A 113,758-nucleotide genomic window follows, 5' to 3' on the forward strand; every position below is an offset into this window, starting at 1 on the left:
CGGCCGTGCGAGGTTCCTGGGTACCGAAGATCGCGTCGGCCCTTCTCCTGCTCGCCCTGTCGGTGCCCGTCCCCGCGGCGGCCCGGCCGCCGGACCGTACGACCGCGCCGGTCGAGGACACCGGCGCCCCGCCCGCCGACTGGACCCCGCCGCTCAGCACGCGAGGCCGCTGGATCGTCGACGCGAACGGCGACCGCTTCAGACTGCGCTCCGGCAACTGGCATGGCGCCAGCGGCACATGGAACGGCAGCGGCAGCGCGGACGAGGACGCCAACCACCACGCGGGCGAGAACGCCCACCGCATCCCGCTCGGCCTGGACCGCGCCCCGATGGCCGAGATCGTCGCGAGCTTCCGGGAGATCGGGATCAACAGCGTCCGGCTGCCCTTCTCCAACGAGATGATCCGCGACACCCGCCCGGTCACCGCCGACGCCGTCACCGCCAACCCCGAACTGGAGGGGAGGACGCCGCTGCAGGTGTACGACGCCGTGGTGCGCGCCCTCACCGACGCCCATCTCGCCGTGATCCTCAACAACCACACCAACACCACCCGTTGGTGCTGCGGCGTGGACGGCAACGAACGCTGGAACGCGAGCCAGTCGGCCGGGTCCTGGGAGAACGACTGGCTGTTCATGGCCCACCGGTACCGCGACAACCCCCGCGTCGTGGGCGCCGACCTCTACAACGAGGTACGCCGCAGCGTCTGGGACGACCCCAACTGGGGCCTCGGCGACCGGCACGACTGGTTCGCCGCGAGCCAGAGGGCCGGCGACCGCATCCTCACCGAGGCCAACCCCGACCTGCTGATCATCGTCGAGGGCATCAACTGGACCGGCCTGCCGGTCGACGGCCTCCCGCACGGACGCCCCACCCTCGAACCGGTACGCGACCTGTCGCACACCCTCGTGGACTCCGGCAAGCTCGTCCACTCCGCCCACTTCTACGGCTACACCGGTCCCCGGCACTCCGGCGCGACCGGCATCGGCGAGACCAGCGACCCCCGCTACCAGGACCTCACCCCCGCCGAACTCACCGACGTGCTCGACCGTCAGGCGTTCTACGTCGCCGGGGACGCGGACCGGCACTACACCGCTCCCGTGTGGATCTCCGAGTTCGGCGTCGGAGGACGCGAGGAGACCGGGGCGGCCCCGCGCGCCTGGTTCGAGAACGTCGTCGACCACCTGATCCGCACCGACGCCGACTTCGCGTACTGGCCCCTCGTCGGCTGGCACGAGAACCGCCGCGGCAACGGCTGGGCCCTGCTCCACTGGGACGCCGCCGGCCGGCGCATGGCCGTCCACGACGGCGACGACTGGCGGTCGGACGCCTGGCGGCGCCTCGTCGAGGCGCCCGGCCGCACCGGTCACGTCCCGCCGGTGACGGAGTGGGCGATGCTCAGCCCCGACCACGGAGACTTCGTCGCCTCACGCCGGATGCGCTCGCTGCCCGACTGGGACCCGGGCGCCCGCAAGGCCGCCTGCCCCGACGGGCTGCGCCTGGCCGGACTGAGCCACACCGGCAACCGCGGCCTGTGCACCGACGTGCGCGCCGCAGCTCTCGACGACCCGGGCGGCGGACACGAGGTCGTCAAGGACGAGCGGCATGTCGCACCCGGCCGTGACTGGGCGTCCGGCTACACCAAACTCCAGTGCGCCGACGGCCACTTCCTCGCCGGGTACAGCGTGCGCGGCGCCGCGGTCTCGGCCGCCCTGTGCCGCAAGGCCGCACCCGGCACGCTCACCGGCACGGGCGGCCGCACCGTCTGGTTCGACCGCGGCGACAACCGGGGCACGTCACCCAAGGGCGGCGACTTCGCGCGGGGCCACCACAAGGGACAGTGCGCCGACGACGAGTACGCCGCGGGCATCGCCTGGACCGGCCGCATCGGCTCCTCCCGCACCCCGGACGCCCTGTACTGCCGCCCGCTGTCCTGAGCGTTCCGCCGGCTGCCCGAAGAGGCGCGACCCGGGCGGACCGTACCCCTCACCCGGCCGGCGCGCCCTGCCGCCCGGCCGCGGACCGCTCACGCCCCCAGGCGGCCAGCGGCTCCAGCGCGTCGTTGAGCCGCCTGCCGTCCTCGGTCAGCGAGTACTCCACCCGGGGCGGCACCTCGTCGTAGGAGACGCGACGCACGATGCCGTCCGCCTCCATCTCCCGCAGATGCGAGGCCAGCACCTTCTCGGTGACGCCCGGCAGCAGCCGCCGCAGCTCGCCGAAACGGCGGTGCGGGTGCTCGTGCAGCGCCCACAGGATCAGCACCTTCCACTTGCCGCCGATCACCTCCATCGCCGTGTCGATCCCACAGACGTGTCCGTCCGCCGCGCCCGGCCGGTTCAGCGTCGTCATGCTCCACCCCTCCGACGTGCATGCTCACCCGGAGGTAACCACCCACTCCCAAGTGCGTACTTGATCACCACCGGACCGGCGGCCAGCCTAATCGGCATGACCCGCACCGCTACGGAGAAGACCCCCGTCACCCTGCTCGGCCTCGGCGCGATGGGCACCGCGCTCGCCCGCGCCTGGCTGGCCGCCGGCCACCCCCTCACCGTCTGGAACCGCACCCCCTCCCGCGCCCGTGCCCTCGCCGCCGAAGGCGCACGGGCCGCGGGGAGCGCCGCCGAGGCGGTGGCGGCGAACGCCCTGGTCGTCGTGTGCCTCCTGGACGACGCCTCGGTCGAGGACACGCTGACCGGCACCGACCTGACCGGCAAGGACCTCGTCAACCTCACCACCGGCACCCCCGCCCAGGCCCGCGCCCGCGCCGCGTGGGCCGCCGCGCGCGGCGCCCGCTGCCTCGACGGCGGCATCATGGCCGTCCCGCCGATGATCGGCGTCCCCGAAGCCGGCGGCCACGTCCTCTACAGCGGCGCACGGGACCTGTTCGAGCAGCACCGGGACACCCTGGCCGTCCCTGCCGGCACCACCTATGTCGGCGAGGACCTGGGCCATGCCGCCCTGCACGACGTGGCCCTGCTCAGCGCCATGTACGGCATGTTCGCCGGCGCGGCGCACGCCTTCGCCCTGATCCGCCGCGAGGACATCGACCCCACGGCCTTCGCCCCGCTGCTGGCCGACTGGTTCACCGCGATGGCCCCTGCGGTCCACGGGACCGCCGAACAGCTGCGCAGCGGCGACTACACCAAGGGCGTCACCTCCACCCTCGCCATGCAGGTGGCCGGCACACCGACCTTCCTGGACACGGCCGGGGAACAGGGCGTCAGCCCGGAACTGCTCGAGCCCTTCTTCGCCCTGATGCGCCGTCGCCTTGCCGAGGGCGGCGGCGAGGAGGACCTGACCGGCGTGATCGACCTCCTGCTCCGCCGGCCGACCTGAGCCGTCCCTCACGCCCGGGACGCCGCCGCGGCCGTGGCCGTCCGGTCCGCGTCAGCCCCGCCCGCCGTCCGGCCGCGCCGGCACCCCCGGTGTGCCGGTCGGGCGGGGGAGGAGGGCGCCGTCCACGTACAGGTCGACGTACTCGTTGTAGAACGCCGCCAGGCCCGCGACGCGGGAGACCTGGACGGTCGGGAAGTCGTACGCCCAGAGGATGTTCTCGTGCGGGCCGGTCCCGGCGTCGAAGGACCAGTAGCCGCTCGTCGTCCCCTTGTACGGGCACTGGGTGACATGGTCCGTGCGGCGCAGCAGCGGCCAGCTGATGTGGGCGCGGTCGAGGTAGTAGCGGGTCGGCAGGCCCGTCTCGAACAGCTTCACGCAGTGCGGCGCGTCCGCGAGGACCACCCCGTCGATCTCCACCCGCACGCTGCTGGAGGACCGCAGCGCGTCCACCCGGGCGTACGGGCTGCGCGGATGGACGTACACCGGCTCGTCCTCCTCCAGCCACGTGTCGAGCGCGGTCCAGCGGAAGCGGACCATGCCCAGGACGGCCTCCGGGGCGCCGTCCTGCCACACCCAGGCCGCGCCCTCCCGCACCGCGTCCCGGACCCGCAGTGAATGGCGGCGCGCGGGACCCGCGCCGAGCCGCTCCGTCCGGTCGTCGTCGAGCAGCCACGCCTCGGCCAGGTCGTCCCGCGGCACGCAGTACTGCGGATAGCCGGGCCACTCCCACACGTACAGGGCGCGGCGCGTGTCGAACACGACGTGCCCGTCCACGAGCCCGCGCACACGGCGCGGCACAGGTTCGACGTGCCCCACGGGGACGATCAGGCTCGGGTGCAGGACGCTCTCCCCGCCCATCGGCGGCCACCTCGATTCACTGGCCAGCGCGGCTCGGGGCCCGCAGGTCACGACGCCTCGGTTCGTGCCGCACGCTACCGCGCACACCGGGCGGGACGTGACAAGCCGGGCGTCCGTGTCACGGGACACGGACGCCCGGCCTCGGGTGGGGGCTACCCGAGCGTGAGGGCGTAGATCTGCACGCGGGGGTCGTTCCGCAGCCCGAGCGAGCGCACCGTCTTCGACGCGTCGAGGGCCACGGACGCGGCGAACAGACGCACCGGCGGTCCGTCCACGCCCTGTCCCCGCTTGATCCGGTGCGGCATCTCCAGAGCGACGGAGCCGCCCGCGGGTGTGGAGCCAGCCCAGTCGCCCACGGTGACCGGCAGTTCGGCGGTGGTGCCGTCGGTGTAGCGGACGGTGAGGTCCGTCGTCACCGGCCCGTGGTGGGACGCGCCGACCAGCCGCAGCGTGCCGTAGGAACCGGCCGGCAGCAGCATGGCCTGCCCGCGCGCCTCGACGAAGTTCGCGGCCGTGCCGGACGGGTCGGGCGCCTGGTAGGTCACGCCGTCCCACACCACCGGTCCCGCCGCCGGCAGCAGGTCACCGTCGTAGCTCCACCCGCCGCCGTCGAAGTCGCCCTCGCCGGGCGCCGCGACGGTCGCGGTCCCGTCGTGGTTCAGCTCCTCGCCGAGGTCGACGGCGCACCGCTCACCGCCCGCCTCGGCGCAGCGCGCGGCCTCGCGGACCTCGACGGTGGCGACCCGCTCCACCGTCCTCACCCCGTCGGCGCCCGCGGTGATCCGCACGCTGTACGTGCCCGGCGCGGTCCCGGCCGGCACGCGCACGTCCACCGTCGCGGTCCGCTGCACCGGCAGCCGGTGCGACGCCAGCGTGAACGGGCCGGACGTCTGCACCGTCCACCCGCGGGGCGCCTCGGCCGCGACGTCCACCCGCAGCGCCCCGGGCGCCTGGCCCAGCACGTCCATCCGCAGCCGCACGTCCTGGGCGCTGTCCGACGTGGGCACCACGTCGGCGGAGGTGCGCAGCGAGGCGTCGAGGTGACGGCGGGAGTCGGCGGCCGCACGGTTCACCGACGGCGGCTCGGCGTCCTTGCCGGTGCCCCACGCGGACGGCTTGTCGCTCATCTCGAAGGAGAGCCGCCCGCCCTGGGCGACCGCGTCCCAGTCCAGCCAGGTGGCGCGCAGGTCCTTCCCGCCGAACCACGCCCGCTTCACGTACCGACGGGTGTCGCTCGCCCCGGGCGCCGTCACGGTCAGGGTGCCGCCCTGGCGCTTCGCGTAGGCGCCGATGCGGATCTCCGCCGAGGGGAACTGCGGGGAGGACACGGCGAGGAAGCCGCCGCCGTTGGTCACCGGGTACAGACCCAGCGACGAGAAGACGTACCAGGCCGACATGGTGCCCAGGTCGTCGTTGCCGGTCATCCCGTCCGGCCCGTCCGTGAACAGCGTCATCGCCGCACGGGTCACGGTCGCCGTCTTCGCCGGCGCGCCCGCCCACAGGTACATGTACGGCGCGTGCAGGTCGGGCTCGTTGTTCGGGTTGTAGGTCGGCTTGCCGTAGTAGTCGTACGGCGCGGAGATCCAGTCCTCGCGGGCGGTCCGGGCGGGGTCCTTCAGCAGCTTGTCGTAGGCGAAGAAGGCGTCGAGCCGCTGCTCCGTCCTCTTCCGGCCGCCCATCAGCGACACCAGTCCGGCCGGGTCCTGGGGGACCAGCCACTGGTACTGGTAGGCGCCGCCCTCGTGGAACTGGTGCCCCGCCTCGACCGGGTCGTACGGCGTCACCCACGTGCCCTCGGTGGTGCGGGGCCGGAACTGCTGGACGGAGGAGTCCCACAGGTTCCGGTACCACTGCCCGCGCGCCGCGAACATCCGCGCGTCCGCCGTACGGCCCAGCCCCTTCGCCATCAGCGCCAGCGACGCGTCGGCCGCCGCGTACTCCAGGGTCGCCGACGCCGGGTGCACGCAGTCGTTGTCGCCGCCCTTGTCCGGGCAGTCCTTCCCCAGCTCCAGCCCGCTGGGCACATACCCGCGCTCCAGGTAGGCGTCGATGCCCGCACGCCCGTTGTAGGGGGACTCGTCCGGAGGCGTCCGCAGCGCGTTCTTCCGCAGCAGCGCGTACGCCTCCCGCTCATGGCCGGCGAGCAGCCCCTTGGACCACGCCTCCACCAGGAACGGGGTCACCGGGTCGCCCGTCATGATGTTGGTCTCGCTGTTGGCGAGCGACCAGCGCGGCAGCCAGCCGCCGTCCCGTCCGACCGCCACGACCGACAGCGCCACGTCCCGCGCCACCTTCGGCTCCAGCAGCTGAAGCAGCTGGTTCTGCGGCCGGTGCGTGTCCCACAACGACAGGTTCTGGTACGGCGTGAACCCGTCCGCCGTGTGCACCTTCCCGTCGAAGCCCGCGTACCGCCCGTCGACGTCCCCGGCGAGGTTCGGGTGCAACTGCGCGTGGTACAGCGCCGTGTAGAACGCTCGCCGCCGCTCGGCCGGCCCGCCGTCGACCTTCACCGTGGCGAGCTGCCGCTCCCAGGTGGCCTGCAACGCCTCCCGCGTGGCGTCGAAGTCGTACGAGTCCGCCGTCTCGGCCTTCAGGTTCTTCCGGGCGCCCTCGAGACCCGTGTACGACAGCCCCACCTTGACGACGACGTCACGGTCCTCCTCGGCGTCGAACGTCACCCAGGCGCCGTTGCCGCCCTCACCGGCCGCGTCCCGCTCGCCCGGACGGGGAGTGGAGCCCCTCCAGGTGCCGTGCGAGGCGAAGGGCCGGTCGAAGGTGGCGGTGAAGTAGACCGTGTGCCGGTCCTTGCCCGCGCAGAAGTTGCCCGCCTCGACCCGGCCCTCGACCGTCCGGTCGCCGACGACGTGCACCTCCGAGCCGTACACCCGCTGATTGGCCTTGCCGGTGTTGAACAGCACGTTGGCGCGGTCGGTGGCGGGGAAGGTGTAGCGCTGCCATCCGGTGCGCGGGGTGGCCGTCAGCTCGGCGTCGATGTCGTACGTCTTCAACCCGACGCGGTAGTAGCCGGGTTCGGCCTTCTCGTCGTCGTGCGAGTACGTCGACCGGTACGCGCCGGGGTCCACGGTGTCGACCGCGCCGGTGGTCGGCATCAGCGGCAGCTCGCCCATGACGGAGCAGCCGACGCCGGAGAGGTGGGTCTGGCTGAACCCGTGGATCTTGTCCTGCTGGTAGTCGTACCCGCCCTGGCCGCCGGTGTCCGGGCTGACCTGCACCATCCCGAAGGGGGCGCTCGCGCCGGGGAAGGTGTTGCCGAAGTTCTGCGTGCCGATGAACGGGTTGACCAGGGAGGTCAGTTGTTCACCGGACGCGGACGACGGCCGGGCGAGGGCCGGCGCGGGCGCGAGACCGGCCCCGGTGACGGCGAGCGCGGCGAGGACGGTCGACGCGCGACGGCGCCATCTGCGGAGGGGTGAATCCATCGAAGCGGCTCCTGTTGCTCACCTGTCGCACCGGGCTGGACGGAAGCGGACTAGATCACGGCGCTGACATCGTTGTCAATACCTTTGGCGGAGGCCGCCGTCCGGCAACCGCGGCGGAATGTCAGGCCGAGGGCGAGTCCGTCAGGGTGACCTGCCGGAGCACCATGAGCGAGTCCTCCACGGCGGCCGCCATCGCGAAGGGAAACCGGTCCAACTCCAGGCACAGGGCGACGTCTTCAGGGGTGGATCCCTCACGCGCCCCCTGCCTCAGCTCGTCGGCCGAGCGGGACGCGCCGGCGCGCCGCAGGTACGGGCCGGCGTCCACCGCGTCCCCTCCGGCCCTGCGGGCGATGTACTGGGCGCACGCGAGATCTTCCTCGGCCCGGCCGCCCTCGCCGGTGACGACGAACGTGACGCGCTCGCAGGCCCGCTCCCGCAGCAGCCCGGCCGTCGCCTCCGCCACCACGAAGCTCGCGCACAGCACCAGCGAGGCGTCCTTCACCGCGAGGGTGCCGACGGTCCCCGCCGTGGTCTTCTGCACGACGGTGCGCCCGGACAGGTCCGTGTTCCGCAGCAACGCGGGGGAGTTGACCAGGTCGAAGCCGGGCGCGGGCGACCCGTCCTTCAGGGTCACCCAGGCGGGATGCCGCGCCTTGAGCGCCAAGGCGTCCTCCAACGACTCGGCGAGCACCACTCGTTCGGCGCCCCGGGCGAACGCCCAGGCGGCCACCGTGTACGCCCGCATGACATCCACGACCACGGCCACGACCGGTACGTCCGTCAACTCGGGGATACCGAGGAAGCGTGCCTCCATCCGGTCATGATGGGGCCGTCGCGGAGGCCGGCGCACGCGACTTTCCCGCCGTCCCGGACGGGGGCCGGGCGACATGACCTGTCGTTGAACGGTGACTTCCCCTGTCCGGGAGTGAGTTACCGGGTCCGGGGGACGCGGGCTGACCGGTCGTCGGCCCCGCGCCGGTCCCGCGCAAGGCGGCATGTCGCCGGCCGTCCGCGTGCGAGGATGTCGATTGTGACCGGATTGTCTTCCTCGGCTGTCGCCGAGGGCACGCGCAGCCGCCCTCGTCTGGGGCCCCGTGCCGCTGCCGCGCTGGTGTTCGGGGCCTCGGCCGCGGTGCTGGTCGTCGAGATCGTCGCCCTGCGCCTGCTGGCCCCCTACCTGGGCCTCACCCTGGAGACCAGCACCCTGGTGATCGGCATCGCCCTCACGGCGATCGCGCTCGGCTCGTGGCTGGGCGGGCGCGTCGCCGACCAGGTCGACCCACTGCGGCTCCTCGCCCCCGCGCTCGGGATCTCCGGCGTGGTCGTGGCCCTCACGCCGGCCGTGCTGCGCGGCGTCGCTGAGTGGGCGCGGCCGCTGCTGATCCTGGTCGCGGCGCTGACGATCCTGGTGCCGGGCGCGCTGCTGTCCGCGGTGACGCCCCTGGTGACGAAGGTGCGGCTGACGAGCCTCGCCGAGACCGGCACGGTCGTCGGCCGGCTGTCCGGCGCCGGCACCGTGGGGTCGATCGTCGGCACCGTCCTGACCGGCTTCGTGCTGCTGTCGCGGCTGCCGGTGAGCGGCATCCTGCTGGGACTCGGTGCGCTGCTGGTGATCGTGTCCGTGCCGGTCGGATGGCGGTTGCGGGGCCGGAGCGGCACCGCACCCGCCCTGGCGCTCGTCCTGGCGGCGGGCGGTCTGGCCGCCTCGGTCGCGCCGGGCGGCTGCGACGTGGAGACCCGGTACCACTGCGCCGAGGTCGTCGCCGACCCCTCCCGCACCGGCGGCCGCACGCTCGTGCTGGACGGCGTACGGCACTCCTACGTCGACGCCGGCGACCCGGCCCACCTGGAGTTCACCTACGTCAAGGCCGTCGCGTCGGTGACCGACGCCGCCTTCCCCGCCGGCAGACCGCTCACGGCCCACCACCTGGGCGGCGGAGGCCTCACCCTGCCCCGCTACCTCGCGGCCACCCGCCCCGGGACGCGCAGCGTGGTGTCCGAGATCGACGACGGCGTCGTCCGCATCGACCGCGAACGGCTCGGTCTGCGGCCGCAGCCCGGCATCGACGTCCGCACCGAGGACGGCAGACTGGGCCTGAGGTGGCTGGACACCGACACGCTCGACCTCGTCGTCGGCGACGCCTTCGGCGGTGTCAGCGTGCCCTGGCATCTCACCACGGTGGAGGCGCTCACGGAGGTGCGGCGCGTCCTCGCCCCCGACGGCCTCTACGTCGCCAACCTCATCGACCACGGCGAGCAGTCCTTCGCGAAGGCCGAACTGGCCACGCTCCGTACGGTGTTCGCGCACGTGGCGCTTCTCGGCGAACCCGTCGACACCGGCCTCGCCCGCACCGGCGCACCCCCGGGCGGCAATCTCGTCGCCGTCGCCTCCGACCGCCCCGCCGACCTGGCCGCCGTCCAGAAGGCGCTCGACGCCCGCCGCACCGGCTGGAAGACGGTCACCGGTGACGCCCTCACCACCTGGATCGCCGACGCCCCCGTCCTCACCGACGACTACGCCCCCGTCGACCAGCTTCTCCAGCCCTACGCCCCACAGCGCGGAGGCAAGGCGGCGCCGAGGGATGCTGTCGTTTCTGTCCAAGACGACCCTGCCCACCTGCCTCTACCGTGAGGGCGATGGTCCGGCGGGCCGCGTCGGGCCGGAGGAGAGGCGCATCATGCGGAAACTGGTGTACACGGGGTTCATGTCCCTGGACGGCGTCGTGGACTCGCCCGGCGGCGGGCCGGGGGAGGAGCACCGCAGCGGCGGCTGGGTGTTCAAGGACCTGGAGTTCGTCGAGGAGGCCTGGTCCCTGAAGGGGGAGGAACTGGCCGACACGACGGCGCTGATGTTCGGCCGCCGCAGCTACGAGGCGTTCGCGTCGGTCTGGCCCGGCTCGCAGGACCACGCCGACTACCGCGACCTGCCGAAGTACGTGGTGTCGTCGACGCTCTCCGAGGACGCCCTGGCCGACGGATGGGGCCCGACCACGGTCCTGCGCTCCACCGGGGACGTCGCGGCGCTCAAGGAGGGTGAGGGCGGCGCCGTCTTCATCCACGGCAGTGCGGAACTGGCCCGGCGGCTGTCCGACGCCGGCCTGATCGACCAGTACAACCTGTTGATGTTCCCCGTGCTGCTCGGTGCCGGCAAGAGCCTGTTCGGCCGCGCCGACCGGGACAAGCAGATGCTGGCCCTGCGGGAGTCGGAGACCTACTCCAACGGCATCGTCAAGCTCGTCTACGACGTTCGGCGCTGACCGACGTCGAGCGCGATCGCCCCTCCGGCGCCCTCGCGCAGCTGACGTGCGGTGCGCCCGACGTACGTGCGCAGGGCGCGGGCCAGATGCGGCTCGTCGAAGTAGTCCAGCTCGGCGGCGACGTCGGCGGCCTGACCGCCGGCCGCCAGCAGGTGCGCCGCCGTGCGTGCCCGCTCGATCTGCCGCACGGCACCCCGCGTGAGTCCCGTCGCGGCCCGGAAGCGCCGCTCGACGGTCCGCCGGGAGACGTCGGGGCGGTGGCCGCGGAGCACGTCGGCGACGAGCGGCTCCCGGTCGAGCACCCCGGCCCGCACCAGCCGGTCGACCAGGGCCTCGGCGTCGTCCGGCCCGGGCGTCTCCCAGCGCGTCCCGTCCAGCCGGAACGTCCGGCGCGAGGTGTCGGGGAGCGTGACCCCGCCGTCGAGCAGGTCCGCCGTGGGCGTCATCCGCAGTGAGGTGCCCACGGCGAAGTCGATCCCCGTGAAGACGGCCCCCTCCGGCACGGGCGCCGTGCCGGTCCGGGTCTCGGGACCCGTGACCGCCGCGAACGCCGCCCCGTCCCGCTGCCAAAAGACCAGGCCCAGCCGCGCCCCGGCGACGGACGTCATCGTGGTGACGCGCTCGCTGGTGCATGTCCACACGCCGTCGACCCACGGCGAGTCGGACGGCCGCGTCTCGAACCGCAGCCTCACGCCCGCAGAATACGCCCCCTGCGGCGGCGGGGAACCGCGTGACACCGCCCAGCTCAACCCCCTAGGGGCGCGGGGAACTGCGCGACCAGCCCTCACGCACCCGCACCCGGCATCCGACGTCACCGCCCCCCCCGGTTGCCCCCCCTCAGGCCAGCCCCTCCGCCACCAACCCCTTCAACACAGCCTCCCCCAACGCCTCCACCGCGGAGCGAGGCCGCACCATCACGGTGAACTCCTTGATCCGCCCGTCATCCCCGAAGTGCAGCAGATCGATCCCGTGGATCTCCTTTCCACCCACGGTCGCCCGGAACACCAGCACGGCCGACGGCAACGTCACCCCCTCCGCACTGGTCTGCGCCGCCCCGCTGTACTCCCCGACGTACCGGAAGTCCTCGAACGTCCGCAGCAGCACGCCGAACAGCCCCATGACCATCGCCCTGCCCTCGAACGGCGTGAACTTCACCGGGCTGTACAGGCGGACGCCCTCGGTGAACAGATCCTCCAGCGCCGCCAGATCACGCGCGTCGACGGCTGCACGGAAACGGTCCACGGTGTCCACGGACGCCACCACCTCAGTAGTCATAGATGTGAGTAGTCAGAAAGATGACTATCATGGGGTGCCCCCAGGGCGACAGAGGCAGGACACCGGCAGGCGGAAAGGGATCGCATGGCACTCCGGCACGCCGTACTGGCCGCGCTGCTCGACGGCGAGCTCAGCGGCTACCAACTGGCCAAGGCGTTCGACGTCGGCGTGGCCAACTTCTGGTACGCCCAGCCGCAGCAGCTGTACGCCGAGCTGACCCGGCTGGAGCAGCAGGGCCTCGTCGCGGGCCGCGAGGTGGTGCAGGAGAGCCGCCCCACCAAGCGGCTGTTCCACGTCACCGACGCCGGCCTGGCCGAGCTGGAGGCATTCACCGCCGCCTCCGCCAAGCCCGCCTTCGTCCGCGACGACCTCATGGTCAAGGTCCAGGCGGCCGACAGCGTCGACACCGCCACCCTGATCGACCAGCTCACCGAACGCGCCGAGATCGCCCGCGCCCGCATCGAGCTGTTCGAGGCGCTGCTCCGGCGCCTGCGCGGCGGCCGCGGCGAGGAGGACTTCCTCCGCCACGGCCACCGCATTGGCCCCTACCTGACCTGCCTGCGCGGCGTCGCCTTCGAGCAGGAGAACCGCGACTGGTGCCTGCGGACCGTCGCCGTACTGGAAGAGAGGCGGCACACCCGTGCCCGGAACTGAGATCGCTTACCTCCGCTACGTCGCCCTCGGCGACAGCCAGACCGAGGGCGTCGGCGACGGCGACGACGTCACCGGCCTGCGCGGCTTCGCCGACCGGCTCGCCGAGCACCTGGCCCGGCACGAGCCCGCCCTCCAGTACGCCAACCTGGCCGTACGCGGCCGCCTCGCCGGCCAGATCCACACCGAACAGCTCGCCCCCGCCCTCGCGCTGCGGCCCGACCTCGCCACCGTCGTCGCCGGCGTCAACGACCTGCTGAGACCCGGCTTCGACGCCGACGAGGTCTGCACCCACCTGGACGCCATGTTCGGGGCGCTGACCGGCCAGGGCGCCCTGGTCGCCACGATCACCGTCCCCGACCTCTCCCGCGTCTGCCCCGTCGCACGCCCCCTGGTCCCGCGCGTCACCGCCCTCAACGAGGGCATACGCCGCACCGCGCGCCGCCACGGAGTCGTCGTCGCGGAGACGGCCCTCCACCCGGTCGCGGGCGACCCCCGCCTGTGGAGCCCCGACCGCCTCCACGCCGGCCCCCTGGGTCACGAACGCATCGCCGCCGCCCTCGCCCACGCCCTGCGGCTGCCCGGCAGCGACGACACCTGGACCCACCCCCTCCCTCCCCAGGCCCTGCCCACCGGTCTGCGCGCCGTCGGCACCGAAATCCGCTGGCTGGCGGGCTTCCTTGGACCCTGGCTGCTCCGCCGCCTCAGGGGCCGCTCGTCCGGGGACGGCCGCTCGGCCAAACGCCCGCTGCTCCACCCGGTCCTGGACGACCGCCGCCCCGTGACGGACGGCTGACCGGCGGCACACCCGCCCTCACGTGCTCGCGGCGGGTTCCGCCGTGCCGACCAGCGACCTGGTGAACGGATGCCGGGGATCGGCCAGCACCTTCCGCGCCGGCCCCTGCTCCACGATCTCACCCGCGTCCAGGACGGCGACACGGTGGGCGAGGGCGGCGGTGGCGAGGTCGTGGGTGATCAGGACCAGGGCCAAGTCGCCCCGTTCGGCCACCAGTTCTGTCAGGGTCCCCAGGATGTCCCGGCGTGTGACCGTGTCGAGGCCCGAGGTGATCTCGTCGCACAGAAGCACACGGGGACGGGCCAGCAGGGCACGGGCGAGGGCGGCCCGCTGGAGCTCGCCCCCGGAGAGCCCGCCGGGCCGGCGCCGGACCAGATCCTCCGGCAGACCCAGACGGGCCAGAACGCTCAGAGCCTCCCGCCGGGCCTCCGCGTCGGCTCCCCGCAGACGTACGGCGGTGCGGGCCACCTGCCGCACGACCGGCCGATGCTCGTCGAACGCGGCGTGCGCGTCCTGGAACACGTACTGCACGGACGCCAGTTGGGCACGGGTGCGCTGACGCAGACTCCGGGGCAACCCCGTGTCGTCGAGCTGGACGTCGCCGTCGTGATCCCGGTGCAGCCCGGCGAGACACCGCGCGAGGGTCGTCTTGCCGCTGCCGGAACGGCCGACCACGGCCAGACACTCCCCGGCGTGCAGATCGAGCGCGGGGACGCGCAGCACGACCGGGCCGGACCGGGAGCCGGCCCGGTGCCGTGCCACCAGCCCGCGCACCCGCACCACAGGACGCCGGGACCGCGTGACTCCGACGTCGAACGAGGTCGGCCCACCCTTCGAGGCCAGCAGCTCCCGTGTCCACGGATGGCGCGGCGCCTCCCACAGCCGCTCGGCAGGTCCCGACTCGACCACCCGGCCCTCCCGCATCACCACCACCTCGTCGGCGAGCGCCCGCACGACGTCCAGGTCATGGCTGAGCAGCACCACGGCGATCCCACGCGCCGTGAGGGCCGCGAGCTGCCCGACGACCCGGCGCTTGGTCAGACCGTCCTGCCCGGTCGTCGGCTCGTCGGCCACCACGACCCGCGAGCGGAGCAGCAACGCCTGGGCCAGCACCACGCGTTGCTGCTGGCCCCCCGACAACTGGTGCGGATACCGCCGCACCATGCTCTCCGCGTCCGCCAGTTGCGCGTCCTCGAGCGCCCGCACCACGAGCGCACGCGCCGCCGCCCGCCGCTTCCCACGCGGGAGATGCCGTACCTGCATCCAGGCGATGTCCGTCAGCAGGGCGTCGACACGACGGGCAGGGGCCAGGACGCTCGCCGGATGCTGAGGGACGTACCCCACCGGCCCTCCGGTGTCGACCCGCACCTCCCCGCCCACCCGGGCGCCGCGCGGATACTCCCCGAGCAGCGCGAGCCCCGTCGTGGTCTTGCCGCTCCCGGACCCACCCACCAGCGCCGTGACCCGACCCGGCAGCACCCGGAAGGAGACCCCGTCCACGACCGCCCGCCCGTCGATCTCCACCCGCAGATCGCGCACCTCGGCCACGGGACCGACTCCCGTGGCGCTCTCACGGTTCACGGACACATGTCCCTCCCGGGTTGCGGCCCCGCCTGTCCAGCGCCGCGTCGAACAGCAGGTTGGTGCCCGTGGTGAGGGCGACGATCAGCAGGGCGGGCACGACCACGGCCCACGGCTGTACGAACAGACCGGTGCGGTTCCGGTCGACCATCACCGCCCAGTCGGCCGCGTCGGGCGCCGCGCCCACACCGAGGAACGCCGCCGTGGCGACGAGATACAGCACCCCGGTCAGCCGGGTGCCGGCGTCGGCGGCCAGGGTGCGCAGCATCGAGCGCCCTACATGTCCGACGGCGATGCGCCACCACGTCTCACCCTGCATCCGCAGAGCCTCGACCGCCGGCCGTGCCGCGATCTCCGTGGCCGTGGCGCGTACCAGCCGGGCCGCGTCGGGCACGTTGACCACCGCGACCAACAGCGCCAGCCCGACGGCCCCGGGTGAGAAGACGGTGGCCACCAGCAGGATCATCAGCAGTGACGGCACGGCGAGCAGCACATCGAGCGGCCGCATCAGCAGCTCCTCCACCAGCCGCCGGTGGGTGAGCGCACCGGCCAGCCCCAGCGGCAGCGCCACGAGATACGCCAGGGCGGTGGCAGCGAGCGCCGTCAGGACGACCGGCCGGCCACCGTGCAGCACCTGGTACCAGACGTCACGCCCCACGAAGTCCGTGCCGAACCAATGCCCCTCACCGCCGGCGAACGACGCCTCCCGCGCCGGAGGTCCACCCACGAGAACGGGCCCCAGCAGCGCGATCACCACCGGCACGGTCACCACCGCGACCCCCAGGGCGAACCGGCCCGTGCGTACCCTCACGCCGCCACCCCCGCCCGCGGGGCGAGCCGGTGGGCCAACACGTCCGCACCCAGGTTCAGCACGACGGTCACCACGCCGAACACCACCGCCAGCCCCTGCACCACCGGCACGTCACGTTCGCCCACGGCCCCGAGCAGGACGGTGCCAAGACCCGGGATCACGAACAGCGTCTCCACGACCACGACCCCGCACAGCAGCCAGTCGATCGTCCGCGCCAGCTGCTGCACGGCGGGCGCCAGAGCATGCGGCAGCGCGTGCAGGTACCGCACACGCGCGCCGGACACCCCGTACCGCAGGGCGTGCGCCACGTACGGGGACGCCAGCGCGTCGATCATGCCCGCGCGCACCAGCCGGACCAGGGAGCACACGGGCCGGGCCAACAGGACGAGGACGGGCAGGACGAGCACTCCCGGATGCGCGAGAAGGTCGGCGCCGTGACCAACCGCCGTCGGCGGCAGCCAGCCCAGCCGCAGCGCGAACACCGTGACCAGCAGCACCCCCAGGGCGAACTCGGGCACCGCGTACACCGCGAGCGTCACCGAGCTGATCAGCCGGTCCGCGAGCCGTCCTTCGTACCGTGCGGCCAGCACGCCCAGCCCCAGGCCGGCCGGCACCAGCAGCACCACGGTGAGCGCGGCCAGCAGCAGGGTGGGGCCGAAGCCGTCGGCGAGGTACCACGTCACCGGGCGCCCGGACGTCAGCGAGGTCCCGAGGTCCCCGTGGAGCAGGCCCGCGGCCCAGTCCACCAGCCGCTCCCACGCGGGCCGGTCCAGCTCCATCGCCGTACGGATCGCCTCGATCCGGGCCGGGTCCGGCTGGTCACCGGCGAGGGCGACGGCCGCGTCGCCCGGCAGCGCCTCGGTGAGCGCGAAGACCAGCAGCACCACGGCCACGGTCTGCGCCACCCCGAGCAGCAGCCGCCGGGCGACGAACGAGCGCAGTCCGCTCACGCCAGCCACACCTTGTCGAACCGCGCCCAGTCCAACGTGTTGGCGGGCGCGTTCGCCTCGACGCCCCACACCGTGCGGGCGGTTCCGATGATCCAGTCGGCGAACCCCCACACCAGGAACCCGCCCTCGGCGTACAGCCGGCGCTGCATGCGCTCGTACACGGCGGCGCGCTCCTTCGTGTCGCGGGTGGACTGCGCCTGCCGGTACAGCGCGTCGAAGTCCCGGTGCCGCCAGTGGGTGGCGTTGGTCGTGGAATCGGTGAGCAGGCGCTGCGAGATGTGCGCCTCGATCGGCATGGCGCCGGAGCGGTAGCAGCACAGGGTGCCGCCGTCGAGGATGTCGCTCCAGTACGAGTCCTTGCTGCCCATCCGCACGTCGACCGTGACGCCCGCTTGCTTCGCCTGGTCGCGGAAGACGCTCGCGGCCTCGGTGAACCCGGCGGCGACGGCCGAGGTGTCCAACGTGACGCGCAGGTCCTCGGCGCCGGCCTGCCGGAGCAGGAACCGCGCCTGCTCCAGGTCCTGTTCACGCTGCGGCAGACCGTCCGCGTAGTACTCGTACCCCTTGCCGAACAGGTCGTTGCCCGTCTCGCCGGCGCCGGCCAGCGCGGCGTCGACCAGTTCCTTCCGGTCGGCGATCAGGAAGAACGCCCGCCGCACCCGCACATCGTCGAAGGGCGGCCGGTCGGTCTTCATGCAGAACGCCTGCATGGCGCTGTTCCGCAGCCGCACGATGTCGATCTGCCCTCTGCCCTCGTGGGCGCGTGCCGTCGTCGGGTTCAGCTCGTGCGCGTACTCGACCTGCCCGCCGAGGAGCGCGTTGACCCGCGCCGACTCCTCGTTGGCGACGACGAACTCGATCTCGTCCAGGTACGGCGCGCCGTCCCAGTGGCCGTCGTAGCGGCGGAAGACCGCCGAACGGCCCGGCGCGAACGACACGAACCGGAAGGGACCGGAGCCCACGGGGTCCCGGTCGAAGTCGTCCGCGTGCGCGGGCACGATGTACGCGCCGAACGCGGCCAGTACGTTGGGGAATTCGGCGGTGGGCCGCTTGAGCACGAACTCGACCGACCGCCGGCCCGTGGCCCGGCTCGCCTCCAGGTCGATGGGCTCCAACGACGCCTTCGCGCGGAACGCCTGCCTCGGATCGGCGATCCGGCGGTAACTGTGCAGCACGTTCTCGGCGGTGACCGGACGGCCGTCGTGGAAGGCCGCCTCCCGCAGCGTCACCCGCCAGCGGTCCAGCGTCCTGTTCGGCTCCCAGCGTTCCGCGAGGCGCGGCCGGGCGGCCAGGTCGGGGCCGTAGTCGGCGAGCTTGTCGAAGAGCGCCTTGGCGCGGGCGGCGTCGGCGAACAGGTTGGCCCGGTGCGGGTCGAGCGTCTCGCCCGCACCGCCGCCCGCGAACGCGGCGCGCAGCCGCCCGCCCCGCTGCGGCGTGCCGCCCCCCTTGGGATCACCGCCGTCACCGGAGCCGCCGCAGCCGGCGAGCGAGAGCGCGCCGAGCGAGGCGGCGCCCGTGGCGGCGAGGAAGCCGCGACGGCGCAGTCCCGCGAAGCGGGTGTCGGCGGGCAGGGGAGGAACAGAGTCGTCGTGCATGGTCAAGTCCTTCTGTCTGTGTGGGAGCGAGGAGCGGACGTCAGGGCCGGGAGCGACGGGCCACGACGTGCAGTCGGTCGGCGTCGGCGGCGCGGCCGGGCGGAAGACCCTCGCGCCAAGGCGGTTCGGTGCGCGGGCCGGGCCCGTCGTGCAGCTCCAGCACCTCGAAGCCGTGGGCGGTCAGGACGTGGCGCAGCTCCTGCGGGAACAGCAGCCGCCAGGCGGAACGCTCCTCGACCGGTTCTCCACCGTCGCCCGCGCTCCACACCCGCACCCGGCGCAGAAGCTGCGCCGTACGGTCCACGGTGAGCGTGGTGACGGACCGGTGCACGACGCCCCGCCAGGCGAACTCGGCATCGGCGGGGGAGTCGAGAAGGTCCGTGCGGCCCAGGAAGTACGCGCCGTTGCGCATCTCCGCCACCAGCAGGCCGCCGGGGCTCAGCGCGCGCCGGCAGGAGGAGAGGAAGCGGTCCAGCTGCTCGTTGGTGTGGCAGTACAGCAGCGCGCTGTCCAGGCACACGACGGCGTCGAACGCCTCCGCTCCGAAGTCGAATCCGTGCAGGTCGGCCCGTACGTACTCGGGCCCCGGATGGTGCGTGCGGGCGTACGCGAGCATCGGCTCGGACAGGTCGGCCCCGGTCACCCGGCGCCCCGCCGCGTGCAGACAGCCGGCGTCGCGGCCGGTGCCGCAGCCCATGTCCAGCACACGCGGTCCCGCGCCGTGCCGCCGCAGACAGTCCTCCGCCCATCGCCCGGCGAGGCGCTCGGGATCGGGGAAGCGGGCCTCGTACAGCTCGGGCCGGTCCGTGAGGAGCGTGCGGGCACGTCCGTTCGCTTCAAGAGCCATGCGGATGTCCCCTCCCTCAGACCGTCGCCGGCACGGCGGGTTCCGACGGCGCCGGCAGCGATCCCAGCCGTCGCAGCCACGCCACCCCGAGCGCCGACACCAGCCCGAACAGGGCACAGCACACCCACGGCAGCCAGTCCGTCCCGGCCCGTCCACCGGTGTCCATGGCCCATCCGACGACGGTGTTGCCCACCGCCGCGGCCACGCCCGAGACGACGTAGAACACCCCGAAGTAGGTGCCGGTGAGCCCGGGGCGGCCGTAGGCGGGGATCAGCTCCATCACGAACGGCTGCGCCACCATCACCCCCAGGCTCAGCAGCAGCGCGCCGGCCAGCACGGGCAGCACACGCAGCACCCCGTCCACCACGCCGTCCGGTTGGCCGGAGCCGCTCGCCGTCAGCGCCGGCGGCACGAACGCCACCGCCATCAGACCGAGCCCGGTGACGATCCAGCGCCCCCGCCGCCCGCGCTCCTTCAGGGCGCGGGTGACCCGCAGTTGCAGGGTGAGATGCGCGAGGGTGCCGACGAGCAGGACGAGTCCGGCGGCGCCGTCCCAGCCGGTGGCCTGCCGCGCGCCGTCGGGCAGCAGCAGATACAGCTGGCTCTCCAGGGTGAACATGCCGACCATGGCGAGCGCGAACGCGAGGAACGGCCGGTTCCCGAGCACCTCCCGCCAGTCCGCCGGCACCGAACCGCCGCCGCGCGGCTCCGTCCCACGGGCGGGCAGCACCAGCACCTGGGCGACGGTGAGAACGGCGAAGATCCCGGCGGCCGTCAGCGCCGAGGTGCGGAAGTCCACCAGCAGCAGCGCGCTGCCCAGCAGCGGCCCGACCAGCGCACCGGCCGCCGCGAACATGGTGAACAGGGCGAACGCCTCCGCCTTGCGCCCGTCCGCCTCCTGCGCGATGTAGGCGCGGACGGCGGGGTTGAACAGCGCCCCCGCGAAGCCGCTGAGCACGGAGGCGGCCAGCAGCACCACCAGGCCGTCCCCCCACGCGAACAGGCCGAACCCCAGGGTGCGCAGCGCACACCCCGCGATGATGACGCCCCGCGCACCCAGCCGGTCGGCGGCCGAACCCCCGACCACGAACAACCCCTGCTGGCTCAGGGTGCGCACACCGAGGACGACACCGACGACGGCGGCCGACATGCCGAGGTTCTCGGTGAGGTGGGTGGCGAGGTAGGGGATGAGCAGGTAGAAGCCGGTGTTCACACCGAACTGGTTGACCAGCAGCAACTGGACGGCGAGCGGGAAGCGGCGTATCTCGTGCCAGGTCCTCACGGCGCGCCCACCGCCGCCCGACGCTCCGGACGCACGGTTCGCGGCGCGACGCCCAGCCCGGGCAGGCCACTCGTCCGTACGTACCCGTCCTCGCCGCCGATGCCGGTCCACGGGTCGTGGGCGAGCAGCAGATGGCCGTCGAGGTCGGTCCAGCGGGCCAGTCCCGCGAGATGCACCGCCGGCGCCAGTCCGAGACTGCTGGCGGTGAGGCAGCCCAGCATCAGCTCGGTGCCGCTGCCCGCGATCGTCTCCGCGATGCGCAGGGCGGCGTGCACACCGCCGCACTTGGCGAGCTTCACGTTGACGCCGTGGACGCGCCCGGCGAGCCGGCGGACGTCCTCCAGGCCGACGGCGTCCTCGTCGGCGATCACGGGCAGCGGTGAGCGCGCGGCCAGCGCGGCCAGCCCCTCGGGGTCGCCGGGGGTGACAGGCTGCTCGACGGCCTCGACGCCGAGGTCGGCGAATCGGGGGAGCAGCGCCTCGGCCTGGCGGGGCGTCCACGCGCCGTTCGGGTCGAGCAGCAGGCGGGCGCGGGGCACGGCGTCCCGGACGAGACGCAGCCGCTCGACGTCCTCCTCCGGGTCGGGCAGCCCCGCCTTCAGCTTGAGAACCTCGAAGCCGCTCGCGGTGAGCGCGCGTGCCTGGGCCGCCGCGTCGAGGGACGAGGTGATGCCGATCGTGCGGGCGGTCGCGGCCACCGGCGCCTGCGGGAGACCGAGCAGCCGGTGCACGGGGCGGCCCGCGCGGATGCCGGCGAGGTCGAGCAGCGCCGCCTCCACGGCGGCCCGCACGGCGGGGGGCGTGGCGCCCCCCGCCAACTCGCCCGCACGCAGCGACTCCAGGGCGGCGGCGGGGTCCGGGCAACGGCACAGCTCCCGGGAGACGTCGGTGAGGCTGCGGCGCAGAGTCGCCGTGTCGAGGCCGTAGTAGACGCTGGTGACGGCCTCGCCGTGACCGGTGACACCGCCGTGCTCGACGCTCAGCCACACGGCGTCACGGGCGGCCGTCGTGGAACGGGATATGCGCAGCGGCTCGGTGAGTTCGAGCCGCACGGTGCGGGTGGCGGCCTTCACGGGGTCCTCCCTGCGGGCGGTGCGGTCTTCAGCGGATCGGTGACGCGGGTGCAGCGCACCCAGCCGGTGGCCTCGGTCGCACGCGGGTGCGGGATCTCCATGGGCCGGGTGGCTGCGGCGGCGAGGTCGAGGCCGTGCGCGGCGGCGAAGTCGTCGTCGTAGACCGTGCCGAGGTAGCGGTGCGGACCGTCGGGGAAGACCGTCGCGACGACCGCACCCGGATGGACGCGGGCCGCCCAGGCGGCGACACGGGCCGCGGCGCCGGTGCTCCAGCCGCCGCTCACGAAGCTCTCCGAGGCGAGCCGCCGGCAGCTGTCCACCGCCTCCGCCGGGCCGACCCAGTGCACCTCGTCGAACGCGTCGTAGTGGACGTTGCGCGGGTGGATGCTGCTGCCCAGCCCACGCATCAGCCGGGGCCGGGCGGGCTGTCCGAAGATCGTGGAGCCGGTGGCGTCCACGCCGATCAGCCGCAGCCGGGGCCAGTGCCGGCGCAGCGGACCGATGATGCCCGCGCTGTGTCCGCCGGTGCCGACGCTGCACACCAGGACGTCCAGATGGTCGAGCTGCACGGCGAGTTCGGCGGCGAGGGAGGCGTAACCGGCGCTGTTGCCCGGGTTGTTGTACTGGTCGGGCCAGTAGGCGCCAGGCAGCTCGGCCAGCAGCTCCCTCAGCCGGGCCAGTCGCGCGGCCTGCCAACCGCCCCGGACCGCGGGACGGTCCACGATCTCCAGCCGCACCCCGTGCGCCCGCAGCAACCGCCGCATGGACGGCTCGAGTTCGCCGTCGCCGACCAGGACGACGGGATGGCCGAGGGCCTGCCCGGCGAAGGCGAGTCCGAGGCCGAGCGTGCCGGACGTGGACTCCACCACCGGGGCGCCCGGCCGCAGCACGCCCCGTTCACGGGCGTCCAGCAGCATCGACACGGCGGGCCGCGCCTTCATACCGCCGGCCGCGAGCCCTTCGAGCTTGGCCCAGAACCCGGGGTGCGGATCCGGCAGGCCCGCCGTGACCCGCACGACGGGAGTGCGTCCCAGCAGGGACAGCAGTTCCGGCCGCGCGACGGGCCGGGCGGGGGGAGCGACGGCGGCGGTCACCGCACACCCCCTCGGTACAGGTGCAGCGTGCTCGGACCGCCGTCCAGCCAGAAGAAGGGATACGGCTCCGCGCACACCGCGCTCACCCCGTGCCCCAGGAAGCGGGGCAGCACGGCGCTGCCCGTCTGCGCGAACATCACCAGCTGCTTGCCGTGCTCCAGCGCGTGCCGCCGCAACGGCTCGAACGTGCCGTTGCCCAGCGTCATCCCGGACACCAGCAGAGCGTCGCACCGGTGCGCCTCGGCGAGCGCGTCGGTGACGACGGTCTCGCCCCACTCGGTGACTCCGCCCTTGAAGTCGCACGGGACGTAGGCCAGTGAGCGGGCGCGCAGGGCCTCCAGCAGCGAGTTGACCACCCCGACCACCAAGACGGTGGCCCCTGCCGGCAGGTCCAGCAGCCCGACGACCGCCCGCGCCCGCGCGCGGGACTTCTCCAGCGAGGTCCCGGCGGGCACGGTCACGGGCCGGGCGCCGTGTGCCGGGGTGTGCGGAGCGACGTGCATCAGGTAGGCGTCCAGCGCGGCCACCCGCACCGGCGTCAGCGGATGGCGCAGAAGCCGGTCCACGCTCGCCCCGGCGCACTCCTCGACCACGTCGTCGTCCAGCGCACCGGGCTCCACCGCGCAGCTGCCGACGGCCGCACCGACGCGCAGCCCCAGCACCTCGTTCCGGTAACCGGTGCCCCGCCCGTCGTGCCGTACGGCCTGCCGGGTCGTGAAGGCCACGGCCACCCGCAGCCCCGCCGGATCCGGGCCGGACTCCCCGTCCCGGGCGCGCGCCGACAGAGTCTCGTACGTCATCGTGCCCGCGGACGTCGAGCGGACGGCGGTCATCGGATCACCAGCCCCGACCGCAGCGCCGCGAGCAGACCCTCGACCCGGTCACGGGCCCCCGCCCCCTCGGTGTCGCCCGCCATGACGTGCCCGAGGTAGTCGTTGTTGCTGCCCGCCGCCCGCACCTGCCTGCCGGGCTCGGTGAGCTCCGCCTCCAGCACGTCCGGCTCGTTCCACAGCCCGGTGTCGTCCAGGCGCTCGAGCGTGCCCGTGGTCTCCGGGACGAGGAAACCGATCGCGGCGGACCGCAGTCCGGTGTCCGCGCGCCGCAGGTCGGGCGCCCGGCCCAGCGACACGTCGACGAACGCCGCGACCAGGTCGGTACCGGTGACGTGGCGGACGAGTTCGGTGATGCGGTTGCCGGCCGGCCGCGGATTGACCTCGACCACGCGCGGACCGGCCGACGTCAGCTTGATCTCCGTGTGCGCCACGACCCCCTCGGTGAGCCCCAGCGCCTTGAGCGCGTCCAGCGCGGTCCGTACGACGTCCTCCGCCTCGGCGGCCGGCAGCGCGGCGGGGAACATGTGACCGGTCTCGATGAACGCGGGTGCGCCGCCGATGCTCTTGTCGGTCACCCCGACCACCTGCACCGCGCCCGCGTGGGACACGGTCTCGACACTCACCTCCGGCCCGTCCAGGAGCTCCTCCAGCAGCACCGCCGGTGCGCGCCGCTGACCCCGTGCGTTGACCGGGAAGTCGGCCATCGCCCGTACGGCGGCGGCGAGTTGAGCTTCGTCGTCGACCCGCCGCACCAACATGCCCGCGCACAGGTCGACGGGCTTGACGACCAGCGGGTAGCCGATGTCCCGCGCGGCCGCCGCCAGTTCGGCCCACTCCTCGTGGACGGCGAACCGGGGGCCCGGCACGCCCGCCTCGTCCAGCACGCGGCGGGTGGCGTCCTTGCGGCAGGCGTTCCGTACGGCTTCGGCGTCCGGCGCGGGCAGACCCAGGCGCTCGGCGGCCAGCGCGGCCGTCGGCAGGTAGTAGTCGCAGGAGGTCAGGACGCCGTCGAATCCGAGGACCTCGTGCAGCCGTTCCACGTACGGCAGCAGGGACGCCGGGTCGTTGGTGTCCGCCGTGACCACGTTGCGCGCCCCGAGCAGCGGGTGCGCCGCGCCCTCGGGCGCCGTGCGCAGGTAGTGGTGCAGGTCGCGGGTGAGAAAGGTGAATGTGTGGCCGCCCTCCTGTATCGCCCGTGGCAGCAGCCTGCTCATCGATCCGACCCAGCTCTCGACCACCAGCAGATGAGCCACAACTCCCCTTTTCGTGCCCTGCCCTGAGGCTTTCGTGCCCTGCCCCGGGGCGCGTTGCGATGGCGGGGCAGCCCGGGAGGACCCCTCAGGGTGAGGGGCCGGGCTGCGCCGAAGACACGATAACGGTAATCATTTTCAATGTCAGCCGTAGAACCGGTCGCCGTCGAGACCGGGAAAAGAGAGACGGCCGGGTCAGGTGGGGGCCCTGACCCGGCCGTGCGTCGCCGGGTGGATCAGTCGGTGCGCCCGCGCAGCAGCGCGAGCTCGTGGTTCAGCTCGGTGAGGAAGCGGATGACCACGCGCAGCTCCTCGACCGTGAAGTGCTCGCGGGCCGCGTCGGTGCTGCGGGCGAGCGGCTGGAAGTACTCGCGCGCCAGGCCCTTGGCCCGGTCCTCGTACTCCAGATGCACCACACGGCGGTCGTCGGCCGCCCGGACACGCCGGATGTGACCCGCCCGCTCCAGCCTGTCCAGGCATGCTGTCATCGCGCCGGAGGTGAGGTTGAGCTGCTTGCGCAGACGGCCGGGTGTCATGGGTGTGTCAGGTCCGCCGCCGTCGAGGATCGCGATCAGGGCGAGCATGTCGGTGTGGTGCAGACCGTGCGCCTGAGCGAACTCCTGGACGATGCGGTTGAACTCGCCGGTCATCCGGCGGAGTTGCACCGCAAATGACTGCAGCCCTGTCGGGCACTCCTCCGGCGGAGGAGGTGCGGGGGTTTGTGAGCCGCTCATGCGGCCAGTATAAGATCACTCGATGATTGACATAATCGATCGTTGACACACTCGCTTCGCGCCCTAGGAACCCACATGACAACCGCACCACGCCGGGCCCGGTGGCTCGTCCCGCTCGCTCTGTTGATCGTCTGGCTCGGCGTGGGAGGGATGCTCGGCCCGTACGCGGGGAAACTGGGCGAGGTGGCCACCAACGACCAGGCCTCCTTCCTGCCCCAGAGCGCCGAGTCCACACAGGTGCTCGACGAGCGGAAGAAGTTCGACCAGCAGGAGACGCTGCCCGCGATCGTCGTGTGGACCGCGGACGGCGAGCGGATCACCGACGCCCAGACCGCGGCGGCCACCCGCGCGGTCGCCGGGCTCGCCGGCGAACCCGGCGTCGTCGGCAAGCCCTCGCCGGCGTTCCCCTCCGAGGACGGCAAGGCCCTGCAGTCGGTGGTGCAGGTGGAGCCCGACCTCGGTGACGGGCTGGCCGACGTCATCGACGAGGTGCGCGAGACCGCGGGCGGCGTCGAGGGCACCACCGCCGAGGTGGCGGGCCCCGCGGCCAGCCAGGTCGATCTGTCGGACGCGTTCGCCGGCATCGACGGACTGCTGCTCGGCGTGGCCCTCGCCGCCGTGCTGCTGATCCTGCTGCTGGTCTACCGCAGTGTCCTGCTGCCCTTCGTCATCATCCTCGGCTCCGTCTTCGCGCTCGGTCTGGCCTGCGCGGTCGTCTACGTCCTCGCCGACCACGACGTGGTGCGCGTCGACGGCCAGGTCCAGGGCATCCTGTCCATCCTCGTGATCGGCGCGGCCACCGACTACGCCCTGCTCCTCGCCGCCCGCTTCCGCGAGGAACTCGCCGTGCGCGGCGACCGGTTCGCCGCCGCGCTCGCCGCCGTACGCCGGTCCTTCGGCGCCATCACCGCAAGCGCCGCCACCGTCGCCCTCGGCCTGCTGACCCTGCTCGTCAGCGACCTCACCAACAACCGCGCCCTCGGGCCGGTCGGCGCCATCGGCATCGTGTGCTCGGTGCTCTCCGCGCTCACCTTCCTGCCGGCCGCCCTCGCCCTGCTGGGCCGCAGCGCGTACTGGCCCGCCAAGCCCAAGGCGTCGGACGCGACCGTCGAGGGGCACAGCGTGTGGCGCCGTGTCGCCGCGACCGTCGACCGTAAGCCGCGCCGCGTGTGGGCGGTGACCGCGCTGGTCCTGGCCGTCTTCGCGGCCTTCGCCCCGTCCCTGTCCGCCAAGGGCACCCCGCTCGACGAGATCTTCGTCAACGACGCGCCGTCGGTCGCCGCGCAGGAGACGCTCGGCGAGCACTTCCCCGGCGGGGCCGGCAACCCGGCCGTCATCCTCGCGAACGCCGACCGGCTCGACGAGGTCACGGCGGCCGCGAACAGGACCGAGGGAGTGGCCGCCGCCGCGCCCGTCTCCGCCTCCGGGCGGCCCGGTGCCGGTGAGCCGCTGGTCGTCGACGGGCGGGTACGCATCGACGCCACGCTGGAGGCCGCGGCCGACAGCGACGCCGCGAAGCAGGCCGTCGAGCGGCTCCGCGACAACGTGCACGGCGTTTCCGGCGCCGACGCGCTCGTCGGCGGCTACACCGCCCAGCAGGTCGACACCCAGCAGACCGCCTCCGACGACCGCACGCTGATCGTGCCGATCGTCCTCGTCGTCATCCTGCTGATCCTCGTCCTGCTGTTGCGGTCCGTGCTCGTGCCCGTGCTGCTGGTCGCGACCGTGGCGCTCAACTTCCTCGCCACGCTCGGCGTGTCCGCACTGTTCTTCGAGCACCTCTTCGGCTTCAGCGGCACGGACGCGTCGGTCCCGCTGTACGGCTTCGTGTTCCTGGTCGCCCTGGGCGTCGACTACAACATCTTCCTGATGTCCCGCGTCCGCGAGGAGGCGCTGACCCACGGCACCCGCCAGGGCGTCCTGCGCGGCCTCACCACCACCGGCGGCGTCATCACCTCGGCCGGCGTGGTCCTCGCCGCGACCTTCGCCGCGCTGATGGTGATCCCCCTGGCCTTCCTGGTCCAGATCGCCTTCATCGTCGCCTTCGGCGTCCTCCTCGACACCCTGGTCGTGCGGTCCCTGCTGGTCCCGGCCCTGGTGATCGACATCGGCCCCAAGGCCTGGTGGCCGGGAGCGCTGTCCCGCCCGACGTCCGGGGAAGGAAAGGACGCGTCGGCACCGGAACGCGCGTGAGGCGACGCCGAACCGGGCGGGCAGCCACCTGGCTGCCCGCCGAGGACGACGACCCGCCTCGCCAGCGTGAAGCACGTCCTGCGGGCGACTGGCCGCTGGGCGCACCACGGGCCGTCGACCGCTGACTCAGCGGTCGACGGCCCGACGCGTCCGGCCCTGCTCCGTCACATCGACTGATCCTTCGCGCAGGCGGCGGCAGGCGTCTCCTGCCCCGGCGACCGGTCGCCACCGCCCGCCGACGACAGCACCACCTTTGACGCCCGCCTGTCCCGGTCCAGGTAGCCGCCCGTCGCCGCGAGGGCGAGGCCGACGACCGCCAGGGCGGCGCCGACCAGCGTGGGGGAGGACCAGCCCCAGCCGGCCGCGATGACCAGGCCGCCCAGCCACGCGCCCCCCGCGTTCGCCAGGTTGAAGGCGGAGTGGTTGGACGCGGCGGCCATGGTCGGAGCCTCGTGAGCCTTGGCCATCAGCAGCATCTGCACCGGCGTGGTGATCAGCGAGCTCAGACCGCCCGTGATCGTGATGACGATCAGCGCGGGCACCAGGTGACCGATGACGAAGTGCAACGTCACCAGCGCCGCGGCGAGCAGCGCGAAACCGCCGTACAGGGTCGGGCGCAGCGCCCGGTCGGTCAGTGGGCCGGCGACGAGCGTGCCCAGCGTCATGCCGACGCCGAACAGCGCGAGGACCAGGGTCGTGGACGAGTCCGAGATCCCCGTCAGGTGGGTCAGCATCGGCACGAGATAGCTGTACATCGCGAAGAAGCCGCCGAACCCGACGACCGCCGTGACCAGACCCAGCAGCACCTGCTTGTTCTTCATCGCACGCAGCTCGTGCAACACACCCGCCTGCTCACCCCGCGGCTGATGCGGAACGAGCCGCACCAGCGCCGCCAGGGCGAGCACGCCGATGACGGCCACCGCCGCGTACGCGAACCGCCAGCCCAGCTGCTGCCCGAGCGCGGTCCCGGCCGGGACACCGACGATGTTGGCGACCGTGAGACCGAGGAACATCATCGACACCGCACGGGCCGCCCGGTCCGGCGCGACCAGCTTGGAGGCGACCACCGCGCCGACCCCGAACAGCGCCCCGTGCGGCAGCCCCGCCAGAACCCGCGCCGCGAACAGCAGCTCGAAGTTCGGCGCGAGCGCCGAGGCCACGTTCCCGACGACGAACAGGCCCGTGAGCATCAGCAGCAGCCGCTTGTGCGGCACCCGCGCGCCGATCGCCGTCAGCAGCGGCGCACCGATCACCACGCCCAGCGCGTAGGCGGAGACAACGTTGCCCGCGGCCGGCACGGACACCGCCAGACCGTCGGCGATCTGGGGGAGCAGCCCCATGGAGACGAACTCGGTCGTACCGATGCCGAACGCGACGACGGCCAGGGCGAACAAAGCCAAGGGCATGGCAGAGGGAAACCTTCCGAGTGGGAGCCGGGTGAGGGCGCACACCGCTGGGCACCGCGGTCACCGGTTCTCGTCCGGTGGCAACGGTGCGTCGTCGGTATGGGCGGTCCGGCGCCGGTCCTCGTCGTCCGGGCGTGGTTGCCGCGTGCACCAGCCTGCCAGACCCGCCTACGGGTGGTGAAACCGGGCGGCCGCAATCCCGGCCCCCGGCGCCTGTCCCACCTCTACAGCGCGTGGACGCCGTGCAGCACCCCCAGCAGACGCGTCACCGCCTCCGCGACGGCATCGCGGGCCGGACCGAGGTACTTGCGCGGATCCACGGCCGACGGATGGGACTCCAAGTACGTCCGCGCAGCCGCGGTGAACTGCTTGTTCAGGTGGGTCGACACATTGACCTTCGTCATCCCGGTCGCCACCGCCCGGGCCAGCTCCGCGTCCGCCACCCCCGACGAGCCGTGCAGCACCAGAGGCACGCCCACCGCGTCGCGGAGCGCCGCGATGAGCGCGAAGTCCAGCACGGCGTCCCGCGTGGTCATGGCGTGCGAGCTGCCCACCGCCACGGCCAGCGCGTCGACCCCGGTGGCGGCGACGAAGTCCCGCGCCTGAGCCGGATCGGTCCGCACCCCGGGCGCGTGCGCCCCGTCCTTCCCGCCGACCTCACCCAGCTCCGCCTCCACCCACACGTCCCGGGCGTGGCAGTACTCGGCGACCTCGCGGGTCGCCCGGAGATTCTCCTTGTAGGGCAGCGTGGAGGCGTCGAACATCACGGACGAGAAGCCGAGCCGTACGGCCTCGTGCACGAGGTTCACGGACTCCGCGTGGTCGAGGTGCACGGCGACGGGGACGAGCGCGGCACGCGCGACGGCGAGCGTCGCCAGCCCGATCGGCTCGAGGCCGCCGTGGTAGCGGGCGGTGTTCTCGCTGATCTGCAGGATCACCGGACGGCCCGCGGCCTCCGCGCCGGCGACGATCGCCTCGGCGTGCTCGAGCTGCACCACGTTGAACGCCCCGACACCGACGCCGGCGCGGGCGGCGGGGCCGACGATCTCGTCAGTGGGGCTGAGGGGCATGGACGTCCTCCACGGTCACGGTGGTCCGGAAGCGTTCGCAGGCGGCGGTGTCGGCGGCGCCCGCCCCGGTGGGATCGCCGGCCGGCCGCTCGGGCGGTACGGCCCACAGGCGCGCGTCAGGCGCGACGGCCAGGAGTCCGCCGGGGCCGGAGCCCGCCGGCTCAGGCACGACCGTCCTCGAGGACGACGGACCGCGTGAGGTTCCGGGGCCGGTCCGGGTCGTGGCCGCGCGCCTCCGCGCAGACCACGGCGAGCCGCTGGGCGCGGATCAGGTCGGCGAGCGGATCCAGGCCGCCGGCCACGCCGGTGGAGTCCGCGACCAGGGTGCCGCCGACCCGGTCGACGTCGCCGGCCAGCCCTTCCGGAAGCCGCCCGAACGCCCACGTCACGCGCCCGGGACCGGTGATGCTGATCGGGCCGTGGCGGTACTCCATCGCCGGGTACGCCTCCGTCCAGGCGCCCGCCGCCTCCCGCATCTTCAGCGCGGCCTCCAGCGCCAGCCCGCACGTCCATCCCGTGCCGAGGAACGTGAACTGCTCCGCGCCCGGCACGGCCGCGTCGAGCGGCTCGCTCACCGCCCGTTCGGCGTCCCGGACCGCGTCGTCCAGCGGCAGGACACCGGCGGGCAGGGCGTTCTCCGACTCCAGGTGGGCGCGCAGAAGGGCCAGGTTGGCGGTGGCGAAGCGGGTCTGGACGACCGACTCCTCGTCCGCGAAGTCCAGGACGGCCACGGCGTCGGCCGCCCGCATGACCGGGGTGTCCGGGTCGGCGGTGACGGCGCCCGTCGCCACGGTGCCCTTGAGCCGGTGCAGCAGGTCGAGCACCTCGGTGGTGGTGCCCGAGCGGGTGATGGCGAGCACCCGGTCGTAGCGCCGGCCGACGGGGAACTCCGAGGCGGCGAAGGCGTCGGTCTCCCCGTGGCCGCCGGTCTCGCGCAGCACGGCGTAGGACTGGGCCATGAACCAGGAGGTGCCGCAGCCGACGACGGCGACGCGCTCGCCCCGCCTCGGCAGCGCCGACGCCTGGCGCGGCAGGGACGCGGCGGCCTGACGCCACACGGCGGGCTGGGACGCGATCTCGGCGGAGGTGCGGGACGAACCGATGGCGGACAAGGCGATGTGCTCCTTCGGGAACGAGGGAGGGGGATACGACGCGGAGGCGGTGCGTGAATATGCTCAGTCTATGAGATCTATGAGCAGGAACGAGCATCTGTTGCCGAAGACGTGTGCTCAGACGGCGTAGATGCGCGCGGAGTGACAATGCCGCGCGTCCCTTACCGTGTCCGGAGCGCAGTACCGAGGCCCGAGGGAGTCCGACACATGTCCAAGCACGATCGCTGGAGCAAGCTGCTGGAACTGCTGGCCGGCGAGGGCAGGATCGAGGTCGACGACGCGGCCGCCGCACTCGACGTCTCCCCGGCCACCATCCGCCGCGACCTCGACGAGCTCGCCGAGCAGCAGATGCTCGTCCGCACCCGCGGCGGCGCCATCGCGCACGGCGTCTCCTACGAACTGCCCCTGCGCTACAAGTCCTCCCGGCACGCCTCCGAGAAACAGCGCATCGCCACCGCCGTCGCCGGGATGATCGCCGACGGTGACGTGGTGGGCCTCAACGGCGGCACCACCACCACCGAGGTGGCCCGCGCCCTGGCCCTCAGGGCGGGCAGCCGCGAGGGGCGGGGGCGCCGCGACCCGGCCGAGGTGTCGGCGCCCGCCTTCACGGTCGTCACCAACGCCCTGAACATCGCCGGCGAGCTCGCGGTGCGCCCCCAGGTGAAGATCGTGGTCACCGGCGGCGTCGCCCGCCCCCAGACGTACGAACTCGTCGGACCGCTCACCGTGGGCGTCCTCAACGAGGTCGTCCTCGACGTCGCGGTCCTCGGAGTCGACGGCGTGGACCCGGAGCTGGGGCTGATGACCCACCAGGAGGACGAGGCCGCCGTCAGCCGCCTCTTCGCCGAACGGGCGCGCCGCGTCATCGTGGTCACCGACTCCTCCAAGATGGGCCGGCGCGCCTTCGCCCGGATCTGCGGCCTGGACCGCGTCGACGTGCTGGTGACCGACTCCGGCCTGCCCGCCGAGACGGCCGCCCGCCTCACCGACGCGGGCATCAAGGTCCACGCCGTCTGACGGTCCCGCGCCCTACGGAGCGACGGCCGTCGCGAAGACGTGGACGTTCCCGTTGGACGGCAGCACCACGAAACGACCGCCCAGCGTGATCGCCTGACCGGCGGACGGGACCCCTTCGGCCGGTGGTCCGGAACGCCGCTCACGCGACGGGAGGCATGGCCGACTCACGGGAGTCCAGACCCACGCGGAGGTTGACCCAGGAGCCGCGCGTGAAGTCCGGGTACGCCACCGGACGGCCGCCGGCGGCAAGGGACTTGACGCTCAGCGGCACCGGCGCGCACCAGGCGGCGGAGTCGTAGACGTCGATGTCGGGCACCAGACCGGCCCGCATCAGCTGCACCGTGCGCCACTGGAGCACGTAGTCCATGCCACCGTGGCCGCCGTTGTTCGCCGCGTCGTCGCCGATCTTCTTCCACAGCCAGTGGTCGAACTCCTTGCGGTAGGAGTCGAAGTCGCGCCAGGAGTGCCCGCTGTGGTCCGGCTCGACGTAGATCCGGCCCCCGGTCGCCGACGTCCCCGCGTAGTCCTCGAAGATCCCGCGGCTGCCCGCCAGACTGTTGATCCTGCTGTACGGCCGGGGCGAACTCACGTCGTGCTCCGCCCGGATGACCCGCCCCATGGCGGTGTCGATCAGACAGGTGACGAGGTCGCCGTTGATGTAGGTCTCCTTCCACGAGGGATGGGACCGGTCGACGAAACGCTCCCGGTAGTCGGCGAGCCCCTTCGGCTCGGTGGAGGTCGCCCGCAGCACGGTCATCCGGTCGCCGCGGTTGATGTCCATCGCGGCGGCGACCGGCGCCAGCCCGTGCATCGGGTAGAACGACGCGGTGCTGCGCGTGTGCCACAGCCGCCGCCAGGAGTCGGTGTAGTACGTGTCGGAGAAGAGCAGCTCCCGCAGGTCGTGCAGATAGCCGCCGTGGCCGTTGGTGACGTCGCCGAACAGTCCGTCGTGCGCCATCTTCAGCATGGCGAGCTCGTTGCGGCCGTAGGAGCAGTTCTCCGACAGCATCAGGTGCCGGCGGGTGCGCTCGGAGGTGTCGACGAGGTCCCACAGTTCGTCCAGCTCGGTGGCGACGGGCAGTTCGACGATCGCGTGCTTGCCCGCCTCCAGGGCGGCCTTGCCCTGCCGGTGGTGGAACTCCCAGGGCGTGGCGATGTACACGAGGTCGATGTCGTCCCGCTTCACCATCTGCGCGTAGGCGTCCGCGGAGCCGCCGTACTCGGCGGGACGCGGCTTGCCCAGGGCGACCAGCCGGTTCGCCACGGAGGTGGCGCGGCCGGCGCGGATGTCGCAGACGGCGGTCACCCGGCATCCGGGGACGGCGGCCCAGCCCTCGGCCATCCCGGACCCGCGGTTGCCGAGACCGATCATGCCCACGCGGACGGTCCGATGGACGTCGAACGGCACGTCGGTCATCGAGCGCTGACCGCGCCGTCGCGGGGGAGTGTGCACCGGCAGCGGCGCCTCGGCGCCGGCGGCTCCGGCAGCCGGAGCGGCGTACGCCGCGCCGACACCGGTGACCGCGGCACCGGTGGCCAGCGCACCTCCCAGGAGCAATCGGCGGGAAACAGCGGGAAGTCCGGGCATGAGTGAACGCTCCTTCGATCCGACGACCGGGCATCACTGGCGGCATCGACTTTCGCGGGAGCGACAGAGACATGTTAATAGATGCTCGAAGAGTCGCCACTTCGAGCAGGAACACGCAAGCAGCCCGCCGCGGACCGGTCCGTCACCTGTTCAGCGCGGGCTCCTGCCGTCGACCGAGCCGAGGAACTCGACCGCCCGCCGCGTCAGGAGCGCGGTGGCGTCGGGGTCGTGGGACGGCAGCGAGGGATCCGCGAACAGGTGCCGGTCCCCGGGATACAGGAACAACTCGGCGTCGGCGGCCTCCGCGACCAGCGCGCGGGCGGCCTCGGCGTCCTCGGCGAAGAAGGGATCGTCCTCCATCGCGTGCACCTGCACCGGGACCTGTCCGGGCCAGGCCGCACCGAACTCGGACACCGGGATGCAGGCGTGCATCAGCAGGGCGCCCCGCGCCCCGTCCCGTGTCTGCGCCAGTTTCTGCGCGGGCACCGCCCCGAGTGAGAAACCGGCGTAGACGACGTCCCGCGGAAGCGGACCGGCCGCGCGCACGCCGCGCGCGGCGATCTCGCCGAACCCGACCTGTCCGGCGAACTGCGCGCCCTCGTCCAGGGAGTCGAAGGTGCGCCCGTCGAACAGGTCGGGTGTGTGAACGGTGTGTCCCGCGGCCCGGAGTTCGTCGGCGAAGGCGACCACCCCAGGGGTCAGCCCTTGTACGTGATGGAACAGTACGACCTCTGCCATGCCGGACTCCTTGCTCGTGGCCGCGGAAGCTGCGAGCGCTCAGAGTAATCGAAAACAGTCGAACATTATCCGGTTTCCGGAAACCCGCGCCGACCCGCCGCACACGGGACGACGGCTCGTCGCGTCACGCGGCCTCGACGGGCAGCCACAGCTCGCAGGTGGCGGTGCTGAAGTCGTCGGCCCGCTCGAGGATCGCGACGATCGAAGGGCCCGGACGCAGCCGCCACGGGTTGGACGGGAACCACTCGGTCGCGGTCGCCGCCCAGGCGGTCTGCAGGGCCTGCGGGTGCGGCCCGCTGGTACGGAACACCGCCCACATGCCCGCCGGCGCCTCGATGGCGTCGAGCCCGTCCGGCACCGGCGTGCCACCGCCGACGGCGACCCCGTGGAGGTAGGTCAGCTCGGTGCCCTCCCGCCCGTCCGGGTCGGCGCCGTCGGTGACCTGGAGCAGGCCGGCCGGCTCGGCGTCGCTGAGAGCCTTCAGACGCTGGTGCTCCTCCGGAGGGATGGCGGCGACGTGCTGCTGGATGTGCGGGTTGACTCCGTGGTGGATGAGCGGGACCCGGGTGGAGTGTCCGACCAGGCGGAACGCGGGGCGGTCGACGAGGCGGGTGTCCATGGGAGTACTCCCTTCGACGGTCAGGCGGAACCTGAGCTGCGGTTGTGTACGCAGAGGGCCTCCGTCGCGGCGCACCTCCGCGGGACCGGCGCCGTGAACCGCCCGGAACGCACGTCCGAACGCCTCCCGGGAGCCGTACCCGTGCCGGACGGCGATCTCCAGCAGGTCCTCCTCGCCCCGGACGACGTCACCGGCGGCGACGGTCATCCGCCGCCTCCGCACGTACTCCGACAGCGGCATGCCTGCCAGCGACGAGAACATCCGGCGCAGGTGGTACTCGGTGGTCCCGAGCCCCGTGGCCAGCCCTTCGATGTCGAGCTCCTCGGTGAGGTGTTCCTCGACGAGATCGACGAGCTGGTTGAGTGCCGAGATCATGAGGCCTCCTTTCGCCTTCAACCCTGGCAGCGGTCCCCCTGACCAGGCCCGACCGCTGCGAACCGATCCGATCACGCGCGACCGCGTTCAGGGCGTCGCACCGCGCGGGCCGTTCAGTGCTCGCAGAGCGAGAACTCCCGCTCGTACATCTGCTCGTTGTGCTCGTCGACGAAGAACTTCCGCTCCTTCATCAGCTCTTCGCGGTAGGCCTTGGCCTCCTCGAGCGTCATGGTCGACGTCTCGGCCCACGGCTGCTGAGGCGGCACATCGGACGTGGAGACGATCGTGTGCGACGGGTCGACCAGGAAGAACGCGAGGATCTTGCGGTGACCTGGCCGAGTGGGGTCCTGGAGGCGGAACGGGCTGACCCGGTGCTGCAGGATGTTCGGGAAGGCCAGGCAGCGTCCCGCCGGAGTGGCCGCCGATCCGAGCAGCTGGTTGAGGGAGCCCTCGTCCTCCAGGCCGTACACCTCCCGCATGCCGTTGTGGTCGTTCTGCGCGTACTCGGGATCGTCGAGCGCCGTCCGGAAACCGAGCCGGCTCTCGGTGATGTTCTCGCTGTCCCAGTAGTAGAGGCCGGTCGAGACGATCCGCTCGTTGAGCATGCCCTCGACGTGCCAGGATCCGCCCGCGTACTCGGGCTTGTCCGGGGTCAGGTGGATGGTGGCGAGCTTGACGATCACCTGCAGCCGCCGCCCACGCAGGCTCACCCGGTCGGGGCCCTCGGGCACCTGGGGCGGGGTGAACGCCGGGGCGTCGGGGAGGATGGGCCGGCGGTCGTCCCACCACTTCTCCTCCGCCTCCTCCCACGCCTCGTAAGCCTTCTCGTACGACTCCTCGTCCGCGAAGTCGTCCTCCTCAGGCTCCGGGACGTCGTACTCGTCGGACTCGTACCACCTGTAGGGATCGACGGTGATGCGCAGGGGACGCGGATGACGCAGATCGGTGAGGACGTTCTCCCACAGCGGCAGCATGCGGGCGAACAGCTCCGGCAGTACGGCGGCGAGGTCACGGTGCTTCTCGGGGTGCACGTTGTTCACGTACGAGCGGAAGCTCACCCGGCCGTCGTCGTCCACGTCGACGTCCGTGGGCAGCCACTGGAACTTCTCCGAGAACTCGTACCGCGAGAACCGGTCCGTCGGATTCTCCCAGGCCCGCTCGGGCGCCCCGCTCACGTCCCGTACGAGGCAGAACAGCGAGGGATGCACAAGGTCGAGCACCTGGCCGTCGGACCCGGGATGCCAGTCACGTTCCTCCTCGGGCACCTCCTCCAGCACCCGCACCGCCTCCCGCAGCCGTGCCCGGAGCGTGTCGTCGACGAGCGCGTCGGACTGCCACACCCCGTCCACGGCCGACACCTCCGCACCGGTCCGCTCGTCCCGCAGCGCCGCATAGTGCGCGAGCTCGTCGAGCACGTACCGCACCTGCGCCTCGGTCATACCTTGAGCCGCCGCTTCCTCGGCCCACCGCGCGACGATGCCGGCATCGCACATCTTCTCGAACCACCGCGGTTTCGACCGCAGTTGCGCGCTGCACCGCATCATCTCGATCTCCCGCAGCGTCCGAGGCCTGGCGGACGTCGAGGAACGGCTTGCCAGAAACGGCAACGGAAAAGCGGTCATCCCAGTCAATTCTCTTGACCCTCCCGGTCGGTACGAGCGCCGGGAACATTACGGCAGCGGACTGACAACGCTGACGGGCCCACGCGTCGGGCCACGATAGGAACCTGCTGGTCATCTCTCAGCGATGCGGCTGGCAGGAACAGTGCCGACTCGGCGGTGAAGACGGCCCGGTGGAGAAGCGTGCCTCGCGCCAGGGCAGAAGCAGAGCGCTCGCCATGCACAGCAGGCCGGCGATGAGCAGGGCACCGCGTACCCCCGCTGTGGCGGCGATGAGACCACCGGCGATCACGAAGGCGGCCTGGCAGGTCTTCGCGCCGACGGACCACGAGGTGCCGACGCGCGACATGAAAGCGTCCGGTGTGGCCGCCATGCGATACGTGGTGAACGACGGGTTGAAAATCCCGGCGGAGAAGAGCAGGCCGAAGTCGGCGGCCACGATGACGAACACGCCGATGGCACCGGAGGGCGTCAGCGGCAGCAGGATCGTCCACAGCGTGCGTGCGACACCGGACACCAGCAGAGTGCGACGCTGTCCGAATCGCCGGGCGAGCAGCGGAGTCAGACGTGAGCCGAGCACACCGCCCAGGCACGGCAGTCCCAGGGCGAGTCCGTACTGCCACGGCGCCAGGCCGAGGTCATCCAGCATGAGAACGGCCATCAACGGTGAGGCCATCATGACGGATCCGCCGAAGAGCAGCGCGTTGAAGAACAACGGACGCAGCCCGGGGTGGCGCAGGAGGTACTGCCAGCCCGCCGCGATGTCACGACCCAGGTGAGCACTGGCGGCGCGGACCGGTGGCGCGGGTTCAGGCTGCCGAATGCGACGGATTCCCAGGGCCGATGCGAGGAAGGACAATGCGTCGACCACCATCGTGGCCGCCGCGCCCAGAGCCCCGATCAGAAGCCCGCCGACGGGCGGACCAGCGCTGACGCTGATCCAGTTGGTCGTTTCGAAGAGGCTGTTGGCACGTAGACGGTGCTCGGGAAGGACAAGTGCTTTCAGGTGTGCTCCACTCGCCGCGTCGAACGCGACTGATGTCGCCGTCTGGAGAACGCCGACGACGCACAGATGGATGAAGGTGAGCCTGCCGAAAGCCATGGCGACCGGAATGCTCGCCAGCATCACACAGCGGGCCAGATCGGCGGTGATCATGACCGGCCGCTTGTACTGATGCTCGATCCGCACACCGAGCGGCAGAGCAATCACCGCACTGGCCACCGCGGACAACGCGGCGAGCACGGAGACCTGGAAGGCAGAGGAGTGCAGCACCAGGAGGGCGATGAGCGGCAACGCCCCCATGCCGACGGCACTGCCCGCCGCGCTGACCGCGTAAGCACCCCACAAACGCCGGAAGTCCTGCCCGAGCGTGCTCCGCCGTGCCAACCGGACCTCCCGATGGGTGAAGGCGCTCAGCGTAGTGACATGGGCCGACCACCACCCCCTGATCAGGCCATCACCGGCCGCATCTCAGAGGAGGGGGGCTGTGCCCGGCTCCTAACGCACCCCCACCGGACGCCACTCACGCCGGAGAAGTCCGTAGACCCACGAGTCGGAGACGTCGCCGTTGACGACGCAGTCCTCGCGGAGGGTGCCCTCGTGGACGAAGCCGAGCTTCTCCAGTACGCGCGCCGACGCCCCGTTCCGTGTGTCGACGTCGGCCCGGACGCGGTTGAGATCCAGGGTGTCGAAAGCCCACCCCAGGACGCCGTGCACGGTCTCCGTGGCGTACCCGTGTCCCCAGGCCGCGGGATCGAAGACGTAACACAGCACCGCGCTACGGAAGTCCGGGTTCCAGTCGATGAGCCCGCACCAGCCGATGAAGGCGCCGTCGGAGACCCGCTCGACGGCCACCCGCGCTCCCGTGCCTTCCTCTTCGATCCTGCGGCACGTCGCGAGGAAGCGCTGGGCGCGGGCCGGGTCGGTCCACGGTGGGGAGTCCCAGTAGCGCAGCACATGAGGGTCGCTGTGCAAGGCGTAGAGCGGCGCCGCGTCGCCCTCGGAGAACGGCCGAAGTCGCAGGCGATCGGTGTGCAGTTCGGGAGTGGGCAAGGTCATGCGGATCATCCTGCCGCGTCCCGCTCGACCCCGACCAGCGGTTTACCCGGCGGCACTGTCGAGCGGACCTCTCCGACGCGTTCACAGCATCGCGTACTCACCGCTCCCGGGAAAGTCGGTGCTGAGTGCAACGTCCTTCCCGGCCTCGTACTCGGCACGCAACTGGTCGAGTTTGACGCCGATCCTGCGCTGGGCGTCACTCCCCAGGACCACCCAGTGCCGTGGCGTGGGGGACAGGGCTTCGTCGAAGATCACCGCCGCCCCCCTGGCCGGATCACCCGGGAACATGTCGGGAGTCACCTTGTTCATGATGGCCCGGAAGGCTCCCGCGGTGACCGCGTAATCACTGATCGGCGCCCCGGAAGCGCGCGTGCGAGTCTCGATCCCCGTGCGGAAGGAGCCCGGCTGGATCAGCAGCGCTCGCAGCCCCAAGGGCTCGATCTCCTGCCACAGGGCCTCGGTGAAACCCTCCAGGGCGAACTTGCTCGCGGAGTGGAAGCCGTTCCCGGGCAGACTCGCCAGCCCGTCCATGGACGAGATGTTCACGATGGTCCCGCGGCGACGCGCGCGCATCGCGGGCAGCACCGCCCGGGTGAGTGTCACGGCCCCGAAGAAGTTGACCTCGAAGACCGCGCGGTAATCCGATTCCTGCTGTTCCTCGAGAGCACCGATGAAGTCGATACCCGCGTTGTTGACCAGGACGTCGATGCCGCCGGACCACTCCTCGGCCTCCCGCACGGCCTCGGCGCACCGGCGACCGTCCGTGACGTCGAGCTGAAGGACCAGGCACTCATGAGGGTGGCGGTCCGCCAAGCCGGCCATGGGAGCGACCACCGGCGCCGTGGCGACGACCCGGTGCCCCCGCTCCAGCACATGCTGGGCCAGTGCGTGGCCGAGACCGCTGGACGCGCCGGTGATGAACCACGTCGTGGGGGACACGATGTACTCCCTCCCGTCGGGAGTGACTCCCGGAAGGCACCTCACTGCACCGCCCCCGGCGCACGCGGGCGCCATGTCGTCCCTGGCACCACAGGCGACCGGAACCCACTTCACCACACCTTCCCCGGGCTCGCATCACGACGTCCCCGTACCGCGGCGGCGGCCCGCAGGCGTTCTGGGCGCCTACGTGACCCGCCGGCATTCCGGCGATACCGCGTCGACCAGGTCGCGCTGATACCACGTGCCCGTCTCGCCGCCGACGTGAGCCGGATCGACGGGTCCGACGGGAACGAACCCGGCTTTGACCAGTACGCGTTGAGACGCGATGTTCCGATGGACGGTGGCCGCCCGCAGCGCACGCAACCCGTACTCCGACACGGCCAGTCGGCAGATGTCCCGGACGGCCGCGGTCGCCACACCCCGCCCTGCGACACGCTGCGCGACCCGGTAGCCGAGCTCCGCGGTGTGGTTCTCGATGTCGACGAGGTTGAACCTGCCCAGCACCGAGCCGTCCTCCACGACCAGTACGTGGAAGGCGCAGATGCCGGCGTCCTGCTCGGCCAGCAACGCGTCGAACCGGCCGGTGAACCGCTCGAAGAACTCGTCGCCGCGATCGGGGACCGAGGCAGCGAAGTACGCGCGGTTCGCCAGCTCGAAAGCCAGCACCGCCGGGGCATGACCGGCGTGGAGCCGCTGCAACTCGGGCATGAGCCCGACCCTACCTTCGTGTCCGAGAAGCTTGGCGGCCGACGCTGAAGCGGGCGCAGGGGGGAGGTCAGGAACCGGCAGGTGCAGGCGGGAGGCCACTCGACTCCGACGAGGTCGGCTGCGCGCGTGATTCGGGGGTACACGGGGGCGCATGGCACCGAAGAAGAGTGAACGTACTCAGTTGACGCGGGCTGTGCGGCAGCTCCGCCGCATCCGCTCCTTCTACGCCGCGGCGATGGTGCTGTGGGCGGGTTCTGCCGCGTTGACCGGCTGGCAGGCCGCCGGGAGCCGGCAGTTGTGGGTCTGCGTTCTCCTCCTGGCCGTGTTCGCCGCGCTGTACGTCACGGCGACCGTCGCCCTCCGGCGCCTCGCAGTCCCGGCGACCGCAGGGCGGGCGCAGCGCCACGCCACCCCGCCCACGGTGTCGAACGCCGGCCGCCACGCCCCTGCCTGAGCGCTCGCCGGCGAGTCCGCCACCCACCGCCGTCAGCCGGCGCGAAGCCCACCGCGGCGACGCCTGGTTGGCGGCCCCGTACTACGGGCTCGCGGCTACGGCGACGGTGGGACAGGCGGCTCCCCGCGGTGCCGTGCGCGTCGCATGTCCACGCGCGTCCCGCGCATCGGTGTCCCCTCCGCGGCCAGCAGCCGAGGGGCCTGGCCCTCGTGGCACGTCGCGGGCGTGCCGTCCGCGCGGACGATGCGCCACCAGGGCACACCTTCGTCGAGCAGGCCCATCGCGCGCCCCACCTGCCGCGGGCTTGTTCCGATCCGTTCTGCGATGTCTCCGTAGGAGGCGACACTTCCCGCTGGCACCGCTGCGACTGCCTCGCGGACCTCGGCGACGATGTCCCTGCTCATCTCACGCACCACAGGGCGCAGGGTAGGTGATGCGACCGTTGTGAACGTTCGCCCACTCGTTCAAGGATGCCGGTTTTGTCACTGTGGCGGACATGATGTGCACGACCTCGACCCCGGCGACGAGCAGCGCATCAGTGATCAGTCTGCGGTGGCAGCGCCACGGCACGGCCTCACTGCACATGATCACCGGCCGACCCTGCGCGGCCAGGTCGAGCAGTTCATCCAGCCCCTTTCTGAACTCGCTGCTCATCATGTGATCGGCATAGTCGCGGAAGGCCTTCACCCGCCATGCGTTGTTGACGCTCTCGACACCCTTGGGGGTGTGCCGCCTGCCGCCCAGCTCCTTGATCCACCGGTAGTGGACGGCCGGAGGGAGATTGTCGATCATCGCGTCCTGATTCCACTGCGGAAACTTGCGCGACGCCGGATAGGAACGCACATCCACCACGTGGGTGATCGAATGTTCCTGCAGCATGGACAGCACCTCGTCGAAGGTGCGGGTCGAATGCCCGATGGTGTAGACGCGGTTGGCCATCACATCTCCGGGTCAGCCGTCGGAGCGCGCATCGCTCTCCGGCCGTCGGGTGCCCGTCCGGGCGGGCCGCCAATCAGGCAGGGGGCGGGTAACCGCCCGCCCGGGCGGTCAACTGGACGGTCGTGCCTTGCGCGGCTCTATCGCATCAGGTGGGTGGCGGAGCGGGCCCGCTCCCACATGCCGGGAATCTGCTCGGTCGGGCGCTGCTGTTCGCCGTGGAGCGCGTTGAGCACGACCAGGCACCCGGTCAGGGCCGGTACCGCCCACTGCGCGGCGGCCAGTTGCCGTCGCGCCTTGTCGAGGTCGATCGGGTGCTTGGCCGCCTTCTCGGCGTCTTCGGGATCGGTGGAGGAGCCCAGTTCGACCTTCTTGCCCAGGACGCGGGCGTAGGCGGTCGCTGCCAGAGCCGCCGCGGTGATGACGGTCTTGGCCGCGGTGGAGGCGGCTACGCCCTGCTGGGTGGCGACACGGTGTGCGTTCACGGCGAGCAGCCCGCCACCACCGAACAGGTGCGCTCCGATCGCGGCGGCGTTGACCGGCGCCCACTTCGCCCAGCCTGACGAGGCGATTCGGTCACGGCTCGCCTCCGTGCCGCCTTCGTCCTGGGCCGCTCCGTTGAGGCCGACCGCTCCCATCAGTGAGCCCCCGAACCAGGCGGCCAGGCCGAGATCGTGAAGGCTGCGGATGGCGGTGTTGCGATCAGACATGGCTGAGCTCCTTGAGGATCGGTTGGGGGGCCTGTCCGGCGTGGACGGCGAAGCCCACCCCACCTTCGCCGGACTGCGTGTGCCCTGCCATCACTGCAGGCCATATGGGTGACACCCCTCGGGTGCGCGCCGCCCGGACCGCGCCTCGCTACTCCTGCTGCCCGCCGACGAACACCCCGTGCGCGGCGGCCAGCGCCACTCCCCGCGCCGCCTGCTCCGCGAGGAGGGGGTCGCTTCGGTCCCGCATGAGCAGGATCTGCTGATAGACCGGGGCCGTGGCGGCGACGAGCACCCTGCGCGCACACGTTCCCTCAGGGACCTCGCCCCGCGCCACGGCCCTCTCCACCACGACCGCGCACCGCGTGTACCGGTCGTCCCAGAACCGTTGGAGCGCTGCGGCCGCCTCGGGGGAGCGGAAGGAGGCGGCGATCAGCGCGGCGGTGACAGGCTGATCGGTCAGGCCGGCCTCCAGCTCGGCGTTGACGGCGACCAAGTCGCCTTCGAGCGTGCCGGTGTCGGGCGGCCGCCAGGCGTCGCTGCCGGCGGCGTCGAGGACGTCGGCGAGGAGTCCGCCCACGTCGCGCCAGCGCCGGTAGACGGTGGTGCGGTGCACGCCGGCCCGCTCGGCCACCGCGTCCACACTCAGCGCGTCGTACCCCTCCTGTACCAGCAACTCCTCTACAGCTCCCAGCGCTTGCGCCCGGATCCGGGCACTGCGCCCACCCGGCCGCCGCACCGCAGCCCCGGCGGCCCTCTCACCCTCACCCGGGACCTCGGCGCGCGCCGCCTGCCGTAGTCGTGGCGCCGCCCCGGGTTGTGCGCTTGCCGCGCCCCCTGCCGTCATGACAGCATCTTAATGCAACTGTTGTCGCAGTAGGGATGTGAAAGATGCTCCTCCCGGACGCTCACCCGGCCCTCCGGCCCACCACGGCCGCCCGTCACTCGAACGTCCAGGAGAACCCGCGTGCCCACACAGATCACCGTCCGCTCCGTTTCGAAGTCGTACAACGGCCGTCTCGTCCTGGATGCGGTCTCCTGCACCCTGGCCGCGGGTGAACGTACCGGGATCATCGGGGAGAACGGTTCGGGCAAGTCGACCTTGCTGCGCCTGCTGGCCGGCGCCGAGCGGCCGGACAGTGGTGAGGTGACGGTGCGGGCGGACGGCGGCGTCGGCTACCTCCCCCAGGACGGCACCCTGCCCGCGCATCACACGGTCCAGCAGGCGGTGGACGAGGCGCTGAGCGACCTGCGCGCGATGCAGGCCCGCATGCGCGACCTCGAAGCCGCCATGGCCGACGGCACAGGGGACAACGCCCAGGTGCTCGCCGAGTACGGCGACCTGCTGACCGCGTTCGAGTTACGCGGTGGCTACGAGGCCGACGCCCGTGTCGAACGCGCCCTGCACGGTCTGGGCCTGGCCCACCTGCCCCGTACCCGCGCGATCGGCGACCTCTCCGGCGGCGAGCAGGTCCGCCTGCGCCTGGCCGCCCTCCTCGCCGCGTCTCCGGAGGTCCTGCTGCTGGACGAGCCGACCAACCACCTCGACGACCAGGCCCTGACCTGGCTCGAGGACCACCTGCGCACCCGCCGGGGCACCACGATCGCGGTCTCCCACGACCGCACCTTCCTGGACCGGGTCGCCACCACGCTCCTGGAGGTGGACGCCGACCGCCGCACGGTCACCCGCTACGGCAACGGCTACACCGGCTACCTCGCCGAGAAGGCCGCGGCCCGCCGCCGCTGGGAGCAGGAGTACGCCCGCTGGGAAGCGGAGGTGGCCGCCCAGCGTGAAGCGGCCGCGGTGACCGCCCGCCGGGTCGCCCCCGGCCGGGCGATGAAGGACGGCAACAAGATGGCCTACGACCGCGCCGCGGGCCGCGTCCAGCAGTCCGTGGCCGGCCGCATCCGCAACGCGGAAGAACGCCTGCGCCGCCTGCTTGCCACCCCGGTCCCCACACCACCCGAACCCTTGAGCTTCACCCTCACCCCCTCCAAGGGTGGCCGTCTGCAGGGCACGGTCCTGGAAGCAACGGGCTTGGCCGTCACCGGCCGCCTCGCCTCCACCGACCTCACCGTCAAAGCAGGGGAGCGCCTGCTGATCACGGGCCCGAACGGCACCGGCAAAAGCACCCTGCTCACCGTGTTGGCCGGCCACCTCACCCCGGACACCGGCCAGGTCACCCGCCGAGGCCGGATCGGCCACCTGCCCCAGGAACCGGCACCCGGCCGGCCGGGGGAGACGGTGCTCCAGGCGTTCGCCCGCGGCCTGCCCGGCCACCCGGACGAGCACACTGAGACCCTCCTCGCCCTGGGCCTGTTCACCCCGGACCGCCTCACCGCCCGGGTCACGGACCTGTCCACGGGCCAGCGTCAACGCCTGGCCCTGGCCCGCCTGCTGAGCCGCCCGAGCGACGTCCTCCTGCTGGACGAGCCGACCAACCACCTCTCCCCGTCCCTCATCGAAGACCTCGAACACGCCCTGGCCGACTACCCGGGCACGATCCTCCTGGTCTCCCACGACCGCCGCCTCCGCACCCGCTGGACCGGCGCCCACCTCCCCCTCCCACCAAGGCGGGCCCGGTCCGAGGTCTACGCACCGCGCGGAGTCACCAGGCCCGACTCATAGGCGAACACGACGAGTTGGGCCCGGTCACGGGCATGCAGCTTGGTCATGGCCCGGTTGATGTGTGTCTTCGCGGTCGCCGGGCTGATGACCAGGCGACGGGCGATCTCGTCGTTGGACAGGCCGTGTGCCGCCAGGGCGACCGTCTCGCGTTCCCGGCCGGTCAGTTCCTCCAGCCCGCTGCCGGTGAGGGCGGGGGGTGGCTGGGTGACGTACCGGTCGATGAGCGTGCGGGTGATGGCGGGGGCGAGCAGCGCGTCACCGCGGGCGGCGACGCGTACGGAGTGCAGGAAGTCCTCCGGCAGGATGTCCTTGACGAGGAAGCCGGCGGCGCCGGCGCGCAGCGCGTCGAAGACGTACTCGTCCATGCCGTAGTTGGTCAGCATGACGACGTGCACGCCCGTCAGGTCCGGATCCGCGGCGATGCGCCGGGTCGCTTCGATGCCGTCCATGACAGGCATCTGGATGTCGATGAGAGCGACGTCAGGCAGATGCTCCTTGACGACTGCCAGGCACTCCTCGCCGTCGGCGGCCTCCGCCACCACCTCGATGTCGTCCTCGAGGTCGAGCAGCGCGCGGAAGCCGCTGCGGATGAGCGGCTGGTCGTCGACGAGAAGGACCCGGATCACGAGGCTCCGTTCGTGGGGAGTTCGGCCTGGACGGTGAAGCCGCCGGCGCTGCGCGGCTCGGTGCACAGGCGGCCGCCCAGCGCCGCCACGCGTTCGCGCATGCCGAGCAATCCGTGTCCCGGCGTCGGCGCCGACCGCACGGTGGCTTCTCCGTTGTCGTCGATGCGGACAGCGAGGGCCTCCGGCCGGTAGTCGATGAGCACGGAGGCGGTGGTGGCCGCGGCGTGCCGGGTGACGTTGGTGAGCGACTCCTGAACGATCCGGTAGGCGGTGCGGCTCACCGCGGCCGGTACGGAGTGCGGATGCCCTGTGATCGTCAGGGTGGTCCGCAAGCCGGTTCCCCGGAACCGTTCCACGAGGCCGGGGATGTGGTCGAGCCCGTGCGGCGGGGCGGTGTCGTCGTCCCGCAGCGCCTCGAGGGTGGCCCGTAGCTCCCGGCTCGCCTCCCGGCCGGCTTCCTGGATCGCGAGCAAGGCCTCCGACACGGGCTCGCCGCGTCGCCGGGCCACGTGGACGGCGACCTCGGACTGCACCTTGACGACGGAGATCTGGTGGGTGAGCGAGTCGTGCAACTCCCGTGCGATGCGCAGCCGTTCCTCGTCGGCCCGGCGTCGCGCGGTCTCCTCACGTGTGCGCTCGGCCTCGTCCGCCCGCCGTTCGGCCTGCCGTACCGCCTCCCCGGCGGCGAACGCGGCGATCAGCCAGGCGAGCTCAAGGGTGTTCCGGGCCTGCGCCATGGCCTCGCCCGGAGTGCCCTCGTGGAGGACCAGGGCCGTGAGGTGGAGCGCGGCCACCAGACCCACGGAGACGGCCACCGTGGCCTTGCGGTGTCCGGCACGCACCGCTCCGTACACCGCGACCAGACAGGAGACGGCGAGCGCCTCGAACCCCGCTGCCAGGTAGCCGACCGCACATACGCCGGTGACGGCCAGAACCCCGAGGGGCGCCCGCCGGTGCGCGGCCAGCGACAGTCCGCCGGCCACCAGCAGCACCGAGCCGAGCAGCCCGCGCCCTCCGGACGGGTGGGGCCCGGACAGGCCGGTGCCCAGCATCAGCGCCGCCACGCCCAGGGCAGTCGCCCACGCGGTGACGCCGGCCGGGACAGCGAACCGTCCTTTGTCCATGGGTGCACCGTAACCGGACGCGGTCGTCGACGGATCCCGCTCCTGGAGGAGCGTTCGGCTACCGCGTGCGCGGTAGCCGAACGCCGACTGCCGCCGCCGCGGTACCCCGGTACGGCCCCGGCGGCACCTGGAAATGCCCGCAGCTGCTGGACGACCGGGCGGAGGGCCGGCGCGCATCCTGGCGCAGAGACACCGGACGTCGGGAACGCACGACGACGAAGGAAGAAGGAGGGGAGCGGCATGAGCGCTCCAGCAGTACTGATGGCGGCCGCCGAGGGCGGGATCATCGGTGACGGGAGGACAGGGGCCAACCTGGCGCTGGCGGCCGGTGCGCTCGGACTGGCCCTCGGCCGGCTGGCCACGACCCGCGCCGGCCGCCGGATCAGCGCGGGCAACCCGCGCACCGGCGGGATGGCGGCCATCGCGATGGGCGCGGTCGGGACGGTTCTCGCGATACTGCACCTGGCCACCGCCGACGGAGGCCCCGGCACGGGCAACGGACTCGTCGGCGCCGTCGTGGCCGTCCCCCTGGGACTGGGCGCCGTACTCCTCGGCCGCCGGGCCCTGATCCGCTCCACGGCGCGGACCACCCCGCCCGGCGGATGACCGCCCCGGCTGGCCGGCGACATGACGTCCGCGGGTGAGCTCGTACACATCTGGCGGGCCTCCGCACCCACCCGCCGCACACCTCCCCCTACGATGGACCCGTGACTGCGAGCAGCCGTTCCAGCAGCCGCCCGGCCGGGCGGCTGTTCGTGCTGCTGGCCTTGGCGGTGCTGGCCGGTGTCCTGGGCATGCACGGCCTGGCTCCCGGCGGGACGCCGGCGCCGCAGCAGGCAGCGGCCGTCCACAAGATGGCGCCGGCTGTGGCGGAGGGAGTGCCGCACGCGGACGGGGGATGCGCCCACACCGACGGACTGCCCGGCCACCTCGATCACGCCGACGGCACCTGCGCCGCCGCCGGCACGGCCACGGCGTACACGCCGCCGGCGCTGACCGGCACGGTGCTCGACGCACCCGCCACGCCTTCCCTCACCTCGGCGGCCGCCGGCTCGCCCCATGACGGACGGGCCCCGCCCGACCTGTCCGAACTGCAACTCCTCCGGATATAGAGCGGCCCGCCCGGCACCCCTGGTGCCGCGCTCGAGCACGCCGTCACATCCGTACCACCGCGCGCCGCGACCGGCGCGCGTGAAGGAGTTGCACCAATGAACCGCACGCGTTCCCTCGCCCGCCGTACCGCCGTGGTCGCCGCCACAGGGGCGGCGGCACTCGTCCTGGCCGCCTGCGGCGGCAGCGGCGACGACACCGGCTCGGCCGGACACGGCGGCCACCAGGCCACCGACTCGGCGTCCGCCGCCTCGGCACCGGCCTCGCAGGGCCGGCACAACACGGCCGACGTGACCTTCGCCAAGGGGATGATCCCCCACCACCGCCAGGCCGTGGAGATGGCCGACCTCGCACCCGACAGGGCGCAGTCGGCCGAGGTGAAGAAGCTCGCCGCCGACATCAAGAAGGCGCAGGCCCCGGAGATCGAGAAGCTGTCGGGCTGGCTGACCTCCTGGGGGGAGACCGTGCCTGCCGAGGGCGCCATGGACCACTCCATGCACGGCGGCATGGAGGGCATGGAAGGCATGGAGGGCATGATGAGCGCCGAGGAGATGACCGCGCTCGAGAACGCCTCGGGCAAGGCGTTCGACACCGCCTTCATGGAGATGATGATCAAGCATCACGAAGGCGCGGTCGAGATGGCGAAGACCGAGCAGGCCGACGGCGCCCACACCCCGGCCCGGAAGATGGCCGCGGACATCATCGCCTCGCAGAGCGCGGAGATCGAGCAGATGAAGAAGCTGCTCGGCAAGAACTGATGCCCGGCGCTTGAGCGGGTGGGGGCGGGCATCGTGGGTGCCCGCCCCCTGCCGCCGCCTCTGCGCGACCGCCCCCGCATCAGCCGCATCCGACATCGGGTCGGCGCCCGTCCGGACAACGCCTGTCGGGGAGTTGCCCACGGCGATCCGGGGTAGCGTGCCGGTCATGGCCTCTGACACCATCGTTGAGCGCGCTCAGCGCCTCAAGCAGTTGCACGCCCAGCACAAGCCGCTCGTGCTGCCGACCGTCTGGGACGTCTGGTCCGCGCGGACAGCCGTCGCCGCCGGGTTCCCGGCGCTCACGATCGGCAGTCATCCCCTTGCCGACTCCCGAGGGGCCGACGACAAGGAGGGGCAGACCTTCGAGGAGGTCCTCGCCGCCGTCAGGCCGATCATCGCTGCTGTCGACGTTCCGGTGTCCGTGGACCTGGAGGCCGGATACGGGCAGAAGCCCGCCGACCTCATCGCCGGTCTCGTCGAGGTCGGCGGCGTCGGCCTCAACGTCGAGGACACCGTCCACTCCGAGGGCGGCCGCGTACGCGGCACGCAGGAACACGCGAGCTACGTCGCCGGCCTGCGCTCGGCGGCCGACGATGCCGGGGTCCCGGTCTGGGTGAACGGGCGCACCGACCTCTTCGTGCACGCGCAGGACGCCGCGGCCGTCCTCGACGAGGCGATCGAGCGACTGCGCGCCCTGGTGGAGGCCGGCGCCGACAGCGTCTACCCGGTGGGCATCCAGGACGACGACGACCTGCTCACGGCGGTGACCGGCGCGGTCACGGTCCCGGTGAACTCCACGGCCCACCCCGTCAAGCACGACCTCGAGCGCTTCCGCCGCCTCGGCGTGGGCCGCATCACCTACGGCCCGCTGCTGCAATTCGCTCTGACGGACACGATGAAGGACATGCTCAAGCCGTGGTCACCCTGAGAAGCCGACCGGGCCTCGCACGTGGTCAGGCGGTGGTGACGACGGTGCCGGCGTTCTCCAGCGCGCCCACCTCGTCGGGGGGTGCGGTGTCGTCGGTGACGAGGGTGTGCAGAAGGGCCGAGGGGCCGACGTAGGCGAAGGCGGTGCGGCCGAGCTTGCTGCCGTCCGAGGCGACGAGTGTGCGGCGGGCGGAGGCGATGCTCGCCTTCTTCACCGCGGCGTCGTCGAGGTCGTAGGCGGTCAGGCCGTCGGCCGCGCTCAAGCCGCAGCAGCCGATCACGGCGGTGTCGAAACGCAGGGCGGCCAGGCAGGCAAGGGTGAGCGGGCCGGTGAGGGCCCCCTCGGCGGCGCGGGGCTGACCGCCGGGCACCACCAGGGTGGCCTGGCCGGGCGTCGCCCCGAACAGCTGGATGGCCTGGAGGGACAGCGGCATCACGGTGACGGGCCGGTCGCGCAGAAGACGGGCGACCTCCAGACAGGTCGTACCGCTGTCGAGCACCACGCTCTCGCCGTCGGCGATGAGAGCGGAGACCTTGGCGGCGATCCGGCGTTTGGTGTCGACGGCCTCGTGGGCGCGCAGAGCGAACGGGGGCTCCTCGCCCCTGAGCAGCAGGCTTCGTGCTCCGCCCCGGACGCGTTCGAGGACGCCTTGGGCGGCCAGGGTGTCGAGGTCGCGCCGGATGGTCATTTCCGACGCCCCCGTCAGCTCCGCGAGCTGCTGGACCGTCGCACCGCCGGCGTCCCTGACGACCTTCGTGATCAACCCGTGCCGGTCTGCGTTGCTCATGCCGGAATTGAACACCACCGGACGACGAACACTCAAGATGTTCATTATCCAGTCTTCCGAACATCTCGACTGTTCGTTACGGTGTGCGGCATGGAACGCTCGCTTCGCGGCGCCCGTGTGGCGACGTATGTCTATTTCGTCTTGTGCGGCACCTTGATGGGCGCCTGGGTGGTGCACATCCCGGCCGCGGAAGAGCGGGTGGGCATCAGCCACGCGACGCTGGGCGGCCTGCTCGTGCTGCTCGGGCTCGGCGCCTTCGTCGGGATGCAGGTGGCCGGTCCGCTGACCGACCGTCTCGGCGCGCGCGTCGTGGTGCCCACCACCGCCGTACTGTGCGGCGCCTCCCTCGTGCTGCCGGGCCTCGCCCCCGATCCCTGGACGCTGGCGGGCGCCCTGCTGGTCTTCGGCGCCTGCAACGGCGGCTTGGACGTGAGCATGAACGCCCACGCCGTGCACGTGGAGAAGGCCTACGGACGGCCCGTCATGTCGGGCTTCCACGCCACGTTCTCCGTCGGCGGAGTCCTCGCCGCGCTCGTCGCGGCGGGAGCGACGAGCGCCGGTGTGAGCCCGGTCGCCACCATGGCCGCGATCGGAGGCGGGAGCATCGTGATCGCCCTGGCCTCGGTACGAGCCCTGATGCCCGCCGCCCCCGTCGCCGAGGAGACCGACGCGACCCGCACGGCCGGCGATGTGAAGCACGCATCACCCGCCGTCGCACGCCCCGGCATGGCAGGACGGGTCTGGCTGCTCGCCGTCCTGGCGCTGATGGTCATGCTGTGTGAGGGCGCGGCCAACGACTGGAGCGCTCTGCACCTGCGGGACGTCCTCGGCGCGTCCACCAGCACCGCCGCCTTCGCCTACGGCACCTTCGCGGCGGCCATGACCGCCGGCCGTCTGCTGGCCGACCGTCTCGTCGCCCGGTTCGGCTCCATGGCGGTCCTGCGTCACGGCGCCACCACTGCCGCTGTCGGCATTACGCTCGTGGCCCTCGGCCCCTGGATGTGGACGGCGTTCACGGGCTGGGCGCTGTTCGGGCTGGGCCTGGCCGGTGGTGTCCCGCAGTTGCTCAGCGCGGCCGGGAATGCCGACCCGGCGGCCGCCGGCGCGAACGTCTCCCGTGTCGCCGGGCTCGGCTACGTCGGCATGCTCGCCGGTCCCGCCGTCATCGGCTGGCTGACCCACCTCGTCGACCTCAACCACACCTTCATCCTGCTGACCCTGCTGTGCGTGACCACTGCTGTGGGCGCCCGGGTTCTGCGGACGGAACCCGACCGCACGCCACACGGCGAGACAGCCGGCGTCGGCCACTGACCGCTTGTGCGGCACGGCCTGACCCCGTGCCGCACAAGCACCCGGACCTGCCTCCTCGTATCGCGACGGGGGACGCCGACGAGCTGCGGAGACAGCGGGCGGGGTGCTACGCCACGGACAGGCGCAGCGCCACCAACGCGGTGTCGTCGTCGTTGTCGGCGGTCAGCATCCCGGCGAGCAGTTCGTCGCAGAACGATTCCAGTGGGCGCCGGGCCGCGGTTGACGCGTGGCGGCGCAGCCGGTCCAGTCCGTCGGTGAGATCTTCGTTCCGGCGCTCGACCAGCCCGTCGGTGTACAGCAGCAGCGTGGAACCGGGGGGCAGGGGGTGGACGGCAGTGCTGTGGCGGGGGTCGGGGAGCAGGCCGAGCATCGGGGAGCGGCCCTCGTCCAGGAAGTGAGCGGTGCCGTCCGCCTCCACGAGCAGCGGCGGAGGGTGTCCCGCGGCGGAGTACTGGAGCTGCAGGAGGCCTGGCGCCGGGCGTTCGATCCGGGCCAGGACGCAGGTGGCGGTGCACTCCTGGTACAGGGTCTGTACGGACGCGTCCAGGCGCCGCAAGATCTCGCCGGTGGGTTCCTCGCGGTCGAGGGCGAGTCCGCGCAGCATGTTGCGCAACTGGCTCATGGTGACCGCGGCGGGCAGGTCGTGCCCTGCGACGTCACCGACGGTGAGGACGGCGGCGTCGTCGCGCAGCACGAAGGAGTCGTACCAGTCGCCGCCGACTTCGGCGGCCGAGCTGCTGGGCCGGTAGCGGACGGCGATGCCGAGGCCGGGGACGTCCGGCGGCTCGGTGAGCAGGCTGTGCTGGAGGGCGAGCGCCACCTGTCGGGTTCGCTGGTACTCCAGAGCGTTGCGCAAGGGGGTGTGGGCCCGCTCCAGGAGCGTCTGCAGCAGACTGATCTCCGATGCCCCGAGGGGCGGGCGATCGCCGTTGACGCAGGCGACGACCAGGGCGGCGGTGGTGCCGTCGACGACGACCGGCAGCAGGACGACGCTGTTGGCGTCGGGCGCCAGCCAGGGTCGGTGCCGGTCGGGGTGATGTCGGGCGGCGGTGAGCCGGGCCGGAAGACGGCGTGGACCGGGCGGCGCCGGTCGGCGGCGCGGACGAGGGCGCTGTCCGGGCCCAGATGCTCGGCCTGGTGCGGGGGCGGGCCGGGAGGGCCCTGGCGGGGCACGGCGGCGACGCGTTCGGCGGCCAGGGCGGTCCCTGGAGTGCGGTGCAGGGCCTGTGGAAGAAGGTAGGAGGTGCAGCTGTCGGCGAGCTCGGGCACGATCACCGCGGTGAGGGCGGCGAGCATCTCGTCCGGCCGGGCGGTGTCCGCCGTCACGGCGGTCGCCCGGGCCAGCAGCTTCTCCCGGCGCGCGTCCTGCCACTCCTGCTCGACGTCCCGGCATGTGCCTATCCACTCGATCACCCTGTCCCCGTCGCGGACCGGCGCGGCGTCGACGCCGAAGTGCCGGTAGCCGCCCGTGGCCAGCCGCAACCGGTAGGCGTGGGTGAAGCGCGGCTGCACCTCCCGCAGGGCGCGGCTCCACCGCTCGACGACGGCGGCGCGGTCGTCGGGATGGATCGCGTCGATCCACCCGTCGCCGCGGAACTCCTCCCAGCTCTGCCCGGTGACCCGCTGCCAGCCCGGGCTCGGCTCGGTCACACCGCCTTCCGGGCCCGTCACCCACACCATCTCCGACCCGGCGCGCACCAGGCTGCGGTAGCGCAGCAGTGCACGGCGTCGCTCCTCGGACAGGACACGGATCCGCCGTGCGGCAGTCACCTGCTCAGTCGTTTCCACGACCACGCCCAGCACCCCACGACTCCCGTCGCTCACCGTCGCGCGGGAGACGCTGAACGTGAAGTAGCGTGTCCCCTCCCGTGACGAGTCCGCGAAGTCGAGGTCGATGGGAACGGCCGTGAGCACCTCGGCCTCGCCGGTGGCGAGGACCCGGTCGAAGATGTCGAAATAGCCGGACTGCGCGAGGTCGGGAAAGGTGCGCCGGAGGGGTCGGCCCAGCGGACGGTCACCGAAGGTCTTCCGGTAGACGGCGTTGGTGTACGCGAGCCGGTGCTCCGGCCCTCGGGTGAACACCACACCGATCGGAGCGGGATCGAACATCGTCAGCCTCATGCGGGCCTCCACCTGCCCCTGCCCGGGAAGTGAACGTGGGCAACGAATCCCCAGTACCCCGCGTCCAGGGCCCCGACGCCCGACCTCCGTCATCCGGCACGCCGGACTCCCTTGAGGCCCTGCTGACACCGCACTGCCGGGCGCCGATGACGACGGGTCTGCGGCCGGGCGGGGACCTCGCCCCCGTGGCCTCATGTCCGGGCCGGCAACAGCCTCCGGCCCGGCCGGTCAGAGGGGACCGTGACGCCGGTGATCCTGCTCTTCGCCCGGTGACGGGGGACGCCGCCAGTTACGCACCCAGCCCAGTACCTCCGGATCGTCCAGGGCCGCCACCCAGGCGTCGGCATGCCCGGTGTCCGCCTCGTCAGGCAGCGGGCCCACGCCGAGGGTCCGCAGTCCGGCACGCCACGCCGACTCGATGCCCGTGAGGGAGTCCTCGACGGCCAGCGCGGTTTCCGGGCGGACTCCGCACAGACGTGCCGCCGTGGCGTACACATCCGGCCACGGTTTGGGCCGTACCGTCTGCGACCGTTCGCCGTCCCTCCCGGGTCCGGCGCCCCGTTTGTCCGGCGGCCCCGTGGGCACGACGATGTGGCGGAAGTGGCGGCGCAGCCCTGCGCGGCCGAGGCTCTCCTCCACCACCTCCAGCGGGCAGTTGCTGGCCACGGCCAGCGGCAGCCGCCCGGAGAGGAGGCGCACCATCTCCCCGGCGCCCGGCATGGTCAGGGGGTCCTCCGCGACGAGGGACATGAAGTGTGAGAGGAGCGCCGTGGTCAGGTCGGCGGCCAGCTCGGGCTTGTGCGTCTCCTCGGCCATCAGGCGGCCGCAGTCGACGTAGTGCACACCTTTGGCGCGGTCGGCAAAGCCCGGCGGAGGCAGCAGACCGAACTCACGGAAGGCGCGGTTGCGCGCATCCTGCCAATGACGTTCTGTGTCCATCAGTGTGCCGTCGCAGTCGAAGACGACAGCCTCGGGCGACCAGTTCGACAGGGTTCGCTGTGGCAGCGTCAAGATGGCCTCCTGGGGGAGAGAGCGGGAGCGGGAACACGGCCGCGGGCTTGCGAGGTGAGGCGGCGGGCCCCGCGATGACGGGGCTCGGGAGGGGCCGGTGCCGTCCGCGAACTCACCGACAAGCACAACTCGTATTTCGGGGCATCAGCCGCAAAGAGAAAACATTGCAACGGCTACGATATTTAGCCTCCGAAAAACGGCGCAATCACTATTTCGAGTGCTCGCCCCACAGGTGATCAGGGTGTAAGCGGTTGTCCGGCCCGCCGCCCTGGACCCTCTGGTGCAACGTCATCCCGGTTGTCTGCAGGGCGAGTTGCGGGACATGTGCGCGGCGAGGAGTCACGCCCCGGCATGCGGCGAGAGGGCAGGCCGGCGAACCAGGAGCGGCACCCTGGAGCCAATTTCCACTCTTGGGTGTTCAGATTCGAAAGAAATGCCGCAATCCTGCGTGAGGCTGACGTTTCATCGCTCCGGGCGTACGCGGGCGCACTACATTTTGGGCCGTTCACTACGGAGCCGAACGAGGTGCGCAGGATCTTGCAGGAACGGGCCAGAGCAACCCGCAGATCACTCCTGGAGGCGGCCGCCTGCCTCTTCGCCCAGCAGGGATACGCCAGCACAAGCGTCAACGACATAAGCGCCCTGTCGGGACGGACCAGCGGATCCGTCTACTTCCACTACGCCAGCAAGGAAGGCATCGCCCAGGCGGTCGTCCGGGAAGGCTTCGCGACCTGGCCCAGCCTCGTCCCCCGGTACGACGACCCGAGCGTGCCGCCCCTGGAGCGCCTCGTCGCATTGAGCTACGACATCGCCCGCGCTCTCGCGGAGGACTCCCTGACCCGCGCGGGCGCCCGCCTGTGGGCCGAGCGCCACACCATCAACGCGAACCTTCCCGACCCCTTCGTCCTCTGGACGACCGCGGTCACACGCCTGCTCGCCCAGGCCCGCTCCGGGGGGTACCTGGCCGCCGGTGTCCGCCCGGCTGCCACTGCCCGCACCCTGGTCCGCGCCTTCTACGGGTTCTGCACCCTCACGGAGGCGCTGGAAGGTTCCCACGCGCTCACCGGCCGCCTCGCCGACTGGTGGCAGCTCACCCTGCCCGCCCTCCAACGGGACCCGCGAACCGAGCAGGCCCCGACGCGGTCGGCAACAGCCACGCCGCCCGTCGACAACCGCCCGCCCCCACCCGCGCCCGCCGCCGAAGACCGAATGCTGACCGTCCGCACCACGGAACACGGGACGAACGGCCCGGTGACCGGCCCCGCCGGTACGGCCGGCGACCGGGGCCCGGCAGGGTGCGGCAGAACATGACGTCCGAGGAACCTGTCCCGCGACCTAAGACCGTGTCCGCGAGCGGGCATGGATGGCTTCACTGATGATCCGCACCGCGCGGTCGACATTCCGCGCCGTGGCCTCTGAGGACGCCTGCTCGGACTCGTGGATGAACGCTGTGGCGCCGCGCCGGCTGCCGCAGTAGTCGACGATCCCGTGTTCTATCTGCGTGCGCAGTGCTTCCTCGTACCCATGGCGCTCGTACGAGCCGGAGTCGTCGCCGGCGATGGGCAGAAGATGCGTGGTGAGCGCCTGGAGTTTCGGTCGCAGGCCCGAGGCCGGGGAGTACTCGAAGGCCCAGCCGTTGACGAAGACGCGGTCTATCCATCCCTTCAGCAGCGCGGGCATCGACCACCAGTACACGGGAAAGACCAGGACCAGATCGGTGGCGCGCTCGAGACGACGGTGCTCACTGACGACGTCGGCCGGATAGTTGCCGCCCTCGTGGTACGCCCGGCGATCCGCCAGGGTGAACACGGGGTCGAACCGCTCCTTGGCCAGGTCGGCGGTCTCGACTGACACGGGGTGGAGTGCCGCTTCGAGTTCTTCCAGCACGTGATGCGTCAGAGACCGGGGGTCCGGGTGCGCGGCGACCAGCAGGGTGTGCATCGACAGCCTCTCTCCCTCAAGAGTGAACCTACTACTAGTAGCCTACTAGTAGTAGGTTACTCATGGATGAGAGACTGCCGAACATGGCCGAGCGACGACTCTCCAGTGCCGAGCGGCGGGCCCAGCTCGTCGGCATCGCCCGCGACGTGATCGCCACCGAAGGCACAGACGCGCTCACGCTCGCGTACCTGGCGAGCAGAGCAGGCATCTCCAAGCCCGTCGTCTACGACCACTTCTCCTCGCGTTCGGCCCTTCTGCTCTCGCTGTATCAGGACTTCGACGAGCGACACCTCGCCGACCTGCATGCTGCGATAGCGCACACCCCGCCGGATCTGCGGCAGCGGGTCGAGGCGATCGCGTCGGCTCACGTCGCGTGCGTCGTCTCCCAGGGTGTCGAACTCAGCGGAGTGGTGGCCGCACTCGCCGGCACACCAGCCCTCGAGAAAGCCAGGCGGGAATCCGAACGCCGCTACGTGGACATCTGCCGGCAAGCCCTACGAAGCGCCGACGGCGCTGCGGACCTCAGCGAGGAAGCAGCCATCGCGTTCCTGGGCGCCGCAGACGCACTCGGCCATGCGGCGGCCCGTGACACGATCAGCCCGGAACTGGCCCGATCGACCATCACCACCGTGCTGCTCAGCCTCGTCAACGCCTCTGGCTGAAGGGCTCGGAGCCGGACGGCCGCTGTCGTGCCACCGTCGTCTGATGTCCGCCTTCGTCTCGGGACGGGGGGAGGGGCCGTGCCCACGGCGACAGCACCGGACCGCCGGCGGTCGGTCCCCCGCGGCCACCTCAGCAGTTGCGGATGGACCACACCGGCGTCCAGTCGTACGTGAAGGGCCTGTTCTCCGGCAGGGCGACGTCCAGCACCTGTCCGTTCTGGCCGTAGAAGAAGGCGGCGGCCCCGATCTGGTTGTTCACGGCCTGGCCCACGCCGTTCCAGTACGACAGGGAGTACTGGGCGCACCGGTAGAGGAAGAAGACCTTGTACTTGCCCACGGCGGGGTCCCATACGCCGGCGCACAGGTTCCCCGAGGTGCACTCGACGGGGTTGCCCGACGTCGTGTGGACGTAGTCGGCCGCCGGAGACACCGTGGGGGAGACGGCCGCCACGGCGCGCGAGGAGGCGGCAGCGGTCTCCCGGGGCGCCGGCGGCATGATCATGATGCGGCTGCCGCCCTCGCTGGGCGTGTCCGACGCTGCGTGGGCCGGAGCCGCCGCGAAGGCGGACGCCAGTACCCACAGGAAGGCAGCGACCACCCCGAGGGTGGAACGCCTGGTACGCGACATCGTCACTCCTTTTCCGGGGACATGCGGGATCAGTGCTGTTCTGTGCACAGCGGAACGTCCGGCAACTGGTTGTCCGGATGGCTGATGTAGATGTTGGTGACGTAGCCCCCGTACTGCGGCAGATACGCCCACCAGTCGTTGGTGTACGGCGGGACGGAGACGACCTGGCCCTTCTTCTGGCAGCCCACCAGCACTTCCACTCCGGCCGGGAGCCGGGTCAGCAGGTTGTCCCCGAGTGCCGGCTCCTTGCGGACCGCGACATCCGACCCCCACGTTCCGTACCACTTCCCCGTTGGTGCCGTGCCGCCGGGAACGTTCAGGGAACGGGTCAGCCGGCCGAGGTCGGTGTAGGCCTTGCCGTAGGAGGTGCCGTCGGGGTGCAGGGTGAGGACGGCGACGATCGAGCGGTCACCGGCCCCGACGGTGCCGGTCGTGTGCAGCGCCGGCCGGCTCAGGTCGACGCCCGCGGCCCCTGCGGCGGAGACGGTGCCGGCCCGGGTACGGGCCGGGGTGCTGCTGCCAGGGCCGCAGGTGCCCTGCGCGGAAAATCCTGACCAGCCCTGCTTGACGGCCCACGGCTGGCTGAAGGCGGCGGCGATGCCGAAGTGCTGGTCGAAGGAGTCGGAGGCGCACCGGGTCGACTGGCGTAGACGCTGCATGATGAAGTCGCGCACATCGGCGGGGGCCGTTTGCAGGATGTGGCGGTAGATCTTCACCGTGTCGCGGGCGGAGATGGCCGTGTAGCCCCAGTAGCCCTCGTATCCGGCCGGAGGCGGCGCCGTGTCGACGAGCCCGACACGCGTGATCATGCGGTCGACGATCGCGGGCCCGCCGTAGGTCGACCAGTAGTGGTTGGCGGCGCTGTCCTGGCTGCTGCGGAGCATGGAGTCCAGCCGGGCACGGTCGGCGTCCGGGATGCCGCCGGGGCTGCGGTCCCACAGGAAGTCGAGCGCCAGCAGGAGCTTGACGACGGATGCGGAGCGGAACGTGGCCGCCGCGTTGAGCTGCTCGGTGAAGGTGCCGGTCTGCCGGTCGAAGACGGCTACGCCGGCTGTGACGCCGGCGGGCACCTGAGGGCTTCGCGGTACGGCCGACTGCGTGTCGTCCGCTTCCCTCGGCCCCGCCGCTGCCGCACCGGAGTGCGGGAGTGCCGCGCAGACGAACGCGAGGGTGAGGAGAACTGCGGCTGCGGCGAGCGTGCGGAGAGGGGTGCGGCGTGACAGCGTGGGGGAGTGGCGTGAGGCTGGGAGCATGTCGTGACGGTCCTCGGCGACGAGTGGGAAACGCGATGAGGGGTGGGAGCGTCCGGGGCGGGCTTCGCGCTGTCCGGCACGGCGACACTCCGTCGAGGAGCCTTCGTGCCGGACACATGCGGTCCCGGGCGGAGTGCCCTGGTGGCTACTGCCGGGCGGCTTACGGGATGTTGCATTCCGTCATGCCCGGCCAGGGGTCGGTCGACGTCCACACGTCCACGGCGGGGATGAATCCCCATGCATGGTGCACGTCCTCACCGGGAGCGACGCGGTCTCCCATGGTGTAGTACCAGACATTGTTGCCGCCGTCGTGCCAGGCGCCCCGGCCCCAGCACACGAACCAGCTCGACGAGGTGTCGATCCAGCCGATCACCGGGCAGGCGGCGATGAAGCTGGCGCAGCCGTACAACGGGGCTCCGGCCCGATTGCCGCACACCCAGTCCCGCGACCAGGTGCGCCCGGTCCACGCATCGTAATGACTGACGTTGCGGGCAGTGCACGACGCCTGGGGTGCGGGAGGCGCGGCATCGGTCCCGCGGGAGGCGCTCGGCGTCGCTCGGACCGTGTGATCGGCCTGCGGCGTCGACGCCTGAACGGCACCCGCGCTGAACAGTACGGCCAGGAGGGCGGCGAGTATCGCCACCGCTCTTCTCATGGACATGTGCCGGCCCCCGTTGTCGAGAAAGTGATGGTCGCGGCGACGGTCGGAAGACCCCGTGGAACCAGTGGGTTGCAGTGGGCGTCGCCTGGGATCGAGCCTTCCACTCTCACTCGGTGAATGTCATCGCTTATGTCCATGCGAGATGAAAACTGATCAATGAGGGATTCTTAATGGTTGCTGGCGGAACGGTCTCCGGGGCGGGAGCCCCGACGGGTCCCGATCCACGGACACCGAGTGCCCACCAGTTGCGGCTGTTCGTCGCCCTGTCGGAGGAACTGCACTTCTCCCGCGCCGCCGCCCGTCTCTTCATCACGCAGTCGGCCCTGAGCCAGCAGATCAAGGACCTCGAACAGCGCCTCGGCGTGCAGTTGTTCGACCGTTCCGGCCGGACCGTCACTCTCACGCCGCAGGGGGAGGTGCTGCTGGCGGACGCACGGGGCGTGGTGACGGCCATGGACCGGCTGAGCCACAGCGCCTCGACGCAGGCGCGTCGGCTCTCGGGCCGGCTCGTGGTGGGTACGGTCGGGGCCGAGGCAGCCATGCCCTACACGCGGGCCGTCCTGAGCCTGCTGCACGAGCGGCACCCCCGGGTCCAGACCGACGTGCGCAGCCTCCACTTCGCCGACCACTTCGACGCCTTGTTCCGCCATGACATCGATGTTGCATTTCTGCGGCCACCGGTACCCGACGGCATCGAAGTGCAGCAGCTGGCCACGGAGGCCCGGCTGGCCTGTCTGCCGGCGAGCGATCCGCTCGCGGACCGGCCGCGGATCACCCTCGCGCAGTTGGCGGACCGTCCTGTGATCGACGTACCGCCCCAGGTTCCGCGGGTCTGGTGGAACTTCTGGGCGGTGGACCCCCGGCCCGGCGACATCCCGGTCCGCTACGGACCTGTCGCCTCGGACCTGGAGGGGCTGCTCCATCTCGTCGCCCAGGGCGAGGGTATGTGCTTCCTGCCGGCCGCCGCCCGCGACCTCTTCCCACGCCCTGGCGTGCGCTACGTCGAGGTCACGGACCTTCCTCCCTCCACGGCCGGCCTCGCCTGGCTGAGGAGCAACCGCACTGAGCCGCTGATCGAGGCCGTTGCCGATGCGGCCCGTTGCGTGGCATCGGCGTGACTGAGCCGGTATCAGACGTAATCTCGGGCCTCTGACGACCGGTCAGGTAGCCGGACCGCCTCAGCGTCGCTCGGCGGCGTCGAACGCGGGCGCGAGCGGGCTGAGCGCCGCGCGGAGTCGGTCGGGCAGTGAGCCGGAGGGTACGACCAGTCCGACAGCGTCGAGATTCCTGACGGCCTCTGCGTTCCCGCTCGGCTGGAGCCAGTCTTCCAGCGCGATGCGAACCGCCGCGGCGACGCTTGCCGCGAGGACACGGGCCGTGTGCGCTCCGGGGTCATCCAGGCGTTCGGCGATCACCGCTGTGAGAGGGGGCTCGATGCCGGCGGTGGTGTCGAGGAACGCTTTGCGCAGCGCTGTCGTGGTGGTGATCAGCAGCAGCGCCTTGTGTTCTCGCTCGCCGGTGTTCGTGTACTGCTCGACCACTGCTTCGGTGACGGCGTCGGCCAGGCGGACTCCTGAGGGCCGGGCTGCGACCGCCGCCGCGATGTGCGCCTCCCGGTCCGCGGTGACAGCGGAGACGATCGCCTGCTCACGGCTGACGAAGTAGTTGTTGTAGGTGCGCGGTGAGACCCCGGCCGCTTCGGCGATGTCCTCGACCCGCACCTGGTCCGGTCCGCGCTCCACAGCCAGGCGCAGAGCCGCCTCGCGTAGCGCCGCGCGCGTGGCCTGCTTCTTACGCTCCCGAAGCCCTGGTCTTGGTGTCGTCACGACTTCAGCGTTCCACGCAGGGATGCGTACGCGCAAATGTGCGGCTACGTAAACTTGCGTGCGCGCATCTTTCCTGTCAGTCTCGACCCGACCAATACCGCAGAGAGGACGTCACCGTGCGAGCACGAGGAATGACCTATGACACCGGATTCGTCGTGCACGGTCAGACGGTCCGCGAGCACCTCGACCCCGGTGTGGTCCGGCGCGAGCTCGCCATCATCCGCGACGACCTTCACTGCAACGCGGTCCAGATCATCGGCGGCGACCCGGACCGACTGGAGCTGGCCGCCGGTGCCGCCGCCGAACTAGGCCTGGAAGTCTGGTTCTCGCCCTATCCGCTGGAACTGGAGCCGGAGCAGATCCTCATGCTCTTCCGCGACTGCGCCCAGCGTGCGGAACGGCTCCGGCAGCAGGGGGCCGCAGTCGTGTTCGTCGCAGGGGTCGAGCTGAGCGTGATGAACCGCGGGTTCCTGTCCGGAGAGAGCCCCGAGGAGCGGGTCGAGCGTCTGATGAGCGCACACGAGGGGCGGGCCGCAGCGATGCGCGAGCTCGGCGTGCGCATGAACGCGTTCCTCCGTGATGCGGCGGCCACGGTCCGCGAGAGCTTCCATGGCAAGCTCACCTACGCAGCCATCCAGTTCGAGCAGGTCGACTGGACTCCCTTCGACATCGTGACGTTCGAGCTGATCCGCTCCGCCGAGGTCGCTGACCTGTTCCGGGACGGGGTGCGCACCCTGGCCCGAGGCCCGAAGCCGCTCGCCGTCACCGGGTTCGGCACCGCGGCCTACCGCGGCGCGGGAGACCGCGGTGGGCGGGTGCTGGAGGTGGTCGAGCGCGACCCGAAGACCAAGGCTCCTGTACGGCTGAACGGCATCTACGAGCGTGACGAGGACGGCCAGGCCGCGTATCTGAGCGAACTGCTGGAAATCTTCGAGACCGAGGGCGTGGACAGCGCCTTCGTGTTCTTGTTCGCCTTGCCCGGCTACCCGCACCGCCCGGACGGCGACCCCAGGGACGACCTGGATCGGGCCGGCCTGGGCATCGTCAAACTCCTCGAAGGGCGCCGGGGACATACCTACCCCGACATGGAATGGGAACCCAAGGCCGCCTTCACGGCAGTAGCGCAGCGGTATCGGAGGTGACAGACCACACGCACGGTGACCACAGCCCGGGAGCTGCGTGGCGTCGCAGTGCAGATCCCGGGCCGATTCCACCGAGGCGAAGCGGCCCGGACCGTCAGCGCGGCGGCAGCCGGTGGAGGACCACCTCCGAGAGCCGTCCGTCGGTGATCGCGGCGGTCATATAGGTGCAGTGGGGCTGTCGGCGGCGGTCCGTCGGCGACCCCGGATTGAGCAAGCGAAGTCCCGTGGGAGCTGTGGTGTCCCACGGGATGTGACTGTGTCCGAACACGAGCACGTCGAGGTCCGGGAAGCGTTCCGCGCACCGTTTCTCCCGCCCCTGCGCGGGACCTGTCTCATGGATCACCCCGAGGCGCAGCCCGTCGAGTTCCGCGCGGGCCACCTCCGGCAGCCGGGCGCGCAGCGCGGAGCCGTCGTTGTTGCCGTACACGGCGAGGAGCCTGCGGCTGCGGCTCTCCAGCAGGTCGAGTGTGTCGGTGTCGACCCAGTCCCCGGCGTGCACGACGAGGTCGGCACGGGGGATCTGCGCCAGCAGCGGTTCGGGCAGCTTCTTGGCGCGTTTCGGCAGATGGGTGTCGGACATCAGGAGCAGACGCACGGTGGGCAGCCTAGAGTCTGTCCGGCCGATCACCATCGCGGCGCGTCAATGCGGAGACTTCAGGGCGCGAAGTACCAGCAGTACAGGCCAAGCTGCTCCTCGACACGGCTGCCGGCCAGGGCTGACAGACGTTCAAGGAGGTCCACCGGGTTGTCCAGCGAGATCTCGTCGTCCGGTTCCGAGGCGGCCCCGGTCCACGCAAGGGCTGTGGCTCGGAGTCGGTCTCTTCCCGCAGCGGTCAGAGCCGTACACAGTGGTCCTTCGCTGTCGCCTCCGGATCGCGGAGCAGCGCGTTGCGGGCGTCCACCTGGGCACGCGTCGTCGGTGTGACGATGGTGCCGCCGCCGGTGGCCAGCGCCTGGCTGCGCTCCGCGAAGCGGCGCATCCGGCGCTCGTACGCCGCGGAGGCCTCGGGGTGGTCCGTACGAGTGGCGGGACCGTGAACCATCGGGGGCGGGCGGCGGGGGAGGACCCCCTGCCCGCCCCCGGCGGATCAGAGCCTTCGGCTACGGAAACGGAGAGCGGCTTCGCCGGCCACGGCGTCTTCAGCCGTAGTTGATCCAGGCCCGGGTGGCACCGTTCTGAGGATTGACGTCAAGGTAGTCGGCCCGGCCGTCGTTGTTGAGGTCGGCGAACTGGATACGCGCTCCGTCGACGAGGACGCCGCTGGCGACGCTTCCCTGGGGGTACCAGAGCCAGTCGGCGCCGCCGGTCGGTTCTTTGGGGTTGGGTCCGCCGTTGATCCATGCCTGGACGGAGCTGTCGGGGTTGACCTTCAGGTAGTCGGCTCTGCGGTCACCGTTGAGGTCGGCGAAGCGGATGGTGTTGCCCGCTGTGCCGACGCCGCTGGCGATGGTTTGTTGGGGGTACCAGAGCCAGTCGGCGCCGCCGGTCGGTTCTTTGGGGTTGGGTCCGCCGTTGATCCATGCCAGGACGGAGCTGTCGGGGTTGACCTTCAGGTAGTCGGCTCTGCGGTCACCGTTGAGGTCGGCGAAGCGGATGGTGTTGCCCGCTGTGCCGACGCCGCTGGCGATGGTTTGTTGGGGGTACCAGAGCCAGTCGGCGCCGCCGGTCGGTTCTTTGGGGTTGGGTCCGCCGTTGATCCATGCCTGCACCGAGCTGTCGGGGTTGACCTTCAGGTAGTCGGCTCTGCCGTCACCGTTGAGGTCGGCGAAGCGGATGGTGTTGCCCGCTGTGCCGACGCCGCTGGCGATGGTTTGTTGGGGGTACCAGAGCCAGTCGGCGCCGCCGGTCGGTTCTTTGGGGTTGGGCCCGCCGTTGATCCATGCCTGCACCGAGCTGTCGGGGTTGACCTTCAAGTGGTCAGCTCTGCCGTCACCATCGAGGTCGGCGTACACAACGGTACTGGTGCCTCCGCTGAACGTTCCGGACGCGATGGTCTCCTGCGGGATCCAGCCCTTGACGGGGCCTCCACCCGGAGCACCACCGTCGTCGGGCCCCTCGATCCGGCCGGCCTGACCCGCGCTCACGAGTCCGTCGTAGAACGCTCCCGCCATCTTCTGGTAGCCGCGGTCGTTGGGATGCAGACCGTCGGCCAGATCGGCGGTGGTGACCGCGTCCATGTCGACCAGCCAGACGTTCTTGCCGGCCGCCCGCCGGGCCTCCACGACACCCGGGATCGCCGCGTTGTACGTGGCGATCCGTTCCGCGGTCCCCGGGAACGAGGACGGCACGATGGTCGAGACCAGCAGTGTGACCCCGGGGTCGTACCGCAGAATCTGGTCGATCAGGCTGCCGAGTCTGGCCGGCGCGCCACCCGGATCGACGTTGTTGCTCATGTCGTTGGTGCCGATGTGCAACAGCACCACGTTGGGCCGGTACGTCGTCAGGACGGAGTCCGCGATGCCGGCGATGTCCTTGATCAGCCAGCCGGGGTGGCCCTCGTTCGCGATGGGCGAAAGGGCCGGTCCCGAGCGCTGCGAGCCGACGTATTCCACCTTCCTGTCCTGCTGGTTCAGGTGGACGTACAGCGTCGACCGGTAGCCGGCTCCACTCGAACTGCCCGTGCCGTACGTGATCGAGTCACCCAGCGGCATGATGCGCAGGTGTATGTCGGAGGCCCCCACCCCGCGATTCAGCCGCTGGATGGTTTCGAGCAGACGGTTGACGACGTTGCCGTTGAGTACGTCGGCCACATAGCCGAGCGGGTTCGCCCAGTTCCCGAGCTTCACCGCCCAACCACGCAACGTCTTCTGCGCGTTGGTGATCAGGGAGGCGGCACTTTCCGAGGCGAACGAGACGAACGCACCGAGGAAGGCGCCGGCGAGCGCAGACCACATGGCGGTGGCCAGCGCGGCACCCCATGCCTCTCCGTCGATCGGCTTGCCGTCCAGGGCCGCACTCATCAACTCGCTGACGCCCCCCGACAGGGCTCCCGCCACGGCACCGCAGACCGGTGCGGCGGCAGCAGCGCCCGGAGCGAAGGCGGCCAGGCACAGTGCGGTGGCCGCGACAGCGGTGGCAGTGGAGACCAGGCCCGTGACGAACTTCTTCCAGAAGCCGTCCCAGAAGCCTGTAGTGCTGATGTCGCCCGCCGGCACCACCATCACCAGGCTGTCACCGACGACATGGACGCTGCCGTCGTAACTGACACCGTCATCCTGCTCCTGGTAGTAACCCACGCTGTTCCTGTCGGCGTTCAGCGTGAGGGCTCTGCTGAGCGACAGCCCGTCGGCCTGGTCCCCGCGGATGGCGTCGACCATGTGCTGCATCTGCCGGCGCAGCAGATCGGGCTGGGCCCCGGGATTGAAATCAAGCGCCGCCACCAGGTCGTTGTCACCACTCGCCAACGAGCGGAGGCCGCCGGCGTCCCGGGCGCAACCGAGCCGCAGGGCGGCTGTGCCCTCCTCCACCGGCGCGGTGGCGAAGGACGTGGCATGGGCCGAGCACCCTCCGGGCTCCGCCGCGGCGGCTTCCTGAGTGACGCCGGGCAGCGCGGACCCGGCGAGTATCAGCGCCATCGAGAGAACTAACACCAGGAGGAACGCACCACCTGAAGATCTCCTCCTCGTCAGAATCACTCGACACAGGTTGCTGCGCACTGATCTTCCTCCTTCTGAGCGGCACGCATACCGGAAACGCGCTCACCCACGGCCGGGACGCTGTCGTACTGTCACAACAGCTGTATTCCGGTCTCCATGCTGGCCGGCGGCTCGTGGGGCGGCGCGCTGGTACGGGCGCGGCAGTCGTGATCATGAATGCGTGTGAGGGTGCATCGAACCCAAGCTACGGATGTGGCGGCTCTGGCTCGTCCCCCTGCAGAGGGCACTTCCGCGTAGCTCGCACGGGGGACGGACCCCGGGGACCGCACCGTGGAGCCCTGGGTCCTCGCTCAGGCGTACAGCGACGGCCTGCTGCGGCCGGGGACGGCTTCGGCGACTGGCTGAACGCCGATGACGAGACTGCGAAGGACGTCATCGCCACCGCCTACTTCGCACACGCCGCGGACCTCGCCGTGAGGATGGCAGGCGAGCTCGGCCGGGACCCGGCACTCCACGAGGACCTGTCCGGGCGGGTGCGGGAGGCCTTCCGGCGGGCGTACGTCGACGCCGTGGGCCGGGTGAAGGGCCGGCGGCCGCCCGTCTGGTGGCGCTCATCGAGGCCCGCGACTGGCGCCTGTCGACCGGCTTCCTCGGCATCCCCGGCTGCTGCCCGTGCTCACCGACACCGGGCACACCGACATCGCCTACCGGCTGCTCACCCGGCGCACCTTCCCCAGCTGCGGCTACCAGATCGACCGGTCCCGCGATGGGCCTGATGTGCCGTGCAGGATCCGCCTCGCCGGCGAAGGCGGCTGCCGCCCCATGGGGGCGACGCCCCGCGGATGAGTGAGGTCCTGGATCGGGTCCGCGTCCCCGGCCGCCGGGCGGACGGCCTGGGACCCGGCCGGACCGGGTCAGCGGCGGCAAGGCATACAGCTCTCGAGGAAACCGCCGCTGCCTTGGTGGACGCCGCGTCCGGCACATGATCCCGGAACCGGAGGACCGGAGGACCGCTCCGTCGGTTCCGCCGGACAGACCTCAAGGGTGCAGTTCATCCGTCCGGGATGTCTCAAGACGGTGGAAGCCGGCGAGGCGCGGTGAGACGGCGAAGGGGAAGGATTCTCCGCCGGGGGTCTTCAGGGCCGCCACGATGTCATGGTCCGGTGCGCCGAATATCTCGAAGTGCTGCACGGTGCAGTGCTCCATCACCTTACGGATGTACGGATCCGACAGCCGCCAGTGGGCGCGGATGGCATCGGAGTCGCGGTAGAGCTGGAAGCTGTGCGCCAGCATCCGCTCCTCGTCGATGAAGACCTCGACCATGAGCTGAGGGCCGTGCTCGTGAGCGAATGCCACCGCCTGCGCGATGGCGCGCCGGAAGCCGTCGAGGTGACCGTCCGTGATGCGCATGGTGTTACGAAAGAGAATGGTGCTGCTCTTTGTGCTCTCCATGCGCCGAGTGTTGCGCCTCAACCAGGGTTGAGGTCAAGGGTGCAGCCCGGCCAGGGGACCGGTGTCGCGGAGGCTGGCGATGAAGCTCCCTCGACGTGGACACGCGGGCAGGACCCGAGACGCTTCTTCTCCCTTTGGCGGTGGCGGAGACAAGAACCTCAGACATCCTCCTTCTCGCCGGCCAGAGGCACTTCCTGCTTCGGGTGATCACCAGTCGGCTGCACCGGGCGAAGCGCCGGTGGAACGTGGGCCACGCCGTCCTGAACACCGGCGGCGACTGCGCGGAATGTGCCCACAACGACGTTGCCCACGGACACCCCTGGCGTTCGGCGCGCCCAGTCCACCTGGGCGGGACCTCCCGCGCTGGATGTCTTACGCGGCACCGTCGAGGACCTGGCGCAGACGGAGCGCGAACTCGTCCGGCTTCCCCGGGGCGGCGCGGTGGTGATCGCGTCGGCGTCCGGCCGGTAACCGCTGACCGCCCACGACCTGTCGGACAGCAGCGGGTCGTCGCGGGAGCCGTCGTCCTCGGTGGGCATCCCGAACGCGGCGTGGTCGGCCGCGGGCTGCGCGTCGGCATCGCCGCCCTCCGGTGATCGGGTCGGCGAGGTGGAGACGGCCCGCGGAACCGGGCCGCGCCGCAAACCCGTTCGCTCCGGTGCGCACGGCGCGCAGGGCACGCCCTTGACCACTCCATCAATACTCTGTGCGCCCTTTCTGATGCGGAGAGCGACGGAAATGATGAGCGCACCACACAGGAACCAGGCGATCCACGGCCCTCGGTCGGCGACCGGGCGGGTCGTGGCGAAGGAGGCCAGGTGTTGCTTCTCATCTCCCCGGACGGCGTCGAGGAAGCGCTCGACTGCGCCAAGGCGGCGCAACACCTCGACATCGTCGACGTCAAGAAGCCCGACGAGGGCTCTCTCGGCGCGAACTTCCCCTGGATCATCAGGGAGATACGCGAAGCGGTCCCGGCGGACAAGCCGGTGTCCGCGACCGTGGGAGATGTCCCCTACAAGCCCGGCACGGTGGCCCAGGCCGCTCTCGGCGCGGCCGTCTCCGGAGCCACGTACATCAAGGTCGGTCTCTACGGATGCACGACCCCTGACCAGGGCATCGACATCATGCGCGCCGTCGTCCGGGCCGTGAAGGAGCACAACCCGGACGCACTCGTCGTCGCCTCGGGCTACGCCGACGCCCACCGGATCGGCTGCGTCAACCCGCTCGCGGTGCCCGACATCGCGGCCCGCTCCGGCGCCGACGCGGCGATGCTGGACACCGCCGTGAAGGACGGGACGCGGTTGTTCGACCACGTTCCGCCCGACGTCTGCGCCGAGTTCGTCCGGCTGGCCCACGCGTCCGGCCGGCTCGCGGCCCTGGCGGGCAGTGTCCGGCAGGGCGACCTCGGCGAGCTGACCCGCATCGGTACGAACATCGTCGGCGTGCGGGGAGCGGTCTGCGAGGGCGGCGACCGCAACGCCGGGAGGATCCGGCCCCATCTGGTGGCCGCCTTCCGGGCGGAGATGGACCGGCACGACCGGGAGCGCACCGCCGGCCTTCCCACAGCGCGCTGACGGCCGCCATGCCGACCACCGAACCCACGCGCGTGCCCGACCCCGGGGCGGCCCGCTTCCCGGTCGTCGACCCGGCCACCGGGGAAGCGTTCGACGAGGCACCCGACCAGCAGCCGGACGAGCTGGACGCCGTGATCGACCGGGCGCAGCGGGCCTGGAGCGGCTGGCGGGCCGACCCCGCCGCGCGCACCACCGCGTTGCGCGCGGCGGCCGACGCGGTGGCGGCGGCCGGCGAGGACCTCGCCCGGTCGCTCACCCGGGAACAGGGCAAGCCCCTGGCCGAGTCGTACGCGGAGGTCGCCCGTACCGTGGCCCGTCTGCGCTACTTCGCGGACCTCGCTCCCCGGAACCGGCCGATCGACGACGGTCGGCCGGTGCGCAGCGAGATCCGGTGGCGGTCGCTCGGGCCCGTCGCCGCGATCGTGCCGTGGAACTTCCCTCTGCAGCTCGCGGCGGCGAAGTTCGCGCCCGCTCTGGCCGCCGGCAACACCGTCGTCCTCAAACCGTCTCCGTTCACCCCGCTGGCCACCCGGATGCTGGGGTCCGTCCTCGCCGCAGTCCTGCCCGAGGACGTCCTGACCGTCGTCACCGGCCGCGAACCCCTCGGTGCCCGTCTCGTGTCCCATCCGGGCATCCGCCACGTCACCTTCACCGGATCGGTGTCCACCGGGCGGGCGGTCGCCCGGGCGGCGGCGGCCTCACTCGCCCGGGTGACGCTGGAGCTGGGCGGCAACGACGCGGCCGTCCTGCTCGACGACGTCGACGTGGAGCGCATCGCCGACCGGCTGTTCTGGGCCGCGTTCCGCAACTGCGGACAGGTCTGCATGGCGGTCAAACGCCTCTACGTCCCCGTCCGGCTGCACGCCGACATCGTCGAAGCCCTCGCCCAGCGGGCGAAGACCGTCGCGGTCGGGCCCGGCCTGGACCCCGCGACCGAGCTGGGACCGCTCAACAACGCCCCGCAGTTGGCCCGTGTCGAGGAGCACACACGGCGGGCACTGGCGGACGGCGCGCGGGCCGCGGCGGGCGGCCACCGGCAGGACGGACCGGGCTACTTCTTCGCTCCCACCGTCCTCGTCGGCGTGCCGCCTGACAGCCCGGTGGTGACCGAGGAACAGTTCGGACCGGTGCTGCCGGTGCTTCCGTACCGGAGTCTCGACGAAGCCCTGAAGGCGGCCAACGGCACCGGCTTCGGTCTGGGCGGCTCCGTGTGGGGCACCGATCTCGACCGCGCCGAGGCGGTGGCCGATCAGCTCGACTGCGGCACCGCCTGGGTCAACCACCACGCGGAACTGTCCCTGGCCCAGCCTTTCGCGGGCGTCAAGGACAGCGGCGTCGGTGTCGCGGGCGGGCCGTGGGGGTTGTACGGCAACCTCCGGCCGTTCGTCGTCCACCGCCCGCCGGAGGCGTGACACATGAGATTCCAGGCAGCTGTACTGCGCTCGTACGACGCCCCGTTCACGATGGAGGAGGTGGTTCTGCGGACCGAGCCGGCCGTCGGCGAGATCCTGGTCGCGATCGCGGGCACCGGAATGTGCCGGACCGATCTCGCGGTCCGGCGATCGGCCGGCCGGAGCCCGGTGCCCGCCGTCCTCGGCCACGAGGGCGCCGGTGTCGTGGTGCGCACGGGAGGCGGTACGGACACCGGGATCGGTGTCGGTGACCACGTCGTGCTCAGCTTCGACTCCTGCGGACACTGCCCGACCTGCCGCGGCGCGGCGCCCGCGTACTGCGACTCCTTCGCCTCCCTCAACCTCTTCGGCGGCCGCGAGGAGGAGCCGCCCCGGCTCACCGACGCGTCCGGTGACGCGCTGGCACCCCGCTGGTTCGGGCAGTCCTCGTTCGCCGAATACGCCCTCGTCTCCGCTCGCAACGCCGTACGGGTCGATCCCGCACTGCCGCTGGAACTGCTCGGTCCCCTCGGCTGCGGCTCCCTCACCGGTGCCGGAGCCGTGCTGAACACCTTCGGCGCCGGTCCCGGCGACACGCTCGTCGTCCTCGGCGCGGGTGCCGTCGGCCTGACCGCGGTGATGGCGGCGACTGCCGTGGGCGCGCCGACCGTGGCCGTCGACCGGCATCCCGAGAGGCTCGCCGCAGCCGAGCGGTTCGGCGCGGTCCCGCTGCCCGCCGCCTCCCCCGACCTGCCCGAGCGGATCCGGCGGCTGACCGACGGCGGAGCCCGCTACGCGCTGGACACCACCGCCTCACCCCTGCTCATCAACCAGGCGCTCCACGCGCTGCGTCCCACCGGCACCCTCGGCCTGGTGGCGCGCCTCCACGGTCCCCTCACCCTCGAACCGGGCACCCTCGACCGAGGCCGGAGCGTGCGCCACATCTGCGAAGGGGACGCCGTGCCCGCGTTGTTGATCCCCCGGCTGATCGGACTGTGGCGGGCCGGACGCTTCCCTTTCGAGCGGTTGATCCGCACCTACCCCCTGTCCGACATCAACAAGGCCGAACGTGACTGCGACGCGGGCCGTACGGTCAAACCGGTCCTGCTCCCCGACAGGGCGAGCCGATGACGAGTCCCGCGGCACCGGGCACCTACCCACCCCGACCCATGACATCGCGCAGCTCCCACTCCCGCCGACGGAGGCAGCATGGCAGGCACGACACCCCACCACACGGACGCGGAAGGCGTGGACGGAGGAGTGGGCCTGACCGCCCTCCTGGTCGCCGCGTCCAGGGCCATGGAAACCCACCGCCACGACAGTCTGGCCCAGGACGCCTACGCCGAGCACTTCGTGCGCGCGGCCCCCGCCTGCACGCACTGGCCGGTGCGCATCGAGGAGGTTCCGGACGGCGACGACAACCCGCTGTGGGGGAGGTTCGCCCGCTACTTCGGTCTGCGGACGAGGGTGCTCGACGACTTCGTCCTCCGGTCGGCCGGTGCGGGCGCGCGCCAAGTGGTCCTGCTGGGAGCGGGGTTGGACACCCGCGCCTTCCGCCTGGACCTGCCGTCCGACTGCGTCGTCTTCGAGGTCGACAGGGCGGGCGTGCTGGCGTTCAAGGAACAGGTGCTCACGGGCCTGTCGGCCGCTCCCGAGGTGAAACGCGTCCCCGTGCCGGTCGACCTGCGTGAGGACTGGGCCGGCGCGCTCGGCACCGTGGGTTTCGACCCCGCCGCACCCAGCGTCTGGCTGGCCGAGGGACTGCTCTTCTACCTGCCGGGTCCCGCCGAGACGTACCTCGTCGACACGGTGGACCGGCTGACCGCCGCAGGCAGTGCTCTGGCCTTCGAGGCCAAGCTGGAGAAGGATCTCCTGGCATACCGTGACAGCCCGATCTACACGGCGACGCGCCGGCTGACCGGCATCGACCTGCTCCGCCTTTTCGACAAGGGACCACGCCCCGACTCCGCGGGCTCCCTGACGGCCAAGGGCTGGTCCACCTCGATGCACACACCCTTCGAGTTCACCAGGAGGCACGGGCGTGGCCCCCTCCCCGAGCCCAACGACGCGCTGGAGGGCAACCGCTGGGTGTTCGCGCACAAGCTCGCCCCCTGACGCCCGGGTACGGGCGACGCGGACGTCCGGCCAGGGGCCGTACCGGCCGTCGGCGGTACGGCCCCTGGCGAGCCGGGTCAGACGGCGTGGGCCGTCACCAGCCGGTCGCCGGGGATGCCGGCCTTGTCCGGCGCGTAGTAGTCCTTGATTCCGGCGGCCCACGTGGCCACGGTGATGCGGTCGTCGGCGTCCGGACCGAACGCGTCGAAGAGGGCGTGGATGTTCGCCTGCTCGAAGCCGATCGCCGTCATCAGCGACTCGAACAGGGGGCGCTCGATCAAGCCGTCCCCGTCGGGGTCGCCGAGTGCGGAGAGGGCCTCGGCGAACTCGGCGACCGTGGGGCCGAAACGCTCGGGGTCCAGCACGAAGGGACGGAACTCCGTCAGGGAGATGACACCGTCGCCGTTGGCGTCCAGTTCCGTGGCCAGCGTCGTCCAGTAGCGGCGGAACGCGGCTCTGATGGCGTCCTTGGCACCGTCGTCCGAAGCGGCCGCCGCTTGCAGAACGCGGTCCGTCATCAGGTCGAAGTCGACGGAGTCGAGGACCCCGTTGCCGTTGGCGTCGAAGAGGGAGAAGACCAGCTCGACCCGCTTGGCGGCCTCATCTCGCATGTGCGTCACCTGTCTTTCACGACCCGACTGTTTCGGGCCTGCGTCCGTGCCCCATGGAACCGCCGGAAGGAGCCGCGGAATCTCGATCTCCGCTTTTGGTGCCGGGGGAACTGCTGAATGAGCGGATGTGACACGTTCCATGCCACGCCTGTGAAGGCCAGGGCGTTCCGACCGATCGCGTTGATCAGCTCATATGGCTCGCACCGGCCGGCACGACCAGCCGCGGGCGGCGGTCCTGACCGTCGACCCTGGTGATCCACATGGGGATGAGCCCGGCTCTGTGGGAGCTCTTGGAGTCGTCGGCTTCGCCACGGCACCTGCCCGTCGTGGCCGTACGAGAAGGGGGAGGCCTCGTTGTGGTTGTTCACGGCCTGGCTCACGCCGTTCCAGTACGACAGGGAGGCTTCGTTCGCCCGCTGGCGAGGCCCTCAAGCTGGTTGGCCCGCCACCCGCCCGTCCGACCGGGACTCACCGGGTGCCGGGCCGTCCTGGGGGGAGTGGACGTGCGCCGCCAGGGTGGTGGCCAGGGCCTGCCATATGTGGGCCGCGAGATCGCGGCTCCCGGACTCGGTCGCCTGACGCGCCAGCCGTTCCAGGGCCGCGACCCCCTCCTCGACCCGGCCCGCCAGGATCGTGAGCCGGCCGTCGAGGACCGACAGCCGCACCCGGTCGCGGTAGGACAGACGCAGGTGCTCCTCGGACAGCACGGCCCGGCTCAGCGCGCGGGCGTCGTCCAGCCGGCCCTGCGCGAACGCCAGGTGTGCCTGGAGCGCGTGCAGTTCCTGCAGTTGTGTGGGCGTGCCGATCAGGCCGAGGACGGGGGCGGCCTCGGCCAGCCAGCGCTCGGCCGCGGCCACCCGGGGTGGTGACATGTGCAGCGCTGTAGCGGTGGCGGCGGCCCGCAGCCGGGCCCACAGGACCAGGTCGTCCCCGCCCTCGAGGAGGCCCAGGGCGGTGTCCATCCGGGCCAGGGCGGTCGGCTCGTCGCCTTGGCGGTCGCTGACCTCGGCGGCCACCCACAACGCCTCGGCCGCCAGGGCGGAGGGGGCCCCGGGCAGCAGATCGCGTTCCATCTCGTCGACGTGCCGGGAGGCCGCCTCCCACCTGCCGAGTTCCGTCTCGATGCCGATCAGCACCGTGAGGGCGGCCAGGGTGTCGGGCACGCCCAGCTCCGCGGCGCGGGCCACGGCCAGTGCCTCCACGGCCGCCGGTTCCGCGCCCTCGGCATCGCCCAGGGCACGGGTGCAGCGGGCGTACCTCACCAGCGACCTGGCCCGCAGGTCGGGTGCCTCCAACACGCTGCTCAGTTCCAGGAGTTCCAGCAGCCGGAGGCGTTCGAGCTCGTAGTCGCCGTCGCGGCCCGCGTCGCGGCTCAGCAGCCACAGGGCCTGCCAGCGCGCGGCCGGATCCTCTCCCGGGTCCTCCTCGACGGCGCGGCCGAGCACCTCCGTGCCGTCCGAACCCGCGGGCGCCGAGGCCACGGACGCCAGCACCGCGGTCAGGGACCTGCCGTCCGTGGGTCCGGTCAGGACGGAGGCGTCCACACCGAGCCGCCGGGCGAGATAGGCCACGGTCCGCTCCGTGGGCCGCCGTTCACCGGACTCCAGGCGCGACAGATGCCCCGTCGACATCCCGTCGCCGACGACGTCGGCCTGGCTCAGGCCCCGCGCGGCACGCAGCCTTTTGAGCCGACGGCCGAACTGCGGCTGATCCAGCATCTCCCTCCTCGGGTTCGGTGGCCCGGCCGGTCCGGTATCCGCGGTTCCGTTTGCCCGAACGGGCGCGTGAGTTGTCCACATTTTAGGAAGCGCGGCAAGGAGCGACAAGCCGTTGTGCACGGCTGGCTGCGCATTCCGGAGGCGGCGTCGCCACCCCGCCGGAATTGTTTGCATCGGGGGGCGTGGGCGCCCGAAATAGGCCCGGGCACGGAACAGTTGACAAGTTGCCTGGTTCACCTGACAAACTCTTGCCTCAGGAGTTGCCTCCCCTTAGTCTCGAAGGCGACTCCTCAAACGAACCCCCTCTCCTTGTCGTGGAGGTTTCCGTGCCGCGCACTGCCCGAACGGGCTTCTCGTCACGGCGAATGTACGGTTCGCCCGCCCGGCCGCCGCGTCGTCCGCCGACGGGAGCGCGCCGCGGGATCGAGTGGTGATGACAACGTTATCCAGGTGACCCGGACGACGGTCGCCTCGGCACCGCTTCCTCTGCTCACCCCGACCCTCTCCGGGGACCCGGCGCCCGCCGCCGGCCCGGAACGACGCGGACACACGGCCCCGGCCACCGACGAGGTGGCACGCCGGCACCGGGCGCTCGCCGACACCCAGGCACAGCGCACAGGACCGCTCCGCGTCCGCACACCCTTCCCAGCCCCCCACGCGCAGGAAGAAGGACGGTACGTCCGTGGCGACCACGAGTTTCCCCGACGCCTCGCCCCGTAGGAAGAAGACCGCCGTTGCGGCCGTCCCGGTCCGCCGTGACCTGACCGGCGCGCCGGACGGTGCCACCCCGGAAGCCGCCTGCCCGGCCCATGTGTCCCCCCGGACGCTGGCCGTCACGGCCGCGGAACCGGAATTCGCCCGGCAATTCGGCCTGAGCGCCGACGAGATATGCGGGCGCGGCCTGCTCGAACTGCTCCGCTCTCCGGTTCCCGGACAATTGCGGGAACAGTTCGCCGCGCTTTCCTCAGGACGTTGCCGGAGATTCAGGGAAAGGGTGACGGGCCGCGACGGAGAGGGCCGGGATTTTCCGGCCGACGTCACCGCGATCGCCGTCAGACAGCCCACGGGTGAGATCGTCGGTCTCGTCGTCTTTCTGCGCCGGACCGAAGAAGCGGCCGTCGGCGCACCCGTACTCACCGCCCTCGACGCGCAGGTGCTGGAAGGTGTCGCGAGTGGTGAATCCACGGTGCAGTTGGCCTCCCGTCTTTATCTGAGCCGTCAGGGCATCGAATACCGCGTCGGCCAGATGCTGCGGCGTTTCGACGCCCCCAACCGGCCCGCTCTGGTCGCGCGGGCGCACGCGCTCGGGATGTTCGCCACCGGACAGTGGCCTCCGCGGGTCCTCCCGGAGCGCGTGCGGTAGTGCGGAGCCGGGGCCTGCCGAGCCCCGTGACGGCGGCCGTGGCGGAGACACACCGCCACGGCCGCCGTCGTACCGGCCCGTCCCGGAAGGGGGGCCGGCCTCACGCCGCCGAGGGCTGCCACGCCTCCTGGAATCGGCGGCGGGCCCGGAACAGACGCGAGCGGACGGTGCCCACGGGCAGCGCGAGCACCTCGGCCATCTCCTCCTCGCTCAGCCCGTAGGCGCGCAGGGTGAGGACCTGCCGGTGCGCCTGGGACAGCCGCTCCAGCACATCACTGATGTGCACCGCGTCCAGGGGATTGGTCTCCTCCTGCGAGTCCACCTCGGAGCAGCAGCTCTCCGCGCCGTAGCGCCTGGCGGTGCGGATGGCCTCGCGGACCGTCACCGAGCGCACCCAGCCGTAGAACGCCGCCGGTTCACGCAGGGAACCCAGACCGCGGTAGACGGCGAGCAGTGCCTCCTGCGTGGCATCGGCACCGTCGTCGTGGGTGATGGACCTGCAGATGCGCGCCACGTAGGGCGTGATGGCGGTCAGCAGGTGGTTCATCGCGTGCTCGTCGCCGGCCTGGGCCCGGGGGAGCAGCGTCAGGGGGGAGGGCAGTTCGCTGACGGTCGTCATGGCGGACAGAGGTTCCTTACACAGCCGGGCGGGCAGGGGTCGGAAGAGGGGGCGGACGGGCCGTGCTCAGCCGGCGGCGTGGGCGAGACCCGGTTCCACCGCGTCCGTGAAACGCAGCAGCCCGGCGCGCACGTCGTCGCGGAACGCCCGCATGAAGGACGGGCTGTAACAGGCGGTGGAGTGCGGGAACTCGATGGACAGCCGGCCCTCGAAGGAGACCACGCACGCCATGACGGGGCTGCGTCCCGCCTGCGGGAAGTAGCGCTCGCGGGCCGGAACGAGGCGCACGTCGGCCGCCCGCAGCCCCTCCGGCAGCCGCGGACCGGGGACCACGCCCATGTTCGTGGCGATCACCGTGGCCAGTTGCAGCGCGGGATTGCGCGGGATCTCCGGCGTGATGCGCATCTCGTGGAAGTGGTGACCGCGGGCCAGGAAGTCGCCCAGCCGGGCGTGCACGGCACGGGCCAGCTCCAGCGGCTCCGAACGCGCGGACACCTCCAGGGTCTGCAGATGGGTGGTGACCGCGGGAACCAGGTCGGAGGCGGGCACCGGCGGGGTGAGCCGCGCCCGCAGGTCGACGGGGGAGAGGCAGCCGAGCGTGCGGGCCCCGTCGTCCCCGGGCAGGCGCCGCCGGGCCGTCGCCAGCAGCGTCGCGGCGATCAGGGCGTGCACGGAGACACCCGAGGCGCGCGCGGTGCCGCGAAGCCGGGAGGTGAGGTCCGCGTCCAGGGTCAGCCGGCGGACCTCGATGTGCCCGTCCGGGGCGGCACCCTCACCGCCGGCGGCGTCGTACGGGACCAGCTCGACCGGGTGGCGCCGTATCTCCTCTAGCCGGCCGTCGAGGTACTTCGCCGTGTCGGCCTCGTCGGCCGGAGGCAGCCGCCGGCTCACGGGCTCGGGCCAGCGCGGGAGTTCCGGAGCGGCGATGTCGTCGGTGGTGCCTTCGACCAGCGCCCGGTAGCGGTCCCACAGCGCGTTGTGCACCGCGATGCTGCTGTGGCCGTCGGTGACGGTGTGGTCGATCACCAGCACGAACAGGTGACTCCGCCCGTCCGGCGCGCTGACCAGCATGGCACGGCTCAGCGGGCCGCCGACCGGCAGCGGCCTGTTCAGCTCCGCCGCGTAGGCCTCGTCCTCGTCGCCGGTCCGGGTGATCAGCCGGGGCCGCTCGTCCTCGCCGAGAACGCGCAACACGTGTCCGCCGCCGTCCTGTTCGATGCGGGACCGCAGCGGCGGGTTCGCCTCCGTCAGCGCGTCGAACGCGGCGGACAGCGTCGCGGGGTCCACCGGTCCACGCAGGGTGCAGGACAGCACGGCCCTGCTTCTCTGGCCCACGTAGAGCGTCTCGACCGGACACAGCGCACGGTGCATGCCGTCAGCCTTCTTTCCGTCGTTCGTTCCGGAAATCCACGGCCCCGGGACACAGCTGCCACCGCGGCGGTCCGCGGGGAGGTCGGGGGGCCGTTCGAGAGTGCACGGCCGACCGCGGCCGAAGCCAGCGGAGAGCCCCGCTGCGCGGCGAAGTCGCGTGATTTCCCTAGAAGTTGCGTGCCGGCGAGCACTCCCCGGCACCCCGAAATTCAGGGAAACCCCTGAATCGGTGCCCCGGGAACCGGTTCACCTTGACCCCGCCGGTGCCGGTGCAGCACCGTGCTGTGCCGTGAAACCGGGGCAGGTGACGTGATCCCCCTGACCTCGGCGTGCGGTCCCTTTCCCCGCCCCGTGGGCCGGCGGCCCGGCGCGCAGCCACACGCGCGGGCGGCACGGGGGTGGCCGCACCCGTCCGATCCGGCCGGGCCTTCGCCGTCCGGGACATCTACGGCTTGCCACGTGAGGGTTGCGCTATGTCACTCCAGGAGGACGCACGTCGACCGCTGTCCGGAGCCCAGGAGGGCCTCTGGTACGCCGGACGGCTCGCACCGGACAGTGCCGCGTACAACACCGCGGAGGCCGTGGAGATCCACGGACCCCTCGACACCGCCCTGTTCGAGACCGCGCTGCGGCGCGTCGTCGCCGAGGCCGACACCTTCGCCCTGCGTTTCGCCGACACCGACGACGGCCCGCGCTGCCATCCCGCACCGGACGCGGACGACTGGCCCCTCCACCGGGTCGACGTCAGCGGCGCCGGGGACCCCGAGGCCGCCGCGTGGGAGCACGTCCGCACCGACCTCGCGACCCCCGTCGACCTGGAGAAGGGCCCCCTCTTCGCGCACACGCTGCTGACCCTGGCGCCCGACCGCCACCTCTGGCTGCTGAGGGCACATCACCTGCTCCTGGACGGCTACAGCTACAAGCTCCTCGGGCGCCGCCTGGCCGACACCTACAACGCCCTGGCAGAGGGGCGCGAACCGGAGCCCAGCGCCTTCGCGCCGGTGAGCCGGCTCCAGGAGGAGGAGGCGGCCTACCTGGCCTCCGAGCGGCACGCCCAGGACCGTGACCACTGGGCGCGGCGTCTGGCCGACCTGCCCGAGCCCGCCCGGCTCACCTCCCGCACAGCGGCGCCCACGGCGCCCTTCCTGCGCCGCACCGCCGAACTGACGCCCGCCGAGACCGAGGCGCTCGACGCCGCGGCGGCCCGCCTCGGGGCCCGGCGCACCGACCTGCTGACCGCCGCGACCGCCGCCTACCTGCACCGGATGACCGGCGCCGAGGACCTGGTGCTGGGTCTGGCCACGATGAGCCGCCTCGGCAGCGCCGCCCTGCGCACCCCGGGCACCGCCTCCGACGTCCTCCCGCTGCGCGTGGCAGCCACCCCCGGCACGCCCGTCGCGGAGCTGGTCGGCGCCGTCGCCGGTGAACTGAAGGCCCTGCGCCGCCACCAGCGCTACCGGGGCGAGTTCCTCCGCCGCGACCTGGGCCTGCTGGGCACCGGACGCCGGCTGTACGGACCGGTGCTCAACATCGTCCCGTTCGACGAGTCCCCGGTCTTCGCCGGACACCCCACCACCTGGCACCACCTGTCCGGCGGAGCCGTCGACGACTTCCAGATCTCGGTGCGCCCCGGACCCCGCGGCGGCCTGTGGCTGGCCTTCGACGCCAATCCCGCCCTGTACGAGGAGGACGAACTCGACCTGCACCGCGAGAGGTTCCTCGCCGTGCTGCACCGGCTGGCCGCGGCCGGACCGGTGACGCCGCTGGGCGACCTGGACGTCCTGCTGCCGGGCGAACACCCCCGCGACACTCCCGTCCGCGCCTTCCCGGCCGAGCGGACCCTCACGGAACTGTTCGAGGCGCAGGCGGCGGCCGGGCCCGGGCGGACGGCCGTCAGTCACGGCCACGAACGGCTCACGTACGCCGAACTCAACGCCGAGGCCAACCGGATCGCCCGGCTGCTGACCGCGCACGGCGCGGGGCCCGGCCGGATCGTGGCGCTCGCCCTGGAACGCGGCCTGCGGCTGCTGCCCGCCCTGCTGGCCGTCCTCAAGACCGGCGCCGCCTATCTGCCCCTGGACCCCGGCCAGCCGGCCGAGCGACTGCGGCTGGTCGTCCAGGACGCGGCCCCCGTGGCGCTGGTCACCGAACAGGCCCACGCCCACCTCGCCGACGCCGCCGTCCCCGCCGTGCTGCTGGACGACCCCCAGGTGACCGCGGACCTCGCCCGCCGCTCCGGCGCCGACCTGACCGACGCCGAACGGCACAGCCCGACCGGCCCCTCCGACACCGCGTACATCATCCACACCTCCGGCTCCACCGGCCGCCCCAAGGGCGTGCCCGTGCCGCACACCAACGTCGTACGGCTCTTCGCCGCCGCGGCCGAGCACTTCGACTTCCGTGCCGACGACGTGTGGACGCTGTTCCACTCCTACGCCTTCGACTTCTCCGTGTGGGAGATCTGGGGCGCCCTGCTGCACGGCGGCCGGCTCGTCGTCGTGCCCTACGCCGTCAGCCGCTCCCCGCGCGAGTTCCTGGACCTGCTGCACCGCGAGGGCGTCACCGTGCTCAACCAGACGCCGTCCGCGTTCGAGCAGCTCGTCGACGCCGACGCCGAACGCGGGGGCGACGCCGGGGCGTTGCGCTACGTCGTCTTCGGCGGGGAGGCCCTGCGCCCGGCGCGGCTGCGCCCCTGGACCGAACGGCACGGCCTGGACCGCCCGGCGCTGGTGAACATGTACGGCATCACCGAGACCACCGTGCACGTCACCCACCACCGGCTCACCGCGGCCGACCTGGACGACCCGCGCCGCGCCGGCGCCATCGGCACTCCGCTCGCCGACCTCCGGGTCCACCTGCTGGACGCCGAGGGACGCCCCGTGCCGCCCGGAGCGACCGGCGAGATGTACGTCTCCGGCGCCGGTGTCGCCACCGGCTACCTGCACCGCCCCGAACTGACCGCCGAACGCTTCCTCGACGACCCCTACGGCCCTCCCGGCACCCGCATGTACCGCTCGGGCGACCTCGCCCGACGCCGCCCCGACGGCACCCTCGACTACCTCGGCCGCGCCGACGCCCAGATACAGCTGCGCGGCTTCCGCGTCGAACCCGGCGAGATCGAGGCCGTCCTCGCCGCCCACCCGGGCGTCTCCCGCGCCGCCGTCGTACCCCGCCACGCCGGCAGCGGCGCCCTGCACCTCGTCGCCTACACCGTCCCCTCCGGCGACGCGCCCGCGAGCCCCGCCGACCTGCGCGCCCACGCCGCCGCCCACCTGCCCGAGCACATGGTCCCCGCCGCCTGCGTCCCGGTGGACGCCCTGCCGCTGACCGCGAACGGCAAGCTCGACATCCAGGCCCTGCCCGACCCCGACTTCACCGCCGCCGCGTCCGGCACCCGCCCCACCACACCCGAACAGGCTCTGGTGTGCGCCCTGTTCGAGGACGTGCTGCGGCTGCCGCGGGAGTCCGTCGGGGTGGACGCCGGCTTCTTCGACCTGGGCGGCGACTCCCTGCTCGCCACCAGACTGCTGGCCCGTCTGCGGCACGAGACCGGCGCGGAGATCCCCATCGCCGCCCTGTTCGAGACGCCGACCCCTGCCGCGCTCGCCCGGCGGCTCGCCGTACGGGCGCAGGACGCCCTGCCCCGGCCGGTCCTCGGCGAGGCCGCGCGCCCCGAGCGCGTGCCGCTGTCCTTCGCGCAGGAACGCATGTGGTTCCTGAACCGGCTCGACGAGGGCGCGGCCACCTACCACATCCCGCTCCTCGTCCCCGTCGGGCCCGACCTCGACGCCGAGGCGCTCGACGCGGCCCTCGGCGACCTGGCCGACCGGCACGAAAACCTGCGCACGGTGATCGCCGAGCACGACGGAGTGCCCTACCAGCGCATCCTGGCGCCGGGAGAGCTGCGCCCGGTGCTGCGGCGGATCGACTGCCCCGCCGCGGAGACCGCCGCCCATGTCACCGCCGCGCTGCGGCGCCGCTTCGACCTGACCGCCGAAAGCCCCCTCGCGGCCTGGCTGCTGGGCACCGGCACTGAACGCGTCCTGCTGTTCGTGCTGCACCACGCCGCCGCCGACGGCTGGTCGCTCGGCCCCTTCGCCGCCGACCTGTCCGCCGCCTACGCCTCCCGCCGCGCCGGGCGGGCACCCGACTGGGCCCCGCCGGCGGTGCAGTACGCCGACTACGCGCTGTGGCAGCGCGCCCTGCTGGCCCCCGGACCGGACGGCCCCGGCCGGCTGGAACGGCTCACCGCCCACTGGCGCACCGCGCTGGACGGCCTGCCCGAGGAGTGCACCCTGCCCGGCGACCGGCCGCGGCCCACCGCGCCGCGCGGCGACGGCGCGCACGTCGAACTCGCCGTCGACCCCGCGCTGCACCGTGCCCTGCTGCGCCTCGCCGACCGCGAGGGCGCCAGCCTCTTCATGGTGCTGCACGCCGCCGTCAGCGCCCTGCTCACCCGCTGCGGCGCCGGCGAGGACATCGTCCTCGGCACCCCCGTGGCGGGCCGCACCGAACCCGGCCTCGACCCCCTGATCGGCCTGATCACCAACACCCTGGTGCTGCGCGCCGACACCTCCGGCGACCCCGCCTTCCAGGACCTTCTCGCCCGGCTGCGCACCGCCGACCTGGCCGCCCTGGACCACCAGGACCTGCCCTTCGACCGGCTGGTGGAGGACCTCAACCCGCCCCGTACGCCCGGCCGTCACCCCGTGTTCCAGGTGATGCTCGCCCTGCAGAACAACAGGCCGGCCCTCCTCGAACTCGACGGCGCCCGCACCGAGTTGCGGCCCACCGCCACCGGCACCGCCAAATTCGACCTCTTCGTGGACGTTCTGGAGCACCACGGCCCCGAGGGCACGCCCGACGGCCTGACGCTGCACGTCGAGTACGCCACCGACCTCTACGACGCCGGCACCGCCGAGGCGTTCGCCCGCGCGCTGCACGACGTCCTGAGCACGGTGAGCGCCGACACCGCGACCCGCCTCGGGGACCTGCCCGCGCTCCCCGGGCGCAGCCCCGCCCCGAATGCGGCCGACACCGCCGTCCTGGAGGACGCGGCCCTGTCCGTGCCCGGCATCCGCGACGCCCATGCCCTGCCCGGCGGCGGCGACGCCCCGCCGTGCCTGTACGTGGTGGCCGGGCGGTCCGACGCCGCCGAACGCGTCGAGGAGTTCCTGGACCGCGTGGGCCACGGCGCCGTCCGCGTCACGGCGGTCAACGCCCTGCCCCGGGCCGAGGACGGCACCGTCGACCGTGCGGCACTGCGCGCCCTGCCCGCCGTCGACACGACCGCGGCCCGGGCCTGGCGGGAGCGGATCGCCCAGCTGCCCGGCGTCACCACGGTCGACGTGTCGGTGGAGAACGCCCCCGAGGAACTGGACCGCCGTCACACCGGACTGCCCGACCGCTCCGCCGGAGCGGCCCCGGCCGCCCGCGCCGCGGAAGCCTCCGGTGCTCCGGCCGTCAGCGAAGGCCCCGCCCTCGCCGAGCCGTCCGTGCCGAGCTGGGCCGAGGCCCTGCGCCGCGCCGCCGCGCGGGACCGGGGCGACATCGTCCACGTCCACGCCGACGGCAGCGAGCACCGGCGCACCTACGCGTCCCTCATCCCCGAGGCCTCCCGCGTCCTGGCCGGACTGCGCCGGGCCGGACTGCGCCCGGGCGACCAGGTCATCCTCCAGTGCGACGCCACCGAGGACTTCCTCGCCGTGCTGTGGGGCTGCGTCCTCGGCGGCTTCGTCGCCGTCCCGCTGACCGTCCCCGCCTCCTACGACACCCCCTCCGCGGCGCTGACCAAGCTGGAGGGCATCTGGCGGATGCTCGGCCGGCCCTGGATCGTGTGCTCCGCCGGCCGCGAGTCCGGTCTGCGCGCGGTCGCCGCCCGGCAGGACTGGCCCGGGCCGCGCATCACCACCGCCGACGCCCTGCGCGAGGCGCCCGAGGACCACGACTGGCACCCCGCCGCACCGGACGACCTCCTGCTGATGCTCATGACGTCCGGCAGCACCGGCCTGCCCAAGGCGGTGCGGCTCACCCACCGCAACGTGCTGACCCGCTCGGCCGCCACCGAGCAGATGAACGGCCTCGGCGCCGACGACGTCTCCCTGAACTGGATCCCGCTCGACCACGTCACCGGCGTGGTGATGTTCCACCTGCGCGACGTGTACCTGGGCTGCCGCCAGGTGCACGCCCCCACCTCCTGGATCCTGCAGGACCCGCTGCGCTGGATGGACCTCGCCGACCGGCACCGGGTCACCGTCACCTGGGCGCCCAACTTCGCCTTCGGGCTCCTCGCCGAACAGGCCCACCGCTTCACCGGCCGCGCCTGGGACCTGTCGCCGATGCGGCTGGTCATGAACGCCGGTGAGGTCGTCGTCGCCTCCGCCGCCCGCGCGTTCCTGCACACGCTCCAGCCCTTCGGCCTGCCGCAGGACGTGATGCACCCCGGCTGGGGCATGTCCGAGACGTGCTCCGTGGTCACCGACGCCGTCCTGCCCGCCGAACCCGTCCCGGGCGAAGGGACGTTCGTCAGCTGCGGCCGGCCCTACCCCGGGTTCGCCATGCGGATCGTCGACGAGCGGGGCACCGTGCTCACCGAGGGCGAGGCGGGCCGCTTCCAGGTCCGCGGCACCTCGGTGACCGGCGGCTACCACGACAACCCGGCGGCCAACGCCGAGGCGTTCACCGACGACGGCTGGTTCGACACCGGCGACCTGGCGTTCCTGCGCGACGGCGAGCTCTACATCACCGGCCGCGCCAAGGACGTCATCATCGTCAACGGCGTGAACCACTACAGCCACGAGATCGAGGCGTGCGTCGAGGAACTGCCCTACGCGGAGCGGAGCTTCACCGCCGCGGTCGCGGTGCGCACCGACCCCTCCTCACCCACCGACGAACTCGCCCTGTTCCTGCACCTCACCCCGGAGGCCACCGCCGACGAGGCCCGCGCCCTGCGCGAGATCGCCGGCAAGGTCACCCGGGAGATCGGTGTCAGCCCGTCCTTCCTCATCCCCGTGGCGCGGGACGCCGTCCCCAAGACGGAGATAGGCAAGATCCAGCGCACCCGGCTGCGCAAGGGCTTCGAGGCGGGCGACTTCGACGACGAGGTGCGCCGGACCCAGCTGCTGCTGGGCACCGCGGCCACCGTCCCCGACTGGTTCCTGCGCCCGGTATGGCAGCGCGCGGAACGCGCCGGTACCCGTCCCACGGCGTCCGGCCGGCACACCCTCGTCCTCGCGGGCGGCGACCCGCAAGCCGGCGCACTCGCGCAACGGCTCGCCGACGCGCTGCGCTCCGCCGGGGGCCTGTGCACGGTGGTCTCCGAAGGGCCGTCGTACACCCGGACCGACGCCGCGCACTACCGTGTCCGCCTCGCCGAGGAGTCCGACTACGCCGCGCTGCTTGGCCGGCTGGAGCAGGACCATCGGCCCGTCGACGCCGTCCTCCACCTCGACGGGTTCCGGGCAGGCTCCCCGGCCGCGCCGGACGACACGTTGGGTGCGGAGCGGCTGCTCGCCTTCGTCCGGGCCCTCATCGCCCGGCCCGGCCGGCAGCGCCCCGTGGACCTGGTCCACGTGTCCGCGGGCGCCCACGCCGTCCGCCCCGGCGACCACTCCTCCCCGGCCCGCGCCCTGGCCGGAGCGCTGCTCAAGTCGCTGGCCGAGGAGTGCGGCTGGCTGCGGACCCGGCACGTCGACCTGTCCCCGGGCGACGGCACCGACCCGCTGACCGTCCTGACGGCGGAGGCGGCCGCCGGCGCGGACGGCGCGGACGTGGCGTACCGCGACGGACTGCGCTACGAACGCCGCCTGGCTCCCCTGCCCGACAGCCCGCCCCGCGCCGAGCCGCCCGCGCACGACGGCTTCACCCTGCTCACCGGAGGCCTCGGCGGCGTCGGCACCGAGATCGCCGCCCACCTGCTGCGCACCCCGGGCACCCGGCTGCTCGTCCTCGGGCGCACCCCGGAGGACGAGACCCACGCCCTGCTGCGGCTGCGTGAACGCGGGGAGGTTCGCTACGCCCGCGCCGACGTCACCGACGAAGCCCGCGTCCGCGCCGCGGTCGAGTCCGCCACCGAGGCGTGGGGCGTGCCCCTGACATCGGTGCTGCACCTGGCCGGGACGCTCGTGGAGCGCCCCGTCGGGGAACTGGACGCCGCCACCTGGCGCCGGGCGCTGGAGGCGAAGGTGCGCGGTGCGTGGATCCTGCACCGGCTCACCGCCGACCACCCGGTCACCTCCTTCGTCACCTTCTCCTCGGTCAACGGCTTCTTCGGCGGCGCCATGAACGCCGCCTACGCCGCCGCCAACGCCTACCTGGACGCCCTCGCCGGGTACCGCCGCGGCCTCGGCCTGCCCGCGCAGTCGCTCGCCTGGAGCATGTGGCGCGAACGGGGCATGAGCCGCGGCTACGGTCTCACCGCGCTCACCGAGGCCCGGGGCTACCGGCTGCTCGACGTTCCCGCCGCGCTGCGCTCCTTCGACCTCGCCCGCACCCTCGACGAACCGCACCTGCTGATCGGCGCCGACCGCACCGCCCCCTGGGTCCGCAGCCACGTCGTGGCCCCCGTGCGCCAGACCCGCCGCCTGGCCGCGCGCGTCGGCCTGCGGGACGGCACCGACCTGGGCGCCCTGTACCGCGCCGTCACCGGCAGCGCCCGCGCGGCCGGCCTGTCCGACGACGGGTGGACGCTGCGCTCGGCGGGCACGAGCGCTCGCCCCGACGAGACGGGGACGGAAGACGGCCTGCGGCGGCTGGAGAGCCGGCTCGCCGAGGTGTGGTGCGACGTCCTGGGCCGCGACCGGGTGGGCCTGGACGACAACTTCTTCGACCTGGGCGGCAACTCCCTGCTCCTGGTCACCGCCCAGACCGCCGTGAACCGCGCCTTCGGCAGCGACCTGTCGGTGGTCGACCTGTTCGCGCACCCCACCGTCCGGGACCTGGCCCGCCACCTGTCGGCCACCGGCGCGGGCCCGGTGCCGGACGCCGAGGCGCCCCCCCGGCCGGAGACCGGCGACGGCCTCGACCGCGCCCGGGAACAAGCCCGTCGGCAACGCGCCGCCCGCGCCCGCCGCACCGCCCGTCAGGGCAAGGACCGCGGCCATGCGTGACCGGGCCGACGGCACACCGCACACCTACGAACCGGGAGAGGACGAGGCACAGGCCGTGCACGACACCACCACACCCCACGACGAGGACTTCCCGGCCGTAGCCGTCATCGGCATGGCGGGCCGCTTCCCCGGCGCCGACGACCTCGACGCCTTCTGGGACAACCTCGCGGCCGGCCGGGAGTCCGTACGGCCCGTCACCGACGAGGAGTTCCTCGCCGCGGGCGGCGACCCGCGCGACCTCGACGACCCGTCACTGATCCGCAAGGCGTCGGTCGTCGAGGGCATCGACCGCTTCGACTCCGGCTTCTTCGGCTACAGCCCCGCCGAGGCCGCGGTCGTCGACCCGCAGCAGCGACTGCTGCTGGAGACGGCCTACCACGCCCTGGAGGACGCCGGCTGCCTCGGCGCCGACCGGTCCGCAGAGGCGTTCGGCGTGTACGCGGGGGCGGGGGACAGCCGCTACTACCCGGCCCACGTCCACCCCCGCTTCGCCGGACAGCCCGGCTCGGTGGCCCTCGTCCACGCCGCCACGGCCAACTCCCTCGGCACCCTCGCCACCCGCGTCTCCTACGAACTCGGCCTCACCGGGCCCAGCGTGTCCCTGCAGACGGCCTGCTCCACCGCGCTCGTCGCCGTGCACACCGCCTGCCAGGACCTGCTCGACCACCGCTGCGACACCGCGCTCGCCGCCGCCGTCTCCCTCAACCCCTCCGCCGTCCTGGGCTACCGCCATGTGCCCGACGGCCCCTTCTCACCCGACGGGCACTGCCGGGCCTTCGCCGCGGACGCCGCCGGCACCTCCTCCGGCGACGGAGTGGGAGCCGTCGTACTCAAGCGGCTGGAGGACGCCCTCGCCGACGGCGACCGCATCCGCGCCGTCATCCGCGGCAGCGCCGTCAACAACGACGGCCGCCGCAAGGTCGGCTTCAGCGCCCCGAGCGCCGCCGGACAGACCGAGGTCGTCCTCGCCGCGCAGGCCCAGGCCGAGGTCGACGCCGGCACCATCGGCCTGATCGAGGCGCACGGCACCGCCACCAAACTCGGCGACCCGATCGAGGTGTCCGCCCTGACGGAGGCCTTCCGGCACAGCACGGACCGGACCGGATTCTGCGCGCTCGGCTCGGTCAAGACCAACATCGGCCACCTCGGAGCCGCCGCCGGCATCGCCGGGCTCATCAAGGCGGTCCTGGCCCTGGAACATCGGCAGATCCCGCCGAGCCTGCACTTCGACCGGCCCAACCCGCTCATCGACTTCGACGCGAGCCCTTTCCGCGTGCCCACCGCCCTGGAGGACTGGCCCGAGGGGGAGCACCCCCGCCGGGCCGCCGTCAGTGCCTTCGGCATCGGCGGCACCAACGCCCACGTCGTCCTGGAGGAGGCACCCCGCGCCGCATCCCCAGCGCCGCGCCCGCCCGAGGAGGAGCGCCGCATGGTGCTGCCGCTGTCGGCGCGCACCGCCGGAGCCCTGCGCGGCCAGGCCGAGGCACTCGCCCGGCACCTGGAGCGCCGGCCGGACCTGCGCCTGGACGACGTGGCCCACTCCCTGCGCACCGACCGGCCCGCGCTGCGCCACCGGCTCACCGTCTCGGCCGCCTCCCGCGCCGAGGCCCTCGACGCGCTGCGCTCCGCCGCCCCGGCCACCCCGCCGCTGACCGGCGACCCGGTCCGGGTGGCGTTCCTGCTGCCCGGCGGCGGCACCCAGTACCCCGGCATGGGCAAGGAGCTGTACCGCGACCACGCCGTCTACCGCGACACCGTCGACGAGTGCGCCCGCATCCTGCGGCCCGTCCTCGGCACCGACCTGCGCACCGCCCTCTTCGAGGAGCAACGGCCCGACGACCTCTCCGCGTTCCTCGGACTCGTCGTCACCGAGTACGCCCTGGCCCGCACCCTGATGGAGTCGGGCGTGCGCCCCGACGCGCTGATCGGCCACTCGCTCGGCGAGTACACGGCCGCCTGCCTGGCCGGCGTCATCGACCTGGCGGACATGCTGCCCCTGGTCACCGAACGCATCCGGCTCATCAGCTCCGCCGGCGGGGCCACGGTCGGCGTCGCCGCCCCGGCCGAGGAGATCCGGCCCCTCCTCGACGCCGACCTGTCCCTGGCCGCCGTCAACGGCCCCCAAGCCTGCACCGTCGCCGGGCACCTCGACGCCGTCGCCCGCTTCGAGGCCGAACTCACGCGCCGCAACGTCCCGTTCCGCCGTCTGCGCATCCCCGTCGCGGCCCACTCCCACGTCCTGGACCCCGTCCTGCCGGCCTACGAGACCCACCTGCGCCAGGTCACCCTGCGCCCGCCGCGCATCCCGTACGTCACCAACGTCACCGGCACCTGGATCACCGACGCCCAGGCCACCTCCGTACGGCACTGGATCGACCACACCCGCGACACCGTCCGGTTCGCCGACGGCATCACCGCCCTGTGGGACCGGCTGCGCCCCGTCCTCGTGGAGATCGGGCCCGGCGACACCCTGACCAAGCTCGCCACCGGCCGGCTCACCGACGAGGCACCGGTCACGGTGACCACCATGCGGCACGCCAAGGCAGGGGCGTCCGACGGGTTCGTCCTCGCCGAGGCGCTGGGACGGCTGTGGAGCGCGGGCGTGGACAGCGCCCTGCCCCCGGTGCCGGGCGCGCCCCGGCGGGTGCCGCTGCCCCCGTACGCCTTCGAACGCCGGCGCCACTGGATCGACGCACCGGGCGCCCGGACGGACCCCGCCATGTCCGACGACACCCCGGCCGCCACGGACTCCGGCCTCGCTTCACGGCCCCGGCTGACGACCGAGCACGTACCGCCCCGCACGGACCGCGAACGCGAGGTCACCCGGCTCTGGGAGGAGACCCTCGGCATCGGCGGCATCGGTCTGCACGACAACTTCTTCGACCTCGGCGGCGACTCGATGCGCGCCGTGCTGCTGGCGGGCCGGCTACGCCAGGCCAGGGTCCTCGACGTCCCGGCGGCGACCCTGCTGGCCGCACCCACCGTGGCCGGGATCCTCGCCGCGGCCGACCAGCCGGCCGAGAAGGCGCCGGACAGCACAGCCACGGCCCTCGGCCCGCTGCTGCCGCTGCGCGCCGAGGGCACCGCCACGCCCCTGTTCTGCGTCCACCCCGGCGCGGGCATCGCCTGGCGCTACACGGGCCTGCTGCCCCACCTCGGCGGCGACCAGCCCGTCCACGGCATCCAGGCGGCCGGCCTCGACGGCACCCGGCCGCCCGCCCCGGACGCCGCCGCCATGGTCGCCCACTACCTCGACCTGGTGCGCCAGGTGCAACCCCACGGTCCCTACCGGCTGCTGGGCTGGTCCTACGGCGGATTCGTCGCCCACGCCATGGCCTGCGCCCTCCAGCGCGACGGGGAGCAGGTCGAGCTCCTCGCCATGCTGGACGCCCCCCAGCCGCACGGCACCGCCCACGACCCCGAGGCGGCCGAACGCCAGGTCGCCGCCCTGCTGTCCAGGGTGGCCGGGCTCGCGGTCGACGAGGCGCCCGTGGACACCGTCCTGGACCGCATCGAGGCCCGGGTCACGGCCGACCCGTCGAGCGTCCCCGTGACCCGCCCCGAGGCCGCCGCCATCGCCGCCGTCATGCGCAACAACCTGCGCATCGCGCCCCAGTTCGCCCCCGGCGTCTACCGCGGTGACGTGCTGTTCTTCAGCGCCGCGGAAGAGCAGCCCACCGGCTTCCCGGCGGACCTGGCGGTCCTGCCGGGCAAGGCCGACAGCTGGCGGCCCTACGTCGACGGCACGCTCCACGACCACCACGTGCCCTGCGGCCACTACGAGATGACCGAACCCGAACCGATCGCCCGTATCGGCGAAGCGGTCGCCAAGGCCCTGCGTGGTCTCGGCGACCGGGCCGCCACCTCCCCTTCCCCCTGAACCCGCGTCGAGGAGAACCAGCGTGAGTGCGACCCAGGACCTCTACGAACTCGGTGACGCGCCCGAGATCGGCACCGCCCCGAAGAAGATGTACGCCTCGCTCATCCGCCGTGAGCGCTACGGACAGCCCGTCGACGCCTTCCGCACCGAGGTGGTCGACGTCCCGCCCGTGGGGCGCGGCCAGGTCCTGGTGAAGGTGATGGCGGCCGGCATCAACTACAACAACGTCTGGGCGGCGCTCGGTTCGCCGCTCGACGTGATCGCCGCGCGGCAGAAGGCGGGCGCCACCGAGGACTTCCACATCGGCGGCTCCGACCTGTCCGGGATCGTGTGGGCGGTCGGCGAGGACGTGCGCGGGGTGAAGCTCGGGGACGAGGTGGTCGTCCTCGCCAACCGCTGGGACGAGAAGGCCGAGGACATCCGCCTCGGCGGCGACCCCACCTGGTCCACCAGCCAGCGGGTGTGGGGCTACGAGGAGAACTACGGCTCCTTCGCCCAGTTCGCCGTGGTCGACGACTACATGTGCCACCCCAAGCCCGCCCGGCTGTCGTGGGCGGAGGCCGCCTGCTACATGGCGACCGCCGCCACCGCCTACCGCCAGCTGTTCGGCTGGCAGCCGCACACGGTGCGGCCGGGTGACCCGGTGCTGATCTGGGGCGGCGCCGGCGGACTCGGCTGCATCGCCATCCAGCTCGTCCGGCACGTCGGCGGCATCCCCGTCGCGGTCGTCTCCAGCGAGGAACGCGGCGAGTTCTGCCTCAAGCTGGGCGCCGAGGGCTACATCGACCGGCGCAAGTTCGACCACTGGGGGCGGCTGCCGGACACCTCCGACGACGAGGCCATGGGCCGCTGGCTTTCCGGGGCCCGCGCCTTCGGGCGGGCCTTCTGGGAGGTACTGGGAGAGCGCCGCAGCCCGCGCATCGTGCTGGAGCACTCCGGCGCCGACACCATCCCCACGTCCCTGTACCTGTGCGACAACGGCGGCATGGTCGTCCTGTGCGGCGGCACCACCGGCTACAACGGCGACGTGGACCTGCGGTTCCTGTGGATGCGGCAGAAGCGCCTGCAAGGCTCGCACGTCGCCACGGCCCGCGAGGCACGCGAGGTGACACGGCTGATCGACCGGGGAATCATCGACCCCTGCCTGTCCCAGACCTTCGATTTCGACGAGATCGGCCTCGCGCACCAGCTCATCCACGACAACCGCCACCCGGCGGGCAACATGGCCGCCAGGGTCGGCGACCGCGGGTGATTCACGCCCGGCCGGAGGGGTACCTGCGGCGGGGTACGACCCCCACACTCACCTCCCGGAGGTACCCCCCATGGGCAAGCTGGGCGACATGATGAACAAGGCCAAGCAGATGACCAAGGGCCACCCCGACCAGGCGGACAAGGGCGTCTCGCGCGCTGAGCGCATGGTCGACGAGCGAACGGGCGACAAGTACGACGCCAAGACCGACAAGGCGGCCGACGCCGCGCGGCGTTCCTACCGGGACGGCGGCACGCCGGAGCGCTGAACCGACCCGCCGCCCGCCTCCGGTGCGCCGGGGACGGGCGGCGTCCGCTCAGTCGCGGGTGCCGGCCCGGCCGGTGACGTAGCTGAACACTCCCGCGCCGACGCGCACGACCCGCACCCGCACGGCGTGGGCGGGACCGTCGCGCAGGCACACACGCAGACCGTCCCGGCAGGGCGAGACCCGCAACTCCCGCAGACTCCCCGCCGGACCCTCCCGGCCCTCAGCCGTCATCACAGTGAGGGCCTTCCACGCCGCCTCCTTGGCGGAGAACAACGCCGTCACCGACCAGACCGCGCCCGCACCGGGCCGCAGCCTTGTGCCGGTGAGCAGGGACTCCTCGTCCTCGCACAGCACCAGGCGGGCCGCTTCGCGGGGAAGGGGCCGCAGCTCCAGGTCGCAGCCGACCGGCAGATCCCGTCCGGGGGCGGCGGCCACGGCGACGGCGATCCCGGCACTGTGCGAGATCGACGCGGCCCGCCCCGGCGGGAACACCGGCAGACGCCCCCTCCGAGGGATCTCCCCGCAGTCCAGCCCCACCGCACGCAGGGCCCGCCGGGCGGCTCGCCGGCCGGCCAGGAACTCCAGCCGCCGCCGCGGCGGCATCACCGCGGCGGCGGCCGCCTCGGCCGGCCCGGCCGGTTCCTGACCCGGCTCCGACACGGCGGCCACGCCCAGCCCGAGCCCGGCAGCAGCCAGAAGCGGCCCGAGCGCCACCAGGCGCCCCACGACCGGTGCTGTCCCCACGGGCCCCACACCGACCCGAACCCACGAAGCGGCCGTCCACACGACTTCCTCATCGGCCTGCGCCGACCACACGGCTTCCGCACGTACCCGGGCCGCCCGCGAGGGCATCACATCGGCCTGCGCCCGCCACGCGGGTTCTTCCCCGGCCCCAGCCGCCCTGGACTCCGCACCTGCCTGATCTGTCCCCGCCGGGGATCCGGCCGCCGGTTTCCCCTCGCCCTGCGCCGTCCGCCAGGACCCCGCGTCGGTCCCGGCCGACCCGCCGCGCTCCGCTCCGGTTCGCCCGGGCCGTGTGCGTACAGCAGCGACCCGGGTCGGCCACGACGGAGACGTCGTGGCCGACCCGGGTCGCATCGGGCTCCCGGTCATCGCCGTTCGCCACCGCACGCGCTCACGCCCGCAGCAGCTTCTTGATGATCTTCCCGGCGGGGTTGCGCGGCACCTGCTCGATGAACTCGACCCGGCGCGGCCGCTTGTACGGCGCCAGCAGCCCCGCGACATGCGCGAGCAGCTCCGCCGTGCCCGGCTCCGCGCCGGCCTCCAGGGCGACGTACGCCAGCGGCACCTCGCCGTAGTCCTCGTCGGGCATGCCGACGACCGCCGCGTCCCGGACCGCCGGGTGGGTCATCAGAGCGCGCTCGATCTCCGAGGGGTAGACGTTCTGGCCCGCCCGGATGATCACGTCCTTGGTGCGGTCCACCAGGCTGATGCGGCCCTCCTCGTCCATGAAGCCGAGGTCGCCCGTCCTGATCCAGCCGTTCCAGGTGATCTCCCGCGTGGCCTCCGGATCGTTCCAGTAGCCCTGCATGACACCCGGCCCGCGCACCACGATCTCGCCGATCTCGCCGGGCGGCAGTTCCCGCCCGGTCTCGTCCACCGCGCGGGCGGACATGCCCGGCACGACCCGCCCGCACGGGATGCGGGCGGCGACGTCCCCGGGTGCGGGGTGCTCGTCGGGACCGAGCGTGACGAACGGGCCGCCCACCTCGGTCATGCCGTACACCTGCCGGAAGCCGCACCCGAGCCGTGCCACCGCGTCGGCGTAGACGTCGAGCGGCATCGGGGCCGCCCCGTACAGCACCTCCCGCAGGGAGGACAGGTCGGTGCGCAGGGACGCCTTCGCCTGAAGCATGAAGCGCAGCATCTGCGGCACCAGCCACATGTGGGTCGCGCGGTGCGCCTCCACCGCGGACAGCGCCCGCTGCGGCGTGAACCCGGGCATCAGCACGACCGTCGCGCCGGCCGCCAGATAGGTCAGGGAGACGACCATGCTGCCGTGGTACAGCGGGCAGCAGTTGACCATGACGATGTCGTCCGTGGGGCGGGCCATCACCAGCCAGCCGAGCGCGATGGCGCGGAACGACGCGCTGTCGACGGTCACCCCCTTGGCCTGCCCGGTGGTCGCCGAGGTGTGCAGCACGGCGATCGGGTCCGTGTCGGCGACGTCCGGCAGGTCCCGCTCGGCGGCCAGCGTGCCCAGTGCCGCGAAGGCGGGCTTGTCGAAGGCCACCCGGAGCCGCACCGAGGACGGCAACCCGGTGTGCCGGTCCAGCAGCTCGGACTCACCGAGGACGGCCACCGCGCCGACGCGCTCGACGATCCCGGCGACCTCGGGCTCGGCCAGACTGTGGTTCAGCGGCACGAACAGCGCGCCGAGCCGGGCCAGCGCGAAGTAGCTCTCCAGGACCTCGATCCGGTCCTTGGACAGCACGGCCACCCGGTCGCCGCGCCGGATCCCCAAGTCTGCCAAGCCGCAAGCGAGTTGCAGCGTACGATCATGCAGCTCGGCCCAGGTGACGCTGCGTTCCTCGTCCACCAGCGCGGTCCGGCCGGGCCGGCACTGGCGGTTGCGCTCCAGCAGTTGCGTCAGCCACATCACACACCGCCGCTCGCCCTGGCGGCCGTGCGCTCGGCCACGAAACGCTCGTAGTCGCCGATCGTGCGCAACTCCTCCATGTCCTCGGCGGTGATCTCGACGCCGAGCCGCTGCTCGACCAGCAGGACGAGACGCACCAGGTCCCCGGAGTCGATGCCGCTGGCGGCCAGGTCGGCGTCGTCGCCGATCCGGTCGGCGTACTCGACGGTGCCGGTGAGTTCGACCAGCAACTCCCTGATGGTGCTCATGGTTTCCCCTTTCGCCCCGGCGTGCCGGCCGCCGCGGTCCACGACTGTCACCCCGTCAAGAGGCGGCTGCGGCCGATCCCACTCCCCGCGCCTTCCCGTGAGCTTTGTCACGCGCCCGAACCTGACGCGGCGGGGATAGCCGGGCCCCGGCCCCGGCCTCTTACCGCAACGAAGCAACCCGCTCCGCCCGGCCCCGCGGTGGGCGGTTCCCCAGCCGAAGGAGTGATGCGCGTGCCCAGGCAGCCGGTACGGGTCCAGGTCCCGGGACGGTGCCCGCAGCACGGCACCGCAGCGACGGTCACCGGACACCCGGGCGGTGCCCGGTGACCGCGCCGACCACCACCCCCGCCACCGCGGACGGCGCGGCCGCCCCGGACGAGGACGAGCTGCTCGCCCACTTCGACGCGCTCATCGCCGACGGCGAGACGATCGAACCGCGCGACCGGATGCCCGACGGCTACCGCCGCATGCTGGTCCGCCAGATCGCCCAGCACGCCCACTCCGAGATCATCGGCATGCAGCCCGAGGGCGCCTGGCTCACCCGCGCCCCCTCCCTGCACCGCAAGTCGGTCCTGCTCGCCAAGGTGCAGGACGAGGCGGGCCACGGCCTGTACCTGTACTCCGCCGCCGAGACGCTCGGCGTGGACCGCGCCGACCTGCTGGACGCCCTGCACCACGGCCGCCAGCGCGCCTCGGCCACCTTCAACCACCCCGCGCTGACCTGGGCGGACACCGGGGCCATCGCCTGGCTGACGGACGGCGCGGCCGTCATCAACCAGGCACCCCTGTGCCGCACCTCCTACGGCCCCTACGCGCGTGCCATGCGCCGCGTCTGCCAGGAGGAGGCCTTCCACGTGCGGCAGGGCTACGACCTGATGCGCGCCCTGTGCGAGGGCACCCCGAAGCAGAAGGAGATGGCGCAGGACGCGGTGAACCGCTGGTGGCTGCCGGCGGTGGCGCTGATGTTCGGACCGCCCGACACCGAGGCGGGCGGCGCCGACGCGCGGACCGCCGCGCTGGGAGCGGCGGTCTCCCGCCGCGCGATGGCCTGGGGCATCAAACGCCACACCAACGACGAGCTGCGCCAGCGTTTCGTCGACACCTGCGTCCCGCAGGCCGAGCGACTCGGCCTGACGCTGCCCGACCCGGCGATCCGCTGGAACGAGGAGCGCGGCCACTACGACTTCACGCCAGTCGACTGGGACACCTACCGCCGCGCCCTCGGCGACGACACGCACTGGGCGCGGCAGCGCATCGCCCACCGCCTGGCCGCGCACGAGGACGGCGCCTGGGTCCGGGAGGCCGCCGTCGCGTACGCCGCGAGGACGGACGAGCCGGCGGGAGCGGCGGCATGAGCGCGGCTCGGGAAGGCGCGCCGGCGTCCTGGGAGGTGTTCCTGCGGGCCCGCAGGGGCCTGGCCCATCAGCACGTCGGGTCGGTGCGCGCCGCAGGCCCGGACGCGGCCCTGGCCGCCGCCCGCGATCTGTACACCCGGCGCGGCGAGCCCCTGTCGCTGTGGGTGGTCCGCTCCGACGCCCTGCACACGGCCTCCCCGGACGAACGCGACCCGTACTTCGCGGGCGCCCGCCACAAGCCGTACCGCTACCCCGAGCACTACGCGCCGCTGACCGAGAAAGGCCCCGAAGGTGAGCACCACGAGTGACGTCACGGCGGTGCGACCCGGCTCCCCGCCGGGCGAGCCGCCGTCCGCCGCCGATTGCGACCTCGCCCGGCACCTGACGCGCCTCGGCGACGACGCCCTCGTCCTCGCGCAGCGGCTGTGCCAGTGGATCACCCGCGCGCCGACCATCGACGAGGACCTGGCCCTGTCCAACATCGCCCTCGACCTCATCGGTCACGCCCGCACGCTCCTCTCCCGCGCCGGGCGCCTCGACGGGACCGGCCGCAGCGAGGACGACCTTGCCTACACCCGCTCGGAGCGCGAGTTCACCAACGCCCTGCTGACCGAACTCCCCAACGGGGACTTCGCCGTGACCGTGGCCCGGCAACTCGCCTACACCCACTACGCCTTCCTCCACTACGAGACCCTGGCCCACAGCGCCGACCCCGAACTCGCCGCGTTCGGCGTCCGGGCCGCCAAGGAGGTCGCCTTCCACCGGCTGCACGCCGACCGCTGGACGGTGACGCTGGGACGCGGCACGCCGGAGAGCACCCGCCGCATGCAGCGGGCCCTGGAACGGGTGTGGCCCTACACCGGCGAACTCTTCGAGGAGAACGACGCCCTGCGCCGCCTGGCCGCATCCGGCACCGTGCCCTCACCGGCGGCGCTGCACGACACCTGGCTCGCCCGCGTCACCGAGGTCGTCACCGAGGCGGGACTCGCCGTGCCCGCTCCCGGATGGGCGGCCACCGGCGGCCGCTCGGGCCTGCACACCGAGGAGTTCGGCCCGCTGATCGCCGAACTGCAGTCCGTACGGCGACAGTTTCCCGGAGGCACCTGGTGAGCGGGCACGCACCGGTCACGGCCCGCCTCTGTGCCGAGGAGGTGCGCGAGCGGGTGGCCGCGCTGCCCGACCCGGAACTGCCGGTGATCGGCCTCGGCGACCTCGGCGTGGTGCACTCCGTCGCTCCCGGCGCCGACGGCGTGCTGGAGGTGGAGATCACTCCCACCTACCTGGGCTGCCCCGCGCTGCCCGAGATCACCGCGGCGGTGCGGGAGGTCCTGACCGCTTGCGGTCACCCCGACGGCCGCGTCCTGCACGTCCTCACGCCCGCCTGGACGACGGACCGCATCACTCCCGAAGGGCGCCGCGCCCTCGCCGCGCACGGCATCGCCCCACCCGTGTCCCCGGCGCCCGACGGCCCGGTCCCCGTCGCCCTGGGCGCGGTGCCCTGCCCGCACTGCGGCTCGACGGCCACCCGGCCGCACAGCGCCTTCGGGCCGTCCCGCTGCCAGTCGGTGCTGTGGTGCACGGCGTGCCGCGAGCCCTTCCCCCACCTGACCGCGCTGTGAGGCACACCGTGAACACCACATCGCCCCTCCGCGACCAGGCGCCGGCCGGTTCCCGCCGCCGCACCGGCCGGCACACACTCGACGTCACCGAGGTCCGGCACCTGACCGCCGACACGGTCGCCGTCACCCTCCACGTACCCGCCGACCTGCGCGACGTCTTCGCCCACCACCCCGGCCAGCACGTCGTCGTCCGTCACCGCCGGGACGGTACCGAACTGCGCCGCAGCTACTCGATCTGCCCGCCACCGCACACACCCGGGGCGCTCCGTCTGGTGATCAAGAGGTCCGGTCCCGGCGGCTTCGGCGATCACGCCACCACCCGGCTCGCACCGGGCGCCCGTCTCGAACTCTCCCCGCCCGCCGGTAACTTCGCCCTGTCGGAGCTGCCGGGCGCCCACCACGTCCTCCTCGCCGGCGGCACCGGCATCACCCCGCTGGCCCCGATGGCCGTCCACGCCCTACGCCGGGACCCGGCCTGCCGTGTCAGTCTCGTGCACTCGGTCCGCACCTCCGCCGACGCCGTGCTGGCCGACGAACTGGCAGAGATCAAGGACGAGTTCCTGGACCGCTTCACCGTCCTGTACGTGCTGACCCGGGAGGACCGGGGGAGCGGGAGCGGGCCGCTCGCCCGGCGGCTGGACGCGTCCGGGGTGCGCCGGCTGCTGGCGGCCGTGGACGCCCGCCCGGGCCCGGACACCACGTTCGCCCTGTGCGGACCGCCCGGCCTCGTCGCCACCGCCCGGCGCGTCCTGGCCGATGCGGGAGCCGACCCGTCGCTCGTCCGCTGGGAGCTGTTCACGGCCGACGGCACGCAGCCGGCGCCGCCGGAGCATGCCGGGCGGGCACCCGGGGCGGGGGAGTACCGGGTCACCGCCCTGCTCGGCGGGCGCCGCCGGGCCGCCACCGTGCTGCCGGACGACCCGGCCCTGCTCGACGCACTGCTGCGCAGCCACCCCGACGTGCCGTACGCCTGCCGTGAGGGCGTCTGCGGCAGTTGCCGCGCGAAGGTCCTGTCCGGGCAGGTGACGGCGGACGGCGAGCACGCCCTGGACGAACGGGACCGCGCCGCCGGCTACACCCTCGTCTGCCGCGCCAGACCCCGCACCCCCGAGCTCACCCTCGACTTCGACGCCTGACCCCGCCCGCCCCGCCAACCCTCAGCGAAGGAGACCCACGATGACCGCCACCGACCGCCACGCGGGAAAGACCGCCCTGGTCACCGGAGGCAGCCGCGGCATCGGCCGAGCCATCAGCCACCGCCTCGCCCGCGAGGGCGCCCTCGTGGCGGTCCACTACGGCCACGATCTGACGGCCGCCGAGCGGACCGTCAAGGAGATCCAGGCCGACGGCGGCCGCGCCTTCCCCGTACACGCCGAACTCGGCGTCCCCGGCGACGCCGACACCCTGTGGGCCGCCTTCGACGAGGCCCTGGCGGAGCTGGATGCCCCGGCCGGCCTGGACATCCTCGTCAACAACGCGGGCATCACCGTCCCCCGCCCCATCGCCCAGGTGACCGAAGCCGACTACGACCGCGTCTTCGCCGTCAACGCCAAGGCGCCGTTCTTCATCATCCAGCGCGGACTGGACCGCCTCCGGGACGGCGGCAGGATCATCAACATCTCGTCCGTCGCGACCCGTATCGCCTTCCCGCCGATCGTCTCCTACACCATGACCAAGGCCGCCCTGGACTACCTCACCCTCTCCCTGGCCCAGGAACTCGGTCCCCGGGGCATCACCGTCAACGCCGTCGCGCCCGGTTACACCGAGACGGAGATCAACCCCACCCTCGCCGTCCCGGAGATCCGCCGCCGCTACTCCGAGGCCTCCACGTTCGGCCGGCTCGGCGACCCGGCGGACATCGCGGACGTCGTCTCCTTCGTGGCGAGCGACGACGCCCGCTGGGTGACCGGCCAGTGGATCGACGCCTCCGGTGGCGCCCACCTCGGTGTGTGACCCGTCCGCACCTCTAGGAGAAGTGATGAACGACCGCACGACCACCCTCGACGGGCCGGCCACGGACGACACCCTGACCCGCCCCTTCGAGGGCGCCAGCCCCTACGACACGTACGTGCACGCGTCCGTCCTCAACACACTGCAGCACCCGCTCACCGAGGCCCCGGACGAGATGGGCTTCCTCGTCACCACCCAGGTGATGGAACTCTGGTTCACCCTCGTCGTGCACGAGTGGCGCACCGCCAAGGTCGCCTTCGCCAAGGACGACCTGCCCGCCGCCATGGACGCGCTGGTGCGCAGCCGCCGCGCGCTGACCGCCCTGGGCGGCGCCTGGGCGCCCATCGCCGCCCTGACCCCCGCCCAGTTCAACGGCTTCCGTGCCGCGTTCGGCCGGGCGTCGGGCTTCCAGTCGGCGATGTACCGGCACATGGAGTTCCTCCTCGGCGACAAGTCCGCCGGACTGCTGCGCGCCCACCGCGGCGACCCGGCCGTCCACGAGGCGCTCGCCGAGACCTACCGCGAACCGTCCCTGTACGACGAGGTGCTGGCCTACCTCCACCGCCAGGGCCTGCCCGTCCCGCACCACGTCCGCGAACGGGACGTGACCCGCCCCTACGACAGCGACCCCGGCGTGGCGGAGACCTGGCGGCACGTCTACGCCGGACCGCAGCACCACCCCCACCTCGCACTCGGCGAACTGCTCACCGACATCGCCGAACTCGTCACCCGCTGGCGCTTCGACCACGTCCTGGTGGTCCGCCGAGCCATGGGAGCCAAACCCGGCAGCGCCGGATCGGCCGGGCTCGCCTGGCTGGAGCAGCGGGCGGCCCGGCCGGTCTTCCCCGAACTGTGGGAGGTGCGCGGTGACGTCTAGGACGATCTCCGCCTTCGCGGCCGAGGAGGAGCAGCGGGTCCTGAGCCTGAAGCCGGTCCTGGCACCGGTGCACGGCCGCTACGGGGACCACCCCCACCAGTCCTACGACGCCTGGCCGTCCGAGGACCCCGACGCCCCGCTGGTGATCCTGCTGCACGGCGGCTACTGGCGCTACGACCGGATGCACCTGACCCCGTTCGCGGCCTGGCTCTCCACCCAGGGCTTCAGCGTGCTGCTCCCGGGCTTCCGCCGGTCCGGCGGCGCGGGCGGATATCCCGAGACCTTCGACGACGTCGCCCGCATCGTGGACACGCTGCCCGAGGGGCGGCCCTACGTCCTGGCCGGCCACTGCTCCGGCGGGCACCTGGCCCTGTGGTGCGCCGCCCGCGGCCTGCTGCCGCCCCGCTCCCGCTGGCACACCCGCACCCTGCCGACGAGCGTGCTCGCCCTCGCACCGATCACCGACCTCACCGCCACCCGCCGCGACCGCCTCAGCAATGACGCCGCCCTGCAACTGCTCGGCGGCGAAGCGCACTTCACCGAGCGGCTGGCCGAGGTCGACCCCCTCACCCTGCTGCGCGACGCCGGGACCACCGGTGTCCCCACGGTGCTGCTGCACGGCGCCGCCGACGAGGAGGTCCCGCTCACCCAGTTCAGCGACTACGCGGCCGTGCACCGGGACCTCAGGACGGTCGTCCTGCCCGGCACCGGCCACTACACCCTCATCGAACCCGGAGCACCCGGCGCCCACGCGGTCGCCGACACCCTCCGGGACATGGCGGCCGCCTTCAGCCCGGCGGGCGCCGGCCGCGCGGGCGAGGAGGCCCCACACCGATGACCACCGCACTCCCGGGGGCCGTCGCCCTGCGCGAGCAGGCCGCACGGCTCGACGCCGACGACCCCCTGGCCCCCGTCCGCGAACGTTTCCTGCTCCCACCGGACGTCGTCTACCTCGACGGCAATTCCCTGGGCCCGCTGCCCGCCGCCGTGCCGGCGGCCCTGGACGACGTCGTACGGCGCCAGTGGGGCGCCGCGCTCATCGGCTCCTGGAACACGGCCGGCTGGTGGCAGGCGCCACTGCGCGTGGGCGACGCCATCGGCACACTCATCGGGGCCGCGCCGGGGCAGACGGTCGCGGGCGACTCCACCAGCGTGCAGTTGTTCACCGCGCTCGACGCCGCCGCCGCGCTCCGCCCGGACCGCCCGCTGCTGGTCACCGACCCCGGGCACTTCCCCACCGACCGCTACCTCGCCGAGGCCGTCGCCCGCCGCCGCGACCTGGAGGTACGGCACGTCCCCCCGGCGGACCTCCCGCGCTTCCTCGCCGCCGAGGGCGAGCGGGTCGCCGTCGTCAGCTACTCGCCCGTCGACTTCCGCACCGGCGAGCTGTACGACATGGGGGCCCTGACCCGGGCCGCTCACGAGGCGGGCGCCCTCGCACTGTGGGATCTGTGCCACGCCGCCGGCGCCCTGCCCCTCGAGGTCGACGCCCTCGGCGTGGACCTGGCGGTCGGCTGCGGCTACAAGTTCCTCTCCGGCGGCCCGGGCGCCCCCGCCTTCCTCTACGTGGCACAGCGCCACCACGCCGCGCTGGAGACGCCCCTGCCCGGCTGGACCGGCCACGCCGACCCCTTCGCCCTGGCGCGGGACTACACCCCCGCGCCCGGCATCGCCCGCGCCCGCATCGGCACCCCGCCGATCCTGTCCCTGCTCGCCCTCGAAGCGGCCCTCACCGCCTTCGACGGCGTCGACCTGCACCAGGTCCGCGCCAAGAGCCTGTCCCTGACGGGCTTCCTCCTGCGCTGCGCGGAGGAACTCCTCGCGCCCCTGGGCTTCACCTCGGTCACCCCGTCCGACCCCGGGCGCCGCGGCAGCCAGGTCACCCTGCGCCACCCCCACGCCCACGGACTGGCCGTCGCCCTGGCCGGGCGCGGTGTCGTGGCCGACATGCGCGCGCCCGACCTGCTCCGCTTCGGCGTCAACGCCCTGTTCACCAGCCACAGGGACCTGCTCACCGCCGCTTCGCGCCTGCGCGACCTCACCGTGGAGGGCGCGTACGACCCGGCCCCTCCCAGCGCGGGACCGGTGACCTGAGCGGGCCGTCAGGGGGCGGCTGCCGCGACGTCACGGCAGGGCGGACGGACGGAAGCTCCGCTCGCGGCGGGGTGCGGTAGCGGGGAAGCGCCGGCGGCCCGAGCCCGCCGTAAGCAGGTTGGTGCGGCATCGGCGACAAGGCAGTCCGGACCGGAATGATCACGGCCGAAGCCGTCGAGGCCCGACGCGACGAACTGGCCCAGACCGACGGGCCGGAACCCGTGGACCAGTACGTCGGCCTCATGCGCCGCGCGGCGGCCGGCCCGGGCATCGGATACCTGGTGATCGCCGCGACGCGGGCCCCGGCGTCCACCCCTGAGCCCGCCCGGCGCACGCTGGCAGCCCGGCACCCTTCCGTCACAAGGGGTTGCCGGTCATCGGGCTGAGGGCACCGCGCCCCGAGCTTGAGCCCCGAACGGACCGGTACGCGACCGCAGTCAGCGCCCGCCCGGGCAGTGCGGTCACCGATACCCGGACGGGTCGGCAGGCTTCCCCGCTTCCTGCACCTCCACCAGATAACGCCAGCAGTCGGGACGCGAGCCGTCGAGGTCGGTGAAGCCGTACTCCTGAGCGAGCTGCCCACTGGAAACCGACTGGCCGTTCCAGCGCCCGACATGCGCGTCACCCGCCAGCGCCGCGACCGCGCGCCCCACGTACGAGGGGCTTTCCGAGATGCAGAAGTGCGGCACCTCGGTCAGCGCGTCGCGCCAGTTCTCCTCCGTGACACCGAGCGTCTCGAGCATCATCTCCGAACGCATCCAGCCCGGCGTGAGCGTCACCGCCGTGCCGCCGTACGGCTCCAGCTCGTGGGCCAGCACGTACCCCATGCGCAGCACGCTGTTCTTGACCAGGTCGTAGAAGTACGAGTTGCGGTAGTGGCTGCCGTTGTACGCCGCCGTCCCATCGGTCATCTCCACCACGAGTCCGCCGGGCCGACGCACCAGCAGGGGCAGGAGGAAGTGGCTGGAGATCGCATGGGTGTCCACCCCGAGCCGCATCAGCCGCAGCCCTGCGTCAAGGTCGTGCTCCCACACCTTCTTGTCGAACTCGAACAGTCGCTCACCTCCCCAGACATCGTTGACCAGTACGTCGAGCCGCCCCTGCTCGGTGTCGACGCGTTCGGCGAGCGCGCGGACCTGCTCGGGCACCAAGTGGTCGGTCGGCACCGCGATCCCGGTTCCGCCCGCCTCCGTGACCAGCTCCGCGGTCTCCTCGATCGTCTCGGACCGGTTGTACTCCGAGCGACGTTCCCGAGTCGTACGGCCGGTGACGTAGACCGTCGCCCCCGCCGCGCCCAGCTGGACGGCGATGGCTCGTCCGGCTCCCCGCGTGGCACCCGCGACCAGCGCGATCTTCCCCCGAAGGTCCGGAGCCGGCGTGTCGGGTGTGCGTTCCATGGAGGTCCCTCATCTGTTCGTGCGTTCCTGACCCGCGTCCGTCCTCGGCACGGGCTCTTCCACTCCATGATCACGTCTTAACCCGACATCCTCCGTCCTGATTTCCGGCCGCCCCCGGGCCCGAATGGGACGAACAGCTCCCCACAGGTATCGCCGGCCGAACACCAGCCGGCACAGCCGCTTGGCGCGGGTGAGCTCCTGACGCCGTATCGTCGTACGGGGGCCACCTCCAGCAGCAGGCGCGGTCCCGGCACGAGCCCTGCGGCGACCCGCAGGGTGACGGTGTGCAGCAGATGCTCCACCAGGCCCCGTCGTACGTCGCCCTCACTGGTGGACTGGTGGTACGCAACCGGCACGAAGCAGTTACGGGTACACGCCCTGACGACTCATCTGGAAGCGGGCGGGCCCTCCGTACAGCCGCTGCTCGGGGTGAGAGCGGGAGTGAGGTCGGCTGGGACCGCTCACGAATCCGCAGGTCGCTGTTCGCGGAACTCCTCACATCCGGCGCGCTCCGTGGGCTCGCACGGGATTTTCCTCAGGTGTGCGGAACCGCTACGGCCGTGGCGATCAGGCCCAGTGCCATCGTCCATCGGCCTTCGAAGTGGTCGAGGCGGCGGCCGCCCACTCGGGGACCGGGAACCAGGAGCGCCGCGCGAAAGCGGCCGTCCTCGGACAATTCGATGTCGGCTTCCTTGAAGTCGAGCCACTCTTGGGTGAGGGGGAACCACGTCTTGTAGACGGATTCCTTGGCGCTGAACAGCAGCCGGTCCCAGTGCACGTCGGGGCGCCGGTCGGAGAGCCGCCGCAGCCGGTCCGCCTCGGCCGGTAGGGCCACCACCGGCAGTACCTCGTCGGGCAGCGGCTGGTGCACCTCGGCGTCTATGCCGAGCGAGGCCAGATCCGCCGTGCGGGCAAGCGCGGCGGCGCAGTAGTCGTCACAGTGGGTCATGCTGCCGACCAGCCCGGCCGGCCATCTAGGGGCGCCATGCTCCCCCGACAGGACCGGCTGCGGCGGCACACCGAGCTTCTCCATGGCGCGCCGGGCGCAGGAACGCACGACGGCGAACTCCCGTCGCCGTTTGGCGACCGCCCGTGTCATGAGCGCCGCTTCCTCGGGGAAGAGCGCGAGGTCCGCGTCGTTCTGGCCGGAGGCCTCCACCGTAACGACGGCCGAAGGCAGCAGTTGCTCGATCACTTGGGGCAGGATACGTCGCAAGCCCATTGCAGACGTGAGGAGGCTGCAGACCAGTTCGAGCAGCCCCAGACGGAGATCGGCGTGGCGTTCGCAGCGGGCGCGGATCCGTTTGCACTGGTGCAGCCATCCGAATGTGGCTCGACCACCCAGCGGACCCGGCCAGTCCGGAGCCGTGGGCGACGTTCCGTCGGTTGATCACGGGTTTGACGCCACGTTTCCACAGCGAACGGCGGTACTTGTTGACGTCGTAGTCCCGGTCGGCCTACAGACGCCGTGGCTTGCGGCGAGGGCGCCCCTGAGCTCCTCGAATCGGCGGGACCGCGTGGAGCGGGGACAGGAGCTGGGTGATGTCGTGTCGGTTGCCGCCGGTGAGCGTGACGGTGAGTGGGGTGCAATGGCGGTCGACGATCAGGTGGTGCTTGGAGCTGGGACGGGCGCGGCCGACGGGCGAGGGCCCAACGTGGTCCCCCGCTCTGAGTGCTCAGACGTGCGATCCGTCCACAGAGCAGTTACCCAGGTCAAGCAGGTCGGCGCGGCGAAGCTCGGGCAGCAGGGCGGCGTGCAGGCGTGGCCAGACGTCGGCCTCGGTCCACTCCCGCAGCCGGTGCGCCAGGCAGCCACGCCGGAACAGCTCACGGCCTCCGCCGGGATGTCCCGCCAGGCGACACCGGTCCGCAGCACGAACAGGACACCGGCGAGTGCTGCTCGGTCAGGAACACGCAACCACCCGAGATGCCGGTGGCGTCGTGCGGGAGCGGGCGGCAGCAACGGGGCCACCCGCTCCCACAGGTCGTCCGGAACAAGATCAGCACGCACCCGGATGCCTTCCCGACCAAGATCGTCGAGTGCTAGACCGGCGGCATCTCATCGTGATGTGAGCCCAGGGTCTGACGTCGTTCGCCAGATCGAGCGCTCAGCCTGAGCAGCCCTCCAGCGGAAGGGGGTCCCGGAAGTAATGCGACTCCAACCACTCCTCCTTCACGAAGAGCGGACGTGTCAGGCGCGTTGCCCCGACCTGCTGCGAGCGCAACAGAACCCCGAGATCAGCCAGGGAAAGCGAGTCATCAGGTGTGTAGAGCAAACAGTTCCCATGCTCCGCAGCGTGGTCCAGCAGAAACTGCTGGCCCTGCTCCGGATCGCTTCCGGCCAGCGGGAAGCCAGACAGGAAGACCTGAGGACCGATGACCGCATCCAGCGCGACACAGGCGAGCGTGCCCGCGTCGTAGAACGCCTTCACCCCGTCCGGGAAGTCCTCCTGCACATACGGACCGCCAACCCGTTCCTGCGGTCCAGGGACCAAAAGTGCCTGGGCGACCTCGGTTGGAGACATCCCGAACTGCAACGGCCCCACACCGGCTCCCGACCGCAGCTCCCAGCACTCCCGCTCCGCATTCACGCCCATCCATCCACTCCTCCATTCCAACCGGTCCGGACCTGCGCCGCATGCACAGGGCCATGGGCCAGGGTGCCGACTCAGCTGCACGAGTGCCGACCGAATTGCTGCTCTCGGCCAGAGTCATTCTGAAACGATCAGTTAAGCGCGCCCGGCGCACCGGGAGCGGTTCTCGACCGGGGTGTTCGCGGCGGTCTGAAGTCGGAGGGCGGCGGCCATGGCGCGGATGGTGCATGGCGGTCGCTGCTACCGTCCCGGGCGGCCGGCGGCGCTTACGAATCGGTTGGGGGTCCCGCTGGCCGGTTGCGTTGAAGGGGTTTACCTCCCCATAGATCGTCGCGGAAGGCGTTACGCACAGCGAATTCCGCATCTTCGAATTCTTCGAGCAGTCGATGCATCATGGCGTCGCCCGACGGCAGGTGCAGGTCTCTGCGGTCGGTGACCCGTGAGTGCAGCGCGTAGGCGGCGTTCACCAGGCCCAGCATGGCGTTCATCACGGGGTCTGCGGCGATACGCATAGTGAGGGTTGCTGCGACGTTGGCGAGGTCGACGTAGAGGGTGCGCACCTCGTTCGCATAGTCCGCGCTGATGTGCGGGGCTCTTCCAGCACGGCCTATGGCAGCGCGGAAGCGGAACATGGCACGGATGAAGTCGGCGTAGTCCTCGCTGCGAAGCTGCCAGGCGGCCTGCTTGCGTTGGGCTTCTGCGGTCTTCGCTACCTGGCGGAGTGCTACCCAACCAGCTATGCACCCCACTACAAGGGCAGACAGTGCACCGACCGCTGCGGCGTACAACGCTGCCTGTGTCTCTGTCACGACCTGATGATGGCAGGGTGCGAAGCGGTTCGTGGCGCGCTCGGTCAGGGATCCCATATGGAGGGGCTCCCGGGCCTGTCACCTGGTGTCCGCTTCCGCTGCCCCCGGGGGCTCCTATGTCTTTGGCCAAGGATTTGGCCTCACCTCGTGAATGTGTCGGCCCCGGTGTGTTCGTATCTGGTTGGTGTAGACGTCGCAATCCACACCGAACCCGGAAGGCCCTCACCCGTTCAAGACCCCTCGGCCGAGATCTGGCTCACCTGTCCACAATCTCCCCGCACAGATCGGTTCCGAATGCGACGGAGAACATCGCGTTTTATGTGCGTTAGCGGGGGGTTAAGGAAAAGAGAATGCCGCATGTTTTCCGTAATAACCCAGGGGTGAACTCATCAATCACTGTCGCCACTTATGTCATTCCCGCTACTCTGACGTAGCCGCCGTCCCGGGGGGGCTTGGCGGCGGTTGTCATGGGCGGGAGCGGCAGGTGGGAGCTATGGCCGCCGCGCCACGTCCGTTTTCACGAATGGTGGGGAATCAACTATGCGACGCATGACCACTGTCCTTCTGTCCCTCAGTGCCCTGGCGGCTACCTCGGCGATGGGCGCGCCCGCCGTGACGGCCGCCCCGCAGGCCGCCCCGGCCGCGGTGCCGGCCGGCTGGGAGAAGATCGACGACGCCGCCGAACTGGCGCGGATAACCGAGGAGTCGGGTGACGCGCAGACCGCGCGCGCAGCCGCCGCCCCGGAGCCCACCGCGCTGGCCGTGGAATCGGCCAGGAACAACAAGTTTGTCGCCACCGAGAAGACGTACGCCGCCCCGAACACCGGGGCGCTGCGCGCCCGTTCCGACGTCTACGGCGGTTCCTGGGAGGGCTTCACTTTCGAGTGGATCGGGGAGGAGAGCACCTTCGCCATGAAGTCCCAGGCTAACGGCCTCTACGTGGCTGTCGAGAAGAACTACACCGGCGCCTCGCAGAACCTGCTGCGTGCCCGTTCCACGAGCGCGGGCGGCTGGGAGCGGTTCGTCCTCTACTACAACGAGACTCTGGACCGCTTCGCCATCCAGTCCGAGCTGAACGGCCTGTTCGTCGCCATGGAGAACAGCTACACCGGCACGCTCCAATACGCCCTGCGCGCCCGCTCGGCCGACGTCTCCGGCTCGTGGGAAGAATTCAACCTGTACACGATCTGACTGGCCTGTAGGTCGCGGACGTCCCTGCCCGCCACGGCACCTGTTCCCAGGGCAGGGACGTCGTCATGTTGAAGTTTCTCCCTGAGCATGGATAGCGGGTGGTGACGCTGCGGGGGGTGAGAGCTCGTGCCGTCAGGGCTTGCCCGTGCCATTCTCTGTCTTCAGGATGCCGTGCCGTCGGCGGAGTTGGCTCCGGAAGCCGGCGAGTTCAGATCGACGCCGCTGCCGGAGGCGTTGGCGATGCCCTTGCGCAGTCGGAGGGTGGCGTCCGGGTCGGTCCGGTAGATCAGGTCGGCGACTCCGTCGCCCGTTACGTCCCGCCGGTGACGATGTCTCGTTCGTCCCAGAGGGCTGCCGTCAGCCGGGTCGCACTGCTGATGGTGGCTCCGTGGTATCCGATCAGCGCCCACAGATCCGTTCTGACCAGGGCGAAGAAGTCGGTCTTCCCGTCACCGGTGATGTCGCCCGCGGCCACGATCGGGTCCATGGACGCGGGTGACGGGGCGCCCGTCGGAAGAATGATCTCCCGGCGGGCCTGACCGTGCGACCGGCGCACCAGCCGTGCCGCCATCACGGAGGCCGGCCTCGCCGTGTGGAGACGCGCCAGTGAGACTCTCGAGCATGAACTCGACCACGCCTTCACCACCATGAAGTTCGACGAGCGGTACGCGCACGTGGCGTCTCGGCTGTGCCGCGTGGACGGGGAACCACCCGCTCTTTGAAAGCCGGCCGGTCGCCGCGACCCACCCGTGTGACATCGGCGGCCGGCACACCTTCCCGGTCCGGCGCTTCAGGAAGCGTCGGAAGGCGGCCAGACGGTCATGGCGAGCTCGGCCACGCGGCGCAGTTCCTGCGCGGTGGCGCCGTCACGGGCCTGCTGCGACATGCCCTGGACCACTGCGGCGAAATAGACGGCCAGGGCACGGGTGTCGGTGTCCTGGCCGAGTGAGCCCCGGCTCCGGGCGTCCTCCAGGCGGGTCTCGAAGGACCGTACGTTAGCTCTGCGGCGTTCACGCAGGTCCCGCTCGATGTCGGCGGTCTGTGTGGAGTAGTTGGTCGCGGCTGTGATGACCAGGCAGCCCGCGGGATGCCCGGGATCGGTATAGGCCAGGGCAGCCTCGTCCAGCATCCGCGCGAAGCCCCTGCGCGGGTCGCTCTCCTCGGTGAGCGCCTTGTCCATGAAGGCGCCGAACGTGCTGCCGTACCGCTCGACGACTTCGAGGAAGAGCGTGCGCTTGTCGCCGAAAGCCGCGTAGAGGCTCGGGGGCGAAATCCCCATCGCGGAGGTCAGGTCGGCGATGGACGTGCCCTCGAAGCCGTGCTGCCAGAACAGCGAAGTGGCCTGCGCGAGTGCCATGTCACGGTCGAAACCTCGTGGCCGGCCGCGCTTCGTCGTGGTCATGGACAAATTTTACAGCGATCGCTAAGAAAATGAAGTACCGTTTCTATAGTCAACGCTACAGAAGGTCTGTACGCGCAGCACACATACGCATCAGAAGGGGAGACCATGGGTGCGCTCACGGGCAGGACGGCACTGGTGACGGGAGGCAGCCGCGGCATCGGCCGGGCGATCGCCGAGCGGCTCGCCGCTGACGGCGCCACGGTGGCTGTGCACTACGGACGCAACGCCGCGGCCGCCGACGAGGTCGTCGAGGGCATCCGCGCCAAGGGCGGTACCGCCTTCACGGTCCACGCCGAGCTGGGAGTCGAGGGGGACGTGGCGACCCTCTGGGAGAGTTTCGACCGGCAGGTACGGCAACACGCCACCAGCACCGGCCTCGACATCCTCGTGAACAACGCCGGCGTCACCCCGCGCGGCGAGATCGACGAGACCACGGCCGAGGCCTTCGAGGAGGCCGTCGCCGTCAACATGCGCGCGCCGTTCTTCCTCACCCAGCAGGGGCTGAAGCGGCTGCGCGACGGCGGGCGGATCGTCAACGTCTCTTCCGGCGCGACGCGGATCGCCCTGACCGACATCATCGCGTACGCCATGACCAAGGGGGCGATCGACGCCTTCAACCTCACCCTCGCCAAGGCCCTCGGCCCTCGCGGAATCACCGTGAACTCCGTCGCGCCCGGCATCATCGACACCGACATCAACGCCTCCTGGCTACGCGGCAACGAGGCCGCCGAACGATCCGCGGCCGAGCTCTCCGCCCTCGGCCGGGTGGGCCGCCCCGAGGACGTGGCCGACGTGGTGGCCTTCCTTGCCTCCGACGACGCCCGCTGGGTGACCGGGCAGGTCCTCGACGCCACCGGAGGTTCGCAGCTCTGACCGGCGGGCCCTAGGCACTGTCCGGCGGATCATGTGACTTTCCGACCGGTCGCTCGTTGGTTGGGTCATGGGTCGGGGGGATCTGACGAATCGCGAGTGGTCGCTGTTGGAGCCACATCTGCCGCCTGCGGGTGGCCGGGGCGGCCGGTGGAACGACCACCGCACGGTGGTCAACGGGATCCTGTTCCGGATCCGGACCGGTGTCCCCTGGCGTGATCTGCCGGAACGCTATGGCTCGTGGAAGACCGTCTACGAACGGCATCGCCGCTGGTCTGCGGACGGAACCTGGGACCGGATCCTGCAGTCGGTCCAGGCCGACGCCGACCTCGCAGGGCGGATCGACTGGTCGATGATCGGTGTCGACTCGACGTCCTGCCGGGCCCATCAGCACGCGGCCGGCACCCGCAAGATGCGACCGCGGGTCCCGAAATAAGGACGACGCCTCGGCACCACCGCCCCGACGAGGGACTCGGACGGTCCCGGGGCGGCCTGACCTGCAAGATCCACCTGGCCGGCGAAGGCGGCTGCCGCCCCATGGCCCTCTTGCTCACACCGGGCCAGTGGGGCGACGCTCCGCAACTGGTCGAGGTCCTGGACCAGATCCGGGTCCCCCGCCCACTGGGCGGCCGCCCCCGAACCAGGCCGGACCACGTCAGCGGCGACAAGGCATACAGCTCCCGCCGAAACCGCCGCTAC

General features: G+C 72.2%; 100 protein-coding genes and 4 pseudogenes (1 of these 104 running past the window's edge). 41 read left to right on the forward strand and 63 right to left on the reverse strand.

What is annotated here, in order from left to right; genetic code table 11:
• The first annotated feature begins 5 nt into the window (after positions 1-5).
• Positions 6-1,934 (forward strand): glycoside hydrolase family 5 protein, encoded by a 1,929-nt coding sequence (locus ACP7TJ_RS31560; protein WP_427767092.1) that lies wholly within the window; start codon positions 6-8, stop codon positions 1,932-1,934.
• 49 nt (positions 1,935-1,983) lie between these two features.
• On the opposite strand, the gene ACP7TJ_RS31565 is transcribed toward ACP7TJ_RS31560, so the two are convergent.
• Positions 1,984-2,346 carry a winged helix-turn-helix transcriptional regulator gene (locus ACP7TJ_RS31565; protein ID WP_093768852.1) on the reverse strand — a complete coding sequence of 121 codons (363 nt, stop codon included), beginning with the start codon at positions 2,344-2,346 and terminating at the stop codon, positions 1,984-1,986.
• A 96-nt stretch (positions 2,347-2,442) separates the two neighbouring features.
• Here ACP7TJ_RS31565 and ACP7TJ_RS31570 point away from each other — a divergent pair, with 96 nt between their 5' ends.
• A complete protein-coding gene (locus ACP7TJ_RS31570) occupies positions 2,443-3,333 on the forward strand; it encodes an NAD(P)-dependent oxidoreductase (protein WP_367494575.1) in 891 nt (296 codons plus the stop codon).
• A gap of 51 nt (positions 3,334-3,384) precedes the next feature.
• Here the strand turns inward: ACP7TJ_RS31570 and ACP7TJ_RS31575 are convergent, their stop codons facing one another.
• From ACP7TJ_RS31575 to ACP7TJ_RS31585, 3 genes are all read right to left on the reverse strand, one after another.
• On the reverse strand, positions 3,385-4,191 hold the full coding sequence (locus ACP7TJ_RS31575) for a DUF427 domain-containing protein (RefSeq protein WP_266551231.1): 807 nt from the start codon (positions 4,189-4,191) through the stop codon (positions 3,385-3,387).
• 152 nt (positions 4,192-4,343) lie between these two features.
• A complete protein-coding gene (locus tag ACP7TJ_RS31580) occupies positions 4,344-7,631 on the reverse strand; it encodes a GH92 family glycosyl hydrolase (protein ID WP_427767097.1) in 3,288 nt (1,095 codons plus the stop codon).
• Positions 7,632-7,752: 121 nt separating this feature from the next.
• Positions 7,753-8,445: a 2-phosphosulfolactate phosphatase gene (locus ACP7TJ_RS31585; RefSeq protein WP_404715372.1), complete on the reverse strand. Its 693-nt coding sequence runs from the start codon at positions 8,443-8,445 to the stop codon at positions 7,753-7,755.
• A 216-nt stretch (positions 8,446-8,661) separates the two neighbouring features.
• On the opposite strand from ACP7TJ_RS31585, the gene ACP7TJ_RS31590 reads away from it, so the two are divergent.
• Both ACP7TJ_RS31590 and ACP7TJ_RS31595 read left to right on the forward strand, forming a co-directional pair.
• Positions 8,662-10,263, forward strand: a complete 1,602-nt coding sequence (locus tag ACP7TJ_RS31590) for a fused MFS/spermidine synthase (RefSeq protein ID WP_404715373.1) — start codon at positions 8,662-8,664, stop codon at positions 10,261-10,263.
• 46 nt (positions 10,264-10,309) lie between these two features.
• A complete protein-coding gene (locus ACP7TJ_RS31595; protein ID WP_093768857.1) occupies positions 10,310-10,888 on the forward strand; it encodes a dihydrofolate reductase family protein in 579 nt (192 codons plus the stop codon).
• On the opposite strand, the gene ACP7TJ_RS31600 is transcribed toward ACP7TJ_RS31595, so the two are convergent.
• Positions 10,870-11,580, reverse strand: a complete 711-nt coding sequence (locus ACP7TJ_RS31600; RefSeq protein WP_427767102.1) for a helix-turn-helix domain-containing protein — start codon at positions 11,578-11,580, stop codon at positions 10,870-10,872. The genes ACP7TJ_RS31595 and ACP7TJ_RS31600 overlap by 19 nt on opposite strands.
• A gap of 145 nt (positions 11,581-11,725) precedes the next feature.
• Positions 11,726-12,163: a nuclear transport factor 2 family protein gene (locus ACP7TJ_RS31605; RefSeq protein WP_427767105.1), complete on the reverse strand. Its 438-nt coding sequence runs from the start codon at positions 12,161-12,163 to the stop codon at positions 11,726-11,728.
• Positions 12,164-12,247: 84 nt separating this feature from the next.
• Here ACP7TJ_RS31605 and ACP7TJ_RS31610 point away from each other — a divergent pair, with 84 nt between their 5' ends.
• Together ACP7TJ_RS31610 and ACP7TJ_RS31615 are read left to right on the forward strand one after the other, a co-directional pair.
• Complete coding sequence (locus tag ACP7TJ_RS31610) at positions 12,248-12,817, forward strand: PadR family transcriptional regulator (RefSeq protein ID WP_189910803.1); 570 nt, start codon at positions 12,248-12,250, stop codon at positions 12,815-12,817.
• Entirely contained in the window at positions 12,804-13,610 is an 807-nt protein-coding gene (locus tag ACP7TJ_RS31615; RefSeq protein WP_167741670.1) for an SGNH/GDSL hydrolase family protein, read from the forward strand. Before ACP7TJ_RS31610 ends, ACP7TJ_RS31615 begins: the two co-directional genes overlap by 14 nt.
• Positions 13,611-13,628: 18 nt before the next feature.
• Here the strand turns inward: ACP7TJ_RS31615 and ACP7TJ_RS31620 are convergent, their stop codons facing one another.
• The 11 genes from ACP7TJ_RS31620 to ACP7TJ_RS31670 all read right to left on the reverse strand — a co-directional run bounded on the left by ACP7TJ_RS31620 (position 13,629) and on the right by ACP7TJ_RS31670 (position 25,660).
• Positions 13,629-15,191, reverse strand: coding sequence for an ABC transporter ATP-binding protein (locus ACP7TJ_RS31620; protein WP_427767110.1), 1,563 nt, complete (start codon positions 15,189-15,191; stop codon positions 13,629-13,631).
• Positions 15,181-16,002 (reverse strand): ABC transporter permease, encoded by an 822-nt coding sequence (locus ACP7TJ_RS31625; RefSeq protein WP_193457113.1) that lies wholly within the window; start codon positions 16,000-16,002, stop codon positions 15,181-15,183. Before ACP7TJ_RS31625 ends, ACP7TJ_RS31620 begins: the two co-directional genes overlap by 11 nt.
• Entirely contained in the window at positions 15,999-16,952 is a 954-nt protein-coding gene (locus tag ACP7TJ_RS31630; protein WP_367474277.1) for an ABC transporter permease, read from the reverse strand. The genes ACP7TJ_RS31625 and ACP7TJ_RS31630 overlap by 4 nt, the downstream gene beginning before the upstream one ends.
• Complete coding sequence (locus ACP7TJ_RS31635; protein WP_427767115.1) at positions 16,949-18,547, reverse strand: ABC transporter substrate-binding protein; 1,599 nt, start codon at positions 18,545-18,547, stop codon at positions 16,949-16,951. Before ACP7TJ_RS31635 ends, ACP7TJ_RS31630 begins: the two co-directional genes overlap by 4 nt.
• 40 nt (positions 18,548-18,587) lie before the next feature.
• Positions 18,588-19,394, reverse strand: a complete 807-nt coding sequence (locus ACP7TJ_RS31640; protein WP_266551241.1) for a class I SAM-dependent DNA methyltransferase — start codon at positions 19,392-19,394, stop codon at positions 18,588-18,590.
• Between the two features lie 16 nt (positions 19,395-19,410).
• The gene (locus tag ACP7TJ_RS31645; RefSeq protein WP_367560084.1) at positions 19,411-20,676 is read right to left on the reverse strand and encodes an MFS transporter; all 1,266 of its coding nucleotides are present in this window, start codon (positions 20,674-20,676) and stop codon (positions 19,411-19,413) included.
• Complete coding sequence (locus ACP7TJ_RS31650; protein WP_427767120.1) at positions 20,673-21,749, reverse strand: dipeptide epimerase; 1,077 nt, start codon at positions 21,747-21,749, stop codon at positions 20,673-20,675. Before ACP7TJ_RS31650 ends, ACP7TJ_RS31645 begins: the two co-directional genes overlap by 4 nt.
• The gene (locus ACP7TJ_RS31655) at positions 21,746-22,843 is read right to left on the reverse strand and encodes a PLP-dependent cysteine synthase family protein (protein WP_427767124.1); all 1,098 of its coding nucleotides are present in this window, start codon (positions 22,841-22,843) and stop codon (positions 21,746-21,748) included. Before ACP7TJ_RS31655 ends, ACP7TJ_RS31650 begins: the two co-directional genes overlap by 4 nt.
• On the reverse strand, positions 22,840-23,676 hold the full coding sequence (locus ACP7TJ_RS31660; RefSeq protein WP_367460861.1) for a Rossmann-like domain-containing protein: 837 nt from the start codon (positions 23,674-23,676) through the stop codon (positions 22,840-22,842). The genes ACP7TJ_RS31655 and ACP7TJ_RS31660 overlap by 4 nt, the downstream gene beginning before the upstream one ends.
• Positions 23,673-24,929, reverse strand: a complete 1,257-nt coding sequence (locus ACP7TJ_RS31665; RefSeq protein WP_427767126.1) for an ATP-grasp domain-containing protein — start codon at positions 24,927-24,929, stop codon at positions 23,673-23,675. Before ACP7TJ_RS31665 ends, ACP7TJ_RS31660 begins: the two co-directional genes overlap by 4 nt.
• Positions 24,930-25,162: 233 nt before the next feature.
• A complete protein-coding gene (locus tag ACP7TJ_RS31670) occupies positions 25,163-25,660 on the reverse strand; it encodes a MarR family winged helix-turn-helix transcriptional regulator (RefSeq protein WP_167741681.1) in 498 nt (165 codons plus the stop codon).
• Positions 25,661-25,735: 75 nt separating this feature from the next.
• On the opposite strand from ACP7TJ_RS31670, the gene ACP7TJ_RS31675 reads away from it, so the two are divergent.
• A complete protein-coding gene (locus ACP7TJ_RS31675; RefSeq protein ID WP_427767128.1) occupies positions 25,736-27,853 on the forward strand; it encodes an MMPL family transporter in 2,118 nt (705 codons plus the stop codon).
• Positions 27,854-28,017: 164 nt separating this feature from the next.
• Here ACP7TJ_RS31675 and ACP7TJ_RS31680 read toward each other — a convergent pair whose 3' ends face one another.
• From ACP7TJ_RS31680 to ACP7TJ_RS31695, 4 genes are all read right to left on the reverse strand, one after another.
• On the reverse strand, positions 28,018-29,259 hold the full coding sequence (locus tag ACP7TJ_RS31680; RefSeq protein ID WP_167741683.1) for an MFS transporter: 1,242 nt from the start codon (positions 29,257-29,259) through the stop codon (positions 28,018-28,020).
• A 224-nt stretch (positions 29,260-29,483) separates the two neighbouring features.
• Positions 29,484-30,329: a class II fructose-bisphosphate aldolase gene (locus tag ACP7TJ_RS31685; RefSeq protein ID WP_427767132.1), complete on the reverse strand. Its 846-nt coding sequence runs from the start codon at positions 30,327-30,329 to the stop codon at positions 29,484-29,486.
• Positions 30,310-30,498 (reverse strand): hypothetical protein, encoded by a 189-nt coding sequence (locus ACP7TJ_RS31690; protein ID WP_189910792.1) that lies wholly within the window; start codon positions 30,496-30,498, stop codon positions 30,310-30,312. Before ACP7TJ_RS31690 ends, ACP7TJ_RS31685 begins: the two co-directional genes overlap by 20 nt.
• Entirely contained in the window at positions 30,491-31,441 is a 951-nt protein-coding gene (locus ACP7TJ_RS31695; RefSeq protein WP_167741685.1) for an SIS domain-containing protein, read from the reverse strand. The genes ACP7TJ_RS31690 and ACP7TJ_RS31695 overlap by 8 nt, the downstream gene beginning before the upstream one ends.
• Before the next feature lie 207 nt (positions 31,442-31,648).
• Between ACP7TJ_RS31695 and ACP7TJ_RS31700 the strand changes: the two genes are divergently transcribed.
• On the forward strand, positions 31,649-32,458 hold the full coding sequence (locus ACP7TJ_RS31700; RefSeq protein ID WP_387582774.1) for a DeoR/GlpR family DNA-binding transcription regulator: 810 nt from the start codon (positions 31,649-31,651) through the stop codon (positions 32,456-32,458).
• A 139-nt stretch (positions 32,459-32,597) separates the two neighbouring features.
• Here ACP7TJ_RS31700 and ACP7TJ_RS31705 read toward each other — a convergent pair whose 3' ends face one another.
• From ACP7TJ_RS31705 to ACP7TJ_RS31740, 8 genes and pseudogenes are all read right to left on the reverse strand, one after another.
• Positions 32,598-34,046: a Gfo/Idh/MocA family protein gene (locus ACP7TJ_RS31705; protein WP_367474423.1), complete on the reverse strand. Its 1,449-nt coding sequence runs from the start codon at positions 34,044-34,046 to the stop codon at positions 32,598-32,600.
• A 150-nt stretch (positions 34,047-34,196) separates the two neighbouring features.
• Positions 34,197-34,805: pseudogene (locus ACP7TJ_RS31710) on the reverse strand (dienelactone hydrolase family protein); the annotation flags it as partial.
• 103 nt (positions 34,806-34,908) lie between these two features.
• The gene (locus ACP7TJ_RS31715) at positions 34,909-35,778 is read right to left on the reverse strand and encodes an AraC family transcriptional regulator (protein WP_367474421.1); all 870 of its coding nucleotides are present in this window, start codon (positions 35,776-35,778) and stop codon (positions 34,909-34,911) included.
• Positions 35,779-35,891: 113 nt separating this feature from the next.
• Entirely contained in the window at positions 35,892-37,409 is a 1,518-nt protein-coding gene (locus ACP7TJ_RS31720) for a DUF4246 domain-containing protein (RefSeq protein WP_387791401.1), read from the reverse strand.
• A 109-nt stretch (positions 37,410-37,518) separates the two neighbouring features.
• The gene (locus ACP7TJ_RS31725) at positions 37,519-38,784 is read right to left on the reverse strand and encodes an MFS transporter (protein ID WP_093768881.1); all 1,266 of its coding nucleotides are present in this window, start codon (positions 38,782-38,784) and stop codon (positions 37,519-37,521) included.
• A 111-nt stretch (positions 38,785-38,895) separates the two neighbouring features.
• Positions 38,896-39,456: a GNAT family N-acetyltransferase gene (locus tag ACP7TJ_RS31730; RefSeq protein ID WP_367474417.1), complete on the reverse strand. Its 561-nt coding sequence runs from the start codon at positions 39,454-39,456 to the stop codon at positions 38,896-38,898.
• A gap of 81 nt (positions 39,457-39,537) precedes the next feature.
• The gene (locus ACP7TJ_RS31735; protein WP_167741691.1) at positions 39,538-40,395 is read right to left on the reverse strand and encodes an SDR family NAD(P)-dependent oxidoreductase; all 858 of its coding nucleotides are present in this window, start codon (positions 40,393-40,395) and stop codon (positions 39,538-39,540) included.
• A gap of 183 nt (positions 40,396-40,578) precedes the next feature.
• On the reverse strand, positions 40,579-41,103 hold the full coding sequence (locus ACP7TJ_RS31740; protein WP_370166686.1) for a GNAT family N-acetyltransferase: 525 nt from the start codon (positions 41,101-41,103) through the stop codon (positions 40,579-40,581).
• Positions 41,104-41,254: 151 nt separating this feature from the next.
• Here ACP7TJ_RS31740 and ACP7TJ_RS31745 point away from each other — a divergent pair, with 151 nt between their 5' ends.
• The gene (locus tag ACP7TJ_RS31745; RefSeq protein WP_093768883.1) at positions 41,255-41,557 is read left to right on the forward strand and encodes a hypothetical protein; all 303 of its coding nucleotides are present in this window, start codon (positions 41,255-41,257) and stop codon (positions 41,555-41,557) included.
• A 95-nt stretch (positions 41,558-41,652) separates the two neighbouring features.
• On the opposite strand, the gene ACP7TJ_RS31750 is transcribed toward ACP7TJ_RS31745, so the two are convergent.
• From ACP7TJ_RS31750 to ACP7TJ_RS31765, 4 genes are all read right to left on the reverse strand, one after another.
• Positions 41,653-41,961, reverse strand: a complete 309-nt coding sequence (locus ACP7TJ_RS31750; RefSeq protein WP_266404510.1) for an MGMT family protein — start codon at positions 41,959-41,961, stop codon at positions 41,653-41,655.
• Between the two features lies 1 nt (position 41,962).
• On the reverse strand, positions 41,963-42,496 hold the full coding sequence (locus ACP7TJ_RS31755) for a DUF488 family protein (RefSeq protein WP_167741694.1): 534 nt from the start codon (positions 42,494-42,496) through the stop codon (positions 41,963-41,965).
• A 137-nt stretch (positions 42,497-42,633) separates the two neighbouring features.
• Positions 42,634-43,203 (reverse strand): hypothetical protein, encoded by a 570-nt coding sequence (locus ACP7TJ_RS31760; RefSeq protein WP_093768886.1) that lies wholly within the window; start codon positions 43,201-43,203, stop codon positions 42,634-42,636.
• A 148-nt stretch (positions 43,204-43,351) separates the two neighbouring features.
• Positions 43,352-43,939 carry a TetR/AcrR family transcriptional regulator gene (locus ACP7TJ_RS31765; protein WP_386001246.1) on the reverse strand — a complete coding sequence of 196 codons (588 nt, stop codon included), beginning with the start codon at positions 43,937-43,939 and terminating at the stop codon, positions 43,352-43,354.
• 228 nt (positions 43,940-44,167) lie between these two features.
• Here ACP7TJ_RS31765 and abc-f point away from each other — a divergent pair, with 228 nt between their 5' ends.
• A complete protein-coding gene (gene abc-f, locus ACP7TJ_RS31770) occupies positions 44,168-45,829 on the forward strand; it encodes a ribosomal protection-like ABC-F family protein (RefSeq protein WP_427767139.1) in 1,662 nt (553 codons plus the stop codon).
• Here abc-f and ACP7TJ_RS31775 read toward each other — a convergent pair.
• Together ACP7TJ_RS31775 and ACP7TJ_RS31780 are read right to left on the reverse strand one after the other, a co-directional pair.
• Positions 45,793-46,455: a response regulator gene (locus tag ACP7TJ_RS31775; protein ID WP_427767141.1), complete on the reverse strand. Its 663-nt coding sequence runs from the start codon at positions 46,453-46,455 to the stop codon at positions 45,793-45,795. The two genes, abc-f and ACP7TJ_RS31775, sit on opposite strands and share 37 nt — an antisense overlap.
• On the reverse strand, positions 46,452-47,579 hold the full coding sequence (locus ACP7TJ_RS31780; protein WP_367474409.1) for a sensor histidine kinase: 1,128 nt from the start codon (positions 47,577-47,579) through the stop codon (positions 46,452-46,454). The genes ACP7TJ_RS31775 and ACP7TJ_RS31780 overlap by 4 nt, the downstream gene beginning before the upstream one ends.
• 240 nt (positions 47,580-47,819) lie before the next feature.
• Between ACP7TJ_RS31780 and ACP7TJ_RS31785 the strand changes: the two genes are divergently transcribed.
• From ACP7TJ_RS31785 to ACP7TJ_RS31800, 4 genes are all read left to right on the forward strand, one after another.
• Positions 47,820-48,185, forward strand: coding sequence for a DUF6223 family protein (locus ACP7TJ_RS31785; protein WP_401540906.1), 366 nt, complete (start codon positions 47,820-47,822; stop codon positions 48,183-48,185).
• 101 nt (positions 48,186-48,286) lie between these two features.
• Positions 48,287-48,691, forward strand: coding sequence for a DUF6153 family protein (locus tag ACP7TJ_RS31790; RefSeq protein WP_386001187.1), 405 nt, complete (start codon positions 48,287-48,289; stop codon positions 48,689-48,691).
• Positions 48,692-48,787: 96 nt separating this feature from the next.
• Positions 48,788-49,447, forward strand: coding sequence for a DUF305 domain-containing protein (locus ACP7TJ_RS31795; RefSeq protein ID WP_386001185.1), 660 nt, complete (start codon positions 48,788-48,790; stop codon positions 49,445-49,447).
• Positions 49,448-49,613: 166 nt separating this feature from the next.
• Entirely contained in the window at positions 49,614-50,375 is a 762-nt protein-coding gene (locus ACP7TJ_RS31800) for an isocitrate lyase/PEP mutase family protein (RefSeq protein WP_167741702.1), read from the forward strand.
• 25 nt (positions 50,376-50,400) lie between these two features.
• Here ACP7TJ_RS31800 and ACP7TJ_RS31805 read toward each other — a convergent pair whose 3' ends face one another.
• Positions 50,401-51,162 carry a DeoR/GlpR family DNA-binding transcription regulator gene (locus ACP7TJ_RS31805; protein WP_427767147.1) on the reverse strand — a complete coding sequence of 254 codons (762 nt, stop codon included), beginning with the start codon at positions 51,160-51,162 and terminating at the stop codon, positions 50,401-50,403.
• 90 nt (positions 51,163-51,252) lie between these two features.
• Between ACP7TJ_RS31805 and ACP7TJ_RS31810 the strand changes: the two genes are divergently transcribed.
• A complete protein-coding gene (locus ACP7TJ_RS31810) occupies positions 51,253-52,473 on the forward strand; it encodes an MFS transporter (RefSeq protein ID WP_427767150.1) in 1,221 nt (406 codons plus the stop codon).
• 106 nt (positions 52,474-52,579) lie between these two features.
• On the opposite strand, the gene ACP7TJ_RS31815 is transcribed toward ACP7TJ_RS31810, so the two are convergent.
• The 3 genes from ACP7TJ_RS31815 to ACP7TJ_RS31825 form a co-directional block, all read right to left on the reverse strand.
• Positions 52,580-53,167: a PP2C family protein-serine/threonine phosphatase gene (locus tag ACP7TJ_RS31815; protein WP_427767153.1), complete on the reverse strand. Its 588-nt coding sequence runs from the start codon at positions 53,165-53,167 to the stop codon at positions 52,580-52,582.
• Complete coding sequence (locus ACP7TJ_RS31820) at positions 53,092-54,594, reverse strand: PAS domain-containing protein (RefSeq protein WP_427767156.1); 1,503 nt, start codon at positions 54,592-54,594, stop codon at positions 53,092-53,094. The genes ACP7TJ_RS31815 and ACP7TJ_RS31820 overlap by 76 nt, the downstream gene beginning before the upstream one ends.
• A 228-nt stretch (positions 54,595-54,822) precedes the next feature.
• Positions 54,823-55,605: an HAD family hydrolase gene (locus ACP7TJ_RS31825; RefSeq protein WP_367460883.1), complete on the reverse strand. Its 783-nt coding sequence runs from the start codon at positions 55,603-55,605 to the stop codon at positions 54,823-54,825.
• Between the two features lie 525 nt (positions 55,606-56,130).
• Here ACP7TJ_RS31825 and ACP7TJ_RS31830 point away from each other — a divergent pair.
• Entirely contained in the window at positions 56,131-56,916 is a 786-nt protein-coding gene (locus tag ACP7TJ_RS31830; RefSeq protein WP_425937977.1) for a ScbR family autoregulator-binding transcription factor, read from the forward strand.
• Positions 56,917-56,940: 24 nt separating this feature from the next.
• On the opposite strand, the gene ACP7TJ_RS31835 is transcribed toward ACP7TJ_RS31830, so the two are convergent.
• On the reverse strand, positions 56,941-57,546 hold the full coding sequence (locus ACP7TJ_RS31835) for an NAD(P)H-dependent oxidoreductase (RefSeq protein ID WP_093766566.1): 606 nt from the start codon (positions 57,544-57,546) through the stop codon (positions 56,941-56,943).
• Positions 57,547-57,629: 83 nt separating this feature from the next.
• Between ACP7TJ_RS31835 and ACP7TJ_RS31840 the strand changes: the two genes are divergently transcribed.
• Entirely contained in the window at positions 57,630-58,208 is a 579-nt protein-coding gene (locus tag ACP7TJ_RS31840) for a TetR/AcrR family transcriptional regulator (protein WP_167741709.1), read from the forward strand.
• A 130-nt stretch (positions 58,209-58,338) separates the two neighbouring features.
• Here ACP7TJ_RS31840 and ACP7TJ_RS31845 read toward each other — a convergent pair whose 3' ends face one another.
• The 3 genes from ACP7TJ_RS31845 to ACP7TJ_RS31855 form a co-directional block, all read right to left on the reverse strand.
• Positions 58,339-58,836: a hypothetical protein gene (locus tag ACP7TJ_RS31845; protein WP_380881608.1), complete on the reverse strand. Its 498-nt coding sequence runs from the start codon at positions 58,834-58,836 to the stop codon at positions 58,339-58,341.
• Positions 58,837-58,865: 29 nt separating this feature from the next.
• On the reverse strand, positions 58,866-60,089 hold the full coding sequence (locus tag ACP7TJ_RS31850; protein ID WP_367549578.1) for a hypothetical protein: 1,224 nt from the start codon (positions 60,087-60,089) through the stop codon (positions 58,866-58,868).
• Positions 60,090-60,249: 160 nt separating this feature from the next.
• Entirely contained in the window at positions 60,250-60,732 is a 483-nt protein-coding gene (locus ACP7TJ_RS31855; protein ID WP_141683523.1) for a hypothetical protein, read from the reverse strand.
• 263 nt (positions 60,733-60,995) lie between these two features.
• Between ACP7TJ_RS31855 and ACP7TJ_RS31860 the strand changes: the two genes are divergently transcribed.
• On the forward strand, positions 60,996-61,868 hold the full coding sequence (locus tag ACP7TJ_RS31860; protein ID WP_255303862.1) for a LysR family transcriptional regulator: 873 nt from the start codon (positions 60,996-60,998) through the stop codon (positions 61,866-61,868).
• 60 nt (positions 61,869-61,928) lie between these two features.
• On the opposite strand, the gene ACP7TJ_RS31865 is transcribed toward ACP7TJ_RS31860, so the two are convergent.
• Positions 61,929-62,576 (reverse strand): TetR/AcrR family transcriptional regulator, encoded by a 648-nt coding sequence (locus ACP7TJ_RS31865; protein WP_427767165.1) that lies wholly within the window; start codon positions 62,574-62,576, stop codon positions 61,929-61,931.
• Positions 62,577-62,707: 131 nt separating this feature from the next.
• On the opposite strand from ACP7TJ_RS31865, the gene ACP7TJ_RS31870 reads away from it, so the two are divergent.
• A complete protein-coding gene (locus ACP7TJ_RS31870) occupies positions 62,708-63,718 on the forward strand; it encodes a hypothetical protein (RefSeq protein ID WP_427767168.1) in 1,011 nt (336 codons plus the stop codon).
• 94 nt (positions 63,719-63,812) lie between these two features.
• On the opposite strand, the gene ACP7TJ_RS31875 is transcribed toward ACP7TJ_RS31870, so the two are convergent.
• From ACP7TJ_RS31875 to ACP7TJ_RS31885, 3 genes are all read right to left on the reverse strand, one after another.
• Positions 63,813-64,313: a metallophosphoesterase family protein gene (locus ACP7TJ_RS31875; protein ID WP_167741716.1), complete on the reverse strand. Its 501-nt coding sequence runs from the start codon at positions 64,311-64,313 to the stop codon at positions 63,813-63,815.
• 238 nt (positions 64,314-64,551) lie between these two features.
• A complete protein-coding gene (locus tag ACP7TJ_RS31880; protein WP_387582826.1) occupies positions 64,552-64,761 on the reverse strand; it encodes a hypothetical protein in 210 nt (69 codons plus the stop codon).
• A 97-nt stretch (positions 64,762-64,858) separates the two neighbouring features.
• Positions 64,859-67,375, reverse strand: coding sequence for a GDSL-type esterase/lipase family protein (locus ACP7TJ_RS31885; RefSeq protein WP_427767171.1), 2,517 nt, complete (start codon positions 67,373-67,375; stop codon positions 64,859-64,861).
• A 279-nt stretch (positions 67,376-67,654) separates the two neighbouring features.
• Between ACP7TJ_RS31885 and ACP7TJ_RS31890 the strand changes: the two are divergent.
• Positions 67,655-68,074, forward strand: a pseudogene (locus tag ACP7TJ_RS31890) (rhamnosidase); the annotation flags it as partial.
• 279 nt (positions 68,075-68,353) lie between these two features.
• Here ACP7TJ_RS31890 and ACP7TJ_RS31895 read toward each other — a convergent pair.
• Positions 68,354-68,767 (reverse strand): hypothetical protein, encoded by a 414-nt coding sequence (locus ACP7TJ_RS31895; protein WP_367474388.1) that lies wholly within the window; start codon positions 68,765-68,767, stop codon positions 68,354-68,356.
• 428 nt (positions 68,768-69,195) lie between these two features.
• Positions 69,196-69,339 (reverse strand): annotated as a pseudogene (locus ACP7TJ_RS31900) (alpha/beta fold hydrolase); the annotation flags it as partial.
• A 246-nt stretch (positions 69,340-69,585) separates the two neighbouring features.
• Between ACP7TJ_RS31900 and ACP7TJ_RS31905 the strand changes: the two are divergent.
• The 4 genes from ACP7TJ_RS31905 (at position 69,586) to ACP7TJ_RS31920 (ending at position 73,847) form a co-directional block, all read left to right on the forward strand.
• The gene (locus ACP7TJ_RS31905) at positions 69,586-70,341 is read left to right on the forward strand and encodes a (5-formylfuran-3-yl)methyl phosphate synthase (protein ID WP_427767174.1); all 756 of its coding nucleotides are present in this window, start codon (positions 69,586-69,588) and stop codon (positions 70,339-70,341) included.
• 8 nt (positions 70,342-70,349) lie between these two features.
• Positions 70,350-71,753, forward strand: a complete 1,404-nt coding sequence (locus ACP7TJ_RS31910; protein WP_427767177.1) for an aldehyde dehydrogenase family protein — start codon at positions 70,350-70,352, stop codon at positions 71,751-71,753.
• A gap of 3 nt (positions 71,754-71,756) precedes the next feature.
• Entirely contained in the window at positions 71,757-72,863 is a 1,107-nt protein-coding gene (locus ACP7TJ_RS31915) for an NAD(P)-dependent alcohol dehydrogenase (RefSeq protein WP_193457075.1), read from the forward strand.
• A 78-nt stretch (positions 72,864-72,941) separates the two neighbouring features.
• Complete coding sequence (locus ACP7TJ_RS31920) at positions 72,942-73,847, forward strand: class I SAM-dependent methyltransferase (RefSeq protein ID WP_093766579.1); 906 nt, start codon at positions 72,942-72,944, stop codon at positions 73,845-73,847.
• A 77-nt stretch (positions 73,848-73,924) separates the two neighbouring features.
• Here the strand turns inward: ACP7TJ_RS31920 and ACP7TJ_RS31925 are convergent, their stop codons facing one another.
• Both ACP7TJ_RS31925 and ACP7TJ_RS31930 read right to left on the reverse strand, forming a co-directional pair.
• Entirely contained in the window at positions 73,925-74,458 is a 534-nt protein-coding gene (locus ACP7TJ_RS31925) for an EF-hand domain-containing protein (RefSeq protein WP_193457073.1), read from the reverse strand.
• A 428-nt stretch (positions 74,459-74,886) separates the two neighbouring features.
• Positions 74,887-76,176 carry a helix-turn-helix domain-containing protein gene (locus ACP7TJ_RS31930; protein WP_427767182.1) on the reverse strand — a complete coding sequence of 430 codons (1,290 nt, stop codon included), beginning with the start codon at positions 76,174-76,176 and terminating at the stop codon, positions 74,887-74,889.
• Between the two features lie 682 nt (positions 76,177-76,858).
• Here ACP7TJ_RS31930 and ACP7TJ_RS31935 point away from each other — a divergent pair.
• Entirely contained in the window at positions 76,859-77,539 is a 681-nt protein-coding gene (locus tag ACP7TJ_RS31935) for a PAS domain-containing protein (protein WP_167741724.1), read from the forward strand.
• A 100-nt stretch (positions 77,540-77,639) separates the two neighbouring features.
• On the opposite strand, the gene ACP7TJ_RS31940 is transcribed toward ACP7TJ_RS31935, so the two are convergent.
• Entirely contained in the window at positions 77,640-78,158 is a 519-nt protein-coding gene (locus tag ACP7TJ_RS31940) for an RNA polymerase sigma factor (RefSeq protein WP_093766583.1), read from the reverse strand.
• 66 nt (positions 78,159-78,224) lie between these two features.
• Positions 78,225-79,529 carry a phthiocerol/phthiodiolone dimycocerosyl transferase family protein gene (locus ACP7TJ_RS31945; protein WP_427767187.1) on the reverse strand — a complete coding sequence of 435 codons (1,305 nt, stop codon included), beginning with the start codon at positions 79,527-79,529 and terminating at the stop codon, positions 78,225-78,227.
• A gap of 473 nt (positions 79,530-80,002) precedes the next feature.
• Here ACP7TJ_RS31945 and ACP7TJ_RS31950 point away from each other — a divergent pair, with 473 nt between their 5' ends.
• From ACP7TJ_RS31950 to ACP7TJ_RS31965, 4 genes are all read left to right on the forward strand, one after another.
• On the forward strand, positions 80,003-88,636 hold the full coding sequence (locus tag ACP7TJ_RS31950) for an amino acid adenylation domain-containing protein (protein ID WP_427767189.1): 8,634 nt from the start codon (positions 80,003-80,005) through the stop codon (positions 88,634-88,636).
• Positions 88,629-92,516, forward strand: coding sequence for a type I polyketide synthase (locus tag ACP7TJ_RS31955; protein ID WP_427767192.1), 3,888 nt, complete (start codon positions 88,629-88,631; stop codon positions 92,514-92,516). Before ACP7TJ_RS31950 ends, ACP7TJ_RS31955 begins: the two co-directional genes overlap by 8 nt.
• A 22-nt stretch (positions 92,517-92,538) precedes the next feature.
• Complete coding sequence (gene ccrA / locus ACP7TJ_RS31960; RefSeq protein WP_427767195.1) at positions 92,539-93,768, forward strand: crotonyl-CoA carboxylase/reductase; 1,230 nt, start codon at positions 92,539-92,541, stop codon at positions 93,766-93,768.
• Between the two features lie 70 nt (positions 93,769-93,838).
• Positions 93,839-94,033 (forward strand): antitoxin, encoded by a 195-nt coding sequence (locus ACP7TJ_RS31965; RefSeq protein ID WP_427767198.1) that lies wholly within the window; start codon positions 93,839-93,841, stop codon positions 94,031-94,033.
• A 48-nt stretch (positions 94,034-94,081) separates the two neighbouring features.
• Here ACP7TJ_RS31965 and ACP7TJ_RS31970 read toward each other — a convergent pair whose 3' ends face one another.
• The 3 genes from ACP7TJ_RS31970 to ACP7TJ_RS31980 all read right to left on the reverse strand — a co-directional run bounded on the left by ACP7TJ_RS31970 (position 94,082) and on the right by ACP7TJ_RS31980 (position 96,901).
• Positions 94,082-94,777, reverse strand: a complete 696-nt coding sequence (locus ACP7TJ_RS31970) for an enterobactin synthetase (RefSeq protein WP_427767201.1) — start codon at positions 94,775-94,777, stop codon at positions 94,082-94,084.
• Between the two features lie 391 nt (positions 94,778-95,168).
• Positions 95,169-96,653 (reverse strand): class I adenylate-forming enzyme family protein, encoded by a 1,485-nt coding sequence (locus ACP7TJ_RS31975; RefSeq protein ID WP_427767204.1) that lies wholly within the window; start codon positions 96,651-96,653, stop codon positions 95,169-95,171.
• Positions 96,653-96,901, reverse strand: coding sequence for an acyl carrier protein (locus tag ACP7TJ_RS31980; protein WP_093766589.1), 249 nt, complete (start codon positions 96,899-96,901; stop codon positions 96,653-96,655). The genes ACP7TJ_RS31975 and ACP7TJ_RS31980 overlap by 1 nt, the downstream gene beginning before the upstream one ends.
• A gap of 323 nt (positions 96,902-97,224) precedes the next feature.
• Here ACP7TJ_RS31980 and paaA point away from each other — a divergent pair, with 323 nt between their 5' ends.
• From paaA to ACP7TJ_RS32025, 9 genes are read left to right on the forward strand one after another with little or no spacing between them, the layout of a single operon-like run.
• Entirely contained in the window at positions 97,225-98,256 is a 1,032-nt protein-coding gene (paaA, locus tag ACP7TJ_RS31985) for a 1,2-phenylacetyl-CoA epoxidase subunit PaaA (RefSeq protein WP_427767208.1), read from the forward strand.
• Positions 98,253-98,564 (forward strand): 1,2-phenylacetyl-CoA epoxidase subunit PaaB, encoded by a 312-nt coding sequence (paaB, locus tag ACP7TJ_RS31990; protein WP_058915296.1) that lies wholly within the window; start codon positions 98,253-98,255, stop codon positions 98,562-98,564. The genes paaA and paaB overlap by 4 nt, the downstream gene beginning before the upstream one ends.
• A gap of 10 nt (positions 98,565-98,574) precedes the next feature.
• The gene (gene paaC, locus ACP7TJ_RS31995) at positions 98,575-99,366 is read left to right on the forward strand and encodes a 1,2-phenylacetyl-CoA epoxidase subunit PaaC (protein WP_404715428.1); all 792 of its coding nucleotides are present in this window, start codon (positions 98,575-98,577) and stop codon (positions 99,364-99,366) included.
• The gene (paaD, locus tag ACP7TJ_RS32000; protein ID WP_367544213.1) at positions 99,363-99,875 is read left to right on the forward strand and encodes a 1,2-phenylacetyl-CoA epoxidase subunit PaaD; all 513 of its coding nucleotides are present in this window, start codon (positions 99,363-99,365) and stop codon (positions 99,873-99,875) included. Before paaC ends, paaD begins: the two co-directional genes overlap by 4 nt.
• 8 nt (positions 99,876-99,883) lie before the next feature.
• Positions 99,884-101,011, forward strand: a complete 1,128-nt coding sequence (locus ACP7TJ_RS32005; RefSeq protein WP_427767213.1) for a 2Fe-2S iron-sulfur cluster-binding protein — start codon at positions 99,884-99,886, stop codon at positions 101,009-101,011.
• Positions 101,012-101,051: 40 nt separating this feature from the next.
• Positions 101,052-101,828 carry an SDR family oxidoreductase gene (locus tag ACP7TJ_RS32010; protein ID WP_403160076.1) on the forward strand — a complete coding sequence of 259 codons (777 nt, stop codon included), beginning with the start codon at positions 101,052-101,054 and terminating at the stop codon, positions 101,826-101,828.
• Between the two features lie 25 nt (positions 101,829-101,853).
• On the forward strand, positions 101,854-102,702 hold the full coding sequence (locus ACP7TJ_RS32015) for a tryptophan 2,3-dioxygenase (protein WP_093766594.1): 849 nt from the start codon (positions 101,854-101,856) through the stop codon (positions 102,700-102,702).
• A complete protein-coding gene (locus ACP7TJ_RS32020) occupies positions 102,692-103,540 on the forward strand; it encodes an alpha/beta hydrolase family protein (protein ID WP_401540820.1) in 849 nt (282 codons plus the stop codon). Before ACP7TJ_RS32015 ends, ACP7TJ_RS32020 begins: the two co-directional genes overlap by 11 nt.
• Complete coding sequence (locus ACP7TJ_RS32025) at positions 103,537-104,796, forward strand: kynureninase (RefSeq protein ID WP_401540817.1); 1,260 nt, start codon at positions 103,537-103,539, stop codon at positions 104,794-104,796. The genes ACP7TJ_RS32020 and ACP7TJ_RS32025 overlap by 4 nt, the downstream gene beginning before the upstream one ends.
• 461 nt (positions 104,797-105,257) lie before the next feature.
• On the opposite strand, the gene ACP7TJ_RS32030 is transcribed toward ACP7TJ_RS32025, so the two are convergent.
• The 5 genes and pseudogenes from ACP7TJ_RS32030 to ACP7TJ_RS32050 form a co-directional block, all read right to left on the reverse strand.
• A complete protein-coding gene (locus ACP7TJ_RS32030; RefSeq protein WP_354792573.1) occupies positions 105,258-106,193 on the reverse strand; it encodes an SDR family oxidoreductase in 936 nt (311 codons plus the stop codon).
• A gap of 535 nt (positions 106,194-106,728) precedes the next feature.
• Positions 106,729-107,388: a 4'-phosphopantetheinyl transferase family protein gene (locus ACP7TJ_RS32035; RefSeq protein ID WP_427767534.1), complete on the reverse strand. Its 660-nt coding sequence runs from the start codon at positions 107,386-107,388 to the stop codon at positions 106,729-106,731.
• A 36-nt stretch (positions 107,389-107,424) separates the two neighbouring features.
• Positions 107,425-108,204: pseudogene (locus ACP7TJ_RS32040) on the reverse strand (IS5 family transposase); the annotation flags it as partial.
• A 97-nt stretch (positions 108,205-108,301) separates the two neighbouring features.
• Positions 108,302-108,790: a hypothetical protein gene (locus tag ACP7TJ_RS32045; RefSeq protein ID WP_176710784.1), complete on the reverse strand. Its 489-nt coding sequence runs from the start codon at positions 108,788-108,790 to the stop codon at positions 108,302-108,304.
• Positions 108,791-109,053: 263 nt separating this feature from the next.
• Entirely contained in the window at positions 109,054-109,596 is a 543-nt protein-coding gene (locus tag ACP7TJ_RS32050) for a hypothetical protein (RefSeq protein ID WP_176710785.1), read from the reverse strand.
• Positions 109,597-110,145: 549 nt separating this feature from the next.
• On the opposite strand from ACP7TJ_RS32050, the gene ACP7TJ_RS32055 reads away from it, so the two are divergent.
• Entirely contained in the window at positions 110,146-110,787 is a 642-nt protein-coding gene (locus ACP7TJ_RS32055; protein ID WP_367544224.1) for a fascin domain-containing protein, read from the forward strand.
• A 310-nt stretch (positions 110,788-111,097) separates the two neighbouring features.
• Here ACP7TJ_RS32055 and ACP7TJ_RS32060 read toward each other — a convergent pair whose 3' ends face one another.
• Positions 111,098-111,274, reverse strand: coding sequence for a hypothetical protein (locus ACP7TJ_RS32060; RefSeq protein WP_380800564.1), 177 nt, complete (start codon positions 111,272-111,274; stop codon positions 111,098-111,100).
• 303 nt (positions 111,275-111,577) lie between these two features.
• Positions 111,578-112,189: a TetR/AcrR family transcriptional regulator gene (locus ACP7TJ_RS32065; protein WP_367544228.1), complete on the reverse strand. Its 612-nt coding sequence runs from the start codon at positions 112,187-112,189 to the stop codon at positions 111,578-111,580.
• Positions 112,190-112,294: 105 nt separating this feature from the next.
• Between ACP7TJ_RS32065 and ACP7TJ_RS32070 the strand changes: the two genes are divergently transcribed.
• Both ACP7TJ_RS32070 and ACP7TJ_RS32075 read left to right on the forward strand, forming a co-directional pair.
• Complete coding sequence (locus ACP7TJ_RS32070) at positions 112,295-113,062, forward strand: SDR family NAD(P)-dependent oxidoreductase (protein WP_427767223.1); 768 nt, start codon at positions 112,295-112,297, stop codon at positions 113,060-113,062.
• A gap of 67 nt (positions 113,063-113,129) precedes the next feature.
• Positions 113,130-113,758 (forward strand): IS5 family transposase gene (locus ACP7TJ_RS32075; protein WP_385997844.1). Its coding sequence is split into 2 segments (ribosomal slippage): positions 113,130-113,493 and positions 113,493-113,758, totalling 882 coding nucleotides; it runs 252 nt beyond the window's last position; the frame shifts between segments, so codons are not numbered across the junction.

The sequence above is a fragment of the Streptomyces sp. DSM 41931 genome (genome assembly GCF_050271085.1).
GTDB classification, from domain to species: domain Bacteria; phylum Actinomycetota; class Actinomycetes; order Streptomycetales; family Streptomycetaceae; genus Streptomyces; species Streptomyces albogriseolus.

Excerpts from the sequence above, each read along its gene's own strand:
- ACP7TJ_RS31565 (WP_093768852.1), bottom strand. The coding sequence starts at position 2,346 with ATGACGACGCTGAACCGGCCGGGCGCGGCGGACGGACACGTCTGTGGG.
- ACP7TJ_RS31570 (WP_367494575.1), top strand. The coding sequence starts at position 2,443 with ATGACCCGCACCGCTACGGAGAAGACCCCCGTCACCCTGCTCGGCCTC.
- ACP7TJ_RS31575 (WP_266551231.1), bottom strand. The coding sequence starts at position 4,191 with ATGGGCGGGGAGAGCGTCCTGCACCCGAGCCTGATCGTCCCCGTGGGG.
- ACP7TJ_RS31580 (WP_427767097.1), bottom strand. The coding sequence starts at position 7,631 with ATGGATTCACCCCTCCGCAGATGGCGCCGTCGCGCGTCGACCGTCCTC.
- ACP7TJ_RS31585 (WP_404715372.1), bottom strand. The coding sequence starts at position 8,445 with ATGGAGGCACGCTTCCTCGGTATCCCCGAGTTGACGGACGTACCGGTC.
- ACP7TJ_RS31595 (WP_093768857.1), top strand. The coding sequence starts at position 10,310 with ATGCGGAAACTGGTGTACACGGGGTTCATGTCCCTGGACGGCGTCGTG.
- ACP7TJ_RS31605 (WP_427767105.1), bottom strand. The coding sequence starts at position 12,163 with ATGACTACTGAGGTGGTGGCGTCCGTGGACACCGTGGACCGTTTCCGT.
- ACP7TJ_RS31610 (WP_189910803.1), top strand. The coding sequence starts at position 12,248 with ATGGCACTCCGGCACGCCGTACTGGCCGCGCTGCTCGACGGCGAGCTC.
- ACP7TJ_RS31635 (WP_427767115.1), bottom strand. The coding sequence starts at position 18,547 with ATGCACGACGACTCTGTTCCTCCCCTGCCCGCCGACACCCGCTTCGCG.
- ACP7TJ_RS31640 (WP_266551241.1), bottom strand. The coding sequence starts at position 19,394 with ATGGCTCTTGAAGCGAACGGACGTGCCCGCACGCTCCTCACGGACCGG.
- ACP7TJ_RS31660 (WP_367460861.1), bottom strand. The coding sequence starts at position 23,676 with ATGACCGCCGTCCGCTCGACGTCCGCGGGCACGATGACGTACGAGACT.
- ACP7TJ_RS31670 (WP_167741681.1), bottom strand. The coding sequence starts at position 25,660 with ATGAGCGGCTCACAAACCCCCGCACCTCCTCCGCCGGAGGAGTGCCCG.
- ACP7TJ_RS31675 (WP_427767128.1), top strand. The coding sequence starts at position 25,736 with ATGACAACCGCACCACGCCGGGCCCGGTGGCTCGTCCCGCTCGCTCTG.
- ACP7TJ_RS31680 (WP_167741683.1), bottom strand. The coding sequence starts at position 29,259 with ATGCCCTTGGCTTTGTTCGCCCTGGCCGTCGTCGCGTTCGGCATCGGT.
- ACP7TJ_RS31685 (WP_427767132.1), bottom strand. The coding sequence starts at position 30,329 with ATGCCCCTCAGCCCCACTGACGAGATCGTCGGCCCCGCCGCCCGCGCC.
- ACP7TJ_RS31700 (WP_387582774.1), top strand. The coding sequence starts at position 31,649 with ATGTCCAAGCACGATCGCTGGAGCAAGCTGCTGGAACTGCTGGCCGGC.
- ACP7TJ_RS31705 (WP_367474423.1), bottom strand. The coding sequence starts at position 34,046 with ATGCCCGGACTTCCCGCTGTTTCCCGCCGATTGCTCCTGGGAGGTGCG.
- ACP7TJ_RS31715 (WP_367474421.1), bottom strand. The coding sequence starts at position 35,778 with ATGATCTCGGCACTCAACCAGCTCGTCGATCTCGTCGAGGAACACCTC.
- ACP7TJ_RS31730 (WP_367474417.1), bottom strand. The coding sequence starts at position 39,456 with ATGACCTTGCCCACTCCCGAACTGCACACCGATCGCCTGCGACTTCGG.
- ACP7TJ_RS31740 (WP_370166686.1), bottom strand. The coding sequence starts at position 41,103 with ATGCCCGAGTTGCAGCGGCTCCACGCCGGTCATGCCCCGGCGGTGCTG.
- ACP7TJ_RS31745 (WP_093768883.1), top strand. The coding sequence starts at position 41,255 with ATGGCACCGAAGAAGAGTGAACGTACTCAGTTGACGCGGGCTGTGCGG.
- ACP7TJ_RS31750 (WP_266404510.1), bottom strand. The coding sequence starts at position 41,961 with ATGAGCAGGGACATCGTCGCCGAGGTCCGCGAGGCAGTCGCAGCGGTG.
- ACP7TJ_RS31755 (WP_167741694.1), bottom strand. The coding sequence starts at position 42,496 with ATGGCCAACCGCGTCTACACCATCGGGCATTCGACCCGCACCTTCGAC.
- ACP7TJ_RS31760 (WP_093768886.1), bottom strand. The coding sequence starts at position 43,203 with ATGTCTGATCGCAACACCGCCATCCGCAGCCTTCACGATCTCGGCCTG.
- ACP7TJ_RS31780 (WP_367474409.1), bottom strand. The coding sequence starts at position 47,579 with ATGGACAAAGGACGGTTCGCTGTCCCGGCCGGCGTCACCGCGTGGGCG.
- ACP7TJ_RS31785 (WP_401540906.1), top strand. The coding sequence starts at position 47,820 with ATGAGCGCTCCAGCAGTACTGATGGCGGCCGCCGAGGGCGGGATCATC.
- ACP7TJ_RS31795 (WP_386001185.1), top strand. The coding sequence starts at position 48,788 with ATGAACCGCACGCGTTCCCTCGCCCGCCGTACCGCCGTGGTCGCCGCC.
- ACP7TJ_RS31800 (WP_167741702.1), top strand. The coding sequence starts at position 49,614 with ATGGCCTCTGACACCATCGTTGAGCGCGCTCAGCGCCTCAAGCAGTTG.
- ACP7TJ_RS31805 (WP_427767147.1), bottom strand. The coding sequence starts at position 51,162 with ATGAGCAACGCAGACCGGCACGGGTTGATCACGAAGGTCGTCAGGGAC.
- ACP7TJ_RS31810 (WP_427767150.1), top strand. The coding sequence starts at position 51,253 with ATGGAACGCTCGCTTCGCGGCGCCCGTGTGGCGACGTATGTCTATTTC.
- ACP7TJ_RS31820 (WP_427767156.1), bottom strand. The coding sequence starts at position 54,594 with ATGAGGCTGACGATGTTCGATCCCGCTCCGATCGGTGTGGTGTTCACC.
- ACP7TJ_RS31835 (WP_093766566.1), bottom strand. The coding sequence starts at position 57,546 with ATGCACACCCTGCTGGTCGCCGCGCACCCGGACCCCCGGTCTCTGACG.
- ACP7TJ_RS31840 (WP_167741709.1), top strand. The coding sequence starts at position 57,630 with ATGGCCGAGCGACGACTCTCCAGTGCCGAGCGGCGGGCCCAGCTCGTC.
- ACP7TJ_RS31845 (WP_380881608.1), bottom strand. The coding sequence starts at position 58,836 with ATGTCGCGTACCAGGCGTTCCACCCTCGGGGTGGTCGCTGCCTTCCTG.
- ACP7TJ_RS31850 (WP_367549578.1), bottom strand. The coding sequence starts at position 60,089 with ATGCTCCCAGCCTCACGCCACTCCCCCACGCTGTCACGCCGCACCCCT.
- ACP7TJ_RS31870 (WP_427767168.1), top strand. The coding sequence starts at position 62,708 with ATGACCTATGACACCGGATTCGTCGTGCACGGTCAGACGGTCCGCGAG.
- ACP7TJ_RS31880 (WP_387582826.1), bottom strand. The coding sequence starts at position 64,761 with ATGGTTCACGGTCCCGCCACTCGTACGGACCACCCCGAGGCCTCCGCG.
- ACP7TJ_RS31895 (WP_367474388.1), bottom strand. The coding sequence starts at position 68,767 with ATGGAGAGCACAAAGAGCAGCACCATTCTCTTTCGTAACACCATGCGC.
- ACP7TJ_RS31910 (WP_427767177.1), top strand. The coding sequence starts at position 70,350 with ATGCCGACCACCGAACCCACGCGCGTGCCCGACCCCGGGGCGGCCCGC.
- ACP7TJ_RS31915 (WP_193457075.1), top strand. The coding sequence starts at position 71,757 with ATGAGATTCCAGGCAGCTGTACTGCGCTCGTACGACGCCCCGTTCACG.
- ACP7TJ_RS31920 (WP_093766579.1), top strand. The coding sequence starts at position 72,942 with ATGGCAGGCACGACACCCCACCACACGGACGCGGAAGGCGTGGACGGA.
- ACP7TJ_RS31925 (WP_193457073.1), bottom strand. The coding sequence starts at position 74,458 with ATGCGAGATGAGGCCGCCAAGCGGGTCGAGCTGGTCTTCTCCCTCTTC.
- ACP7TJ_RS31930 (WP_427767182.1), bottom strand. The coding sequence starts at position 76,176 with ATGCTGGATCAGCCGCAGTTCGGCCGTCGGCTCAAAAGGCTGCGTGCC.
- ACP7TJ_RS31940 (WP_093766583.1), bottom strand. The coding sequence starts at position 78,158 with ATGACGACCGTCAGCGAACTGCCCTCCCCCCTGACGCTGCTCCCCCGG.
- ACP7TJ_RS31945 (WP_427767187.1), bottom strand. The coding sequence starts at position 79,529 with ATGCACCGTGCGCTGTGTCCGGTCGAGACGCTCTACGTGGGCCAGAGA.
- ACP7TJ_RS31950 (WP_427767189.1), top strand. The coding sequence starts at position 80,003 with ATGTCACTCCAGGAGGACGCACGTCGACCGCTGTCCGGAGCCCAGGAG.
- ACP7TJ_RS31955 (WP_427767192.1), top strand. The coding sequence starts at position 88,629 with ATGCGTGACCGGGCCGACGGCACACCGCACACCTACGAACCGGGAGAG.
- ACP7TJ_RS31965 (WP_427767198.1), top strand. The coding sequence starts at position 93,839 with ATGGGCAAGCTGGGCGACATGATGAACAAGGCCAAGCAGATGACCAAG.
- ACP7TJ_RS31975 (WP_427767204.1), bottom strand. The coding sequence starts at position 96,653 with ATGTGGCTGACGCAACTGCTGGAGCGCAACCGCCAGTGCCGGCCCGGC.
- ACP7TJ_RS31980 (WP_093766589.1), bottom strand. The coding sequence starts at position 96,901 with ATGAGCACCATCAGGGAGTTGCTGGTCGAACTCACCGGCACCGTCGAG.
- paaB (WP_058915296.1), top strand. The coding sequence starts at position 98,253 with ATGAGCGCGGCTCGGGAAGGCGCGCCGGCGTCCTGGGAGGTGTTCCTG.
- ACP7TJ_RS32010 (WP_403160076.1), top strand. The coding sequence starts at position 101,052 with ATGACCGCCACCGACCGCCACGCGGGAAAGACCGCCCTGGTCACCGGA.
- ACP7TJ_RS32015 (WP_093766594.1), top strand. The coding sequence starts at position 101,854 with ATGAACGACCGCACGACCACCCTCGACGGGCCGGCCACGGACGACACC.
- ACP7TJ_RS32025 (WP_401540817.1), top strand. The coding sequence starts at position 103,537 with ATGACCACCGCACTCCCGGGGGCCGTCGCCCTGCGCGAGCAGGCCGCA.
- ACP7TJ_RS32030 (WP_354792573.1), bottom strand. The coding sequence starts at position 106,193 with ATGGAACGCACACCCGACACGCCGGCTCCGGACCTTCGGGGGAAGATC.
- ACP7TJ_RS32045 (WP_176710784.1), bottom strand. The coding sequence starts at position 108,790 with ATGGGCGTGAATGCGGAGCGGGAGTGCTGGGAGCTGCGGTCGGGAGCC.
- ACP7TJ_RS32055 (WP_367544224.1), top strand. The coding sequence starts at position 110,146 with ATGACCACTGTCCTTCTGTCCCTCAGTGCCCTGGCGGCTACCTCGGCG.
- ACP7TJ_RS32060 (WP_380800564.1), bottom strand. The coding sequence starts at position 111,274 with ATGGACCCGATCGTGGCCGCGGGCGACATCACCGGTGACGGGAAGACC.
- ACP7TJ_RS32065 (WP_367544228.1), bottom strand. The coding sequence starts at position 112,189 with ATGACCACGACGAAGCGCGGCCGGCCACGAGGTTTCGACCGTGACATG.
- ACP7TJ_RS32070 (WP_427767223.1), top strand. The coding sequence starts at position 112,295 with ATGGGTGCGCTCACGGGCAGGACGGCACTGGTGACGGGAGGCAGCCGC.